This is a genomic window from Paraburkholderia ferrariae NBRC 106233 (assembly GCF_000685035.1).
Taxonomy (GTDB): Bacteria; Pseudomonadota; Gammaproteobacteria; order Burkholderiales; family Burkholderiaceae; genus Paraburkholderia; species Paraburkholderia ferrariae.
Map to the genome: position 1 here is coordinate 284,099 of NZ_BAYB01000007.1, position 110,494 is coordinate 394,592.

Below are 110,494 nucleotides of genomic sequence, written 5' to 3' on the forward strand. Positions count from 1 at the left end.
GCTCAACAACCCGCCCGTCAACGGCCTGGGGCATGCCACCCGCGCCGGGATCGTCGAAGGCATCGCCCGCGCCGCGCAGGATCCGGCCGTCACCGCCATCGTCATCACGGGCGCCGGCAAGGCTTTCTCGGGCGGCGCGGACATCACCGAATTCAACACGCCGAAAGCGACCCAGGAGCCCACGCTCCACACCGTCATCAACGAGGTCGAGAAGAGCGCCAAGCCCGTGGTCGCCGCGATTCACAGCGTTGCGATGGGCGGCGGCCTCGAACTCGCGCTCGGCGCTCACTACCGCATCGCCGCGCCCGGCGCGCAGATCGCGCTGCCCGAAGTGAAGCTCGGCATCCTGCCCGGCGCCGGCGGCACGCAGCGCCTGCCGCGCGCGCTCGGCCTCGAACCGGCGCTCAACATGATCGTGACCGGTGCGCCGGTGCTCTCCGAGAAGCTGGCCGGCACGGGTCTTTTCGATGCCATCGCACAAGGCGATCTGCTCGAAGAAGCCATCGCGTTCGCGCGCAAGGCCGCCGACAAGCCGGGCCCGCATCCGCTCGTGCGCAATCGCAAGGTCGAGCATCCGAATGCCGAAGGCTATCTGCAGTTCGCGCGCAACACGGTGGGCGCGATGTCGAAGAACTATCCGGCGCCGCTGAAGTGCGTCGATGCCGTGGCCGCGGGCGTGAAGGAAGGCTTCGACAAGGGCCTCGCCTTCGAGCGCGAATGCTTCCTCGAACTCGTGCAGACGCCGGAAAGCCACGCGCTGCGCCATGCGTTCTTCGGCGAGCGCGCCGCGAGCAAGATTCCCGACGTGCCTTCGAGCACGCCCGTGCGCGACATCCGGCAAGTGGCCGTGATCGGCGCGGGCACGATGGGCGGCGGCATCACGATGAACTTCCTCAACGCGGGCGTGCCGGTCACGCTGCTCGAAACGAAGCAGGACGCGCTCGACCGCGGCCTCGCGACGATCCGCAAGAACTACGAAGCGCAGGTCAAGAAGGGCAAGCTCACGGCCGAGAAGCTCGAAGCGCGCATGGCGCTGATCCGCCCGACGCTCACGTATGACGACCTCAAGCAGGCCGACCTCATCATCGAAGCCGTGTTCGAAGAACTGGGAGTGAAGGAGCAGGTGTTCAAGCGCCTCGACGAAGTGGCGAAGCCCGGCGCGATTCTCGCCTCGAACACCTCGACGCTCGACGTGGACAAAATCGCGGCCTTCACGAAGCGTCCGCAGGACGTGGTGGGCATGCACTTCTTTAGTCCTGCCAACGTCATGAAGCTGCTCGAAGTCGTGCGCGGCAAGGACACGGCCAGGGACGTGCTCGCCACCGTCATGCAGGTCGCGAAGAAGATCCGCAAGACGGCCGTGGTCTCGGGCGTGTGCGACGGCTTCATCGGCAACCGCATGATCGAACAGTACGTGCGCCAGGCGCTCTACATGCTCGAAGAAGGCGCGCTGCCCGCGCAGGTGGACCGCGCAATCGAGAAGTTCGGCTTCGCCATGGGCCCGTTCCGCATGAGCGACCTCGCGGGCAACGATATCGGCTGGGCGATCCGCAAGCGCCGCTATCAGGAAAAGCCTGACATGAAGTACTCGAAGATCGCCGACCGCCTGTGCGAGTCCGGCCGCTTCGGCCAGAAGACCGGCGCGGGCTGGTACGACTACAAGGCAGGCGAGCGCAGTGCGCTGCCTTCGGCGCTGGTGGACGAGATGATCGTCGCGTATTCGAAGGAAGCCGGCATTGCGCGGCGCAAGATCGGCGACCAGGAGATCGTCGAGCGCCTCGTCTACGCGCTCGTGAACGAAGGCGCGAAGATCCTCGAAGAGGGGATTGCCTCGAAGGCGTCGGACATCGACATGGTCTACCTGACGGGCTACGGCTTCCCGCTGTGGCGCGGCGGCCCGATGCTCTACGCGGACACGGTGGGGCTCTACAACGTGGCGCGCGCGATGCGCGGCTACGCGGCGCAGCCCAACGGCGACGCGTGGGCGATTGCGCCTTCGATCGCGGAGCGCGCCGAAAAGGGCGGCACCTTCAACTGAGCCGCCGGCGTTCATGGCGCAAGGAACGGACATCATGAGAAGCGCAGACGACGTGCTGTTGCTGATCGACCTGCAGTACGACTTCATGCCGGGCGGGGCGCTGGCCGTCGCGCACGGCGATGAGGTCGTGCCGGTGGCCAACCGGCTCGCGCAGGCGTTCAGCCACGTGGTGCTCACGCAGGACTGGCATCCGGCGCAGCACGTCTCGTTTGCGGCCAGTCATGCGGGCCGCCAGCCGTTCGAGACGATCGCGCTGCCCTACGGCGAGCAGGTGCTGTGGCCCACGCATTGCGTGCAGGGCACGGCCGGGGCCGACCTGCATCGCGATCTGCACGTGCCGCACGCGCGCGCCATCATTCGCAAGGGCCATCACGCGGACGTGGACAGCTATTCGGCATTTCTCGAAGCCGACCGCGCGACGCCCACCGGCCTCTCCGGCTATCTGCGCGAAACGGGGGCAAACGGGGGAGCACACGGCGGCGTGAAGCGCGTGTACTGCTGCGGCCTCGCGACCGACTACTGCGTGGCATGGTCGGCGCTCGACGCGCGGGCGGCCGGCTTCGAGGCGGTGCTGATCGAGGACGCTTCGCGCGCCATCGACCTGAACGGCTCGCTCGCCGCTGCCTGGGAACAACTGCGCGCCGCGGGCGTGAAGCGCGCGCAGTCGGCGGAGGTGCTGCGTGGCGCCGCATGAACGTCGTTCGTAGAGTCCGTCCATTTCAGATTATCCAGCAGGATCAACACATTCGTATGGGATCGGGCGAGGCGCACACGCGCTGAGCCAGGCCGACAGGAGATAAGCATGACCGACGCCGTAATCGTATCGACCGCCCGCACGGGCCTCGCCAAGTCCTGGAAGGGCGGCTTCAACATGACCCATGGCGCTACGCTGGGCGGCCATGTGACGAAGGCCGCCGTCGAGCGCGCCGGAATCGACGCGGCGCGCGTCGAAGACGTGATCATGGGCTGCGCGAACCCCGAGGGCGCGACGGGCGGCAACATCGCCCGCCAGATCGCGCTGCGCGCGGGCCTGCCGGTCTCGGTGCCGGGCATGACGGTGAACCGCTTCTGTTCGTCCGGACTCCAGACGATTGCGCTCGCGGCGCAACGCGTGATTGCGGGCGAGGGCGACGTGTTCGTGGCGGGCGGCGTGGAGTCGATCTCGTGCGTGCAGAACGAGATGAACCGCCATATGGTGTACGAAGGCTGGCTCAAACAGAACAAGCCCGAGATCTACTGGAGCATGCTGCAGACGGCCGAGAACGTGGCCCGGCGCTACGAGATCTCGAAGGAGCGCCAGGACGAGTACGGCGTGCAGTCGCAACTGCGCGCGGCTGCCGCGCAGGCGGCCGGGCTCTTCAACGCCGAAATCGTGCCGATGACGGTGCTCGCGGGCGTGGCCGACAAGGCGAGCGGCCAACTGGTGACGAAGGAAGTCACCATTGCCGCCGACGAGGGCATTCGCGCCGACACGACGCTCGAAGGCGTTGCGAAGATCCGCACGGCGCTGCCGGGCGGCGTGATTACGGCGGGCAACGCGAGCCAGTTCTCGGACGGCGCGAGCGCCTGCGTGGTGATGAACGCGAAGGTTGCCGAGCGCGAGGGCCTCACCCCGCTCGGTATTTTCCGCGGCTTTGCCGTGGCCGGCTGCGAACCCGACGAAATGGGCATCGGCCCCGTGTTTGCCGTGCCGAAGCTGCTCAAGCAGGCGGGCGTCAAGGTCGAGGACATCGACCTGTGGGAGTTGAACGAAGCGTTCGCGGTGCAGGTGCTGTACTGCCGCGACAAGCTCGGCATTCCGGCCGACCGCCTGAACGTGAACGGCGGCGCGATCGCCGTGGGCCACCCCTACGGCGTGTCGGGCGCGCGCCTCACGGGCCATGCGCTCATCGAAGGCAAGCGCCGCGGCGCGAAGCTCGTCGTTGTGACGATGTGCATCGGCGGCGGCCAGGGCGCCGCGGGCCTGTTCGAGATCGTCTGATCCCGGGCGGATCGTGGCGTTGCCGCGCGGCGCCGGCGCGAAAAACTGCGCGCGCAGCCGCGAGCGCATGGCGCAGGTCGTCGCCGCGGCATTTCCCCACGGCACGCGCTTCACGCCGCCGCAGGGCGGGCTCGCGTTCTGGATCGAACTGCCGTGGCACGTCGCTTCGCTGGCGCTCTTCGATGCCGCGCTCGCCGAAGGCATCCGCATCATGCCCGGCACGGTGTTTTCGAATGCGGGGCGCTTCGATCACTTCATTCGCCTGAGCTGTCCAGGCCCGCAGCCGCATACGGCCGCCGCAGCCGTGCTGCGCATCGGTGCGCTCGCGTGCGCGCTGGCGCTGGCGCGGGCAGGGCAGGCGGCTGCGCCTCTCGCCCAGCCAGCCGCGCGGGTATCATGACGATTGCCGGCGCGCGCGGCGGACAAGCCGCCGCGCCGCACTTCGTTCATGCAGACTGAAAAGGTGAATACGTTGATTCGTCATATCGTGATGTGGAAGCTCAAGGAATCGGCCGAGGGTGCGACCCGCGAAGAAAACCTCGTGAAATTCAAGGCCCTGCTCGAAGGCTGCCGCGATCTCGTGCCCGGCACGCTGCATCTCGAAGTGGGCCTCGCCGAGCCGGGGCTCGCTTCGACCTTCGACATCGCGCTCGTTTCCGACTTTGCCGACAAGGCCGCACTCGACGCCTATCAGGACCACCCCGATCACCTTGTCGTGAAGCAGTTCGCGAAGGCCGTGGCGGAAGGGCGCCAGTGCGTCGATTACGTGATCTGAGCGCGCGACATGGCTGACCAGAATACGGATGCGGGCACCGAGGGCGACGCGAATCGCGGCCAGGCCGGCAGCGCGCCCGGCGATTTGCCGCTCGATGTCGTCGAAAGCCCGTTTACCGACCATCTCGGCGTGCAACTCGTGCGCGCGCGCGACGGCGCGAGCGAAGTGGCCCTGCCGCTCGCCGCGCGCCACCTGAACACCTGGGGCATCGCGCACGGCGGCGTGACCATGACGCTTTCCGATATCGCCCTCGCCATGGCCGCGCGCAGCGTGGCCGGCGACGGCATGGGCGTCGTCACGGTCGAGATGAAAGTGAACTTCATGCAGCCGGGCCGCGGCGAACTGCGCGCATACGGACGCGTACTGACCCGCACGACCACGATGGCCTATTGCGAAGGCGAGGTTCGCGACAGCGAGGGCCACTTCGTCGCCAAGGCGCTCGGCACGTTCAAATACATGAAGCGGCTGGCCGTGGGGCGCGACGTGGCGCACCAGCGGCTGCGCAGCGATCCCACCGCGAAGCCGGGACCGAGCGACGGCTGAAGCCCGGCGCCCGTTCCTGCCTCGCCCGTTACCACCACGGCGGCCTTAGCGCCGCAGAGCGAACGCCATGACCCAGACCACGATGACCCAGAATAATCGCCAGATCCTGCTTGTGTCGCGCCCGGAAGGGGCCGCGAGCGTCGAGAATTTCCGTCTCGTCGAAACGCCGCTCGCGCCGCTCGGGCAAGGGCAGCTTCGCGTGCGCAACCATTTCCTCTCGCTCGATCCGTACATGCGCGGCCGCATGAACGACAGCAAGTCGTACGCGGCGCCGCAGCCGCTCGACGAAGTGATGATCGGCGGCACCGTGGGCGAGGTGGTCGAATCGCTCAACCCGAAGTTCAAGGCGGGCGACAAGGTGGTGGGGATGCTCGGGTGGCAGGACTTCGGCACCTCGGACGGCACGGGGCTGCATGTCGTCGATACGACGCACGTGCCGCTCTCCGCCTACCTCGGGCCCGTGGGCATGCCGGGTGTCACGGCCTGGTACGGCCTGAACCGCATCATCGCGCCGAAGGCCGGCGAAACGGTGGTCGTGAGCGCCGCGAGCGGTGCGGTGGGCAGCGTGGTCGGCCAGCTCGCGAAGCGCGCGGGCTGCCGCGCGGTGGGCATTGCGGGCGGCCCGGAGAAGTGCCGCTACGTGGTCGAGACGCTCGGCTTCGACGCGTGCGTCGATTACAAGGCCGGCCATCTCTATCAGGATCTTAAGGCCGCGACGCCCAACGGCGTGGACGGCTACTTCGAAAACGTCGGCGGCGAGGTGCTCGACGCCACGCTCGCGCGCATGAACGCGTTCGGCCGCATTGCCTTGTGCGGCATGATTGCGAACTACGACGGCAAGCCGCTGCCGCTCAAGTATCCGGGCCTCATGCTCACGCAGCGCCTGCTCGTGCAGGGCTTCATCGTCAGCGAGCATCTGGAGGTGTGGCCGCAGGCACTCGCCGAACTCGGCGCGCTCGTCGCGCAGAAGCAGCTTGTCTATCGCGAGACCGTGGCCGAGGGCCTCGAAAGCGCGCCGGCTGCCTTCCTCGGCATGCTCAAGGGGCAGAATTTCGGCAAGCAGCTCGTCAAGCTGATCTGAGCCTGTGCCGTGGGCCGGTGCGATCGCGCCGGCCTTGTTTCTTCAACTCTCCCTTCGCAGGATACGCAATGCCCGATCCGTTCCAGTTCGACGGCCGCGTGGCCGTCATCACGGGTGCGGCGAGCGGCTTTGGCCGCGCGTTCGCCCACAAGGCCGCTGCGCTCGGCATGAAGCTCGTGCTCGCCGATGTCGATAAAAGCCTCCTCGACGAAACCGTTGCCGCACTGCGCGCAGCAGGCGCCGAAGCGATCGGCGTGCCGACCGACGTGCGCGACGCCGCCCAGGTGGACGCACTCGCGAAGGCCGCGCTCGATGCCTGGGGCAAGGTGCATCTGCTCTTCAACAACGCGGGCGTGGGCACGGGCGGCTTGGTGTGGGAAAGCAGCGCGAAGGACTGGGAGTGGGTGTTCAGCGTGAACGTGATGGGGGTGGCCAACGGCGTGCGCGCCTTCACGCCCGTCATGCTGGCGCAGGGCGAGCCCGCGCATATCGTCAACACGGCATCCGTGGCGGGGCTGCTTTCGCCGCCGGCGATGGCCGTCTACAACGCCTCGAAGCACGCCGTGGTGTCGCTCACCGAAACGCTTTATCACGACCTCAAGAGCGTGGGCGCGAGCGTGGGGTGCTCGGTGCTGTGTCCGGCGTTCGTGCCCACGGGCATCGCGAACGCGGAGCGCAGCCGTCCCGACGATCTGCGCAACGACGCGCCGCCCACGCGCTCGCAGCAAGCCGCCGACCTGCAGTTGCAGCGCGCGGTGCGCTCGGGGCGCCTCACGCCGGAAGACGTGGCCGAAGAGACCTTCGGCGCGATCCGCGAAGGCCGTTTCTATATCCTCACGCACCCGCAGATTCTCGCCACGGTGAAACTGCGTCATGAGGACATCGAAACATTGCGCAATCCCACCGATCCGCTTTCGCTCAAGCCCGAAGTGAAGCAGGCCAGCTGATCCGCGCCGCCATGACGCTCAACGCAAAGATTGCGCTCGTGCTCGATATGGTGGCCCGTGCGGACCGGCCGCCGTATCACACGCTCACGCCACAGGAGGCGCGCGCCGCTTACGAGAAGAGTGCCTCGGTGCTGGAGATCGCGTCCGCGCCGATGTTTTCGGTGGAGGATCTGGCGGTGCCGGTGCGCGACGGCTCCTTCATCCGCGCGCGTCTTTATTGCCCGACGCAGCCGCATTGGGCCGAGCCGCTGCCTGCGCTCGTGTACTTCCACGGCGGCGGTTTCACGCTGGGCAGCGTCGATACGCACGACGCGCTTTGCCGCATGTTCGCACGCGACGCGCGCTGCGCCGTGCTCTCGGTGGACTACCGGCTCGCCCCCGAGCACCGCTTTCCGACCGCCGTGCACGATGCCTTCGATGCGTACGCCTGGTTGCACGCGCATGCGTCCGACTACGCAATCGATCCCGCGCGCCTCGCGGTTGGCGGCGACAGCGCGGGCGGCACGCTCGCGGCCGTGTGCGCCGTGCTGGCCCGCGACGCGGGCATGGCGCCGGTGCTGCAACTGCTGATCTACCCAGGCACCTGCGGCCACCAGGACACGCCTTCGCACGCGCGGCTCGCCGAGGGCTATCTGCTCACGGCGAAGACGATCCAGTGGTTCTTCAATCTCTATGTACGCAATGCCGAAGATCGCGACGACTGGCGTTTCGCGCCGCTCGACGGCAAGCGCGGCGCGCCGGACTTCGGCGGGCTCGCGCCCGCCTGGATCGGCGTGGCCGAATACGATCCGCTCGTGGACGAAGGCGAGGCCTACGCGCGCAAGCTGCGCGACGCGGGCAACGCGGTGACGCTCGTGCGCTATGCCGGCGTGATCCACGAGTTCTTCAAGATGGGCGGATTCGTCGAAGACGCGCGGCATGCGCAGGCCGACGCCGCGCAAGCGCTGCGCCGGGCCTTCGGTATCGACGACGATTGAGGGTGGGACGCGCCCGGCTTAGCGCGCAGCAGGCTGGGCGCGCACCACGAAGGTCTCGCGGCGCTCGAAGTCGCCGGGCCGCACGATGCGGTGCGATCCGTTGTCGTCGCTGCGCTCGATCACTTCTACCTCGATGGCCTCGCCGCGCACGCTCGCGCGCAGCGCGGTGGTGCCGCGCGTGCCGTAGTCGGGCGTTTCGATGAACGCGGCGGACAAGGCGCGTTCGCGCTCAAGCGAAATGCCGGTGGCGGGCAGTTCGTCGTCGCGGGCGATCTGCGGGTCGCGCATCATCGTCACGAGCCGGTCGAGGGGAGCCGCGTGGCTGGCCAGTTCGGCCAGCTCCGCGCGCTTGCGCGCGAGTTTCGGCCAGGGCGTGTCGAGCACGGCATTCGAGATGCCGTGCGTGCCTTCCGGCAGCAGCGCCGGCGCGAGATCGCCGCGATTGCAATACCAGGCCAGTTCGCGCCGGGTCCAGTCGCCTACCACCAGGTTGAAGCCGTTATAGAGGCTGCCGTTGCGCGCGACCTGGGCCAGGTAGCGCAGCGGCGTATCGGCCACGCCGTCGCCGCCCGTGAGCCATGCGGAGACGAGCGTGCCGCGCGTGGGCGCGTCGGGGCGCATTTCATGCGGCGCGCGGTAGTTCGTGAGCGCCGCGAAACGGCCGCCGCGCGTCATGCCGAGCCACGTGCCGCCGCCCACGAGATCGCGCCCGGCAAGCACGTCCGGCGCCGCCTGCCACCAATGCAGCGGCTCGGCGGTGCGGCGCAGGAATTCGTCGCGATTCGCGGCGAGCGTGAAGAGCGCACCGTTCGTGGCCTCGGGGCGCCAGTCGAAGACGATCAGGCACATGGCGCCACTCGCTCCGGTCGCCCGGGGCTTTGAACCCGCGCGAAAAGTGGAAAGGGCGCGAAGGGTGCAAGAGGTGCAAGCGGCGCAAGAGGTGCAAGCCGCGCTAGACGAGCGTACGGGGCCAACGCGTCAGACCTCGGCGGGCAGGGCGTACGGCAGCGGCAGGAAGCGCAGGGCGGGGCCGCCGGCGCCGCCCAGATGCACGCTGCCCGATTCGAGGGCGGCGAGCTTGATCTCGGCGAGCAGATCGGTACCGCCGTCGGGCGCGGCCGCCGCGTTGACGACCATGCCGCAGGGCTGGCCGGGATCGTCGGAGTGAAAGAGCTCGGCGCCCGCGTGCGCGGCATCGGCTTCGGCCGCGACGCTCGCCAGCGCCGTGCGGCGCTTGATCGTGCCGCGATACTGGCTGCGCGCGACGATCTCCTGCCCCGGATAGCAGCCTTTCTTGAAGTTCACGCCGCCCAGCACGTCGTAGTTCACCATCTGCGGCACGAACTGCTCCGAAACCGGCTGGGTGATGCGCGGCTCGCCCGCGCGGATGTCGAGCCAGTCCCACACCGCAGGCGAAACGCGCGTGAGCTTGCCATCCAGCGCGGCCAGGCGCGCCTCGACGGCTTCCTTCGGGCCTACCCACAAATAGCGCAGAAGCCCGGCCGCGTCGGGCAGCCGGATCAGCGTGCCGGCGGGATCGTCCACCTTCACGTGCACGCCGTCGGGCAGCGCATCGAATCCGGCGGCCAGTGCGCCGCGCACGTTGCCGGCGAGGCCGACTACGAGCAGCTTCTCGCTGTCGTCCACGAGCTTCGCCTTCGCGCGCAGCACGAACATCGAGAGCCGCTTCTGCACGCTCGCCTGCACGTCCTTGGCAATCAGGAGGCGGATCGTCTCGCCGGTCTTCCACGCGAGGAACGACGCCAGCAGGCGCCCCTTCGCCGAGCAGTAGCCCGCGAGGCGCGCGCCGGTCACGTCCAGATGCTGGATGTCGTTGGTGAGCTGACTGTGCAGGAAGCTTGCGGCGTCGTCGCCCGTGGCGTCGATCACGCCGAACTGCGGGAGGATCGCGTAGGCGCCGCCCTTGAGCACGGCTTCGAAATCGGCGGCGGAGGGACGCCCGGCAACGGAGGTGACGGGTGCGGCGGCGGAGTCGAGGGGGGAGTTCATGGATTCGGGGAACAGTCAATCCTGACTTTAGCGAGGGCAAGCAGTTATTATATGAGGTCAACCTCAGCCGTGTTTTCATGTCCCTCCTGAAGAAATGCCTTGTTGCCGGCGCCGCGCTCGCCGTGCTTGGCGCAGCCGCCGTGGGCGGCATCTGGCATTGGGCCGCTACGCCTGTCCAGCTCGCGTCCCTGCAACTCGACGTCACCATCAAGCCGCACAGCTCGGTGCGCAGCGCCACCACGCAGCTGCGCCGCGGCGGCGTGCCGGTGCAGACCGAACTCTTCGTGCTGATGACGCGCGTGCTGGGCCTGCAGAGCCAGCTCAAATCGGGCAACTACGAGTTCAAGCAGGGCATCACGCCTTACGAAGTGCTGCAGAAGATGGCGCTGGGCGACGTCAACGAATACGTCGCGACCATCATCGAAGGCTGGACCTTCAGGCACATGCGCGCCGAACTCGACGCCAATCCGGCGCTGCGCCACGACAGCGCGGGCATGACCGACGCCCAGCTGCTGGCCGCCATCGGCGCGCCGCCCGCGCCCATGGACAACGCCGAGGGCCTGTTCTTCCCCGACACCTATCTCTTCGACAAGGACACGAGCGATCTCGACGTATACCGCCGCGCCTACCGCCTGATGCAGGTGCGGCTCGCCGAGGCCTGGGCCGCGCGCGCGCCGGGCCTGCCGCTCAAGTCGCCCTACGAGGCGCTCACGCTCGCCTCGCTCGTCGAGAAGGAGACCGGCAAGGCGGGCGACCGGCCGCTCGTGGCGGCGGTGTTCGCCAACCGGCTGCGCGTGGGCATGCCGCTGCAGACCGACCCCGCCGTGATCTACGGTCTCGGCGACGGCTACGAGGGGCGCCTGCACAAGAGCGATCTGCAGACCGACACTCTTTACAATACCTACCTGCGCCTCGGGCTGCCGCCCACGCCCATCGCGCTGCCGGGCGCCGCTTCGCTGCAGGCGGCGCTGAATCCGGCATCGACCGGCGCGCTGTACTTCGTGGCGCGCGGCGACGGCAGCAGCGTTTTTTCGGACAATCTCGTCGACCACAACAAGGCCGTCGACAAATACATTCGGGGGCAGTAAATGGCGCGGGGCCGATTCGTTACGTTCGAGGGCATAGACGGTGCGGGCAAGACCACGCATCTCGCCTGGTTTCGCGACCGGCTCGCGGACAAGCTGGCCGCCACCGGACGCACGGTCGTCATGACACGGGAGCCGGGCGGCACGGCGCTCGGCGAGTCGCTGCGCGAGATTCTGCTGCACCAGCCCATGGACCTCGAAACCGAAGCGCTCCTGATGTTCGCGGCCCGCCGCGAGCATCTGGCCCAGGTGATCGAGCCGGCGCTCGCGCGCGGCGACTGGGTGCTCTCCGACCGCTTCACCGACGCGACCTTCGCCTACCAGGGCGGCGGCCGGGGCCTGCCGCGCGACAAGCTCGAAACGCTGGAGCGCTGGGTGCAGGGCGGCTTCCAGCCCGATCTGACGGTGCTGTTCGACATTGCGCCCGATACGGCGAGCGAGCGGCGCGGCGCGGCGCGCGAGCCGGACCGCTTCGAGAGCGAAACCGATGCGTTTTTCACGCGCACGCGCGGCGAATACCTGCGGCGTGCGGAAGAAGCGCCATATCGCTTTACGATTGTCGATTCGACGCAGAGCATCGAGGATATTCGCAAGCGACTTGAGAATGTGATCGCATCGCTTTGATTTTTAATATTTATTTGTCGTTCTTATGATGGACGGCGAAGCTCGTGTCATATCTAAACAATTTCGGCTAACTGGTTGATTTAAAAATGATCTATCCGTGGCAAGCCGGCGACTGGGAGCGCCTTCAGCAATTGCGCGGCCACTGGCCGCACGCACTGCTGCTGCACGGCCAGGCCGGAATCGGCAAGCTGCGCTTTGCCCAGCATCTGGCCCAGGGGCTGCTGTGCGAATCGCCCGCGGCCAACGGCGAGCCCTGCGGCACGTGTCCCGCCTGCCACTGGTTCGGCCAGGGCAACCATCCCGATTACCGCATCGTCGTGCCGGAGGCGCTGGCGGCCGAAGTCGGCCCGGTCGCGGCCGACGACGGCGAAAAGGCCGCCGACAAAGGCGAGGGCGACGAAGGCAAGAAGACCCGCACGCCCAGCAAGGAGATCCGCATCGAACAGGTGCGCGCGCTGCTGGACTTCGCGGGCGTGGGCTCGCACCGCGGCGGTTTGCGCGTGGTCGTGCTGTATCCGGCCGAAGCGCTCAATGTGGCGGCCGCCAATGCGCTGCTGAAAACGCTCGAAGAGCCGCCCGCCAGCGTCGTGTTCCTGCTGGTCTCGGCGCGCATCGACCGGCTGCTGCCCACCATCATCAGCCGCTGCCGTCAGTGGCCGATGGCGACGCCCGCGCCGGCGGCGGCGCAGGCGTGGCTCGCGTCGCAAGGCGTGGCCGATGCGCCGAGCCTGCTGGCCGAAGCCGGCGGCGCACCGCTCGCAGCGCTCGCGCTCGCCCACGACGAAAACCGCACCCTGCGCGACTGGACGCTCGCCCAGCTCGCGGCGGGCGCCGGCTGCGACGCCTTCGCCTGCGGCGAGACGCTGCAGAAGCTGCCGGTGCCGCTCGTGCTCGGCTGGCTGCAGCGCTGGGTGTACGACCTGCTCGCCGAGCGCACCGCCGGCCGGCCGCGCTACTTCCCGCAGGCGGCGGCCGGGCTCGCCCGCTGCGCGGCGAAGCTCGATGCGCCGGCGCTCGCGCGCTACATGAAGACCGTGACGCGCCAGCGCGCCGTGGAGAACCATCCGCTCAATGCCCGCCTCGTATTCGAGGAGCTGTTTCTGGGCTATCGTGAACTGTTCGCCTGAGCGCCAGGCCCACTGACTGACGACCGACTGATCGAGCGGCCCTGCGCGGCCCATCGATCGATGACCGACCCGGCTCGCCGCGCCACGCCCGATACACGGCACCGCGCCACGGCGAGCCCCAGCCGATATCCCGCGATATCCAGCCGACACCCCGCGATACCCAGCCGATACCCGCACCATGAGTCTTGCCTACCGCGACGCCACCCTCGACGACCTGCCCGCCATCGTCGCCATCTACAACTCGACCGTGGCCTCGCGCCAGGTCACGGCCGATCTCGAACCCATCAGCGTGGAAAGCCGCGTTGCGTGGTTTCAGGCGCACGGGCCCGTCAGGCGGCCGCTGTGGGTGGTCGAAGACGCCGGGCGCGTGATCGCATGGCTGAGCTTCTCCGACTTCTACGGGCGCCCGGCCTACCGCCACACCTCGGAAGTCAGCATCTATCTCGACGAAGCCGCGCGCGGCAAGGGCCTCGGCGCCCAGTTGCTCACCGCCGCCCTCGAAGCCGCGCCGGGGCTCGACATCCATACGGTGCTAGGCTTCGTGTTCGGCCATAACGCGCCCAGCATGCGGCTCTTCCAGCGCTTCGGCTTCACGGCCTGGGGGACGCTCCCGCGCGTGGCCGTGCTCGACGGTGTCGAGCGCGATCTCATCATCCTCGGCAAGCGGCTCGACAGCGCGCCTGCCGCCGCCTGAACCCGCAGAGCCGCCCATGTTCGTCGATTCGCATTGCCATATCAATTTCGAAGGTCTCGCCGACCGTCTGCCGCAGGTGCTGGAGAACATGCGCTCGAACGCCGTCACGCATGCGCTGTGCGTTTCGGTGGATCTGGAGACGCTGCCCTCGGTCCTCGACATCGCGAACCGCTTCGAGAACGTGTATGCCTCGGTCGGCGTGCACCCCGACCACGAAGACGTGAAAGAGCCGAGCGTGGCCGAACTGGTGGAACTGGCCGCGCATCCGAAGGTGGTGGCGATCGGCGAAACGGGGCTCGATTACTACCGGCTGGGCGAGCGCACCCTCGCCGACATGGAATGGCAGCGCGAGCGCTTTCGCACGCATATCCGCGCGGCGCACGCCACGATGAAGCCGCTGATCGTCCATACCCGGGCCGCCTCGGACGACACGCTGCGCCTCATGGAAGAGGAGCGCGCGGGCGTGCCCGGCGGCGTGATGCACTGCTTCACGGAACCCTGGCCGATCGCCGAGCGCGCGCTCGCGCAGAACTTCTACATCTCGCTCTCGGGCATCGTCACGTTCAAGAGCGCGACCGAGGTGCAGGAGGTCGCCCGCCGCGTGCCAATCGAGCGCTTGTTGATCGAAACGGACTCGCCGTACCTCGCGCCGGTGCCTTTTCGGGGCAAACCCAATGAACCTGCGTACGTGAGCCATGTCGGAAGATACATTGCGCAGCAGCGCGGGCTTGCCGACGCCGAACTCGGCGAGGCCACCACGCAGAACTTCTTCCGGCTCTTCAAGATTCCCGCCGCAGTCTGAACAGGTGGCGCGGTGCTGCCAATGCCGTTTATTATCAACAAGATACTGAGAAACTCCAAGGCTTGACATGAACTTCAAAACGCTAACGCCCACCGTCTCCACCGTCCGTGCCGCCTCCATGCGGCGCATGACCGCCGCCCTCGCATTCGGCATGAGCGCGGCCTTGCTGACCATGGCGCCGGTGCACGCTGCGTCGATCGATTCGCTCGTGAAGTCCGTCAAGTTCGACGACGACAAGGCCGTCGCCAAGGACATCGCCGACGGCATGGACCCGAACGCCACCGACGACCAGGGCATGCCGCTCCTCGTGCTGGCTGCGCGCGAGAAGTCCGACAAGGTGGCAGCGGTGCTGCTCGACAACCCGAAGACGAAGATCGGCGCCGAAGACCGTGCCGGCGAAAACGCGCTGATGCTCGCCTCGCTCAACGGCGACATGGATCTCGTGAAGCTGCTCATCACGAAGGGCGCGGAAGTGAACAAGAAGGGCTGGACGCCGCTGCACTACGCGGCCGCCAACGGCAACGACGACGTCGCGAAGCTGCTGCTCGGCTACTCGGCCTACGTGGACGCGCAGTCGCCCAACGGCACGACGCCGCTCATGATGGCCGCGCGCGGCGACCATATCTCGACGCTCAAGCTGCTGCTCGACAACGGCGCGGATCTCAACGCGAAGAACCAGATCGGCATGAACGCACTCGATTTCGCCAAGCAGTACAAGGCGCCCGATGCGATCAAGGGCCTCTCGGCGCGCATGGCGCAGTCGGGCAGCCCGTCCGGCGCTACGGCCGCCCCGCAAAACGGTGCAAAATAACGGGATTGCCGCCAGCGGACCGACTGGCGGCGCGGTGCCCCACCCGTAACGAATAAAGGAGAACCATGCTGCGGGCTCTGATTTGCGCCGGTGCGCTCGTCCTGCCGCTATCGGCATTTGCCTTCACGGCGAGCGACCTGAACCGGCTGTGCACGAAGACCGACGTGGCGTCGCGCAGTGCCTGCGCGGCCTATATCGAAGGCGCCGCCGACGGGGTGTTCAATACGATCGATGCGATCGGCGGCACGACCGGGCCGCGCGTGGGCCAGTACTTCTGCCTGCCGCCGGACGCGCGCTCGGCACAACTGACCGACGCGGTGCGCAAGTACATCGCCGACAACCCGAACGTCGCGGGCTACAACGCCAGCACGGCCATTTCGCTCGGCCTCGGCAAGGCATTCCCCTGCAAGTCGGGTAGCTGATCCCCCCGGGCGGCCCTGCCGGCGGGCCGGCAAGGCTGCTTTCGATGCCCGCGGCGGCCATCGCCGGCGCATCGCTGACCGGCAGGACGTCTCGCGGCACGCTCCGTGCTAGGGTCTGTTGAGATGGCATCGCAGGCTTGTGCCGGAATGGCCCCCGAAAGAGCGGGGCATCACGTGCGGAGGGAGCCCGAATGGGCAGATTGATCGTCGTGTCGAACCGCGTGGCCACGCCCACGGAAACGAAAGGCTCCGCGGGAGGGCTCGCCGTTGGCGTGTTCGGCGCGCTCAAGGATGCGGGCGGCATCTGGTTCGGCTGGAGCGGCGACGTCGTGAGCGAAACCGTGGCCAATGCGGGGCCCTCGCTCGTCGAAGACGGCCCGGTCTCGTTCGCGACCGTCGGCCTCACGCGCAAGGACTACGACCAGTACTACCGCGGCTTTTCGAACGCCACGCTCTGGCCGGTCTTCCACTATCGCAACGACCTCGCGCGCTACGAGCGCGACGAATACGCGGGCTACCGCCGCGTGAACGCGTGGCTCGCGCACAAGCTCGTCAAGCTGATCGAGCCCGACGACAACATCTGGGTCCACGACTACCACCTGATTCCGTTCGCCGAAGCCTTGCGCTCCGAAGGCGTGACGAATCGCATCGGCTTCTTTCTGCACATTCCGTTTCCCTCGCCGCAGGTGCTGCAGACCGTTCCGCCGCACGAGGAACTCGTGAAGTCGCTGTGCTGCTACGACCTGCTGGGCTTCCAGACGCGCAACGACGAGCAGGCCTTTCACGACTACGTGGTGCGCGTGGCGCGCGGCAAGATCACGGGGCCGGTGGGCAATCGCGGGAATAACGGAGACAGCGCGAACACCGGCATCGAAGCCTATGGCCGCCCACTGCGCACGGGTGTTTACCGGATCGGCGTGTTTCCCGACGAAATCGCCGAGCAGGCCGCGCGCTACGAGAGCCGCCAGCACGTGCTGGACCTCAAGCAGAGCCTGGAAGGGCGCAAGCTCATCATGAGCGTGGACCGGCTCGACTATTCGAAGGGGCTGGTCGAGCGCTTCCACGCGTTCGAGCAGCTGCTCGAACATTCGCCCGAGTGGCGCGGCAAGGTCACGCTCGTGCAGATCGCGCCGCCCACGCGCTCGGACGTGGCGAGCTACAAGCAGATCCGCGAGGAACTGGAGCGCGAGGCCGGGCGCATCAACGGGCGCTACTCGGGCCTCGACTACACGCCCATCCGCTATCTGAGCCAGCAGTACGACCGCTGGAAGCTGATGTCGCTCTTTCGCGAATCGCAGGTGGGCTACGTCACGCCGCTGCACGACGGCATGAACCTCGTTGCGAAGGAGTACGTGGCGGCACAGAATCCCGCCGACCCGGGCGTGCTCGTGCTCTCGATCTTCGCGGGCGCCGCCGCCGAACTCACGGGCGCCGTGCTCGTGAATCCGCACGACGCGGCGGGCATGGCGGAAGCGCTGCAGCAGGCGCTCTCGATGCCGCTCGCCGAGCGCCAGGCGCGCTACGAGACCAATATGGCGGCACTGCGGCGCAACGACCTCGGCGTCTGGCGCGATACCTTCCTGCGCGATTTGAGCCACGTGCCCCGAGTGCGCTAGCGCGAAGCCATCGCGGGCCGCAAAACGAGGACACCGAAGCGCGCATGAAGGCACCCGGTTATTATGATCCGGCGATCACGCCGCCAGAGACTTTCCGCTCCCTCGCTTCATGCTCACCACGCTCGCCATTGCCAACTACCGCTCGCTGCGCGAACTGATCGTGCCGCTCGGGCCGCTCAACGTCATCACCGGGCCCAACGGCAGCGGCAAATCGAACCTCTATCGTGCGCTGCGCCTGCTCGCGCTCACCGCGCGCGGCGGCGTGATCACCTCGCTCGCTCGCGAGGGCGGCCTGCAATCGACGCTCTGGGCCGGCCCGGAGCGTTTCGCGCGCGCGGTGCTCGCGGGCGCGATGCCGGTGCAGGGAACGGTGCGCAAGGATGCCGTGAGCCTGCGCCTCGGCTTCGCGGGCGACGCATTCGGCTACGCGATCGACCTCGGGATGCCGATGCCGTCGAACTCGCAGTTTTCGCTCGACCCGGTCATCAAGCACGAATGCATCTGGAGCGGGCCGCTGCTGCGGCCTTCGGCGCTGCTCGTCAGTCGCCAGGGGCCGATGATCCGCATCCGCGGCGACGACGGCGAGTGGACGACGCTCGCGCAGCCGGTGGCGAGCTTCGACAGCATGATGACCGAGTTCGCCGACCCGCGCAGCGCGCCGGAGATGATCGCCGTGCGCGAGCAGATCCGTTCGTGGCGCTTCTACGACCATTTCCGCACCGACGCGCTCGCCCCCGCGCGCCAGGTGCAGATCGGCACGCATACGCCGGTGCTCGCCGACGACGGCGCGAATCTCGCCGCGGCGCTCCAGACGATCCGCGAGATCGGCGATGGCGCCGCGCTCGATACGGCCGTTGCCGATGCCTTTCCGGGCGCGCGCGTGGAGATCGTCAATCACGAAGGGCGCTTCGAGGTGGCGCTGCGCCAGGAGGGGCTGCTGCGGCCGCTGCGCGGCGCGGAGCTTTCGGACGGCACGCTGCGCTATCTGCTGCTCGCGGCGGCGCTGCTGAGCCCGCGGCCGCCCGCGCTGCTCGTGCTCGACGAGCCGGAAACGAGCCTGCATCCCGATCTGCTGCCGTCACTCGCCCGGCTCATCGCGCGGGCGTCGCAGCATTCGCAGGTGCTCGTGGTGTCGCATGCGCCGCGTCTCGTCGCGGCGCTGGAGCGCGAGGCGGGCAGCCAGTCGATCGTGCTCGCACGCAAGCTGGGGGCCACCGCGCTCGCCGATGCCGATGCGCTGGACGTGCCGCCGTGGAAGTGGCCCGCGCGCTGAGGGCGAGCCATCCCGAAGCGTCCCGCATGGCCCCGCGCGCCAGCACGGGCACGCGAATTGCGAAACGAAGCAAACGGGCTGCCGATGTTGCCCCGATATCGCCTCGATGTTGCCCACGAGGCCCGGCTTAACATTGCCTTACAATAAAACCTGGCATAGATCGGACCTCAACGCGGGAACGCGGCCTGAAAAGCGCACCCGCCCAGCTTCCCGGAGACTCCCATGAGAATTGCGCAGATCGCCCCGCTGACCGAGTCGGTACCGCCCAAGCTCTACGGCGGCACGGAACGCGCGGTGTCGTACATCACGGAAGCGCTGGTGGACCTCGGCCACGAGGTCACGCTGTTCGCAAGCGGCGACTCGGTCACGAGCGCGAAGCTCGAACCGGTGTGGCCGAGGGCGCTGCGCCTCGACCCCGCCATCCGCGACCGCATCGCGCCGCACATGCTGCTCATGGAGCTGGTGCGCCGCCAGGCCGACCAGTTCGACGTGCTGCACTTTCATATGGACTACTACTCGTTCTCGGTGTTCAAGCGCCAGGACACGCCGTTCGTGACGACGCTGCACGGCCGGCTCGATCTGCCCGAGCAGCAGCCGGTTTTCGATACCTTCGACACCGCGCCCGTCATTTCCATTTCGAACGCGCAGCGCCAGCCCATGCCGCAGGCCAGGTGGCTCAGCACGGTCTATCACGGCCTGCCCGAAACGCTCTATACGCCGCAGCCCGTCGAGCCGCGCTATCTCGCGTTCCTCGGCCGCATCTCGCCGGAAAAACGGGTGGATACCGCCATCCGCATTGCCCAGCGTTGCGGCCTGCCCATTCGCATTGCCGCCAAGGTGGACGAGGCCGACCGCGAGTATTTCGAGCGCGAGATCAAGCCGCTTTTCGCGCTGCCGGGCGTCGAGTTCGTCGGCGAGATTTCGGATGCCCAGAAGGCCGAATTTCTCTCGGGCGCGCACGCGCTGCTGTTTCCGATCGACTGGCCGGAGCCCTTCGGCCTCGTCATGATCGAGGCCATGGCGTGCGGCACGCCGGTGATCGCGTTCAACCGCGGTGCGGTGCCGGAGGTGGTGGAGGAAGGGGTGACCGGTTTTATCGTCGAGGACGAAATCGGCGCCGTGGCCGCCGTGAACCGCCTCGCGCGCGTGCCGCGCAGCGGCGTGCGTGGCCGTTTCGAAGCGCGCTTCACGTCGCGCCGCATGGCGCAGCAATACGTGGAGGCTTATCAGAGCGTGATACGCGCGAGCAAGCGCTCGCGCTTCAAGGTGATCGATACGTCCACGAGCTGAGCGCTCGCGGACGTGCCGCAGGGCAGGGCCCGTTTACAGGTCGAGGCGCGAGATCTTCGTGCCGCCGAGCGAGAGGTCGCCGATCAGGCCGCTGTTGGTCAGCACGAACACTTCCACGGGCTTGGTGGCCGTGGTCGTGTCGATGCTGCCGTTCGCGCCGACCTTCACGAGCGCGACCGAAGCGTCGCCGCCGGCCGACCAGCCATTCGAATTGCGGAATTTGTCGAGCGCGTCCTGGGTCATGAAGAGGTACACGACCGACTTGGACTGCACGCCGAGCGTGGCGCCCACCGAAGCCGAGGTGGTGCTGTAGTAGCCGACCGTGCTGCCGCCTACGCGCAGCGCGCCGTCGCCGTGCTCGCCGCCCACCACGATGCCCGCCTGCACGACCGACGGGAACACGAGAATGCCGCGCGCCTTGCCGACCAGCTCGCGAGAGCCCGGTACGGTCTGGAAGAGGCGCGAGAGCGTGCCGTCCGCGCCCGCGTCGATGGACTGGCGGCGTGCGGCGTTGGAGGTGGCGGTGGGCGGCTGATTGCCGGTGGTGGTACAGCCCGCGAGTGCGGTGCCGGCGAGGGCGAGAGCAACAGTGGCCTTCAGGATGAAGCCGTATTTTTGCATCTTCTTCTCCGTGTGGTGACCGGAAATGCGCCGCGAATGCCGGGGATTCCGGCGATGCGGGCTGAGGCGGTTATAGCATAGTTAAATCAGACGGTTGGTCGAGCGCGCACAGCGCGGGCGCCGGCACAAGCGGCGCCCGGGCCGGTCGCTCGACGCGGCTGCGGTCTTCAGGAGACCGGAATGTTGCGTTGCGGCATCAACGTTCCGGTATGGGTTTCTGCACGGGTTTGGGCGCGGATTGCGCGGGCGGCCGCCGCAGCGCGCGCTTCACGCCGCCGAGCACGATGCCGATGGCAAGGAGCGTCGCCGCCGGCACCACCCAGTAACCCACGAATGCATGCCAGAGATAGTCGAAGAGGGTGCTGCGGCGCGCGGCATATTCGTCGCGCGCGGCTTGCCAGCGCGCGTCGTTCTGTCCCAGCACCTCGGCCGGGCAGCCCGCCGCGCGGGCCGCGTCGGGCGTGCCCCGGCAGCGCAGCGGCGCGCCGGCGTCGCGTTCGGCGTCGGTGAAGGTCCACGTGGTCAATGCCCGCTGGAGGTCGGCGCGGTTATAGGCCATCTCCTCCTGGATCTCGCGCACGGCCACGATCATCACCGGCACCAGCCAGAACACGATCACCAGCAGCCAGCGGCGAAACCAGCGGTTCTTGTGTCTCCATGCCATCTGCGCCTCCGTTCGATGCCGTTGGCATCAACGTCAACCGGCAACCCGATGGCGTATGCGTTATGTCGTCTTGGGCGGGGCCGCCGTTGCAGCCATCATAGGAGAAAAACGCCGGGCCCGACGGGCGCGGACGGCGCGAGCAGGGCAAACATGCAGCCCGGCCAGGCGGCCGAGACATGAAAAAGCGCGCGGCAGCCCGAGCCGCCGCGCGCTTTGCCGGGGAGAACCGGTGCTTAGCTCTTCGTCGAAAGACACTGCTTCATGAAGGCCTTGCGGTCGTCGCCCTTCTTGTCGGCGGCCTGCGCGTTGCATGCCTTCATCCGTTCCTGCTGCGTCATGGCAGGTGCGGGAGCACCCGACGCCGAAAGACACTGCTTCATGAAGGCCTTGCGGTCATCGCCTTTCTTGTCGGCGGCCTGGGCATTGCAGGTCTTCATCTTCTGCTGCTGGCTGTTGGGCGCGGCCGCCGGCGCGGCGGTCTGGGCGAACGCCGGTGCGGCCAGCACGCCGCCCAGCACGATTGCAGCAATAACGGATTGCATCTTCATCGGTGACTCCCATGGGATATCGACGTTGTTGGTGGTCGTGCGAGCGGGCCGCCCCTGTGCGGGCATTTCGCCCCGGCTGCCGGTTGTGGCCGCAGCCGCGACCATTATGGCAAAGCCTCCCTGAAAACGGGGCAGCAGTGGCCGCGGTTGACCGCGCGTGCGGCACAATGCGTTAAATCGCCGCCCGGCCCGCCCGAGGCCGGGCGGCCCTGTTCAGGAGAACGCGATGCATTGGCTCTTGACGTACGAACTCGCCGAGGACTACCTCGAACGCCGCCCGGAACACCGCGGCGTGCATCTCGCGCTCGCGTGGGCGGCGGCGGAGCGCGGCGAACTGCTGCTCGCGGGCGCCGTGGCCGACCCCGTCGATAGCGCGCTGCTGCTGTTCCAGGGCGAAACGCCCGCCGCCGCCGAAGCGTTCGCGCGCGCGGACCCCTACGTCACGGCGGGGCTTGTGCGCCACTGGCGCGTGCGGCCCTGGCAAACCGTAGTGGGCGAGGGCGCGGCAAACCCGGTGCGGTGACGGGCGGCGGTGCTTTGGGGTGATCCTTTGGGGTGATCCTTTGGGCTGATTCTTCGCTGCGCTTTTGTTGCGCCGGTATGACGGCAAAGCGGGCCTCAGCCGTTTCAGGCAGCGCCGGAAGTGCCGGAATTGCCGGTCGCTTCATCGAGCAACTCGCGCACCGTGTCGTCGCTCACCTGGTCGAAATCGAAGTAGAACTGGCCGACGCTGTAGAAATGCTGAGGCGCGAGCACGCAGACGACCTCGTCCACGACGCTGCCCAGCCGGACGCGGGCGTCGACGGGCGCCACCGGCAGTGCTGCAACGATGCGCGCGGGGCCGAGCGTGGCGAGCGCGCGCGCCGCGGCCTTCAGCGACGCGCCTGTGGCCATGCCGTCGTCGATGACGAGCGTGACGCGGCCCGCCACCGGAACCGGAACCGGAGCCCGCTCGCCGCGATAGCGCATTTCGCGGCGCCCCAGTTCGATGCGCGCCGTGGCAATCGCGCTTTGCAGTTGCCCTGTACTCACGCCCGCTTCGCGGATCAGCGCTTCGTCCACGAACTGCGCGCCGTTCGACGACAGCGCGCCCATGGCGAGTTCCGGCTGCCACGGCGTGCCGAGCTTGCACACCGGTAGCACGTCGAGCGGCACGCCAAGCGCCATCGCCACCTCGAAGGCAACCGGCACGCCCCCGCGCGGCAGCGCGAGCGCGACCACGTCGCGCCGCCCGGCATAGGCGGCGAGGCGCTCGGCCAGCATGCGGCCGGCTTGGCGGCGATCGGTGAAGGGGCGTTCCACGGCCGGCTCCCAGACGGAACGATCCAGTCAGTGTGCCACGCGGCGCGCGGCCTCGCGTGTGGAAAAAAAACGGCTGCGAAGGATTCCCGCGGCGGCGTGCTCGCGTGCGCCGTCATTTGCTAACGCGTATTCGTCGTTTGGTGCCGCGGCCCGGCATGGTTACGATGACAGGGCTGTTTATCGACAGCCGCCGACAACTTGCCACTGCCTGCCGACGAGGTCCAGACCATGTCCGAATCCGCCTGTTTCAAGCCGCGTGTCGTCGAACCGGTTGCCGTCGACCGGCCCGATGGATTGGGCCTCGCGATCGAGTTATGGCTTTCGCGGCCGGTGGACGGCATCGCCGGCCAGGCGGTGCGCATTCATCTGCGCCGCGGCGCCCGCATGGAGGAGGCGGAAGCGCTGCGCGATCTGCTGCACGCCGTGGGCACGGATATCGTCGTGACCTGAGGTGGTGCGGCGGTGTGGCGATAAGTCGCATGCGCGGGAGGACTGAACCCGCGCTCAATCCAGCTCGGTGGCGAAGAGGGCGTCGAGCAGGTTCGACGACGAGGGGTCCGCGAGCCGCGTGAGCGATTCCACCATGCGCACCTGGCAATCCGCGAGCGGGATCATGCGAATGCGCCGCGACTCGCCGAATTCGGCATACGCGATCACGCCTACGCCCACGCCTTGCGCGATGGCCGTCTGCAGCGCCTCGCGGCCGTCCACGTAGAGCACGGGCTGCACCTGCAGGCCCTTGCGCACCAGTTCGGCCTCCAGCAACTGCTGCGTGACCGACTGCGCCTCGCGGAACACCATCGGCTCGCGCACGAGCTCCTCGTACGTCATCCGGCGCTTTTTCGCGGCGGGGCTGTCGGCGGGCACCACCGCCACCAGCGGCTCCTCGCGCAGCACGCGCGTCTGCAGGCGGCTATGCACCTGGCGCGCCGCCGTGATCGCCGCATCCACCTCGCTGGAGAGCACGCGGCGCATGCACTCGGTCGCGTTCGCGATCGAGAGCTTCACCACCACCCCGGGATAGCGGCGCCGGAACGCGCCGATCAGCTTGATGGCGAGATCCGGCGCGTCGGCGATCAACGAGAGTTCGCCCGATTCCAGCGCGCCCGCCGCCTCCAGCAGCCGCCGGGCATCGCGCTCGCAGCTCACCATCTGCCGCGTGACGGCAAAGAGCCGCCGCCCGAGTTCGGTCAGCTCCACCCCGCGCGGCGCACGCTCGAAGAGCTTGACCCCGAAATCCTGTTCGAGACGCTTCACATGGTCCGAAACGGCGGGCTGCGAGAGCGACAGCGCCTGGGCGGCGCGCGAGAAACCGCCGTGCTCGGCGACCGCGTGAAAAGCGCGTAACTGGGCGTACTGCATGGCCATGCGGTTCCAATAAGTTTAACTTATAGCAGCATCTATTATATCGATTTTACCGATGCACCGCCGTGGGATACCGTGTCGGCATTCGATGCTGAACGCCGACTGGAGTCGCTGCATGACCACCCCCGCCGAACCGTACCTGCTGACCCCCGGGCCGCTCACCACGGCCGCCTCCACCAGGGAGGCGATGCTGCGCGACTGGGGTTCGTGGGACGGCGATTTTCGCGCCATGACGGCGCAACTGCGCCGCGGCCTGCTGGCGATTGCCGGAGACACGCAGGGCGACTACGACTGCGTGCCGCTGCAAGGCAGCGGCAGCTACTGCGTGGAGGCGATGCTCGGCAGCTTCGTGCCGCGCGGCGGCCACGTTCTGGTGCTGGCCAACGGCGCCTACGGCAAACGCATCGCCACGACGCTGCGCTACCTGGGCCGCCGCCACACGGTTCACGACACCGGCGACTATCTGCCGCCGCGTGCCGCCGACATCGAGCGCATCCTCGCCGCGAATGCCGACATCACGCACGTCGTGGTGGTTCATTGCGAGACCAGCTCCGGCATCCTGAACCCGATCGAGGAGATCGCCGCCGTCACGGCGCGCCTCGGCCGGCGCCTGCTGATCGATTCGATGAGCGCGTTCGGCGCTGTGCCGCTCGACGTGCGCAAGCTGCCGTGCGACGCGTTCGTTTCGTCGGCGAACAAGTGCATCGAAGGCGTGCCGGGCTTCGGCTTCGTGATCGCGAAGAAGGCCGTGCTGCGCGCGGCGCAAGGCAACAGCCATTCGCTCTCGCTCGACGTTTATGACCAGTGGGACGTGATGAACCGCACGGGCCAGTGGCGCTTCACGCCGCCCACGCACACGGTGGCCGCCTTCATCGAGGCGCTGCGCCTGCATACGCTCGAAGGCGGCCAGCCGGGGCGTCTGGCGCGCTATGCCCGCAATCGCGACGTGCTAGTGGCCGGCATGCGCCCGCTCGGCTTCGAGCCGCTGCTTACCGAGGCCTGGCGCTCGCCCATCATCGTGACGTTCTTCTCGCCGGCCGATCCGGCCTTTAGTTTCGAGCGCTTTTACGAACTCATGAAATCTCAGGGTTTCCTCATCTACCCGGGCAAGCTCACCACGGTCGAAAGTTTTCGCATCGGCTGCATCGGCGCGCTCGACGAAACGGTGATGCGGCGCGTGGTGCAAGCGTGCGGCACGGCGCTGCGCGCGCTGGGCGTGGCAAGCGGCACGCCCGCGGCAACCTCGCTCGACGCGCGCGAAGCGCTCGCGGCTTGATCATCAGTAGTGCGAATCTCAGGCAAGAACTCCTCTACGCAGCACTTTCGCAGGACATACGGCAATGAAACACGTTAAGGCAGTGATCTTCGACTGGGCCGGCACCGTGGTGGATTACGGTTCGCGCGCGCCGATGGGCGCCTTCGTCGAGACCTTCGACGAGTTCGGCGTACCGATCTCGATCGACGAGGCGCGCGGCCCGATGGGCATGGCCAAGCGCCCGCACATCGCGGCGCTGATGGCGCTGCCGCGCGTCGCGAAAGCCTGGGAGGCGCGCTATGGCCACGTACCCGACGATGCCGACATCGACGCCGTGTACGACGTGTTCGTGCCGAAGAACGTGGCGGTGGCCGCGCAGTACAGCAACGTGATTCCGGGCGTGGCCGCCGTGACCGCCGCGCTGCGCGCGGATGGCGTGCGCATTGGCTCGACCACGGGCTACACGCGCGAGATCATCGACCAGATCGTGCCGGGCGCGGCGGCCCAGGGCTTCCAGGCGGACAGCATCGTCTGCACTGGCGACACGCCCGAAGGCCGGCCCTCGCCATACATGATCTATCGCACGCTGCCGCAACTCGGCGTGTGGCTTGCGCGCGATGCGATCAAGGTGGACGACACCGAAGTCGGCATCGAAGAGGGCCTCAACGGCGGCACGTGGGCCGTGGGCGTGGCAGTGAGCGGCAACGCATTCGGCATGACGGAAGAACAAGTGCACGCGCTGCCGCTCGACGAATATACGCGCCGCCGCGAAGCGGCCGTCGAGCGCCTGCGCGCAGCGGGCGCCCATTACGTGATCGACAGCGTGGCCGACCTGCTGCCGGTGGTGAGCGAGATCGAAAGCCGGCTCGCGCGCGGCGAGCGTCCGTAAGCGTAGCGGCGTTATACGCGCGTAATAGCGCTGTGGTTTGACGGCGCGCCTTCGCGGCTTACGCGAGGCGCGCTTTTTCTTTGTGAGGCGAGCATGCCTGCGCAGCCGCATCGGCTCATTGCGCGCGGCGCACCGAGATACCATGAGCGGCCCCGTCGCCGCCTCGCGACCTCACCGCATCACCGCACAATGAAGACGTTTCTGCTGTTCGTGGCCACCGCCCTGGCCGAAATCATCGGCTGCTATTTGCCGTACCGCTGGCTGCGCGAAGGCGCGAGCGTCTGGTGGCTCGTTCCCGCCGCGTGTTCGCTCGCGTTGTTCGCGTGGCTGCTCACGCTGCATCCGAGCGCGGCGGGGCGCACCTATGCGGCCTACGGCGGCGTTTATGTGTGCGTGGCGCTCCTGTGGCTCTGGGCTGTGGAAGCGGTGCGGCCCAGCGCATGGGACTGGGCGGGGATGGCCTTCACGCTGGCCGGCATGGCGCTGATCGCCTTCCAGCCGCGCTAGCGCGGCAGCAAGCGGGCGTTGGCTGCCGGTCAGGCCGCCGGGTTCGCCGGGTTCGCCATGTTGACGTTCGGGAATTTCGCGCGGAACGCTTCGGGCATCGGCACGACTTGTTTGGACTCGTAGTCGAAGAACACGAAGCCGGATTTGGCCATGGCGATCAGCACGCCATCGGCAGGGCGCGTAATGCGGAAAATGATGTCGCCGCCGTATTTGTTGAAGTCCATGATGCCGACTTCGAAGGCGAGCTGGTCGCGCGCATAGGCCTCGGCGCGGTAGGTCGTGGCGAGGTCCGTGACGATGATGCTCGTATGGGCCTCCTTCATGTCTTCGATGCCCGCGTCGAACAGGAAGCGCGCACGCGCCTCCGAAATCATCGAGATCATCGAATCGTTGGCGAGGTGATTGGCGCCGTTGATGTCGGTGACGCGCACCGTGAGATGCGTGGAGTAGTAATACTGGTCTTCGGGAAAGTGCAGCTGGATGCGGGCCATGACGAAATGCTCGGAGTCGGGGATAGCGGAAATAGCGGGGCGCCGGCGGTCGGGCTCAACCCGCTTGAAGCCGGCCAGAGCCAGGCCGGAACCGGGCCGGGCGCACGACCGTTATTTTAGCGTTTCGCCATGCGCCTTCCTGGCGCGCGGCGGCGCCGACGCTAAAATCGCGAATGCGCGCCAGCGCGGCAGCGGCTAAAAGAACGCAGGAACGCCACCACACCACGCCGATCATGAGCGACACGCCCGACACTTCCTCCACCCCCACCTTGACCGGCCGCATCGTCGAACTGCGCCCGCTGCGCGCCAACGACGCGCAGAATCTTCTCGATGCCGCCGCCGACGGCGAACTCTGGAACCTCAAAGTGACCGTCGTTCCGCAGGCGTCCACGGTCGATGCGTATCTCGCCCGCGCCCACGAAGGCGAACGGGCGGGCACCGTGATGCCGTTCGCGATCGTTCGCCGCGACACGGGGCGCGTGGTGGGCAGCACGCGCTTCTGGAAAATCGATCGCGTGAATCGCAAGCTCGAGATCGGGCATACATGGCTTGCGGCATCGGCACAGCGTTCGGCGGTGAACACCGAAGCGAAATACCTGCTGCTGACCTACGCGTTCGAAACGCTGCACTGCGTGCGCGTGCAATTCACGACCGACGAGTTCAACGAGAAATCGCGCGCGGCGATCCTGCGCCTGGGCGCAAAGGAAGAGGGCACTGTACGGCACGAACGCATCATGCCGGACGGGCGCAAGCGCAATTCCGTGCGCTTTAGCATCATCGACGACGAGTGGCCGCAGGTGAAAGCCGGGCTGCAGGCCAAGCTGCGCGCCGGGCGCGCGGATTGATACGGGGAGACGGCGATGATGCTGCCGGACTGCATGACGGACCAGCGTGGCGATGGCGCGCCCTGAGCCTCCAGCGACGCCGGGCCGGCGCAGGAATCGGCTGCTGAAAGCCGCGTTCGTGTGCGTGCTTGCCTTTCCGACGCTGTTCTTTCTGTGGGACGAATGGGCCGGGGGCGCGTTCGATCGTCTGGTTCTCTTTTCTGAGGTGCACGGCACCGTGCTGAAGGACGGCAAGCCAGTGGCCGGGGCCGAACTCGTTCAGCGGGCCGTGTGGTCGTCGAATGACGACGAAAATCCGCAGCAGCGGACCACGACCGACGCCACGGGTGCGTTCCGGTTTGCGCCAATCGAACGTGCGGCCTGGTTGCAGCGGCTCATGCTGGGTCAGCCGTGGGTGAACCAGTCGATTACGATCCGTTATCGGGGCGTGGAGTATCCGGCGTGGACGTTCGGCAAAGGCGACTACGATCCGGACACGGAACTCGATGGCCGGCCGTTGAAGCTGGTGTGCGATCTGGCGGACAAGCCGGAAATCGAGGGCAAGCGTTATGGGGTTTGCAGGGTTTGGTGAAGTGGTTCTGGGGGGTGGTCGGGTTGGTTGGGTTTTGGTGGGTTCTATATGTTTGAGAACGTTTTAAAAAACTTCGCTAATTTGTATTATGTAAAATCATATCTTCTTCACCAACCATGCCATTTCGTCGATCTCCGGTTTGAAGCCCGAAACCATCACGCCGAGGTGCGAGCCGCTTTCACCCCCGAGAACCCGCGCGGCCCGCTCGACGCCCCATTGCAGCCATCCGTGACCGAGGCTCCCGTCTAGAAGCGCGAGCGAATTCCGACACCCGCCGTCTCGCCCGACGACATGCCCGTTATGCGGTCGTACATGTACGCGGCGTAAACATCGGTGCGCTTCGAGAGCGGATAGTCGTACGCCAGCGTGGCCGTCTGGCGGGTCTGGTCGAGCCCGCCGGCATCGCGGGAATACGCGTACGAAGCCAGAATACGGCTCGTCCCCACCGCGATGCTCAATCCGCCGTCGAACATGTTCACGTGGAAGCCGTGGTTGATCACGCTATCGCTGGTGTACAGGTATTCGCCATAGAGCTTGGCAAACGAAAATTCGTAGGAAGCCGCCAATTGCGCCGCCGACTGGCTTTGAAAGCCCTTCAGCAACCCGTTCAGATCGCCTGCGGTGGAATTGAAGTTGGCGTACTGATACACGCCCCCCGCAGCAAAACCGCCGTTGCGATACGAAGCCTGAACCGAATACTGTTTGCTGCCATTGCCCGTGCTGCCGTTTCCGAACGCGTACATCGCGTGACCGCTCAAACCGTAGAGTTCCGGGCTCGCGTACTGAACCGCGTTGCTCCAGGCGGTGCCGCCGATAATCCCTTGATCCGTCTTGTACGACGGATACGTACCTAACCCCGCATACATCTGAACGATGGTCGGCGAAAACGTGAACGACGCATAGAACGGATTGAACTGACAAGCCTGCAGATACAGCAGACTGCTTTGACGGCCGAGCGTGAGCGTGCCCGCCAGCGTCGTCAGACCGACATAGGCATTGCGCGAGAACATCGGGTCGCCGTTGAAGGAACCGTACGCGCCGTTCTGCGGCCGGAAGAAGCCTTCGATCGCGAAGATCGTCTTATAGCCGTTACCCAGATCTTCCTTGCCGCCGAAACCCCAGAACGAGGTCGACAACCCACCTCCGCCTTCCTGCCAGCTCAGCGATTTACCGGGGGCTCGTTGAGCGCCCGCCCAGGTATCGATAATTCCGTACAACTGAACGCTCGATTGCGCGTGGACTTGCGTGGCAACCGTCATTAAACCAGTGGTCGCGGCAATACAGCTCATTCGTTTCAGTGTGACAAGACAAGTGCGTTCCATCAGCATGATGTGGTCTCTTCTCTTTTCAAAAGGCGAGTGAATGCCGACGTCGGGTTCGGTGCCTCAGCGTCGCAGTCGTAGCGGAAATGGCAAACGGATAGTCGGGACCGGCGGCGCCCGTCGTGCGCCGCGAATCACCTGCGCTTCGATGCAGCAGGCGATCCGCGAACGATCACACGGTTCTCGATTCGAACCACCCTTTGCCGAAGGTCAGTAAGTGCGCTGCTCCAGCGATCTTCGCTGATAGAACGAGATAGCGGTCTTGATCTTCCGGAACAGATAGAAGTACAGCTTGATGTACTGGCCCACCAGAATCGCATTCATGAACGTGCCTTCGCGAATGAATTTCGGGCCGCCGAGCAGCGCGAAGCCGATCACTGCGCTGATAATCAGCAATGTGCAATCGAAACTGGTTTTAATATCGCCCCACCGGAATCCCGTCCGTCTGAAAAGCGTGTTGACGAACATATCGATCGGCATGAGTACGAGATTCGCGCGGATCATCAGGAACAGGCCGAACGCGAGCAGCGCATCCGCGAAGGCGAGCAAAAAGAACTTCATGAAATAGTCCTGAAATTCGATCGAGCGCGTCAGCATCAGATTCAGATCGAGACACGTTGCCAGCACGAGAGCCGGGATCAACGACGCAAAGTTCTTCAGTGTGAAGTCCTTGCGCGCGACCAGATACGTCAGGAACAACATGAACAGCTCGAGCATGAAGTTGTACGTGCCCTGACTCAGACGCGGATAAACCAGCGTCATCGTGCGGGTGAGACTGCTTTGCGGCGAAATGCCGATACCGGCTCTGACCGCCAGACTGATCCCCATGGTCAAAATATAAATACCGACGATATACGTGGCCCAGCGCCGCGTCAGACCGCCGGTATCGATGACTTCAGTTTCCCTTGCATGGTGCGCCATGACTGTCCCTTCGTTGTCTGCCTGCCTGGTGCGGTGCCGCATGTCTGTTCCGACGATGGCGCGCCGCGCTCTTGTGGGGTATTTCGCGGCGTGCCCGGCTAGCTGCGCCGGGCACGCCTCGGCTCCTCAGGCCGCCGGAAGCCGAAGCCCCGGCGGGTCTCCTCCTGGCGGAGCCCGCTACGTCAAACCATGAAGCCGAAACGATCCAGCGAGATGAACAGCGTCAACAGCTTGTTCACCACGGGCTCGCCTTCATTATGGTTGCCCATGGCTTCCAGCGCGGCGTCGATCTCGCGGGTCGCCGTCACCAGTTCGGTCAGGTTCATGTTCGCCTGGACGCCGTAGATTTCCAGCGGCAGCATGGCCTTCACCTGTTTATTCTCGGTGACGACGCAACCGCCTGCATAGCCGTCCACCTGCTGCAGACAGTGGCACATTTCCGCGCTGTCCTGCCCGACCGCCACGAAATAGGCTTTCGGCGCCGGCCAGAAAGTCGCCACCGCGCCGCGATCGATAAACACGCCTTTGAACAGGCCATTGACCACGTGGCGCTTGCCGTTCGCGTAACGCTGCACGACCGAAATCCGGTTGAGCTTTGCACCGTTGTATTCCGTCACGACCTTGCCGTCGCGGAACGGCACCCACACTTCCTGGAAGAATTTTTCGTGGCCACGGCCGTACACGTCGAACAGATAGACCTTCGCCTGCGTGCCATCCGCCGAGATTTCCATCGGCGTCAGATCCAGTTGTTCCGGCTTCAGATCGCCGAGGCCCGGCACCGCCTTTTTCACCATGCCGGAATAGTCGATGTCGGCGTGCTTCAGCAGCTTGCGATCTTTCGCCACCAGTTCGCCGTCCTTGAACACGAAGCGCGGATTGATCTTCGACAGGCTGTCGGTCAGCACGATATCGGCGAAACGTCCCGGCGTTAGCGAGCCGAACTTGTTGTCCATGCGGAACGCGCGCGCCGTGTAGAGCGTGGCCATCTTGATCGCCTTGATCGGCTCGATGCCCATTTCCGCGCACAGCGAGACGATCCAGTCCATGTGACCTTTGGTCAGCAGGCGGTCCACGGAAATGTTGTCCGCGCACAGCTGGAAGTTCTCGGCCGGCCATTTGCGCTTGACGATGGAGCGCAACATGATCTTGATCACCTCGGGACTGCCGACGCCGAACTTGATCTGCGTTTGCAGGCCGTAGCGCACGCTCTTTTCGATGTCATCTTCCTTCCAGACGTCGTGATTGGCGAATGCACCGATCGCGGGCATGTAGTTCAGCATCATGTCCGATAGCGTGGTTACGCCCCAGTGCGTATTCATGAAGCCGCCCTTCGCGCGGCCTAGCGCCGACTTGCGGAAGTCGTCGTCGTTACCCACGCTGTAGGTCAGGTGCGCGAGTTCGCCCAAGCCGATCACGGGGTCCATCTTCAGCAGCGCATCGGTGACTTCGACCGAGGTCTTCTTGCCCGGTGCGAACGCGAATACGCGGTACGGCAGGCGTTCGTGATGCTTGAACAGTTGCCCGGTGGCTTCGATCGCTTCCGCGCCGGCCGCGCTCACGAAGTCGAGGCATTCGGAGAAGATGGTGGTCGTGCCGCACGGCACGATCGCTTCGGCGAATGCGGCCGGGTGCGCGAGTTGCGCTTCGAAGTGAACGTGCGCGTCGATCAGCCCGGGAATCGCGTACAACCCTTCGCCGTCGAACACTTCGCGCACCTCGATGGCGGACTCGTCGGGATTCAGCGCGACGATGCGCTTGTTGTAAACGAGGATGGACCCCTGATAGACCGATTCGCTATGAACGTCCAGGATGTTCAGATTCTTCAGAAGAAGATCGGCCTTCCTGCGGCCGTTCAGCACCTCGAAAATCCCTTTCACCTGCTCGTAGTGGGCGTTGACGTCACCCTGCGGTGCCGCTGCCGCGACGCTTCTTTCGCTGACTTCCTGATACATGATCTCTCTTCCTCAATGGGTTTGAAGCTGCTTATGCCGCCGACGACTGCGGCTGGTGTCATTAGGAAGGAAGCGAGCGTTTCTAAAAACAACTGTTTTTTGCACGGAGCGTGCACTTTTCGAGTACGATCCCCTTCGACTACGGAGGCAGGGGAACATGCTTCATTCACGGTTGCTGCGGTATATCGACGAAGTCGCGCGGTCCGGCTCCATTCGCGCCGCCGGGGAAAAGCTGCACATCGCGCCGTCGGCGATCAACAAGCATCTGCTGCTGCTCGAGGAAGAGATCGGCGAGCCGTTGTTCGAGCGCTTGCCGCGCGGTCTGCGGCCCACGCCGGCGGGCGAGATTCTGCTGGCTCATGTGCGTCGAACCATCCTCGAATATCGTCAGGTCGAAGCCGAGATACGCGACCTGAAGACCCTGCAGAAAGGCGAGGTCATCATCGCGACGGTCACCGGCCTGGCGAGCGGCATTGCCTCCACGGCCGCCGCGAGGTTCTGCGCGAGCCACCCGCATATCCAGATTTCCATCCGCGTCATGTTCACGCGCGAGATCGCGGACGCGGTGAGCAGCGGCGACGCGGACCTGGGTCTGGGCTTCAACCTGCCGTCCAACCCCCAACTCGAAACGCTGTGGGAACTGGACACGAGCCTCGGCGCAGTGCTTTCACCGACGCATGCGCTGGCGCGCATGGAATCCATTCCCCTCGCCTATTGCACTTCGTATCCGCTGATCTTTGCCGATCGCTCGATGCTGATGCATGGCATCGTTGCCGATACGTTCGAGGAAGCGGGGCTGAACGTCGAACCGGCATTCCGCACGAATTCGATCGAAACGATGAAACGCCTCGCTGCGGCGAGCGAGAGCATTGCATTCCTCAGCAAGTTCGATATCGCCGAGGAGCACCGCCAGGAGCTTCTCGTGTACCGGCAGATTCGCGACCGGGTGTTCAGCAAGAATGCACTCGCACTCGTGCGCCGGGAGAAGCACGGGCACGGACTCGCGAGCATGTTGCTCGCCGAGGAAATCATGGGCGGGTTGGGCGAGATGAGCGGTTGATCGTCCGCGTGTTTTTTTAAAGCACGGGGTTGTCCAGCTACGCCGCCACCGTTTCCGGCTGGCAGCCGAAATGCGCGAACGTATCGATCACCACCTGGCGCGGCAGCCCCTGCACGATGAACACGATGCGGCTGCGCCGCTCGTCGTCGGGCCAGCTATCGAGCCGCAACGGTTCGTGCAGCAGTTGCTGGACGCCGTGCAGCACGACCGGCGCCGTCTCGCCGGCGAACGCGCAAATGCCCTTCACCCGCAGGACCCGTTCGCCGTGGTAAGCAAGGAGGACGGTCAGCGCCTGCTCTACCGCATCGGCTGGCAAAGGCATATCAAAGCCAAGCGTGAACGTGGCGATGTCCGGATGCACCAGGCGTTGCGCCGGCAGACCGGTCCGTGCTGCCGGTGCCGCAGGTGCTTCGCGCGACGCGGCCGCACCTGCCGGCACACGGCGCACCGCACGCAGCGCGAGCGGCTGCCGCGCCACGCCAAGCCAACGAGGCAAGGTGCGCGGCGTGAGCATACCGAGCAGACTCGCGACATCCACCTCGCCCTTCAGCACCGGATGACGCGACGCAAACGGATTGAGCGCCGCAAGCGCGGCATCGAGCGCAGCGAGTTCGCCCGCATCCGCAAGGTCCGCTTTCGTGATCAGCAGGCGGTCCGCGCAGGCAACCTGCTGACGTGCCTCCTCGTGCCGTTCGAGTTGCCGCGCACCCTGCACTCCGTCCACCACGGCAATCACGCCGTCGAGCGCGAGGCGGCCGTCCAGCCGCTCGTCGCCCAGCAATTCGGATAGCACGGGTCCGGGCCGCGCAAGCCCGGTTGTCTCGACCCAGACGCGTTCGAACGCCGGAATCTCCCCGCGTGCGCGCCGCGCGAGCAGCGCATCGAGCGTGTCCGACAACTCGCCGCGCACCCCGCAGCACAGGCAACCGTTTTCGAGCAGCGCGATCGTGGCGTCGCGGGTCGTGCCCAGCAGCAGATGGTCGAGCCCGATGGCACCCACCTCGTTGACGACGACTGCGCAGCGCCCCATCGCCGGCTGCGCGAGCACCCGGTTCAACAGGGTTGTCTTGCCCGCGCCGAGAAAGCCCGTGAGCAGCGTGAGCGCGATGGGATCGTCCTTCACCGGGGCTTCGTTCATAGCACCATCAGATCCTTGCCCACCACGATCTGCCCGGCGAAGTCCTTGCGTACGTCCGCCACCCACATATCGTCGGTGATCGACGGGTCGCCGCCCGGCACGAAGTGGCTCAGCACCAGCGTTTTCACGCCGGCCGCAGTCGCGATCTTGCCGACCTGCTCCGTGGTCGTGTGGCTGCGCAGCAGGTGATCGCGCAAGGTGGGCGCATTGTCTGCAGTGCTGATCAACTTCTCCAGCGCCGGCAGGTACATCACCTCGTGCACCAGCACGTCGGCACCTTTGGCAAAAGTCGCGAGCGGTTCGTAGTAGCGCGTGTCGCCGGAAAACACGATGGTCCGGTCGCGCGTTTCGAAGCGGTACGCGAATGCCGGCTTGATCGTGTAGTGATCCACGAGTGCGGCGCTCACGCGGACCTGGTCGTTCTCGAGCACCACCCTCGGGCCGTCGAACTCGTGCACGTTGATGAGCGGCCGGAACGCCGGCCTGCCCTCCTCGCGCCTGCGCACGTCGAGATCGATCTCGTTCATGTCCACGAAGTCGTCCACCATCCTGCCGATGCGCGGCGGCCCGTACAGATGCACGGGCGTTTGCAGCCCGCTCGCCCATGCGAGAAATACGAGGTTCAACAGGTCGGCGTTGTGGTCCGAATGATGGTGTGTGAGGAAAATGTCCCGCACCATCGGCAACTTGACGCCGGCCTTCGTGAGTTGCAGCGCGACGCCGTTGCCGCAGTCGATCACATAGGGCTGGCCATCGACCAGCAGCACGTTCGCGGGCGCCGCGCGCAGTGCCGAAGGCGTGGGGCCGCCCTTGGTGCCGAGCAGGATCAACCGGGTGCCGCGCGCCGGCGCGATGCCGCTAGTGGATGAAGCCGCGGTGGAAGTTACGCCGCCGCTGGCCGGCGCGCCTGGCGAGCCCTGCGCATGCGCTTCGCCCGCGCCGAGCCACGGCAGCGAAGCGGTGCTCGCGGCGGTGACCGCAACCCGCATGAAATCCCGTCGGGAACGTCCAAAACGCTGTTCGGCCATGCGGGCTTCTCCTTGCGAAGCTAAACGATGAGGAACGACGATCGCCATGATGGGGGGCTGCCGGCGAACCGCGAGGCCCCGCGCAGCGGACGATTCGTGCGACGAAAGCGCCTCGTCGGCCCACTATTGACGCCCCTGGCGAAGGGCCAGTATGCCCGCCCAGGCCCTTGTCGTTGCGACCAGGGCAAACCCCTCCTTTCGCTGGCCAGGAATAAGGATATAAACATCGATTATTTGCAAATCACATTATTGGCCGTTCAGAATGCAATTTCCGCATTCTCCGACCACCCGACCCAAGCCGCAAGATGGAACTCCGCCAACTCGAAGCCTTCGCCGCAGTGATCACGACCGGCAGCGTCACGGCCGCCGGCCGCCTGCTGGAGCGCTCGCAGCCCGCCATCACGCGGCTGATCCAGGAGCTCGAAACCGAGGTGGGGTATCCGCTCTTCGCGCGCAACGGCCCGCGCGTCACGCCCACCGAACAAGGCATCCTGCTCTACGAGGGCGTGGAGCCCGTGCTGGCCGGCCTGCATCAGATCCGCAAGCGTGCCGGAGAAATCGGGCGCGGTGAAAGTCGGCCGCTGCGCATTGCCGCGAACTCCGCCCTCGCCGCCGGCCTCGTGCCCGCGGCGCTGGCCCACGCGCATCTGGCCGCTGCTGCGCAGACCATCCAGTTGCGCAGCGTGCCGCCCGAGCAAGTCGTGCATGCCGTGCTCAGCGGCGCGGCCGACATCGGGGTGGCGAGCCTGCCGCTCGAGCACCGCGGCGTGGTCGTGCACTGGATCGGCCAGTCGGCGTGCGTGGCGGCGCTGCGTGCGGACGATCCGCTCGCGCGCCACGACCGCTTGCCGCTTTCGGCCTGCGACGGCCGGCGCATCATCACGATGCAGAACCCTTACCGTCTGCGCCGCCGGCTCGACCACGCGCTCGCGCAGGCGAGCGTCGCGCCCGCCGGGCTGATCGAAACGAATTCGTCCATGAACGCGCTCACCATGGTCCGTGCCGGTCTCGGCATTTCGGTACTCGAACCGGTCACGGCGTATGGCATGCCGCTCAACGACGTGGCGATTCGCCCGATCGACGTCGACATTCCCTATTTCTTCGGTGTGATCTCGCGCGATGCCGTCGCGCTGCCCCCCGTGGCCGCGGCGCTGATTGACGCGCTCGCCGACGCAGCCCGCACCGTGCTGCCCGATTTCGCGCTGCGCGCAAGCGCCGAGCACGCCCAAGTCCTGCAATCGCTGTACGGCGATCTGCCTGCCGCCAAGGAATCTTTGCCCTGATGAACTCGACAACCTCACCCTCCACGGGCCTTGCCGCACTCGAAGGCCGCCTGCGCGAGGATCTCGCGTGGCTCGAACTGCCGGCGAAGCGCTGGATACCCGAACGCACGCTCGAAGGCCGCCCCGTTGTGAGCGTGGCGATTGTGGGCGGCGGCATGGCCGGACTGGCGGTGGCCGCCGCACTCGATCACCTCGGCATCGACGCCGTGATCTACGATCAGTCGCCGCGCGGCTTCGAGGGCCCCTGGGCCACCACGGCGCGCATGGAAACGCTTCGCTCTCCCAAGCAGTTGACCGGCCCCGCGCTCGGCCTGCCCGCGCTCACGTTCCGCGCCTGGTTCGAGGCGCAGTTCGGCACGCAGGCCTGGGAAGCGCTCGACAAGATTCCGCGCCTGCAATGGATGGACTATCTGCGCTGGTATCGCGACGTACTCGATATCGACGTGCGCAACGAGCACCGGGTCACCGCCATCACGCCACGCGCGGACGGTACCGTTGCGCTGTCTGTCACGAGCGCCAACGGCGAAGAAACGGTCCTTGCGCGCCACGTCGTTCTCGCGACCGGGCGCGACGGCCTGGGCGGCCCCTCCCTGCCCGCGTTCGTGCGCGATCTGCCCCGCCGCTTCTACGCTCACTCGTCCGATGCGATGGACTACGGCATGCTGCGCGGCAAACGCGTCGGCGTGATCGGCGCGGGCGCATCGGCGATGGACAGCGCGGCGACCGCGCTCGAAGCCGGCGCCGCCTCGGTCGATCTGCTGATCCGCCGCACGGACATCCCGCGCGTCAACAAGGGCAAGGGGGCCGGCAACCCGGGGCTCACGCACGGCCACGTCGCGCTATCCGACGAATGGAAGTGGCAGATCCGCCACTACATCAACGTGCAGCAAGTGCCGCCGCCGCGCGGCAGCACGCTGCGCGTGTCGCGCCACCCCAACGCCCGCTTCAACCTCGGCGCGCCCATCACCGGCATCGAGCCCGTGGACGACGAACTGCTCGTCAGTACACCGAAAGGTGTTTTCGTGCTGGACTTCCTCGTGTTCGCCACGGGCTTCCGGATCGATCTGGCGAGCCGCCCCGAATTCGCGGCGTTCGCGCCGCACGTCCGCGTGTGGAAAGACCGTTACGCACCGCCGGCGGGCGACGACGACATCGAGCTGGCCGATTCGCCCGACCTCGGCCCCGTCTTCGAGTTCCAGGAGAAGACGCCCGGCGCGTGTCCCGGTCTCGAACGTATCCACTGCTTTAGTGCGCCGGCCACGCTCTCGCACGGCGCACTGTCCGGCGACATTCCGGCCGTCAGCGACGGCGCAAAACGGCTCGCGCAGGGGCTCGCGGCGACGTTTTATCGTGAGGATGTCGAATCGCATTACGCCAACATGGCGGCCTTCTCCGAACCTGAAGTCGAAGGAAACGAATGGACGCCCGCGCCGCCGCCTCCGGCACTCGCCGAACGCCAGGCGCAATGACGGCGTAACGCGTGCGGCACCCACACACGCCGGGGCAGCAGCATGCCGCCCCGGCCATCTGGAGCGATTCCGGACTTGACCATGACCTACGATACCCACCACGACATCATTGACCGCGTTGCCGGCCTCGCGCCGGACTCGGCCACGCATGCCCTGCGCCATCAGCGCGCCAAGGTCGCGGAAGCGACCCAGGGCAGCTATGAGACGCTGTTCGACCCCGCGCGCGACGACATCACACTGGTCGAGAGGCTGCTCGTTGCGCTCTACGCGAGCCGTCTCACGCCCTCCCCGGCGCTCGCGGCCCACTACCGCGCGGAACTCGCCGCGCACGGTGTCGATGCGGCGGTGCTCGCCGCCGTCGAAACCGGGGCGCCCGAGGATCTTGCTGCACCGCGCCTGCGCGCGATCCTCGCGTTCACGCGCACGCTGATCGAAAATCCGGTGGCCGGCGACAAGGCCGCACTGCAGACGCTGCCCGCCGCCGGACTGACGACGCCCGCCGTCGTTGCGCTCGCCCAGTTGATTGCCTTTCTGTCGTACCAGACGCGCCTCGTTGCGGGTCTGCAAGCCCTCAAGCAACTGGAGCGCGCATCATGACCGACATCATCCGTTCGCACGGCTTCACGAACGAATCGCTGGAATGGGATGCGTGGCTCGACGTCGTCGATCTCGACGAGGCCACCGCCGCACAGATCGCCGTTCTCGAAGAGAGCCATCCCAAAGCGAAAGCATCGGACTACTATCTGTTTCTGGTTCACCAGCCAGAGATCCTGCGGCAGCGCTCCGCCGCGTTCAACGCGATCATGTACGCGCCCGGCGGACTGCCGCGCGCGGAACGGGAGCTTTCGACCACCGTCGTTTCGCGCATCAACGGCTGCGTGTATTGCGCGTCGGTGCATGCGCAGCGCTTCGAGCAACTCGCCAGGCGCAACGACGTCATCCGGCAGGTGTTCGCCGATCCGCGAAGTGCCGGCACGACGAAGCGCGAACAGGCGATTGCGCAGTTCTCGGCCGCGCTGACCGAATCGCCGAACGACATCCGGGCCGACCATCTGCTCGCCCTGCGCGAAGCCGGCCTGAGCGATGCCGAGATACTCGACCTGATCCACTCGATCGCGATCTTTGCGTGGGCGAACCGGCTGATGCTCAATCTCGGCGAACCCGTGTTTCCCGAGCCGCCGGCCGCCTCCTGACCGAACCATGACGGACAGCCTTTCAACCCATACCCGGGGATAGCCCATGGGCACTCAACCAGGCATCAAGCCCGTCATCGCGGCCGCCGTGCTGGCCAATGCGATGGAGTGGTTCGACTTCACCATCTTCGCAGCGATGACGCCGATCATCAGCAAGCTGTTCTTTCCGGCGACGCACGGCACAGCGGGCGCGGATCTGAACGCGATCCTGCTGACCACGGCGCTGTTCGGCGCGGGGTTCTTCATGCGCCCCGTGGGCGGCGTGCTGCTCGGCCTCTACGGCGACACCTACGGCCGCAAAGCGGCCATGACGCTCGGCATGGGCATCATGGCGCTGGCCGCCGCGATCATGACCTTCGCGCCCACCTACGCCACGGCGGGGCTCGCCGCGCCGCTCCTGATGCTCGTGGCCCGGCTGCTGCAGGGTTTTTCGATCGGCGGAGAATTCGGCACTTCGACGGCGTTCCTGATCGAACTGGCTCCGCCCAATCGTTCGGGCTTCTACGGTTCGTGGCAGATGAGCGGCCAGCTCATGTCGACGATGCTCGGCGCCGCGCTCGGCATGGTCGTCACGCAAGCGTTCACGCCCGAGCAGCAACTTGCGGGCGCCTGGCGCATTCCGTTCGCGGTGGGCTTGCTCATCGCACCGCTGACCGTTTATCTGCGCCGCCACGCGCGCGAAACCTATGCGCGCATCCATGCGGCGCCACGAACGCCGGGAGCGGAAGCGGCCGCCGTCAAGCGCGGCCTGTCCGACTACCTGATCGGCATGGGCATGGTCGTGGCGAGCACCGTGTCGTTCTACGTGACGTTCGGCTATACCGTCACTTACGCGAAGCAGGTGCTCAAGCTGCCCGTTTCGGAAAGCTTCATGGTGCAGATGATCGCCGCCGGCGTCATGCTGATCGTCACGCCGATCGCTGGCGCCCTCTCGGATCGCTACGACCGCAAGACCTTGCTGGTCGCCTCGCTGGGCGCCTACCTCGTGGCGATCTATCCGCTCTATGCGTGGGTGGTCGCCGCGCCGTCCGTTTCCCGCCTTCTGGTGACGCAGATCGTCATTGGCGTGCTGAGCGCGACGTTCCTCGGCGTCTATTGCACGACGCTTGCCGAGATGTTCCCCAAGCGTTCGCGCGCGACGTCGCTCGCCGTGGTCAACAATGTCGTTGTCCTGATCTTCGGCGGCTTTGCGCAAACCTTCGTGACCTGGCTCATCGCGCTCACGGGCTCGCCGCTCGCGCCGGTGCTCTATGTGATGATCGGGGTCGCGCTCAGCCTCGTGGCCGTCGTGGCGCTGAAGCCGGGGCACTTCCGGCAGCGCAGTGCGAACCCCGTGCAAAGCGCGGGGTAAGGCAGCGGTGCGTGAAATCGGCGGCGCATCATGCCGCAACCGCGCCCGCCTGATGCGCGACAAGCCGCGCATACGCCCCCTGCCGCCCCAGCAATTCGGCATGCGGGCCGGCCTCGACGATCCTGCCGTGCTCGACGACGAGGATCGTGTCCGCATTGCGGATGGTCGAGAGCCGGTGCGCGATGATGATCGACGTGCGCTGCGCCATGAGCGCTTCCAGCGCGTCGCGAATCTGCTGCTCGCTGATCGTGTCGAGATGGGACGTCGCTTCGTCGAGAATCAGAACGGGCGCATCTTTCAGGAACGCGCGGGCAATCGCCACCCGCTGGCGCTGGCCGCCCGATAGCTGCACGCCACGCTCGCCCACTCGCGTCGCAAGCCCATCCGGCAAGCGCGCCACGAACTCGCCGAGCGCCGCGCGTTCCAGGGCGCGCCGCACGTCTTCTTCGGAGGCGTCGCTCGCGGCCAGACGGATGTTGGCTTCGAGCGTGTCGTTGAATAGATAGGTATCCTGCGCAACCAGCGCGATGTGCTGACGCAGGTCGTCGAGCCGCAGCCGGCGCAGATCCACCCCGCCGAGCGTGATGCGCCCTTGCTGCGGGTCCCAGAAACGCAGCAGCAGGCTCGCCACCGTCGATTTGCCCGCGCCCGAGGCGCCGACCAGCGCGATCGTGCTGCCCGGCGGCACGTCGAAGCTCACGCGGTCGAGCGCAGGCACGCTGCGCCCGGGATAGGTGAAGCTCGCCTGCTCGAAACGCACCGCCGGATTCGCAGGCACCGGGAGCTCGCCATCGACGGCCGGCACCGGCTCCTTCTCGATTGCACGCAGGCGGCGCGTCGAGGCGATCGTGTCGGCGAGCTGCCGCGCCACCTGGGCGATTTCGCCGACCGGCATGAACGCCGCCACGGCCACCAGCACCAGCAACGGCAGCGTCTCGTGCGGGAACCAGCCGCGCGCACACAGCAGCGCGCCCACGCCCGCAACGGCGAGGCCGCCCAGCCCGCTCGCCGCTTCGAGCGCGGCGCCCTGCCAGGCCAGATCGTCGAGCAGCAGCGCGCGGCGCTGCCTGCAGGCCTCGATATCGGCGACGAAAGCCGCACGCCGCCGCGCGATGGCCTGAAACGCGGTCAATTCCGCAAGCCCCTGAATGGTCTCGGTCAGGTGCGCGCCGAGTTGCGCGAGCGCTTCGCGCGCCTCGCTGCCGAGCCGGTCGATGTCGCGTCGCGCCAGCACCGGCGCAAGTCCGGCCCACAGCAGGAACGGCAACAGCACCAGCGCAAGCGGCCATGCCACCGAGGCGAGCAGCACCAGCACGCCGGCCGGCACGAGCACTGCGACGAAAGCGGGCGCCAGCGTATGCGCGTAGAAGTACTCGACGGTCTCCACATCCTGCGTTGCGAGCGCAACCAGATCGCCCGATCGCCTGCGCAGGAGGCCCGCGGGTGCGAGACGCTCGAGCGTCGCGTACAGCGCAATGCGCATCTGCGCGAGCAACCGGTACGCCATGTCATGCGCGAGCCACGATTCGAGCCAGTGCAGCACGGCCGCCAACGGTGCAAGGCCGAGCAGCGCGACGAGCAGCGCAGCAAACGGACGCCCGGTCGAAACCGCGCCCACCACGAGCGCGCCGACTACGCCTACGCCGATGAAGCCGAGCACCCGGCCGATTCCGCACAGCACGGTGAGCACGACCTTGCCGCGCCACGGCAGCACGAAGTGCAGCAAGGTGTGCAGCGTCTCCACCCAGCCGATGGCCGCCGCATCGTCGTTCAGCGGCCTCACGGGAGGCCCGGACGAGGCACGGGCAGGGGTGCTCGCAGCGGCCGACGCGACTGCAGATTCGGCTGCGCTCTCGATCTGCGGCGCCATCAATTGCCGATACGGGCCGTCGCGCGCAATCAGTTGAGTGTGCGTGCCCTCGTCCACAATCCGGCCCTGGTCCAGCACCAGGATGCGATCGGCGCCAATCACGCTCGACAGGCGGTGCGCGAGGATCAGCGTCGTGCGGCCGCGCGTCAGCCGGTCGAGTGCCTGCTGGATGAGCGCTTCGTTTTCCGCATCCACCGACGAGAGCGCCTCGTCGAGCAGCAGGATCGGCGCATCGCGCAGCAGCGCGCGGGCAATCGCGATGCGCTGGCGCTGGCCGCCCGAAAGTGTGGCGCCGCGCTCGCCGATGCGGGTCGCGTATCCATCGGGCAGCGCCGAGATGAAGTCGTGCGCATTGGCGGCGCGCGCGGCCGCGATCATCTCCGCGTCGCTCGCGTCCGGGCGGCCGAGCCGCAGGTTGTCCGCGATGCTGCCGTCGAACAGCGTCGCCTCCTGCGAGACCACCGCGATCATCCCGCGCAACTGGTCCGAATCCAGCGTGCGCACGTCATGGCCGCCGACGCGGATCGCCCCGGCCTCCACGTCGTGCTGCCGCAGCAGCAGCCGCACGATCGTCGATTTCCCCGAGCCGCTCGGACCGACCACCGCGACCGTTTCGCCTTCGCGGATCGTGAAGCTCACCCCGGCGTGCGCACCGGTGCGCCGCCCCGGATAGGCAAAGCGCACGCCTTCGAACGCCACCTCCGGCCGCAGCGCCGCCACGCGCGGCGCACCAGGCGCGGGTGCGTCGCTGCGGGCATCGAGCAGCGCATGGATCGCCGCCGCCGCGGACTGGCCGATCATGCCCGCGTGCAGCACGGCGCGCAGGTCGCGCAGCGGCCGGAAGATCTCGCTACCCGCCATCAGCACGATCAGCAACGCCTCGAGACTCATCTCGCCGTGCTGCACGCGCCATGCCCCGACCGCAATGGCGGCGGCCGCGCCGAGCCCGGTGCCGAGGTCGGTGAAAAGGCGGGTCATGAGGCCGAGCGCAAGCACCCAGAAGGTGCTGCCGGAAAGCGCGCGCGCCCTGGCGGCCAGCTTCTCGCCGAACGCGGTGCTCTGCCCGAATGCCTTCAGCGTGGGCAGCCCCTGAACCGCGTCGAGAAACTCCTCGCCGAACGCCTTGAAAGCCGCCGAGCGCGCCAGCGCCGCGCGCCGGTCCGCCCGATGGACGAACTGCGGCAGCGCGAGCGTGACGAGCGCCGCCGCGAGCAGCACGGCCGCCGTCGGCACGTCCCACCAGGCCAGCACCGCGAAGATCATCACGGGTGCGCACGCCGCGATCGCGACTTGCGGCAGGTAGGCTCCGAAGAAAGTCTGCAACTGCTCGACACCGTCCACGACAGCCAGCATCACGCCGCCCGTGCGCTCGCCGCTGAACCATGCGGGACCGAGCGCGGCGATGCGGTCGAACAGCCGCGCGCGCAGCGCTGACTGGACCTGCCCCGCCGTGCGCTGCGCGAGCACCGTGCGGCAATGCTCGAGCCATGCGCGCAGCAGCACGCAAACGGCGGTGGCCGCGACGGCCAGGGCAATGCTGCGTGCCGGCGCGCCCTCGAACACCAGGGCCAGCACGCGGCCGAGAAAGACGAACCGCAAGATACCCACGCCCATCGCAACGAGTCCGAGCGCGACGGCCGCGCCGACGCGCCAGCGCAGTCCCGCCATCATTGCCCATAGCCGTGCGTCGAAATACATGAATGCCCTCCGGTCCGTTCGTCGTTTGTCGTTTGCGTTGCGGCTTGCGCGGTAGAGACTACCTGCGCGGGCACCGGCCGACAAAAGATGTTTCTTCAACGGGTGTTGAGCAATCTACAATACCTCCATGAACCACCTCCCTCCCCTGAACGCACTGCGCGCTTTCGAAGCCGCCGTCCGCCTTGGCGGGTTTGCGCGCGCGGCGGCGGAGCTCAACGTCTCGACGAGCGCGGTGAGCCATCAGATTCGCGCGCTCGAGACCCTGCTGGGGGCACGCCTGCTCGAACGCAGCACCGGCGTGGGCGGCATCCAGCTCACGCCCGCGGGGGCGCGTCTGCTGCCGGCGGTCAGCGACGCACTGTCGCGTCTTGGCGAAGCCTGTGCCGACATCCGGGGCACGGCGACGCGCTTGACAGTCTCTGCCAATGCGCCGTTTTCGTCGATGTGGCTCGCCCGCCGGCTCGCGGAGTTTTCGTCGCTGCATCCGGAAACGCCGTTGAATGCCATCGTGCTGGAAAACGAGCCCGATTTCGCGCGCAGCAGCGTGGATCTCGCCATCGTCCATGTGCCGCAGCGGCACCTGAAACCCCACGACGACGTGCTGCTCCAGGAAACGGTGTTTCCAGTTTGCAGTCCCGAGCTTTATCCAACTGCGTCGCGTGCCGTATGCCGCTCGCGGCTGCTGCAGGAAATGCACGAGAACAGCCCCGAAATCGACTGGCGCAACTGGGCGGAGGAATTCGGCCTGCCCGACGACTTCGAGACGAAAATCGTGCGCTACAGCAGCTTCAGCCAGGTGATCGGCGCGGCAGTCGGCGGCGCGGGCATCGCGCTGGGCCGTACGCCGCTCATCGATCCCGAACTGCGGAGCGGGCGCCTCGTGCCGCTCTTTTCCAACCGGTCGCGCCCGGCGTCGTGGCGCTTCGTCATTCGCCGCAATCCCTCCGTGCAGCATCATCTGCTCGAACCGCTGGTCGCTTATCTGCGCGAGGAGGCCAGCGTGCCTGCGTACATCATATCGGGCGCGGAGGCGCACCCGCGGGAGAAACGCGCCACGGAGGGGGCGGCACCCGGCTAGTCGCCGAATGACGGAAAGGAGCCGATCCGGTTGGCGGATTTTGTCCCCTTCCGGTCCCGAAACGCACTCGACCACGGGAAACCCGCTACCTATGATGAGTGCTCCATCCACTCAGGGGTTCCAGAATGTCCTCTTCCCATTCGGCGCTTATCGTCATCGATGTCCAGGAGTCTTTCAGGCACACGCCCGAGTGGTCTGAAGCCGACCTGCCGCCCTTCAGGGATGCCGTTCTGCGTCTCGAACACGCGGCCCGCGAGCAAGGCATTCCCGTCGTTCATCTCTTCCACGCCGGACAGAGCGAAGCCTTTCGCAAGGAATCCGGTTTCGTCCGTCCGCTGGACTGGCTGCCGGATTCGCCGGACGCGGTGTTCGAAAAGCATGCCCACAACGCGTTCACCGATACGGGACTCGATCTCTGGCTGCGGCGCCGGGGTATCGGCCACCTCGTCATCGCGGGCATTCGCACCGAGCAGTGCTGCGAGACCACGACGCGGGTGGCATCGGACATCGGCTATGCCGTGGACTACGTGACCGATGCAACGCTGACCTTCGCGATGACCCATGAAAAGAGCGGGCGCACCTATGCGCCCGAGGAGATCAAGGCGCATACCGAACTGGTGCTAGCGGGGCGGTTTGCACGCATCGCGTCCGTCGAGGACGTATTGGCGACATGGCAATCGCGGCGCGCCGCATGACCCGGAAAACGTCCGTGTGGTTCGTTTTGACACCACCGGTGTTGATGCTCGACTACGCCGGGCCTGCCGAGGTCCTGCGCCTTGCGGCAAGCTGCGGCGGCCCCTTCGAACTGCACCATTGCGCGCCGTCGCCGCGCGTCGCAACGTCGATCGGCACGAGCATCGACGGACTCGAACCGCTCCCGCCCGCGCTGCCTCCGGAGAGCCTCGTGATCGTGACGGGCCCCACGGAAATTGCCGCGCCGGGCGCGAGCCCGACTTTCGATGCGGTCACGCATTGGCTCAAAACCGTGCCGAAGGCCGGTACGCGGATCGCCAGCATTTGCGCCGGCGCGGTATTGCTGGCGCGCTCGGGGCGCCTCGCGGGCCGGCATTGCACCACGCATCACGGCCTGCTCGAACTGCTCAAGGTCACGGAACCCACCGCGCGCGTGCGCGACGACTGCCTGTTCGTGGACGATGGCGACATTCTGACCAGCGCGGGCATCACAGCGGGAATCGACCTCTCGCTGTATCTGGTCGAGCACTATGCGAACGCCAGGCTCGCGGCCGAGATCGCGCGCCGGCTGGTTGTCTATCACCGGCGTTCGGGGAGCGACACCCAGCTTTCCCCGTGGCTCGCCTATCGCAATCACATGCACCCCGCCGTGCACAGGGTCCAGGATGCCATTGCACAAGACCCCGCGCACGCCTGGACCATTGCGGAGCTGGCGCAGGTCGCGCACGTCAGCCAGCGGCACCTCAGCCGGCTTTTCGCCGAACACGCGGGCATTTCCATCCTGGGCTACCAGCAGCGCCTGCGCGTGGCGCGCGCTCAGCAGTTCCTGCAGCGTACCGATTTCACCGTCGAACGCGTGGCCGAGGAAGCCGGGTTCGCATCGGTCCGGGACTTCCGCCGGGTGTGGCGGCGCTACCATGAGACGCCGCCGCGGCAGATCTGATCGCAACCTGCGCCTGGTCGCGGCGCGGCGTCAGGCCGGACGCATACCCGCGACATGGTGGAGCCAGCCCGAAAGTTGCGAGCGAAACGAGCCGTCGCGGGCACCCGACACCTCTCGCTCGCCGCAGGCCAGCACGACAGCAATCACGATCACCGCGACGAGGGTGCCGCGCGACGGCCGGGCGCCCTCGCCGTCGCGTATCCCCCATGCGGTGTCCCGCACGCGGCTGCGTCGAATCAATGAATCGCCTTTCATGCATGCCCCCGATCGCTCGAACGACGAACCCCGTTAGCCCGATTCCGTTCCGGCGCATTGTCGTGCCGCAACGGACGCGCCGGAAACGAATTTGTTGTCATATGCAAAGCGCTGCCGCGAAAGAGCGCAACGTCGTGCCCCGTTCGCCGCGCGAGAGGGACGGGGAGACTGCTGCAACGCCAAAGAGAACCGGAGACATCTCACCGCAAGCCGGCGGCTGTGGCCCACAAAGCAAGCGGATATGAGGGTCGGCGGAAAAACGACAGGAAGGAGTGCGACCCGATCGCAGGTCGCACTAGTGGCACAGGTCGCACAGAGGATTCGGGCACCGCGCTATCGCGCGGGTGCCGCTCAACTATCCGGCGGCCGCGCGGGCACCTTCTGCCAGCCGCCAGGGCAGCTTCGCACGTACGGATAGTAGCCTTGCGGCGTGTTGCAGTAGTACCAGTAGGCCAGTTGCGGCGGCGCGTTGCCCGGGGCGTACATATCGACGTTGCCGGCATCGGTCTGGCCCTGCTCGATGTACTGGGCAGGCTGCGACAAGTCGGCGGACACGTACGGGTAATAGACGCTGGCGTAGTAAGGCGGCAGATAGTACGGATAGTACGGGTAGCCGTAGACGAATCCTGGACCGAAGTAGAAACCGATGCCCACGGAGCCGTACCCGCCATACCAGCCGTGGTAGTAGCCGCCGCGATACCACCCGTAATACCCGCCGTGGTAATAGCCGCCGTGATAGTACCCGCCGTGGTACCAGCCGCCGCCGTGGTAACCGCCGTTCCAGTTGCCGTTGCTCCAGCCGCTGCTGTGGTTCACGCTGGCATAGCCACCGCCGTATCCACCGCCATACCCGCCACCGCCATGAAACCAGCCTCCCCGGCCCGCGACGGCCGTCGTGCTGGCGCACAACGCCATCGCTACGAGCGCCAGGCGCCACGGTTTATGCGTTCTCATGATGCTCACCTCGATCGCTCCTCTGCCGCCATGCTCAAGATCGTTGCCGGCGCCATTGCGAGCCTGTGCAGCGAAAGCCGGGGACGCGCTTTCGGCCCCTTCAAGGAAATTCTAGTTCATGGAACGGATTTCACCGGATGCCGCACTGCGGAAAATGGCGAAGCGCGAAACCGGCATGGCGGGCGGCAAGGGGACAGTCAACAGCCACCGAGCAGTTGAGGCAGCCAGGCCGCTGGCGCGGCCACAGGAGGTGGCAAAGGGCCGCGGCAAACCCCGCTGCCCCATGGAGAAAGCCGATTGAAAGAGCGTTTCAGCGCATCAGAGCCCCAGATCCGCCCCGCCCGGGCCGCCGGCCGGCACCGCGGACGCGGCGGCCTAGGGCGACTCGTGCACGCCCGATTCGACCAGATCGCCGTATTCGCCGGTGGCCGCGTTGTAGCCGAAATTACCCCAGCCCTCGGGCAGCTTCGCCACGCGCTCCCCGCTGTCCCGTTCGCGGAAGATCGTTAGCAGAATTGCTTCGTTGGCCGCCCAAACGAGTCTGTCTAGACTGGGCCCCATCTTGTCATAACAAGCCGATCATGCCGGTCTCCAATCTCATCGCACTCTCTCCGCAGCCGCTCTACGTGCAGATCAAGGAAGCACTGCGCTCGCGCATTCTCGACGGCAGCTACGCGCCGCACAGCCAGATGCCTTCCGAACACGATCTGTGCACGATGTTCGGCGTAAGCCGCATCACCGTGCGCCAGGCGCTGGGCGATCTGCAGAAGGAAGGACTCCTTTTCAAGCTGCACGGCAAGGGCACTTTCGTTTCCAAACCGAAAGCTTTCCAGAACGTGACCTCGCTGCAGGGTTTCGCGGAAGCCATGTCGTCGATGGGCTACGAAATCGCCAACCAGTTGCGTCAGTTCCGCATGGTCAAGGCCAACCGCCATATCGCCAACAAGCTCAACGTACCCGAAGGCGCGAGCGTGGCCGAGATCCATCGCGTGCGCCTGCTCAACCGCGAGCCGGTCTCGCTCGAAATCACCTGGGTATCCGAAGCGCTGGGCAAGCGCCTCGCCAACGCGGATCTGGCCACGCGCGACATCTTCCTGATCCTCGAAAACGACTGCGGCGTGCCGCTCGGCCACGCCGATGTTTCGATCGACGCGATCCTGGCCGACGACGACATCGTCGATGCGCTGCGCGTGGAAGAAGGCAGTCCGGTGCTGCGCATCGAACGCACGACGCACGATGCGCGCGGCACGCCGGTCGATTACGAATATCTTTACTTCCGCGGCGACGCATTCCAGTACCGCCTGCGCGTGGACCGCGCGAAGGCGCGCTCGCGTGGCCGCACACAACCGGGGAGCGCCCGATGAATCTCGAAGTACTCGACTACGACATCGTGGTGGTGGGCGGCGGCACGGCCGGCCCGATGGCCGCGATCAAGGCCAAAGAACGCAATCCCGCGCTGAACGTCCTGCTGCTGGAGAAAGCCAACGTCAAGCGCAGCGGCGCGATCTCGATGGGCATGGACGGGTTGAACAACGCCGTGATTCCGGGCCACGCCACGCCCGAGCAGTACACGCGCGAGATTACGGTGGCCAACGACGGCATCGTCGATCAGGAGGCGATCCACGCGTATGCGAGTCATAGCTACACGACCATCGAGCAACTCGACCGCTGGGGCGTGAAGTTCGAGAAGGACGGCAATGGCGACTACGCCGTGAAGAAGGTCCATCACATGGGCGCCTACGTGCTGCCCATGCCCGAAGGCCACGACATCAAGAAGATTCTCTACCGGCAGCTCAAACGCGCGCGCATCAGCATCACCCATCGCGTGGTCACCACGCGCCTGCTCACCGACGCGCAGGGCGCCGTGTGCGGCGTGCTCGGCTTCGATTGCCGCACGGCGCAGTTCGTGGTGGTGCGAGCCAAGGCCGTAATTCTGTGCTGCGGCGCGGCCGGCCGGCTGGGCTTGCCCGCCTCGGGCTACCTGATGGGCACCTACGAGAACCCCACGAACGCCGGCGACGGCTACGCGATGGCGTATCATGCGGGCGCGGCGCTCGCCAATCTGGAGTGCTTCCAGATCAATCCACTCATTAAGGACTACAACGGACCCGCGTGTGCCTACGTAACAGGACCGCTCGGCGGCTATACGGCGAACGGCAAGGGCGAGCGCTTCATCGAATGCGATTACTGGAGCGGCCAGATGATGTGGGAGTTCTACCGCGAGCTGCAAAGCGGCAACGGCCCCGTCTTCCTCAAGCTCGATCACCTCGCCGAGGAAACGATCCAGACCATCGAAGAGATTCTGCACACGAACGAGCGCCCCAGCCGCGGACGCTTTCATGCAGGACGCGGCACCGATTACCGGACGCGCATGGTCGAGATGCATATTTCCGAAATCGGCTTCTGCAGCGGCCATAGCGCCTCGGGCGTCTATGTGGATGCGCGCGCGCAGACCACGGTTCCGGGGCTCTACGCGGCGGGCGACATGGCGGCCGTACCGCACAACTACATGCTGGGCGCGTTCACCTACGGCTGGTTCGCGGGTCAGAACGCGGCCGACTACGTGGCGAACCGCGAGCATGCGCCGCTCGATCAGGCGCAGATCCAGGCCGAGCGCGCGCGCATTTACGCACCGCTCGAACGCGAGCATGGCCTCGCGCCCGCCCAGGTCGAATACAAGCTGCGCCGCATGGTGAACGACTATCTTCAGCCGCCCAAGGTCACGCGCAAGATGGAGATTGGTCTGGAGCGGTTCGAAGCCATTGCGGAAGATATCGGCAACATCAAGGCGAGCAATCCGCACGAACTCATGCGCGCGGCGGAGGTGCGCCACATCCGCGATTGCGCGGAAATGGCGGCGCGCGCCTCGCTCTTTCGCACGGAAAGCCGCTGGGGCCTCTATCACCATCGCGTGGACTACCCCGAGCGCGACGACGCCGGGTGGTTCTGCCACACGCATCTGCGCAAGGACGCGCAGGGCCGCATGACAAGCGAAAAGCGCCCGGTCGAACCCTATGTCGTGCCGGTTTCCGGCAACGAAATGGGCGCCTATGCCCGCATGCGCATCCGCCGCGAGAGCGCTGACGAGAGCGCACCGGCGCACGAAGCGACGTACTGAGGCCACACGAAGGAAACCATCATGTCCTTTACCCCCCACGAAATATTCCAGCGCAGCAGCGCGCCGGTCACCATCGACGAAGAGCGCTGCATCGCCGACAAGGGCTGCACCGTCTGCGTGGACGTCTGCCCGCTCGACCTGCTGGCCATCGACACGTCGAAGGGCAAAGCCTATATGCAGTTCGACGAATGCTGGTACTGCATGCCCTGCGAACGCGACTGCCCCACGGGCGCGGTCAAGGTCGAAATCCCTTACCTGCTTCGATAGCGCGGGGGCTGCCTGCCATGACCGATATTTCCGCTTCGTCGCCTCGGGCCATTGCCGATTCGGCCGGCGACCGGCTCACTGATTTGCCCGCCGACTTGGCCGCCGATTTTCCCATCGAAGCGCAAAGCGCACTCGCTCGCCTCGCTTCCGACGACGCCACCGTACGCCGCATTGCCGTTATCGACCTGGGCGACCTGGAAGAGTCCGCGCTGCTGCCCGTGCTGATCGCCGCGCTAGGCCACGATCCGGCCGGCGAAGTGCGCCGCGAAGCCGCTGCGGTGCTGGCTGCATGGGAGCAGAACAGCGTCGTGGAGGCACACTGTTTCGCACTGCTTGACGCTGACAAGTCCGTACGCGAAGCCGCAGCCGAAGCGCTTTCGCAACTCAAGGACACGGCTTGTGCACCGGTGTTGCGGCAGTGGGCGGCGCGCCCCGAGCCGTTCGTGCGCCGTGCGGTTCTGCGCGGGCTGCGCGAATTGCGCGACACGGCCGCGCTCGAGCCCGCCCTGCTGGCGCTGGCCGACGCCGATGCCGAGGTGCGCCTGGAAGCCGTTGCCGTGCTCGGCTGGCTCAAGGAAGACCGCGCGCTCGCCCCGCTTGCCGCGCTGGCCGCAGACGACCCGCATACGGGCGTACGCCGCGCGGCGACTGGCGCGCTTGGTTTCGCCTCGCCCGACGATGCGCAGGTAGCCGCGGCGCTGCTCCGCGCGCTGAGCGATGCCGACTGGCAGGTGCGCGAAGAAGCCGCCACGACGCTCGGCAAGCTGCGCGTGACACAAGCGAGCGAGGCGCTGGCCGTCGCGCTCGCCGACGACTATTGGCAGGTGCGGCTGCGCGCCGCGCGTGCGCTTGGACGGATCGGCAACGCGGAGGCCGCCGGTGCGCTGATCGCACTGCTCGCGCATGCAATCAGCAATCTGCGCAAAGAGGCCGCCCTGGCGCTGGGCGAACTCGGATCGTCCGATGCGATCGCTCCGCTGCAGTCTGCTCTCGAAGACCGCGACCCGGAAGTGCGCAAAGCCGTGCGCATCGCGCTGCAGCAGCTGGGACAGGACACAGCGTGAACATTCCCGTCGAGATTCGGAACGCGCCGGGTCAACTGACGCTCGTCTGGCCCGACGGCAAGACCCAGCGTCTCGCTCATGCCGATCTGCGGCGTGCCTGCCCATGCGCGGGCTGCCGGCGCTTGCGCCTCTCCGGCGTCACCCTGGACACGCCCGCAGACGTCGAAATCAGGTCGGTGGCCTCCATGGGCTACGGAGTACAACTGCTCTTCAGCGACGGCCACGATCGCGGCATCTTTCCCTGGGCGTGGTTCGAAGCCTTCTCCGCGCCACACGCGTAAAAAAACGACCGGCCAGGCCTTGCGGCCACCGGTCGCCTTCATACTGCCACGACTGCTCAGCTACGCCCTGCCGCGAGCCGCCGGACGATTGCCACCAGCGCATCCACTTCGTCGCAGGTGTTGTAGAACGCCAGCGACGGACGCACCGTTGCCTCCAGCCCGAAACGGCGCAGGACAGGCTGGGCGCAGTGGTGACCGGAACGCACGGCAATGCCCTCTTCGCTCAGCGCGCGTCCCACTTCCTCGGTCTGATAGCCGCGCAATACGAACGACAGCACGCTTGCCTTATCGTCTGCAGTCCCGATGATGCGCACGCCCGGCACCGGCGCGAGCACGCTCGTCGCGTAGGCGAGCAGATCGTGCTCGTAGCGCGCGATGTTCTCGATACCGATGCGCTTCACGTAGTCGAGCGCGGCGCCGAGTCCCACCGCGTCGGCAATGTTGCCCGTCCCCGCCTCGAAACGCGCGGGCGGCGGCTGGAACAGCGTGCGCTCGAAGGTGACGTCGGCAATCATGTTGCCGCCGCCCTGCCAGGGCGGCATCGTCTCCAGCACGGCGCGCTTGCCATACACCACGCCGATGCCCGTCGGCCCGTAGATCTTGTGGCCCGAGAAGACGAAGAAGTCGGCGTCGAGCGCCTGCACGTCCACACGCATGTGCGAGATCGACTGCGCGCCGTCCACGAGTGCCTTCGCGCCCACGGCATGCGCCATCTGCACGATCTGTGCGACCGGCACGACCGTGCCGAGCGCATTCGAGACCTGCGTGACCGCCGCGATTTTCGTGCGCGCGTTGAAGAGCTTGCGGCATTCGTCGAGGCGAACCTGCCCGGATTCATCGACGGGAATCACGCGCAGTATCGCGCCCTTGCGTGCCGCGAGCTGCTGCCACGGCACGATGTTGGCATGGTGCTCCAGATGCGAGACGACGATCTCGTCGCCCTCGCCCACGTTCGCCTCGCCCCACGACTTCGCGATCAGGTTGATCGCTTCCGTCGTGCCGCGTACGAACACGATTTCCTCGGGCGAGGCCGCACCGATGAAGCGCTGCACGGTCTCGCGCGCATGCTCGTAGGCATCCGTCGCCCGGCCCGCGAGCGTGTGCGCCGCGCGATGGATGTTCGAGTTCTCGTGTTCGTAGAAGTACGCGAGACGCTCGATCACCGCGCGCGGCTTGTGCGTCGTTGCCGCATTGTCGAGCCATATGAGCGGCTTGCCATTGACGCGTTCCGAGAGGATCGGAAAGTCGCTGCGCACGGCGTTCACGTCGAACGGCGCGCGCACCGGGGAGAACGGCGCTTCACGCGTGTGCTCGCGCGGGTGCGCTGCGGCACGTGCCTCTTCCAGCACGTAATGCGTAGCGGCCGGGGTGCGCTTGCCCTGCGGCTCGTCCGCGCCCGGGCGCTGCAACGGCAGCAGATCGCGCAGGTCCTCTTCGGCAGGCAGGCCAAACGCGCGCGGGTCCACAACCGTTGCGGGCGCAACGTACGGCGAACCCGCATGCGCCAGAGCCGGCGAGGTCGTGCGCTGTGCTTCGTCCAGATAATAGAACTGGCCCGCGGGGCCTGCCGGTATGGTTGTGGCACTCCCCAGATCGTTGGCTTGCGGCACGCCCAGCGCGGCACCGCCTACGCGCGGTTCGAGCGCAGGCAGGACCGATACGGCCTGATCCGGCAAGCCATTCTGTGCGGCCGCGTGCGGCGCCAGCGCGGGCGCGCGGTTGCCGAGCGAAAGCACGTGCGTGGGCGCGCCCGGCAGCAGGTTAATGCCCGGCGGATTCGCTCCGGGCACGTAGCCCTGCGGCAGCGAAAGGCCCGGCACGCCGGTGCCCGTGCCGCCGGGACCGGCGAGCGGCGAACCCGGCGGCGCCGGATTGCCCGCAGAGGCGAGAACCGGCGCGGCGGTGGGCAGCGCCGAAGGCACGCCGCCCACTGCTCCGCTGCCGGCGGAAATGGCAGGCGCGCCCGCGCCGCCGGGCGGCGCGCTGAAGAACTCGTTGGCAAGCCGCGCGAGCTGCGCGGCATCGGGCAGACCGGCCGGCAACGGCGGCGCGGCGGCCGCGCCAGGAAGATTACCGGTAGGTGTCTGCATAGTCATGGTACTTGCCGATTTCCACGTCATCGAGGACCGCGAGCGCGTCCGGCGAATGGACGGCAAGCGAGCAATACAGCGAGATCAGATACGACGCGATCGCCTGATTGTTGATACCCATGAAGCGCACCGACAGCCCCGGGCCCTGCTCGCCCGCCACACCCGGCTGGTAGAGTCCCACCACGCCCTGGCGCTTGTCGCCCACGCGCAGCAGCAGGATCTTGGTCTTGCCGTCCGCAACCGGCACCTTGTCCGAGGGAATCAGCGGAATGCCGCGCCACGTGATGAACTGCGAACCGTAGAGGCTCACCGTGGGCGGGGGCACGCCACGGCGCGTGCATTCGCGCCCGAACGCGGCAATGGCGAGCGGGTGCGTGAGGAAGAACGCCGGCTCTTTCCAGACCTTGGTGAGCAGTTCGTCGAGATCGTCGGGCGTGGGCGCGCCCGTGAGCGGGAAAATGCGCTGATCTTCCTCGACGTTGGCGAGCAGGCCGTAATCGGGATTGTTGATGAGCTGGCTTTCCTGCAGTTCCTTGATCGTCTCGATCGTGAGGCGCAGTTGTTCCTTGATCTGATCGTGCGGGCTGCTGTACAGGTCCGAAATACGCGTGTGCACGTCGAGCACGGTGCTGACCGCGTTCAGGAAATACTCGCGCGGCTGCTCTTCGTAGGGCACGAAAGTGGTGGGCAAGGTCGCCTCGTCCTCGCGCGCCGTGCAGGTCGCGCGTACTGCTTCGGGGTCCTTAACGCGATTGAGACGATAGATGCCCGCTTCGACGGGCACCCACTGCAGCAGATGCGTGAGCCAGCGCGGCGTGATCGTGGAAAGCTGCGGGACGGTCTTGGTGGCGTTCGCCAACTGACGCGCGGCGTTGTCGCCGAGGGCCGTCTGGCTGCTCAAATTCGTGGACATGGATGGAGGGCTCCGGTTGCTTAGAACAAATACAGCATTGCTTATGACGAGAAGTGATTATCGGAATCCGTCCTGGTTGCCTCAACCGGCTATAGGCATCAAAGAACGTGCCGCCGGCGGCCCTGGCGGACGCACGCGGGACAAGCAGCGCAAAAGATCAGGAATGAGCCGGCGCCGGGCGGTACGCGAGCGCGCCGGCCGGCACCGCGATGGCGGCGCCCAGCAGGTCGTCCAGGCTCACGCCGAATGCACGCGCGAGTTTTTCGACCGTGACGATGGAGGCAATGACGGTGGCACGCTCGATCTCGCCCACGTAGGTGCGGTTGAGGCCCGCATGCTCCGCGAGCCGCTCCTGCGACCAGCCGTGCGACTCCCGCAACCGGCGCACGTTGGCGCCGAAGTCCCGCACGATCGCACTCATGGCGGCACGCTCGCTGCGGTGTCGGCGAACGCCCGGGCCGTGTGCGGCGTGCGCGTGTCGTGGCGCGAGATCGCCTGGGTGACATGCGCGCCAGCCGGCACGCTTTCGGTCAGCCACACGTTGCCGCCGATCACGGCACCGCGCCCGAGCGTCACGCGCCCGAGTATGGTGGCGCCCGCGTAGATGACCACGTCGTCTTCGACGATCGGATGGCGCGGGAGCCCCTTTTCGAGCTTGCCGGCCGCGTCGCGCGGAAAGCGCTTCGCGCCGAGCGTCACCGCCTGATAGACGCGCACGCGATTGCCGATCACGGCGGTTTCGCCGATTACGACCCCCGTGCCGTGGTCGATGAAGAATGCGGCGCCAATCTGCGCGCCGGGATGAATGTCGATGCCGGTGGCCGCGTGCGCAAGCTCCGAAATGATCCGCGCGAGCAGCGGCAGCCCGAGGCGATAGAGTTCGTGGCCCAGCCGATGATGGATCATCGCCAGCACGCCGGGGTAGCAAAGCAGCACTTCGTCCACGCTGCCGGCCGCCGGGTCGCCGTCGAAGGCGGCCAGCACATCGCTATCGAGCAGCGAGCGGATGGCCGGCAGGCGCCGCGCGAAGTCGTGCACCGCCGCGGCGGCGCGCTCGTCGATCTCGCGCGGCTCCGGCTCCGCGCGGCGCGCCTTGTAGCGCAGCTCCAGCCGGGCCTGCGCGAGCAAGGCATGCAAAGCGGCATCGAGCGCGTGACCTACGTAAAAATTTTCGCTCTCCTGACGAAGATCCGGTGGCCCGAGCCGCATGGGAAAGAGCACCCCTTTGAGCGTTTCGACGATCGAAGCCAGCGCTTCCCGCGCCGGCAGATCGCGACCGCCCGGCTCGAGCGAGCGGCGCTGCACCTCGCGCCACTGCTGGCGCACCGTCTGCAGCGCATCGACGATTTCCGTTACCTGAAATACCGTCACGCCAAGGCACTCCTTGTGTTGTTCTGGCGCGGTCAGGCCGCGCCGTCCGGTCCCGCAGTTAGTCCCGCAGTTAGTCCCGCAGTCAGTCTTGAAGTCAGTCCTGGCTCCACGGCAAGCCGCGAAAGCGCCAGCCGTTCTGCGCCCCGCGCTGCCCGGCTTCGTTGAGCTCGCCTTCGAAGCCCTCGCTCACGTTGAAGACATGCGTGAAGCCCGCCTTCGTCGCGGCTTCCGCGGCCTGTGCCGAGCGGTTGCCGCTGCGGCACAGCAGCACCAGCACGGCGTCCTTGCCGGTCTTCGCTTCCAGTTCGCGCACGAAGCGCGGGTTGCGCGTGAAGCTCGTCCCGGTCGCCCAGGCCACGTGCAGCGTGTCGGGCACGTGGCCCACGAAGCGGCGTTCCTCCGCGGTGCGCACGTCCACCAGCACAGCCTCGCCGGCCTGGTGGAGCGCCCACGCCTGCTGCGGGCTCACGCTGCCCGCGTAGGGCACACCTGCTGTCTGCGCGGCTTCGTGCGCCGCTTCGAGATCCGCATGAAGCGGCTTTTCCAGTATTTCGACTGCCATAAGCGCCTCCTTGTGTGCAGGACGGGCGCCTCCTTGTTGTGCGCTGCCGTCCGTTGCCGTCCGCCGACGTTCAGGGATGTCTGTTGATGTCTATAGACGGCACGATTGCACTATGCGATTGGCGCAGCGGCAGACCAACCAATTAAAACTGCTATGCAAATGAGCGAGGCACTGCGAAGAAAAGGAACGAATGCGGTGAAATAATATGAGGATTGAGCGGCGGGACGTTCTTTCTGCTCTGGCCCGAACCGGGCGGCGCGTGGGAGCGCCGCCCCTGGCCTCACGCGGTTTGCCAGCGTGCGTCGGTCACGACCAGCTTCTTCGGAATCAGCTTGATGTCGTAAAGCGTGTCGGCAATCTGCTGCTGATAGGCAAAGCGGTCGGCATCCACGGGCAGCACGCCGTAGCCCATGCGGCCCAGCGCGAGTTCGAGCGTGCCCGTATCGAGCCCGGTCAGCGGCGCGAGCTGTGCGGCCACGGCCGGCACGTTGTGCTCGGCCCAGCCATCGAGCTGCTGCAGTTCGCCGAGGACGGCATGCACCACGTCGGCATGGTCGGTCGCGAACGCGCGGCGCGCGACGTAATATTCGACGTTGCGCACGATCCCTTCGCCGTTCGTGAGCACGCGTGCACCGAGCTGGCGCTCGGCCGCGGCCAGGTACGGGTCCCAGATCGACCAGGCATCGACGCTGCCGTTGGCGAACGCGGCGCGCGCATCGGCAGGCACCAGATACGCGGGCTGGATCTCGTTGTAGGCCACCTTGCCGTGCTCCAGCGCCTTGACGAGCAGGTAGTTCGCATTCGAGCCCCGCGTGACGGCCACCTTCTTGCCGCGCAGATCGGCAATCGAGCGCACCGGCGAATCCTTGGGCACGATCAGCGCCTCGCCGCGCGGCGCGTCCGGTTCCGCGGCGATATACACGAAGTCCACTCCACCGGCCTGCGCGAACACCGGCGGCGTTTCGCCCACCACGCCGATATCCACGGCGCCCGCATTCACGCCTTCGAGCAATTGCGGACCTGCCGGGAATTCGAGCCATTGCACCGAAAAGCCCAGCGGGGCGAGACGCTTTTCGAGCGTGCCACGCGCCTTGAGAACGATGAAATTGCCATACTTCTGGTATCCGATGCGCAGCACCTTGCCGTTTTGCGCCTGCGCAGCGCGGCTTGCGCCCAGCACCGCGCCAACGGCGCCGAGTCCGCGCAACGCAGTGCCGGCGCCCAGACCCGCGGCGATCTTGAGGAGTGAGCGGCGGCCGTCGCGCACGCCGTTGGGCTTCGATTCGGAGTGAGACATAGAGCTGATGTCCTGACAAGTTGCGAAAGCACTGCGCCTGCGGGACTGTGACTGCGATAACGCCCGCTTCGGCGCCTGAGTGAGTGCGCATCATGCGCAATGGCTCAGGCCCCGTCAAAGAATCGTTTCTGCTATCTATCGCGGCACGGGGCATATGGGGCATGCCGCGTGCGCAAAGGGGCAACCGCGCATCGCGCATCCCACGCGCATCGCACTCGCACATGCGCGCCAATGCGGCTATAACAATAGGCAAAACACTGGGTTCGCGGCCGCGCGAGCCGTCCCTGGAATGGTCAGCACCGTCGCCCCCTCATCGGGAGCCGGTCGATTTCAACGGAGGAATGTCTGCATGTCCCTGTCCATCGATCACGTCGTCATCCGCGTGCGGCAACTCGACGAAGCCATTGCGAACTTCAGCGAACTCGGCTTCACCGTCCAACGCGGCGGCACGCACGCGGACGGCGCGACCCATAACGCGCTGATCGGCTTCGCAGACGGCAGCTACTTCGAGCTCATTGCCTTCCTGCGCGAAGCTCGCGAACACAAATGGTGGGACAAGGACGCGCGCGTGGGAGACGGCTTCGTCGATTTCGCGCTGCTGCCTTCGTCGGTGGGCAAGGTCGTGGAAACCGCCGTGGCGCGCGGCTTGAGCTACGAAGGGCCGATTCCCGGCGGGCGCACGCGTCCGGACGGCACGCGCATCGAATGGCAGCTTGGCCTGCCGCCCTCGAAGGATCTGCCGTTTCTCTGCGGGGATCTCACGCCGCGCTTTCTGCGGGTGGCCGAGGGCGACGTGCGGCATCATGCGAACGGCGCCAAAGGCGTGGCCACCGTGACGGTTGCCGTGAACGATCTGGACACGAGCGTGCGCCGTTATCGCGCCCTCCTCGGCACCGCGTTCGACGTGCACGTCGCCTCACTGGCCGGCCAGGATGTGAGCCTGGCTACTTTTACGCTCGGCAGCACCACGATCACGCTGCTCGCACCTCGCCCGCTTGCAGGCGCGCAGGCCGAGGCACCGGAGCATGCTGCTGTCCCAGGCTCGCTGGTGGCCGATCTGCGTGCCGCACTGCGTACCCGCGGCGAAGGCGTGGTCGGCGTTTCGCTGGCGACCGCGCATGCGGCCAACGCCCGCTCTCTTCCGCTCGGCCTCACGCATCGGGCCCCGCTCGAACTCGTGCGGCAGTAGGCACGCGTCGCCGGCACGCGCCGCATCGAGGGCGTGAAGAGCATCAACCTCGTCGTGCGCAACGGCCAGTGGGCGCTCTTCGACAGCACGCAGACCGTGGCGTCGAAGCAATAGACCGCTTCGTTTAGCCGACGGTTCGCAACCGTGCGATCACGCGCTCCAGCGCTTCAACGGGGGGTACGGCCTGCTCGAGCTGATCGACCGTGCACCACGGATACGGCAGACTGTGCGCCCACGTCAGCATGGGTGCCGCAATCGCACGGTCGAGCACGCGCATTTCCTCGATCGTGATAGTGAGGGCGGTAATCCGCCCTTCGGCGCTGCGCCACTCATATCGGCCGTAGCCGAGCCGCGCGGCGCCGCTCTCTTTTTCCGTCATGCATACGAGCCAGTTGCAGTCGTGAACAGGCGAGCCCGGCTGGGGCTCGCTCAAGCAGAACGTGTACACGTTCTCATAGCGTTGGGCGAACTGGCTCACCATGATGGCCGTAATAGCCTCACACCCGGCGATATGCGGAGGAAACACGATATCCGGCGTTGCGACCTGCGTGGTGAGTTGCGCATCCGGTGCGAACGCCGCTTCCATCAAATGCGGGCGGTTGCCGTCCTTGGCAAAAATATACGTTTCAATACACCGCTTCAGATTGGACATGGCAATCGGCGGGCGAAGAGAAACGTCAAGTATGGCACGGTGCGCACGCGATTTGCATGCCAATCATGCATGAATCGATCAGGATTGCGAAATGGATTGAGGCAGCAATACCAGCGTCTGTTCGAACTGCACGACAGGCCAATGCGGGAAGGAAGCGCGATCTGGCGCAAGGGGCGCCAGACTACGCCGGGTGCCGCGTCTTCTGAGTTCCGCCGGCCTCAGGGGCTTGCCCCAAGGCCGGCTTCGCGTCACCCGCTATTGAGGCGGCGCCACCACCACATACTGCACCTGCGTGCCGACGTATTGCGGCTGATACCACGTCGCGCCGCATTGCTCGTAGGCCACACCGCCAACGACAACAGTACCGCACGATGGCGGCAGCGTCGCGACAATGGAGCCGACCACGGCTGCGGTCACGCCGACCATCACGGCGGCGGCAACCGGATCCACATACCACCCGCCACCCCACCAGCCGGGCGGTGGCGGAGGCGGCCCGGGAGGATGCGGCCCAGGGCCTGGTCCCGGCCCGGTCCCTGAGGGCGGCCCGGGCGGGTGCGGTCCAGGCCCGGGTCCGGGGCCAGGCCCTGGTCCCGGCGGATGAGGTGCCGGTCCGGGTCCCGGCCTTGGACTCGGCCCCGGCCCAGGCGGACGAGGCCCCGGCGGCGGCCCGCCATGAAACCCGCCGCCGCCAAAATTCCCGCCCATCGGGTGAACGCTGGTGCGCGCCATGCCCCTGAACGCCAGCGCCGCCGGCGAAGCGAATGCCAGCGACACGACCAGCCCGGCCGCAATGGCCCGTTGCGTGCGTTTCGGGTTCATCAATCGGCCTCCTCGTAGGGAGGCTTCTCGGCCGGCTTCATCTCGATGGCTTTCGCGCCCGCCTGCGGATGGAACGCAAAGGTCGAAGCGGGGAACGCCACGCCCAGCTTCCAGTGATAGGTCACGTCATGACGCGGACGCGTAGGCTGGGTCGTATCGGTAATGATCATGCGGCACGGCAGCGGCCTGCGGCCCTGCTCGATCCAGAGTTCCCAGTCGAGGCCCGGCTGCCGATACGCGTAATGCGTGCACCAGCGCGCCCCTATCTTCTCCACCCCGAGCGTCTGCGCGGACGTGAGCGCAAGAGTGTCGTTCTTGCCGTAGCCCCAGTAGAACAGGTCGGCGAGCGGTAGTTCGATGTGCCAGGTATTCGCCAGTTCACGGGTGAGGTCATCCAGCGCAGGCGGCGCATCGTTGCGCGAGTAATAGCCCTTTTTCCGGTTGAAGATCGTGAAGTGACGGCCGTCGTACACGATGCCGCGCACGTTGCCATTGCCTGTGATTTCCCCGCGCAGGCGGTCCGGGCGCCTTACCTTGAGCTCCGTATGACGCACCAGCGCGGCATTCTGGCCGTTGTCGAGCACGACATCGGTGGACGTGTCCGCGTCCACCTCAAAGGTGCGCAATGTCCGCAGATAGGACGCCATGCTGTCGAGCGCGGCGCTCGCCTGGGGATCGACGGCGGATGCCGGGGCCTGCGATGCCGCAGCCGCGTCGCTGGCTGCGCCTTCGAGATCGGCGAGCGGCGACGGCACGTTCGACTGCGCCTGCTCGTTTCCGGCGCCTTCGGGGTGCGCGCAGCCGGCAAGCACGATAGCCGCGGATAAAGCGGCGGCGAGCGTAACAGGGAAGATTCTTCTTTTCACATCTTCTCCTTGGAAGATACCCTCGGACCGTGCGAAGTGTGCGACCGGCACGAGGCCGCGGCGAGACACCCTCGCGAGCCCGGGAGCAACCGGGGTCAGCGTGGCGCGCGGTGAAGCCACGGCACGCCGTGCACCGATGAGATTACCAGCCCGTTTCGCACGCTGTCCCGGAGATGCGCGCCCTATCGATCGTGCGCCGCAAAGCGCCACACCCGGGCGCGGATAGCAAGGCGCCACAGGCCGGACAGCCTCGCTCGGTACAAACCCCTGGCGTGTGCCGTGTCGCTCTACGTTATCATCAACTCATATTTTTAGAACATCGTTCTGCCAAATAGAACGATCGAAAACCCACCACACCATCGCTACACCATCACTACGCAGTTCAGGAGGAGCCATGTCCAGCCTGCCGGCCGACGCGACACAGGAGTCGCCCCGTGACGATGCCGCCGCGGCGACAGCCGCCGCATTGATCAACGCCCGCATCGACCGGTTGCCCGCTACGCGCACGGTCTGGGTGCTCGTCCTGCTTCTCGCCACAGGCGGCTGGTTCGAGTTCTACGATCTGTTCTTCACGGCCTACGTGGGCCCGGGCCTCGTGAAAAGCGGCCTCTACTCCACCACTACGGCTTCGTTCTTCGGCTTCTCGGGGCTCGGCGCCTTCGTCGCGGCCTCGTTCGCGGGTCTCTTCATCGGCACGTTCTTTCTCACGCGCCTTGCCGACCGCTACGGGCGCCGGACGATGTTCACGGCGTCGCTTCTCTGGTATTCGGCCGCCACCTTCATCATGGCGCTCCAGACCAGTGCGGGCGCAATCAATCTCTGGCGCCTGATTGCCGGCATCGGCGTGGGTATCGAGCTGGTGACCATCGACACCTATGTAAGCGAGATCGTGCCCAAGCACATGCGCGGGCGTGCCTTCGCGTTCGTGCATCTCGTGCAGTACTCGGCCGTGCCCGTGGTCGCGCTGCTGGCCTGGTGGTTCGTGCCGCGCGCGCCGCTCGGTTTCGACGGCTGGCGCTGGGTCGTGATGTTCGGTGCGGCAGGCGCGCTGATCGCATGGGCGATTCGCCGCCAGGTGCCGGAAAGCGTGCGCTGGCTCGCGCAGCGCGGCCAGCTCGAACGCGCCACGCGCGTGCTCGCGAAACTCGAAGCCAAGGTCGAAAAGCAGTCGGGCCGGCCGCTGCCGCCCGCCGTCGTGACCAACGCGCCGCAATGGTCGGAAAAGGCGCGCTTTGCCGAGATCTGGGAGCCGCCCTATCGCAAGCGCACCATCACGCTGCTCGTGTTCAACCTGTTCCAGTCGATCGGCTTCTACGGCTTTGCTTCGTGGGTGCCCACGCTGCTCGTCTCCAAGGGCGTGACGGTCACGCACAGCCTGCTCTATTCGTTCGTGATTGCCGCGTCGAATCCGTTCGGCCCGCTGATCGGCATGGCCATTGCCGACCGGATCGAGCGCAAGACGCTCATCGTGCTCTCGGCGCTCGCCATTGGCGTGTTCGGCTCGCTGTTCGCCATGCAAACGTCGGCTTCCATGCTGATGATATTAGGGGTGCTGATTACGCTCGGCGGCACGCTGCTTTCGGTCGGCTACCACGCCTACCAGGTCGAACTGTTCCCCACGCGCATGCGCGCTACCGCGGTTGGCTTCGTCTATTCGATGTCGCGCCTTTCCGCGATGTTCTCGGGTTTCATGATCGCGTTCGCGCTGCGCCACTTCGGCGTGCCCGGCGTGTTCGCGCTGATCAGCGGCGCGATGGTCATGGTGATCGGCGCCATCGGTTTGTTCGGCCCGCGCACCAATAACCGCCCGCTCGACGAAATTTCTCACTGATCGACTGTTACCGTATGGCTGGAGTCACGATGCTGCCCCTCGAAGGCGTCCGCGTGCTGGACCTTTCCAATGTGCTCGCGGGCCCGTTCTGCGCCTATCAACTCGCGCTCTTCGGCGCCGATGTCACCAAGGTCGAGCACCCCGAAGGCGGCGATCTCGCGCGGCGCCTGGGTGCCGACAAGGACGCCGCCGCCCGCAACATGGGCGCCTCCTTCGTTGCCGTGAATGCGGGCAAGCGCTCGATCACGCTGAACCTCAAGGACCCGCGCGGCAAGGCGATCCTGCTCGATCTCGCGAAAAACGCCGACGTGCTGGTCGAGAACTTCCGCCCCGGCGTGATGGACCGGCTGGGGCTCGGTTACGAGTCGCTCTGCGCGGTCAATCCGCGGATCATCTACTGCGCCATCTCGGGATTTGGTGAGGATGGCGAACTGTCCCGCCGGCCCGCCTATGACCAGATCATCCAGGGCATGGCCGGCGTGATGAGCGTGACGGGCGACACGCAAAGCGCGCCGTTGCGCGTGGGCTATCCCGTCTCCGATACGGTGGGCGGCCTGACCGCGGCGCTCGGCATCTGCGCCGCGCTCGTGGACGCGCGCACGAACGGGCGCGGCCGCAAGCTCGACGTGTCGATGCTCGAAGCGACGCTCGCCACCATGGGCTGGGTCGTGTCGAACTATCTGAATGCCGGCGTAGCGCCCACGCCCATGGGCAACGAAAATTTCACGGCCGCGCCTTCGGGCACGTTCCGCACGGGCGACGGCCTGCTCAATATCGCGGCCAACGAAACGCGGCAGTTCGAAAGCTTGTGCGAAGTGATCGGCCGCCCCGATCTGCCGAAGGACGAGCGCTATGCGGCACGCCATAGCCGCAAGCAGCACCGGGCCGCACTGAAGGCCGAAATCGAGGCCGCCCTCGCCGCCGATAGCGCCGAACACTGGGAAGCGCGCCTGCTGGAATGCGGTGTGCCGGTGGGGCGCGTGCTCTCGGTCCCGCAGGTGCTTGCGCATCCGCATCTGGCCTCGCGCCGCTTCTTGCGCACGTTCGAGGGCAGCGCCGGCGAGGCACCGCAGCGCGTGACGCGCGCGGGACTGCGCCTCTCGGATGCCGACGCGGCACCCGCTACCCCCGCCCCCACGCTCGGCGCCCATACGCGCGAAACCCTGGGCCAGCTCGGCTACAACGAAGCGCAGATCGATGCGCTTCATGAAGAGGGAGTCATCTGACCATGCCGGCCAACACCCCGAACTCCGCGGACCTCGCCGCGCTCTGCGCCGACTACTGGAGCACCTCGATCATCGACATTCATCCGGGCTCGATCAAGGTCCGCGGTTATCCGATCCAGGAGTTGATCGGCCGCGTGAGCTTCCCGCAGATGATCTGGCTGATGCTGCGCGGCGAGTTGCCGAACGAAGGACAGGCGTCGCTGCTCGAAGCCGCGCTCGTGGCCTCGGTCGATCATGGGCCGCACGCGCCTTCGATTGCGATCTCGCGCATCGCCACGAGTTGCGGATTGCCGCTCAACGGCGCGATGGCTTCGGCGCTCAACACGCTGGACGACGTGCATGGCGGCGCCGGGCAGCAGGCTGTCGAACTCTATGCGGACATTGCGGCGCGCATCGACGCGGGCGAGACGCTCGAAGCGGCTGTCGAAGCCGGCGTCGATACGTTCATCGCTCACCACGGCAAATATCTGCCCGGGTTCGGCCATCGCTTTCACCCGGTGGATCCGCGTGCGGGACGGCTCCTCGCGCTCGTTGACGAACAGGTGGCCGCCAGTGTGATCGCAGGGCGCTACGCGCGCATCGCACGCGGCGTGGAGGTGCTCCTCAAGCAGCGCAAGGACAAGCCGGTGCCGATGAACATCGACGGCGTGACGGCCGTGATCTACGCGGAACTGGGCTTCGCGCCGGAGCTTGCGCGCGGCGTCTTCTGCCTCTCGCGCGCCGTGGGCATCCTGGCGCATGCGTGGGAGCAGCGTGGCCGCCACGAGCGCAACAAGGGGCCGATGCCGCGGCAGATTCCCTACGCCTATACCGGCGCGCCCGAGCGGCATCTGCAGCGCGACTGACGCGCCCTCTTCACTCCCCGCCTGGGCCCTCCTCAGCCTCGCGCCGCGTGCTGCCGCTTCGCTTCGCGCAGCGCGCGCGAGTCGCCCCCTAGTGCATCGGTGGCGCGCGCGGCGCAGTCGAACAAGGTGTTCAGATGCTGTTCGACGAATGCCTGGTCGATGCGCGAACTCGGGCCCGCGAGCGTCAGCACGCCGCACAGCGTGTCGCGCACGCCGAACACCGGCATCGAAACGCCCGCGGTCTCGCGGTCGCGCTCGCCTATCGACATGCAGTAGTAGTCGCGCCGGGTCCGCTCGAAAGCCTCGCCGGGCTCCCCGCCGAAGGCCAGCAGCGCACGGCCGCCCGACCCGGTTTCCAGCGGCAGCACGTCGCCCTCGCGCACGTGATGGCGCACCACGTGGCTCGAATCGACGCGATGCAGGCACACGCGCACCGCATTGTCGCGCACGTAGAAGGACACGCTTTCGCCGCTGGCCTGCACGAGCTCGCGCATGATGGGCAGGAGAATGTCGCCCAGATTGAGGCTGCGCTGGTAGAGCGCGCCGAGCATGAAGGTCGCGGGGCCGAGTTGATAGCGGCCGTCGTCGAGGCGCAGCAGCAGCCGGTGCTGGATCAAGGCGCCTGCGAGCCGCAGGAGCGTGCTCTTGTAGAGGCCCGTGCGCGCCGCAAGCTCGGCGAGCGTGAGTGCGCCGTCTTCGGGGCGAAAGGCGAACAGGATCGCGCACGCGCGGTCGATGACAGCGACGCCTTCTTCTTTACGGACCGGATTTTCCGCGGACATGTCGAACATTCAGGTGCAGGAGATCAAGCCTGAATTTTACGCGATGTCCTGCGCGGGCCACAGCTCAAATCGTGCCGCGTGCCGCACTGGAGGCGTTTAGTCCGCCCCCACCCGTGCCACCGACGCGCGCATCGTGACGCTCACCGGAAAGACCCGTTCGATCGGCCAATCGGTGCCGTAGCATTGGTTGATGAGCCAGCGCACCGCGTTGCGCGTGAGCTCGGCCGTGGGAATATGGACCGAGGTGAGCGCGGGCGCCATGTAGGCAGCCGAATAGTCGTCGTCGTAGCCGATCACCGAAACGTCGCGCGGCACCGCCATACCGGCCCGCTGCAGCCGCGCGAGCGCGCTCATGGCCATCGTGTCGTTCGCACAGAAGAGGCCCGTAAAGCGCCGTTTCGTGTCGAGCAGCGTTTGCGCGGCCACATAGCCGCCCTCGGGCGAGAAGTCCGATTCGATGTGCGTTACCGTGTTTCGCGCGATGCCGTGGCGCGCGAGCTCGGCAAAGAAACCTTCCAGACGTGCCACGTTGTCCGAAGACGAAGCCGGGCCGCCTATCACGGCGATCTCGCGATGCCCGTGTTCGACGAGCGTGCGCGCGGCCAGTGCGCCGCCCTTCACGTGATCGGCGCAAAACGAGGCTTCGGGCAACTGGCCGAACGCACGATTCAGGAACGCCATGCGCGGATGCAGGCCATGCAGCATCGCGAGGTCTTCGTCGCGCAGATCGTGGCTGATTACGACCACGCCGTCGCAATCGCGGCCTATCAGGAAGCGCACGGCCTCGATCGCCTGCTCGCGCGGCGAAGCCTCGCCGCAGCCCGTCGCCACCACCACGTGACGGCGCACGGCTCGCAGTTCCGTGTCGGTTTCCTTGAGTATCGTGCCGTAGTACGAACCAAAAAAAGTCGGCACGAAAATGCCGATGATGCCGAGCGACTGCGTGGCCATCGCGCGGCCGATCGACGATGGCCTGAAGCCCAGTTGCTCGATTGCGGCCTGCACGCGCGCCGCCGCCTCGGCCGATACCGGGCCCTTGCCCGAGATGGCTCGCGAGGCGGTGGAAAGACCCACGCCGGCCAGTGCTGCCACGTCTTTCAGGGTCGCCAAGTTGTGTCCCTCTCCGTTTGCACCAGTCGCCCTGGTTCGCGCTTTATGCCTGCGCGTGGTCAATGGCTTCGGCACGCCTAAAGCCGCGTGCCGGTCTCCTCGTCGAAGAGCGAGACGTGCGCGTTCGCGAAGCTGAACGGCACGGGAGCGCCGCTCACGAGCGGCGTCTTGTCCTGATCGATCGATGCGATCTGCGTGCCATGATAATCGAGCCATAAAACACGGTGATTGCCCATCGGTTCGATCAGCGTGAGACGCGCCTGCCCGGCCGCGTCGCCATCGCGCGCGGCGCCGCTGTGCGCCGCGCGCACGTCCTCGGGCCGCACGCCCAGCACGCAGGGCCGCGCCAGATCGGGTGCGCCGCGCAACGCATACTGCGTCACGTCCACGGCGAGATGCGGCGTGCGGAACCACAGCTTGCCCTCGTCGGCTTCAAGCGCGCCGCGCAACAGGTTCATCGGCGGCGTGCCGAGGAAGGTGGCAACGAACAGATTGTCGGGCCGCGCATAGACTTCGGCAGGCGTGCCGAACTGCTGGATCGCACCGCCCTTCATGACCGCCATGCGCGTGGCGAGGGTCATGGCCTCCACCTGGTCGTGCGTCACGTAGATCATCGTCGCGCCCAGGCGTTGATGCAGTTGCTTGAGCTCGCGGCGCAGCTCCGTGCGCAGCTTGGCGTCGAGATTCGAGAGCGGTTCGTCGAAGAGGAACACATCTGCCTCGCGCACCAGCGCCCGCCCGATCGCCACGCGCTGGCGCTGGCCGCCGGAAAGCTGGGCCGGCTTGCGCGAAAGCAGCGGACCGAGTTGCAGCATGTCGGCCGCGCGCTTCACGCGGCGCTCGATCTCCGCTTTCGGCGTGCCGTTGATACGCAGTGCGAAGGACAGATTGCGCTCGACGTTCATGGTCGGATAGAGCGCATAGGACTGGAACACGAGCGCCACGCCGCGGTCCTTGGGGTCGGCCCATGTCATGTCTTCGCCGCCGATCTCGATGCTGCCGTCGGCCACGTCGATCAGTCCCGCAATGCTGTGCAGGAGGGTCGATTTCCCGCAGCCCGAAGGGCCGAGCAGCACCACGAATTCCCCGGCGCGCACGTCGAGATCGAGGTCGTCGATCACGGTATTGGCGCCCAGGTCGATGCGCAGGTTGCGCACCGCCACATTCGCAAGATTCGACATAGCTCTATCCCTTGACCGCGCCGGACGCGATGCCGCGCACGAACCAGCGTCCCGAAACGAAGTAGATCGCGAGCGGCACGAGCGACGTGAGGAGGGTAGCCGCCATGTTCACGTTGTAGAGGCGCTCACCCGTGGTCGTGTTGATGATGTTGTTCAGTTGCACCGTCATCGGCAGGTTCTTCGCACCGGCGAATACGAGGCCGAGTATGAAGTCGTTCCAGATACCCGTGACCTGCATGATGATCGCGACGACGACAATGGGCACCGACATCGGCAGCATCAACTGAAGGAAGATGCGCCAGAAACCGCCTCCGTCGATGCGGGCCGCCTTGAAGAGTTCCTGCGGCAGCGAGGCGTAGTAGTTGCGAAACAGCAGCGTCATGACAGGCATGCCGAAAATCGTGTGGATCACGACGATGCCGGGCAGCGAGCTGAACAGATGCACGAAGGCCAGCACGCGCACGAGCGGATAGACCATCACCTGCACCGGAATGAACGCGCCCGCAAGCAGGATGGCGAACAGCGGCCCTGCCCCGCGCGGCCGCCAGAACGACAGGGCGTAGCCGTTCACGGCGCCCACGGCAATCGAGAAGAACGTGCTGGGCACGACAATGCGCACGGAATTCCAGAAGCCCACGCGGATGCCGTTGCAGTCCAGCCCCGTGCAAGCCGAAGCCCAGGCGTCGCGCCACGGCGCCAGCGTGAAATGCACGGGGAGCGCGAGCAGGTTGCCAAGGCGAATCTCGGCCATCGGCTTCACCGAAGTCACGAGCATCACGTAGAGCGGCAAGAGGAAGAACAGCGCCGCCGTGAACAGAAACGCGTACACGCCGAGCCGCGCAGGCGTGAAGCGCGAGCGCCGCTTCGGGCGTGGCCCGGGGCGGCGCCGCGCGGGCGGCGCTGCGTCCAGCGTATCGGTGGGCGTGCTCATCGGCGGGCCTCCTTCATGGCGGCACGGCTGCGCGCATAGAAGAACGGCGCGAGGATCGCGAGCACCGTGGCCAGCAGCACGATCGATGCCGCGGAAGCAAGCCCGATATTGGCGCGGTTGAAGAGGTAGTCCATGATGAACTTCGCGGGCACTTCGCTCGCCGTGCCGGGACCGCCCTGCGTCATCGCGACCACGGCGTCGTAGAGCTTCACCACCATCACGAAAAGCAGCACGACCGCGGTGGATAGCGACGTTTTCAGCATCGGCACCACGATGCTCGAGTAGACGCGCCAGCGCGGAATGCCGTCGAGGCGCGCCGCCTTCCAGATTTCGTCGTCGATGCCGCGCAGCCCCGCGAGCATCAGCGCCATCACGAGGCCCGACGCCTGCCATACCGTTGCGATCACAAGCGTATAGATCGCGAAGCGTTGGGTGACGATCCAGTCGAAGCGCGCGTTCGCAAAGCCCAGATGCCGCAGCACGGCCTGCACGCCCAGTTCGGGGTTGAGGATCCATTGCCACACGAGCCCGGTGGCCACGAACGACATCGCATACGGATACAGGAACACCGTGCGCAGCGCCCCTTCGGCCGCAACGCGCTGGTCGATGAAGATCGCGAGCAGAAGCCCGATCACGAGGCAGGCGACGATAAAGCACACGCCATAGATCACGAGATTTTGCAGCGAGACGATCCAGCGGTCGTTCTCGAAGAGACGCACGTATTGCGTCACGCCCGCGTAGGTATTGGTGGGCAGCGAGCGCGAAAAGCTCATCGAAACGCGCGCCGTCCAGAGTATCGTGCCGAGGTACGCGAACACGACCGTTGCGGCCATCGGCAGGAGCGCAATCCACGCGGCGAGCGAAAGGCGGCGGCGCCCGGGCGAAAGCGGCTTCGCCTGACGCCGCGCGGAGTGCAGCTTGAGGGCGTACATGGGCCCGCCTAGCTCTTGATTGCCGTGGCAAAGGCCTTCTGCGCGTCTTCGGCCGACTGGTTCTTGTTCCAGAAGTTCGTGATGACGTCCTGCAGCGCGCCCTGCACGTCAGGCGAAATCAGCATTTCCGGGTTGGGCAGCTGCCGCGACTTGTCTTTCATGATCGTCATGCCCTCCTTCGCGCAGATATCGAAGCCCGCGGGATCGACGTCCGGGCGAATCGGAATGGCACCCTTGCGCTGGTTGAAGGCCGCCTGCGCGGGCGGCGAGGTCATCACCGTCGCCAGCAACTGCTGTGCCTTGATCTGCTCCGGATTGTCGGTCTTCGGGAACACGAACACATCGCCCGCCACCATATAGGGCGACTTCGGACCGAAGCCCGGGAAGCAGCCGAAGTCCTTGCCCGCCACCTGCTTCGCCGCCGAGAACTCGCCCTTCGCCCAGTCGCCCATGATCTGCATGCCGGCCTTGCCCGTAATCACGAGTGCCGTCGCGTCGTTCCAGTTGCGCCCGGGCGAGCCGGGATCGACGTAGTTGTGCAGGCGCTTGAACGTGACCAGCACGTTGCGGAAGGCCGGCGAATTGACCGCGTTGACGTCGCGGTCGCGATAGACCTTCATGTACAGGTCGCGGTCCATGTCGGCGAAGACCGCGTCGAAGGTGATCTTCTCCTGCCACGGCTGGCCGCCCAGCGCGAGCGGAATCAGGCCGGCCGCCTTGAGTTTGTCGAGGTCGGCGAAGAGTTCGTCGAAGGTCTGCGGCTCACCCTTGATCCCGGCCTTCGCGAAAGCCGGCTTCGAGTAGAAGAACCAGTCCTGCATGTGAATATCGACGGGGGCCGCGTAGAAGTGCCCGTTGACCTTGATGGCCGTGAGAATCGACTCGGGGAAAATGCCGTTCCAGTTTTCCTTCGCCGCAACCGTATCGACATTATTCAGGAGGCCCTGGTCGATGAGGTCGTGAAACTGCTTCGAGGTATTGAACTGCGCGGCGGTGGGCGGATCGCCGCCCACGATGCGGTTGATCGCCGTGGAGCGCGCCTGGTCGGCACCCGCAATGGCATTGTCGACCCACTGGCCGCCCGCCTGGTCGTAGGCGAGCGCGAACTGCTTGATGGCGGCCGATTCGCCGCCCGAGGTCCACCAGTGAATCACGTTGGCCTTCAAGGGGGCATCGGCGTGGGCCGCCATTGCGCCGGCCAGCGTCAGCGCGGCGACGACACCGCGCAGGACAGGTACGTTCTGCTTCATTGCGTCTCCTCCGGTCATTCCGGGTTGTTCTGCATGAACCAACACTACGTTGCCGCTGCGAGGCGCGTTGCACGCCTCGGCACAGGCGGGTGCGGCGCGCGGGTGTCAGGCCGCGCCGCGCTCGCGCCGGCTCGCGATGAAACGCGCGAGCCGTTCGGCGCTGCGCTTGGGCGTGCGCCGCTGCGTGTCGTAATCGACATGCACGACGCCGAAGCGCCGCTCATAGCCAAACGCCCATTCGAAATTGTCGAGCAGCGACCAGACGAAATAGCCGCGCACGTCCACGCCCGCCTTGATCGCCGCGTCCACGGCGGCGAGATGGCGCTTCAGAAACGCGATGCGCTGGCGGTCGTCCACCTCGCCGTCGATCACGCGGTCATTCGACGCCATGCCGTTTTCGGTGATGTAGAGGGGCGGCAGGTCCGGGTACTCGCGATGAAAGCCAATGAGCAGATCGCGCAGGCCGTCGGGATACACCTCCCAGCCCATCTGCGTACGCTCCACGCCCTCCAGCGGCACCTCGACGAAACCGTGCCCGCCGTCGCTCTTCACATTGGTACGAAAATAGTAGTTGATGCCGAGGAAATCGAGCGGCGCGGCAATCGTGCGCAGATCGCCCTCCAGCACGAGCGGCTCGGTGCCCGGCCAAAGCTCGAACAGGTCCTGCGGATACTCGCCCTTGAGAAGCGGATCGAGAATCCAGGCGTTGTGCTGCACCTCGAACAGATGCGCGGCGCGCACGTCGGCAGCCGACGACGAATCCGGCGTGCCGCGGCCCACGTTCGCGACGATGCCCTTGGCCGAGCCCGGATCGTTCGCGCGCAGCACGGGAATCGCCAGACCGTGTGCGAGCAGCAGATGGTGCATCGCCTGGGTGGCGTAGCGTCCGTTGGCGAGCCCCGGCGCGTGATGGCCGTTGCCATAGCCGAGATAGGCGGAACACCACGGTTCGTTGAGCGTCATCCAGCCATCGACGAGACCGTGAAGCTCGCGGCTCATGAGGTCGGCGTAGTCGGCGAAGCGATAGGCCGTGTCGCGGTTGAGCCAGCCGCCGCGGTCTTCCAGGTGCTGCGGCAGGTCCCAGTGATAGAGCGTGGCGAAGGTGCGGATGCCCTTCTCTTTGAGGCGCTCCAGCAGATTGCGGTAGAACGCGATGCCCTTGGCGTTCGGGCGCCCCGCGGCGTCCATCACGCGCGGCCATGCAATCGAAAAGCGATAGGCCTCGAAATTCAGGCTCGCCAGCAAGTCGAGATCGCTCGCCCAGCGGTGGTAGTGGTCGCAGGCTACGGCGCCCGTGTCGCCCGCGAGCACTTTGCCCGGCGTTGCGCTGAAGGTGTCCCAGATCGATGCGAGCCGTCCGTCTTCGTGAACGGCGCCTTCGATCTGGTAAGAGGCGGTGGCCGCGCCGAGCAGAAAGTCGCGGCGCCAGAGCGATGAGTCCTGGGGCGGCGTGAACGGGTCGTCGTCGAGCGTGGCTTGGGCGGCGGAGTGCGGCGAGGCTGCGGTGTCGTAAGTCACGGGAGCTCCTGCGCGAATGAGGTATCCGGGGCACATGCGGGGTGCCGGACCCGGATGAGTGGAAGCGCTTCCACTGGCTTCTGGCGCACGATAGCAGTCGCGAAATCGGCTGGACAATCAGGGTTTGTCTGGGGGTATCGAGTGAAAGGCGATTGAATGGAGCGGGTGAACGGAGCGCGCCTGCTATAGTCCTTGCTCCCTCGCGTTTATCCCCCTGCCTGCGACCTGCAACCTGCAACCTGCGACCGAATGAACCACACGCTGGAGTTGGAGCACGATCTCGTGCGGATCGTACAAAGGAATCGATGGAATACGCGGATTCTGGAGCGCGCGCCGGCGCTTGGCTGCGAAGACTGGTGGCTGACCGCAGGTTGCGTCGCGCAGTCGGTATGGAACCAGGCTTGCGGGCGGGATGTTCACGCAGGCATTCAGGACTACGATTTGTTTTACTACGACCCGGATACCTCCTGGGAAGCGGAAGATGCCGTGATCGTCAAAGCGAAAAGCCTGTTTGCCGATCTTCCTGTCGAGGTTCAGGTTCGCAACCAGGCCCGCGTTCCTCTCTGGTACGAGGAGAAGTTTGGCATTCCATTCGGCGCCGTGACCTGCGCTACGGATGGAATCGAGCGGTTTCCGTGTGCAACGGTTGCCGTCGGCGTGCGGCGTCGAGGTGACGGTTTTGAGGTCTATGCGCCGTTCGGCTTGCAGGATCTCTTTGACGGGCATCTGAGACCCAACAGGCGACTACCCATACCGCACGTGTACCTGGAGAAAACCGCCCGCTGGCAACGCGAGTGGCCGCACCTCGTGCGGGAACCCTGGTAGGGGCAAGGCAGGATGCCCGCCGGCATTGCCCCTTACTTGTTCAGTTCTCCGCATGAATATTGAGGTCCGGCCGCGCGGCGGCCAGCGCCTCGTGCAGGGTCTGGTAGATATTCCCTGCCCCCACCACGGGCGTAATCCCGTGCCGGTCCATATCGGCACGCAGATAGCGGTTCACGCGCCCGAACACCACCTTGATCCCCCGGTGCTCCAGTTCCTCGCACAGGTCGTTCACCGAACGCCCTGCCGAATAGTCGAGGTCGGTAATCGCCGTCGCATCCACGACGAGGCAACGCACCGTCGCAGGCGCACTATCCACCAGCAGTTTCACCTCATCCACGAACAGGTGATCGTTCGCATAGAAAAGATCGGCGCCGAAGCGATAGACGATCAAACCCGGCGCCGTCTGCATGCCCGGCTGCGAAGTCTCCGGCAGCCAGCGGCCCTGCTCGTTGGGCACGAGCACCATGGTATGCGGCCGGTAGCTGTGGCGCACGTGACGCAGCAGCGATAGCCCGATCGCGATCAGGATGCCGTTCTCCACGCCGATCACCACGACCGCAATGGCCGTCGTCACGGCCAGCCGGAATTCGCCGCGGCTTTCCTTGCGGATGTCGATCAACTGCCCGATGTGCACGAGCCCCACCGCAATCGTGAAGACGATGGCGGCCAGCACGCAGTGCGGCAGATACTGCAGCCAGCGGCTCGCGAACAGCAGCACGAGCAGCACGACGCCCGCGAACACGAGTTGCGCGAACTGGCTGCGCGCGCCTGCCGAATCGCCCATTGCCGTCTGCGTGGGGCTGCCGTTCACGACGAACGCGCCGCTCAGGCCCGCGGCCACATTGGCCGCGGCGAGGCCCAGCAGGTTCGCGTCGTCGTCGGTGCGCTCGTGGTATTGCTGCGCGAACGCGCGGCTCGTGGCGGCGCTCTGGGCCACGATGATGACGAAGCACGACGCCGCCACCTGAAGCAGGTCCATCACCTGGAACCAGCCGACGGCGGGGAAACTGAACGGCGGCAAACCGCCTGCCACCGGCCCCATGATCGATATGCCGTGCGCGGCGAAATTCAGCGAGGCGCTGAACGCGATGCCCGCGACCACGGTAACGAGCGGCACGGGCCAGCGCGGCCGGTAGTGCTTGAAGACGAGAATGAGCGCAACCACCGCCGCGGCGATGGCAAACGTGGGCCAGTGAAGGTGCGGCAACTGCTTCACGATCTGGCCCAACTGCACGACGGTCCTGCGCGAGGACACCGTCAAGCCCAGCATGTCGCCGAGCATCGCGATGCCCACCTGCACGCCCACGCCCGTGAGAAAACCCACCAGCACCGTGCGCGAGAGGAAGTCCGCGAGAAAGCCCAGACGGAAGACCCGGGCGATCAGCAGCATCAATGCGGTCAGGAGCGCGGTCATGCCCGCGAGTGCCACGTATTCCGCGCTGCCCGGCGCGGCCATCGTCGAAAGACGGCTGGCGAAGATCGTGGCCGTAGCCGAATCGGCGGCCACGACGAGATGCCGCGAAGCACCGAAGCATGCGAACGCAACCAGTGGCAGAAAGCCGGCATAGAGACCGGTGACGGCAGGCATGCCCGCAATGCGCGCATAGCCCAGCAGTTGCGGAACGTTCATCGAGGCGAGCATCACGCCCGCCAGTGAATCGCGCAGCGCCGACGCCCGCGTGAGCGGACGCACCCCCTTGAACGGTTCAAATGCCATTGCGCCTTCCTTTCAATGCCTGCATCCGCCGGTGCTCCCATGCTCGTTTCGATAAGCGCGTATGGTAGCGCGCCCGCGCACGCCGCCGCCCAAATATCTGCGTCCTGTCGTTGCGTCCAGTCACGGCGCCTGGTCACCGCACCTGGTCACTGCGCGCGCAATGAAAAAGGCCAGCCCGCAGGCTGGCCCCGAAACCGCTGGAATGCGGCTGAAATGCGTGCCCGGCTACACTCTCACCGGCGGCGGCATATAACGGCACTCGTAGCGCTTGCGCACGGTGCCGTTCTCGTCGACGCTTTCCAGATACACGTCGAACTGCCACAGCCGCGCCATGTGGCGCAGCACTTCGTCCGTGTCGCCCGAGAGATGCCGGTTGTCGCTCATGAAGTGCCGCAGCGTGAGGCTGCGGTCGCCGCGCGTGTTGACCGACCACACCTGGATGTTCGGCTCGCGATGGTGCATGTCGTACTGCCGCGAAAGCGCCTGACGCACATACTGATAACCGCTCTCGTCGTGGATCGCCGAGACTTCCAGCGCGTCGCGCATGTCGTCGTCGAGCACCGAAAAGAGCCGCATTTCGCGGATCAGATGGGGCGAGAGATACTGCGCCACGAAACTCTCGTCCTTGAAGTTGCGCATGGCATAGTGCAGCGCCTTCAGCCACGGGCTGCCCGCGAGTTCCGGGAACCACTTGCGGTCTTCGTCGGTGGGGTTCTCGCAGATGCGGCGAATGTCGCTCATCATCGAAAAGCCCAGCGCATACGGGTTGATGCCGCTGTAGTAATGCTTCGTCACCGGCGGCTGATACACCACGTTGCTGTGCGAGTGCAGGAACTCCATCATGAAGCCGTCTTCCAGCTTGCCCTGCGCATAGAGCGTATTGAGCAGCGTGTAATGCCAGAAGGTGGCCCAGCCCTCGTTCATCACCTGGGTCTGCCGCTGCGGATAGAAGTACTGACCGATCTTGCGCACGATGCGGATGACTTCGCGCTCCCACGGCTGCAGCAGCGGCGCGTTCTTCTCGGCGAAGTACAGCAGGTTTTCCTGCGGCTCGGGCGGGAAGCGCTCTTCCACTTCCTCGGCGAGCGGCTGCTGCCGCGCGGGCAGCGTGCGCCACAGTTCGTTCACCTGCGACTGCAGATAGGCCTCGCGTTCGCGGCGCAGCGCAGCCTCGCGCTCCAGCGAAAGCTTCTGCGGCCGCTTGTAGCGGTCCACGCCGTAGTTCATCAGCGCGTGGCACGAGTCGAGCAGTTCCTCCACGCGGTCGAGCCCGTAACGCTCCTCGCACTCGGCGATGTAGTTCTTCGCATAGACGAGGTAGTCGATGATCGCGTGGGCGTCCGTCCAGAGGCGGAACAGGTAGTTGCCCTTGAAGAACGAATTGTGCCCGTAGGCCGCGTGCGCGATGACGAGCGCCTGCATCGTCATCGTGTTCTCTTCCATGAGGTACGCGATGCAGGGGTTCGAGTTGATGACGATCTCGTACGCGAGCCCCATCTGGCCCCGGCGATAGCTCTTCTCCGTCGAGAGGAAGTGCTTGCCGAACGACCAGTGGCGATAGTTCACCGGCATGCCCACGGAAGCGTAGGCGTCCATCATCTGCTCGGCGCTGATCAGCTCGAGCTGGATCGGATAGACGTCCAGTTCATATTGCTCTGCAACATGGGAAATGTGTGTGTCGTACTCCTCGATCAGCTCGAAGGTCCAGTCGGATGGGCACGGCAGCGGTCGTCTGTCGGCTACGTTCATATGAGCTTCCCAAGGCTTGCGAAGCCCGGGCTCTGTCTCCCGGCCGGGCTCGGCAATAGGACCCCGTTCTCCGGCGGCGGGCTGGACGGCGTCCTCCTTCACGCCGTGGTGCCCTTTTTCGCGACCGCCGGTCTTGCGGCGCTCCGGCTGGTAGCCGCGCGCCTCGTTGTGCAGGTGGCGTGTCGTCATGATCGTTCCACCTGCTTTTCGAAAAGCTCCCGGAAAACCGGGTAGATGTCCGCCGCAGTGTCGACCTTCTTCATCGCCAGATGCGGTTCGGTGAGCGCCAGTTGCGCATATTCGAGCCAGAGGTTTTGCTCCTCCGGCGTCACCTGGATATACGCAAAATAGCGCACCTTCGTCAGTATGTCATCCGCGAGAATCTTGCGGCACTTCGGCGAGTCGTCGGTCCAGTTGTCGCCGTCCGAGGCCTGGGCGCCGTAAATATTCCAGTCGGTGGGCGAATAACGGTCCTCGATCACCTGTTTCATCAGTTCCAGCGCGCTGGAAACCACCGTGCCGCCGCTCTCCGTGGAATGGAAGAAGGTGTCTTCGTCGACTTCCTCGGCGCGCGTGTGATGGCGGATGAACACCACCTCGATACGCTCGTAATTGCGCTTCAGGAACAGGTAAAGCAGGATGAAGAAGCGCTTGGAAAGGTCTTTGCGCTGCTCGTCCATCGAACCGGAAACGTCCATCAGGCAGAACATCACGGCCTGGCTCGACGGCTGCGGCTGCTTCACGCGGTTCACGTAGCGCAGGTCGAACGGGTCGATGAAGGGAATGCGCCAGATGCGGCCTTTCAGATGATGGATCTGCTCCTCGAGCAGCGCGATCTCGTCGCGCCGGTCGGCGGTGTCGGCCTTGAGCACCTCCAGTTGCTCTTCGAGATCGCGCAGCTCGTTGACGAGCGGCGCGCCCAGCGCAATGCGGCGCCCGAGCGCGCTGCGCAGCGAGCGCACGACGTCGATATTGTTGGGCGTGCCCTCCGCGGCCCAGCCCGCGCGGATGCTCTTCCACGTCGGCACGGCCATCAGATGGGTCTTCACGAGACGGGGCAGTTCGAGGTCGTCGAAGAAGTACTGCATGAACTCTTCGCGGGAGAGCTCGAACACGAAGTCGTCCTGACCTTCGCCCTCGTTGCTCGCCTGGCTGCCGCCCCCGCCTCCGCCGCCTTGCGGGCGCGGAATGCGGTCGCCGCGGATGTAGTCCTCGTTGCCGGGGTGGACCATCTCGCGCCGGCCGCCGGCGCCGTGGCGAAACGACGGCTCGGCAATGTCCTTGCGCGGAATGGTGATGCTCTGGTTGTTCTGTATGTCCTTGATGCTGCGGTCACGCACCGCCTCCGAGACGGCGTGACGAATATAGTTCTTTACGCGGCGCAGGAACCGCTCGCGATTTGCAATGCTCTTGTTCTTGCCGGCCAGCCTGCGGTCGATGATTTGATGAAGCACATCCAGTCTCCCGCTCCAGTTTCGAATGGGCGAGGCGCCGCGCGACTACACTGTGGCGCCGGCCGTCTTCTTCGCGCTTACGGCCATGCGGTTCGCGCCCCGCCGGAAGTCCTCCCGCGCCGCCGTGCTGCTGGGGCGGCGGTGCGGGCGGACGGTAAAGCCTCGTCGTTCATGACGTCACACGGCCACTTACGACGACTTGCGCACACGCAGATACCAGTCGCACAGCAACCGGACCTGCTTGGGCGTGTAGCCCTTCGCCACCATGCGGTTGACGAAGTCTTCATGCTTGCGTTGCTCTTCCGCCGATCCTTTCGCATTGAACGAGATGACCGGCAAAAGTTCTTCCGTATTCGAGAACATCTTCTTCTCGATCACCACGCGCAGTTTCTCGTAGCTGATCCACGCGGGATTCTTGCCCGCGTTGGCCGCGCGCGCGCGCAGCACGAAGTTGACGATCTCGTTGCGGAAGTCCTTGGGGTTGCTGATGCCCGCGGGCTTCTCGATCTTCTCCAGTTCGGCGTTGAGCGCCGCACGGTCGAAGCTTTCGCCCGTGTCGTGGTCGCGGAACTCCTGGTCCTGAATCCAGAAGTCGGCGTAGGTCACGTAGCGATCGAAAATGTTCTGCCCGTATTCCGAATACGACTCGAGGTAGGCGGTCTGAATCTCCTTGCCGATGAACTCGGCATAGCGCGACGCCAGCACGTCCTTCACGAACGAGAGGTACTTCTGCTCGGTTTCCGGCGGGAACTGCTCGCGCTCGATCTGCTGTTCGAGCACGTACATGAGGTGCACCGGATTCGCAGCCACTTCGGTGGAGTCGAAGTTGAACACGCGCGAGAGAATCTTGAACGCGAAACGCGTGGAAACCCCGTTCATGCCTTCGTCGACGCCGGCGAAGTCGCGGTACTCCTGGTACGACTTCGCTTTCGGATCGGTGTCCTTGAGGTTTTCGCCGTCGTACACCTGCATCTTCGAAAAGAGGCTGGAGTTCTCCGGCTCCTGCAGGCGCGTGAGCACTGCCATCTGCGCCATCATCTTGAGCGTGCCCGGCGCGCACACGGCGTCGGCCAGCGACGAGTTGCGCAAGAGCTTGTCGTAGATCTTCATCTCTTCCGAGTAGCGCAGGCAATACGGCACCTTGACCACAAAAATACGGTCGAGCAGTGCCTCATTGTTGCGGTTATTGCGGAATGCCTTCCACTCCGACTCGTTCGAGTGCGCGAGGATGATGCCGTTGAACGGAATCGCGCCGAATCCTTCGGTGCCCTTGAAGTTGCCTTCCTGGGTGGCCGTGAGGAGCGGGTGCAGCACCTTGATCGGCGCCTTGAACATTTCGACGAATTCGAGCAGACCCTGATTCGCCAGGCACAGGCCGCCGGAGTAGCTGTACGCGTCGGCGTCGTCCTGCGCGTACTGTTCGAGCTTGCGGATGTCGACCTTGCCGACGAGCGACGAGATGTCCTGATTGTTCTCGTCGCCAGGCTCGGTCTTCGCAATGCCGATCTGACGCAGGATCGACGGATAGCGGCGCACCACGCGGAACTTGCGGATGTCGCCGTTGTATTCGTGCAGGCGCTTGACTGCCCACGGGCTCAGGATGCTTCGCAGATAGCGCCGCGGGATGCCGTACTGCTCTTCGAGAATGGGGCCGTCTTCGTCGTAGTCGAAGAGGCCGAGCGGCGACTCGTTCACGGGCGATCCCTTGATCGCATAGAACGGCACGCGCTCCATGAGCTGTTTCAGACGCTCGGCGATGGAGGACTTGCCGCCGCCCACCGGACCGAGGAGATAGAGGATCTGCTTCTTTTCTTCGAGGCCCTGCGCTGCGTGACGGAAATACGCGACCACCTGCTCGATCACGTCCTCCATCCCGTAGAACTCGCGGAACGCCGGGTACACCTTGATGACCTTGTTGGCAAAGATGCGCGACTGGCGGGGATCGTTACGGGTATCGATCTGTTCGGGTTCGCCGATTGCCGTCAGCATGCGTTCGCCAGCCGTGGCGTACGCACTGGGATCTTCTTTGCAGAGCGCGAGATACTCCTCAAGCGAGAATTCTTCCTCTCGCGTTTTTTCGAAGCGGTTCGCGAAGCTGCTATAGATATCCATGCTACCTCCTCGCTAGATCTGCGACCGATATCGTGCGCGGCGCGCTCATCGTAAACGACATCGCTCGAATTCATCCTAAACCCTTTTGAATTTTTTTTCACAGAGAAATCGCGCCGGATGCGTGAGGAAAATTCGGGCTTGGAGGGGCACCGTTTTACGTCTTACAATGATCTTCCGGACAGGCGCAAGATTCAGACCGGCGATGTGTTCAAAGGCGCACGGTTCGGCCAGGTCGGCACCGGTTGCCGACGCTTTGGCAGGCAGGCCGCCTCTTCATCGAACGTGCGCCGCATACCGGGGCCCCGCGCGCACATCTGCCTCACTCCCCATCGTCAATCCGCTTTGTCGCTGCGTTGTTGTCACATTGTTGTCTTCGCGCGTCACTGTTCGTTTTTTCCACTGTTACGCGTCGAATGTGCCGGTGCCGGTGCCGGTGAGTTGGTACGGATTGGCGCGTGCGCGGTGCATCGCGCGCAGCCCTTCTAGCGTAGTGGTTATCCCTCTGGGAGAAACCGGTGCGCGCGACACCTCGCGCATGCCGCCGCCGCGCGTCGGCGAGACGCAAGCGAGCGGGCGTAAAAAAAGCCGTCGCGCATTGCGCCGACGGCTTTCGCCCCACCTTCCGGCAGCGGCGCGCTCCACGCGCCGCGTGCCTCAGACGAACTCGATCTCCACCTCGCCCAGCCCGTCGATATGGCCGCGCAGGATGCCCGGCTTGTCGATCCGGTGCGCGCCCACGTAGGTGCCCGTCGTCACGGTCCATTCCGGCTCGATGGTAATACCCATGGCCGCGCAGTGGTTGACGAACCAGACCAGCAGCTCGCGCGGGTCGCCGGCCGGATTGCCGGGCGCTTCGGGCACGAGCGACACGCCGTCGAAGGTCAGTTCGAGCTCGGGCGCCACGAAGTCCAGCGAACGCGCGAGCGTGCTGTAGGGCTGCGCGTGGCCCGTCACCAGTGCGCCGTTGTTCTGCGCATCGGCAAGCTGCGCGAGCGGCGCGACGTTCGGCCATTCGGCAAAGCGGCTATCGACGATCTCGATGGTCGGCAGGATCTGCCCCACCCGCGCGAGCACTTCGTCGCGGGCGTAGGCGTCGGCGCGCGGCGGGATCGGCTCGGCGAAGCGAAACGCGATCTCCAGTTCGACCAGCACGCGAAAGAAAGCATGGCGCTCGAGCCGGGCGGGCGACGCATGGATCACCGGCGCGGGAATGGGCGCGCCCGAAGTCGGGCCGCCCGGCGACTTTGCGCCGACCTTCCAGCCGCCCGTGGTGGTGCCGAGGCCCGCGATCACGGCCTGCTGGATCGCGTAGGCCGTGGCCGCGTCGGGCGGCAGACGCTCGGGCGCCACCGTCTCGATCGGCTGATGCCGGCGGCGCGCATTCACGAGGCGTTGCGCGAGATCGTCATGCGTCATGTCTGGGTCCTCTTGTGCCGTCCCGCGCGGCTCATGCCGGGTTCGAGGCGCGGCGGGCGGTCGCTGTATCGGTGGTTATCGGCCGTATTCCGGGTCTGGACGTCTTGCCGCCGGCAGGCCCCGTGCCGGTGCACGGCAGGCAAAGGGGCTTGCGGCGGACGCTGAAGCGCGCAGTGTACCTTGGCACAACGGCCGCGCTCATGACACCACCCGCCAATGTACCGTAACCGCGATGCCCTGGCGTGCGCGCTACCGTCCGGCCAATGAAAAACGCCGCTGCGGCGCAGCGGCGTTGCGAGGAAGCGGGCTGCCCGGCGGCCTGAAGGCAAACGTTAGCTGTCGGCCGGCCAACCGGCTTGGGCCGGCACTTAGAACGTTTCCCAGTCGTCGTCGTTGCCGCCCGCTGCGGCGGATGCTGCCGCGGGCGCTGCAGCCGCGGTGGTGGCTGCCGTGGCACGCGTAGCGGGCCGGGTGGCCGGGCGCGCAGCTGCCTTCGCAGCAGGAACGGGAGCGGGAGCCGCAGCCGGTGCGACCGGAGCCGCCGGCTTCGCAGCCGCCGATGCCGCCGCAAAGGTGACGGCGGCCGACGTCACCGCGCGAGCCGCAGACGCACCGCGCGCTGCCACCCCTGCCGGTTTAACCGCGGCGCCGAAGCCCGCTGCGAAAGCGCCCGAACCGGTGTCGTCGAGGCTGAACACCGCGACAGCGGTACGCAGGCGGCTCGCCTGGTCTTCGAGCGACTGCGCCGCGGCGGCGGCCTCTTCCACCAGCGCCGCGTTCTGCTGCGTCACCTCGTCCATCTGCGTGACGGCGCGCGCCACCTGGTCGATGCCGCCCGACTGTTCCTGCGAGGCAGCCGCGATCTCGCCCATGATGTCGGTCACGCGCTGCACCGCCGCGATAATGTCGCCCATCGTGCGTCCGGCTTCGTCCACGAGCGCCGAGCCCGTCTGCACGCGCTCGACCGAGGTGTCGATGAGCGCCTTGATCTCCTTGGCCGCCGCCGAGGAGCGCTGGGCGAGGCTGCGCACCTCGCCCGCCACCACGGCGAAGCCGCGCCCCTCCTCGCCCGCGCGCGCCGCTTCCACGGCCGCGTTGAGCGCGAGGATGTTGGTCTGGAACGCAATGCCTTCGATGATCGTGATGATTTCGGCAATCTTCGCCGAGCTCTGGTTGATGTCGCCCATCGTGCCCACCACCTGGCTCACGACGGCGTTGCCCTTGTTGGCGATCTCCGAGGCGTTGGCGGCGAGCGCGCTCGCCTGGCGGGCATTGTCGGCGTTCTGCTTCACGGTGCCGGTGAGCTGCTCCATGCTCGATGCCGTTTCCTGCAGCGCCGTGGCCTGCTCTTCCGTGCGCGAGGACAGGTCGATGTTGCCCGCCGCGATCTGGCGCGTGGCCGTGGCGATCGATTCGGTGCCTTCGCGCACGGTACGCACCGTGTCGATCAGGCTGCGCTGCATCTTCGCGACGCCATTGAGCAGGTCGCCCATTTCGTCGCGGCGGCGCACGCTCACCGAGCGGCGCAGGTCGCCGGCGGCAATCGCGTCGAAATGCCCGAGCGCTTCGCCCAGCGGCTCGGCAATGGCCCGGCGCAGCGTGAAGAACGAAAACACCGCCGCGCCGATGCCGAACAGGAGCGCCACGATGCTCGCCAGGCGCAGTTCGTCATGGGCCGCCTGCGCGGCTTCATAGCCCTGTTGCGCCTGCTGGCTTTGCAGGTTGTCGAGTGCTTCGTCCGCTTTGGCGAGCGTGTCGTAGGTGGCCTGCATGGCCTTGGCGCCTTCGATGAGCTTCGTCGAGTCACCGGCCGCCACCGTCGCGGCGAACGCGTCGGCGGCCTGATGCAGCGCGTCGCGCCGCGCGGCCACCTCGTCGGCAAGGCGGCCTTCGTCCGCATCGCGCGGCAGGTCGAGATACTTCTTCCACCAGCTATCCGAAATGACGCGCATCCCCCGCGCGCGCTCGAGCGTCGGTGCGGCATCGGGCGTGCCGATCTCGTAGCCCGCGCGATCCAGCACAAGGCGCTCGCGCGCGGCAAAGAGTTCGGCCATGTTGATGGCCCGCGCGCTGGGCATCTGGTTGGCGTAGGTGTCGAGGTACGCGTCGTTGGCTCGTTGGAGGCCGAGCAGCCCCAGCGCACTGATGACGGCGACGAGCGTCGCCAGAAACGCCATCGTGATCCCGATGCGCGCCTTGATGCTGATGCCTTTGTTCATGTCCCTCCCGTCCGTATCGTTATGGCGCCGGTCTGACCGCCGCTATGCGAGCCGAAGCTCTAAATATCGTTTACGGCAAACGTTTTGGGAGACTTGAAAAAAGTAAATTGTCAGAAGATATGAACGGAGGGCGGCGGCAATAATTACAAAAAGCCGACGTGCTCGATGTCGGCCCGGGAGCGTCGGCTGCGGCGCCCCCCGTGGCCGGCGAAGTGGGCAAAAACGGGTCGCAAGACCGGCCCGGCTCAGGCCGCGAGCGAGCGCAGGCCGGCCGCGTCGGCCAGCACCGCCGTCGATTCGCGCGCGATGAGGCGCGGCGCCATCACGCGGCGGCGTCCCGGGCCCGGGGTGGCTGGCACGGCGCCCGAAATCCGCTCGATCAGCGTGAGCGCCGCCATCTCGCCCAGCGCGCGCACCGACTGCCCGACGGTCGAAAGCGTCGGCCACGTGAAATGGCCGAATTCGATGTCGTCGAAGCCGATCACCGAGAAGTCGCCCGGCACCGAGAGGCCCCGTTCGGCGGCCGCGCGCAACGCGCCGATCCCCATCATGTCGTTGCACGCGAAGATGGCCGTCGGCCGCACGCCGTCGAGCAGCTGCGCGGCCGCGCGATAGCCGCCCGTGCCCGAGAAGTCGCTCTCCACGATCGCGCCCGGCCCGATCTCGATGCCGCGCTCGGCCATCGCGCGCAGGAAGCCATGCACGCGCATCGCGCTCACCGCGGTCGAGACCGGCCCCGTGATGCAGCCGATGCGCGAATGCCCGAGCTCGATCAAATGCCGCGTGGCAAGCCAGGCGCCGCGCTCGTGGTCGATCTGCACGAGATCGGCCGCGAGCCCCTCGATGTTGCGGTCCACCACCACGAGCGGCTCGCGCGCGTCGGCCAGCGTCTCGGCCAGCACCGCGTCCTCGCCCGCCGACGCCACGATCAGCCCGTCGATGCGCTTTTCCTGCAGCACCCGCAGGTAGTTGCGCTGCTTGACGGGATCGTCGTCCGAGTTGCAGAAGAACACGCAGTAGCCCTTCTTCGCGCAGCCGTCCTCCACCCCGCGCGCCAGCTCCGCGAAGTACGGATTCGTGCCGTTGGGCACGAGCAGCCCGACGGTCGCCGTCGCGCGCGCCTTGAGCGAGCGCGCCACGGCCGAAGGCACGTAGTGCAGCTCGCGGATCGCGCGCTCGACCTTCGCCCGCACGTCGGCCGAAACCGGCCGCGAGTTGTTGACCACATGCGACACCGTCGTGAACGACACCCCCGCCACGGCGGCCACATCCTTGATCGTCGCCATTTTTCTGTTGCTCCTGCCTGGTTCACTACTTGTTCCAGCCGCACCGCCTGGCCGTTCCCGCCTGGCACCTGCCGGGCACCCGCCTGCTGCCCGCAAGGCGCCCCAGAGGCACCCCAGAGGCACCCATCCCGCCCCCCGCCTCGCCACGGCGGGCGCCGCGACGCGGCCAAAGCCCTCAACGGTCCGCCCCCGTGGCGGCCCGCGCCCTCATCCGATTGTTTTATGTCCTGCGCCGGCCGCCCTTGCGGCTGCGGTACGTGTCGAGCACGACCGCCACCACAATCACGGCGCCGGTGATGATGCGCTTCGTCGGCTCGTTCGCGCCGATCTGCGCGAGCCCCGCCGCGAGCACCGAAATGATCAGCACGCCGAAGAACGTGCTGATCACCGAACCCCTGCCGCCCATCAGGCTCGTGCCGCCGATCACCACGGCTGCGATCACCTGAAGTTCGAGCCCGTCGCCCGCGTTCGGATCCGCCGCTTCGAGCCGCGAAATCTGGAACAGCGCGGCGAGCCCCGAGAGCGCGCCCATGAGCGCGAACACGATCACCTTGTAGGGCCGCGGATCGACGCCCGCAAGCCGCACCGCCTCCTCGTTCGTGCCGATGCCGATCAGATACCGCCCGAACACCGTGCGCGTGAGCACGAGCTGCGCGATCACCATCACGGCCACCGCGATCAGGAACGCGGGCGAAATGCCGAAGGCGATCGGGTTCGAGAGAAAGTCGAACGCGTCGCCGATATAGGCCGTGCGCGAGTTCGTCATCTGGTAGGCGAGCCCGCGCGCGGCTTCGAGCACGCCCAGCGAGACGATGAACGACGGAATGCGCCAGCCCACCGTCACGGCCCCCGTGAGCGTGCCGGTGGCGGCCGCGGCCACGAGCCCGACGAGCGCGGCCGGCAGCGCGCCCCAGCCCCACTTGAGCGAGGCCACGCTCACCACCGAAGCGCCCAGCGCCAGCACCGAGCCGACCGAAAGATCGATGCCCGCGATGATCAGCACGAAGGTCATGCCCACCGCCATCACGACGAGATCGGGAATCTGGTTCGCGATCGTGCTGAACGTGTCGTAGGTCAGGAAGTGCGAGCTCAGGACCGAGAACAGCACGATCATCGCCACGAGCGCGAGTGCGAGGCCCAGGTAGTTCGAGAAGGCAAAACGCGTACCCGCCGGCCGGCCGCTCGCCGCAGCGACGGCAGGATCGCCGCTCCTTGCCTCCGACGAGCCCGGCCCAGCCGGTTGCCCGCGCAACGGTTGATTCGTCATGGCCTCACGCTCTCCTGTGGCTCGTCCGGCGGCCGCTTGTGCCCGGCGTATGCGCCCGCGCCATCCGGCACGTCGTCGCCGTCGGGCAGATCCGCCGCGTCGGCAAGCAGCGCGTCCTCGGCGCGGTAGCCCGCGAAGGCGGCGCCCAGCAACGCATCCTGCGTCCACGCGCCGCGCTCGAAGATCGCCGTCATGCGCCCCGCCGACATCACGCCGATCCGGTCGCAGATCAGCATCAGTTCGCGCAGATCGCTCGACACCACGACGAGCGCGCGCCCCTCGCGCGCGAGCGCCCCCATGAGCGCATAAATCTCGAAGCGCGCACCGATGTCGATGCCGCGCGTGGGTTCGTCGAAGAGCAGCACGCGCGCCTCGCTGCTGATGCCGCGCGCCAGCCAGCGGCCGATCACGACCTTCTGCTGGTTGCCGCCCGAGAGCTCGCCCACGGCCTGGCCCGGGCCGGCCGTGCGGATGCGCAGCGCCTCGATCTGCTCGCGCGCGAGCGCGTTCTCGCGGCCCGCGTCGATCACGCCGTAGCGCGATACGGCGCCGACGTTGCCGAGCGTCACATTCGCGGCGACCGGCTGCGGCAGCAGCAGCCCCTCGCCCTTGCGGTCCTCGGTGATGAGCGCGATGCCGAGCCGCACGGCGTCGCCCGGCGCGTCGATCTTCACGACCACAGGGGCGGCCCCCGGCTGCGGCGCGAGCGCGACACTGCCGCGATCCTTCGGGTCGGCGCCGTAAATGAGCCGCATCAGCTCGGTGCGCCCCGCGCCGATCAACCCCGAGATGCCGAAGATCTCGCCCGCGCGCACCTCGAACGAGACGTCGCGCACGGCGCTCGCACGGCCGAGGCCCTCCACCTTCAGGAGCGGCGCCCCGATGCGGCGCTCGCCCAGATCGATCTGCTCGCCCAGTTCCCGGCCCACCATCAGCGCGACGATGCGCTCGGGCGTGAGGTTCGCCATCGAGTCCACGCGCACGAGGCGCCCGTCGCGCAGCACGGCCACGCGCTGCGCGATGCGCTCCAGTTCTTCGAGCCGGTGCGAGATGTACACGAGCGCCACGCCGCGCGCCCGCAAGCGCGCGATCTGCTCGAACAGCAGCTCGACCTCGCGGCCCGTCAGCATGGCCGTGGGCTCGTCGAGAATCAGCACGCGCGTTTCGCCGATCAGGTTGCGCGCGATCTCCACAAGCTGCTGGTGGCCGATGCCGAGCTCGCCCACCGGCGTATCGGGGTCGATCGCCTCCAGCCCCACCTGCGCCATGGCCGCGCGCGCGTCCTCGCGCAGGCGCCGCCGGTCGATCCAGCCCGGGCGCCATCCGCCTGCGCGCGGCAAATGATTGAGAAAGAGGTTCTCCGCCACCGAAAGCGTGGGCAGCAGGTTCAGCTCCTGCATCACCATGCGCACGCCGAGCGCTTCGGCCTCGCGCCGGCTGCCCGGCGCATAGGGACGGCCCAGCAGCGTCATGCTGCCGGCGCCGGGATCGGTGAGGCCGCCGATGATCTTCGAGAGCGTGCTTTTGCCCGCGCCGTTTTCGCCCGTGAGCGCCAGCACCTCGCCAGCATGAAGGGCGAGGCTGACGTCGGCGAGCACCGGCTGCTCGTAGGTTTTGCCGACGCCCGTGACCGCAAGCACCTTATGGGAGGCGGACGTTACGTCGGGGGCAATTGCATCCATCACGATCCTGTTGGGCCTGGGGCCGTGCGCGGCGGGTGCCAGCCGGCTCACGCAGCGCACGTACCGGCCGGCTCCCCGTGCTGGCCTGTGCGGCTTGGCGGCGAGCATTGCGGCACTGCGGCGATCCCGCTTCGCCGGCCGCACCGCTCTTCTCACCTTCACCGTACGAATAACGGCCACACAGCGCATTTCTTGAGCGGCTACTTCATTGGGAGCACCAAATTTTCCTGGTGAGCGGCCCGGCGCCGCGCCCGGGCACGCCGTTGCGGGCGGCGCGCCTAGCGGCGCACAGGCAAACGTTTGCGACGGACCATTCTGGTGGGCGCGCCGCCGCACTGTCAACGAAACCTGCTGCTGCAATGCACAGCGCATCGCGCGCCGGGCACCGCCCCGCTCAGAGCCAGCCTGCGCGCCGGAACAGGAAGAACAGGATCACGTCGATGGCCGCCATCACGCCGAGGCAGACCGGATAGCCGTAGCGGTAATGCAGTTCGGGGATCTCCTGGAAGTTCATCCCGTAGATGCCCGCGATCATGGTGGGCACCGCGAAGAGCGCAGCAAACGAGCCGAGCCGCTTGGTCACCTCGCTCTCGGCGAGCGAGATCATGCCGAGGTTCACCTGGATCGCCGTGACGATCATTTCGCGGCGCGCGTCGATCACGTTGGACACGCGCACGAGGTGGTCGTAGACATCGCGGAAATACGCCTGCATGCCGACGCAGATCTGCGGAATGCGGCCGCCGACGAGCTTGCCCACCGCCTCCACGAGCGGCGAGATGTGATGCTGGAGAATCACGAGCCGGCGCTTGAGCGAATAGAGATCCTCGATGATCGCGCGCGAGGCCGCGGCGCCGTGCTTCTCGAAGATGCGGTCTTCGAGCTCCTCGATCTCGCCCGAGAGCACGTCGAGCACGGGCATGTAGCGGTCCACCACGCTGTCGATGAGGGCGTAGAGCACGAAGCCCGCTCCCTCCGTGAGCAGATCCGGCTCGCGTTCGCAGCGCGCGCGCACGTCCTGGAAGCCCTGCTGCGTCCGGTGGCGCACCGAGAGCACGAAGTTGCGCCCCGCGAACACGTTGACCTGGCCCATGACGAGTTCGCCGTCGTCGCCGATCTCGATGGTGTGGAACACGGCAAAGAGGGTGTCGCCGTACTCCTCGATCTTCGGGCGCTGGTTGCCGTTCATGACGTCTTCGATGGCGAGCGCGTGCAGGTCGAACTCCTCCTGCATCGTGGCCATCTCGGCCGCGTCGGGGTCCTTGAGCGCGACCCATACGAAGCACTCGGGTTTGGCGAGATAGTCGCTGATGTCTTCGACGGCGACGTCGCCCAGTTTCTTGCCGCTCTGATAGGCGGCGCAATTGATCAGCATGGTGTTTTTATCCTGGCGGCGGGCGTGGGCCGCCTGACCTGCAGGGGTTCGGGCCCGCCACGGTGCGGTCTGGGCGGATGCGCAGGACTGACCGCCTCGCGCGGCGCCGGTTCCCTCTGCTGCAGGGCCGCAGCCACAGCATCCCCAGGATGCGCCGGCTTCACTGCGCCACCCGGCGGATCTGGATGCGGTGCTCCTTGTCGAACCAGACGCTCGCGCGGTTCGTATAGCGCGCATCGACGAGGAAGCGCAGCTCCACCACGGGGTCGAACTGCGTCGTCACGCCGATGCGGTGCACGCCCGGGCTCAGGTAGAACACCACGTGCTCGCCGTTCATCAGGTCGGTCACGTGCTGGCCGTCGAGATAGACCGGCGCGTCGCGAAACCGAACGATCACGTCCGAGCCGCGCTCGCGCCGCACGTCGACGGCCACGAGGCCCGGAGCGGGCTGCGTGTACAACGGTATCAGGATGCGCCCGGCCGGAACCGGCTTGAACGGCACAGGCGTGGGCGGCTCCTGCGCACAGCCGCCCAGCGCGAAGGCAAGCACGGCGCATGCCGCGAAGGCGAGCGTCTTGAGCGAGGCATGGAACACGCGCGATGGCATGGGCGCTTCCCCTGTGTGTGTCGGTTTGTGTGAGCCTGGGCAGGTCTTTGTGAGCCGGTCCGTTGCCCCGGCGCAGGCCGCCGGTTCGCCGCGGCCACTGCCGATGGTATATGCTTCGTGCAGGATACGGCAGCGGTTTGGCCTGTTGGGCCGCCAAAGCGCCGCTATCGTCAGTTCCAGGCGGGCAGTTCCGAACGGAAACGAACCGGGAGACGAATGCAATGTGGTACTTCTCGTGGATTCTAGGCATCGGCGTGGCGCTCGGCTTCGGCATCATCAACGCCATGTGGCTCGATGCGAACGGCAAGATCACGAACGGCCAGGGCGAACCGGCCGGCACGGAGCCCGGACGCCGCGCGTGACGCGGCTCGTTTTTCTGTGCGGCCATGCCGGCACCGGCAAGACCACGGTCGCGAAGCGCCTGCTCGTCCCCCTGAGCCGCGCCACCGGCGAGCCCTTCTGCCTGCTCGACAAGGACACGCTGTACGGCCGCACCGGCGCCGCCACCCTGGCCGCGCTCGGGCAGGACCCCAACGACCGGGACAGCCCCCTCTTCCTCGAGCATTTGCGCGACCCCGAATACCTCGGGCTCATCGACACCGCGCGCGAAAACCTCGCACTGGGCGTGAGCGTGCTCGCGGTCGCGCCGCTTTCGCGCGAGATCCGCGAGCGGCGGCTTTTCGACCGCGCGTGGCTCGCCATCGCGCCCGATGCGATAGTGAAGGTGGTCTGGGTGGAGACTTCCGAGGAAGCGGCGAAAAGCCGTATCGTCGCGCGCGCCCATCCGGGCGACGCGTACAAGCTCGCGCACTGGGACGACTACCGGCAGCGCCGCTTCACGCCCGCTACCGAGGCGCTGGAGGGTGTCATCGTGTTCGACAACACGGCGCCCGCCGAGGCCGACTTCGACGCGCTGCTTGCGCGCCTCGCGGAGGAAAGGCCGCCGGCCTGAGCGGCGCGGCCCCTTTCCCCGGCGCTTTTACTGCCCTTCTACTGTCCGGCGACGCTCAGACCGCGGCGGCCTGGGCGAAAGCGCGCGCGTCGAGCGTCGCGCCTTCATAGACCTGCCCGAACCGGTTCGCGAGGAACTGGTCGAGCGACACCTGCTCCTGGCGCACGAAGCCCTTCTGCGGCAGCTTCTTCTCGCGGAACATGTCGAGCACCGCGCACATCGCGCCTGCCGTGGTGATCTGGATCGCGCTCATCGGCACGCCGCACACGGTCTTCGCGAAAATCTTGCGCGTGAACACTTCCTGCACGAGCTGGCCGTCGCGCATGCCGGTCACGGTCATGAAGATCAGCACGACGTCCTGCTCGGTGGCCGGCACCGAACGGCGCATGATCGACTTGAGCGTGTCGCGGTCGGTGGCAAGGCGCAGGTCTTCGAGCAGGAACTGCATCAGGTTGCGGTGGCCCGGATAGCGCACCGACTTGTAGTCGAGCGACTCCACCCGCCCGGCCAGCGTCTCGCACAGCGTGCCAAGGCCGCCCGAGGTGTTGAACGCTTCGTACTCCACGCCGTCGAGCGAGAAGTGCTCGAGGCCTTCCAGCGGCTGCACCCACTGCGTGCGGCTGTCGCGAATCGCCTCGCACGGCTGGCAATACTCGTTGATGAGGCCGTCCACGCTCCACGTGAGGTTGTACTTGAGCGCGTTGGTGGGGAACTGCGGCAGTGCGCCCACGCGCATCTTGACGTCGCGGATCTCGGTGAAGCGGCTCGCCAGCGCGTGCGCCGCGATGCCGATGAAACCGGGCGCGAGGCCGCATTGCGGCATGAAAACGTGGTCGGCGCCCTCGGCGAGGGTGCGGATCGCGTGCGTCGCGCGCACGTCCTCGGTGAGGTCGAAGTAATGGACGCCCGCGCCCTTCGCTGCGGACGCAACGTTGACGGCGAGGTAATACGGCAGCGCATTGACGAGGGCGTCGTAGCCCGAGAGCGCGCCGCGCAGGGCCGCGGCATCGGCCGAATCGACGCGCTCGACGCGAATGCCGTCCGCGGCGATCTTTTCGAGCGCCTTCGGGTCGCGGTCGAAGGCGGCCACTTCGTAATCCCCGGTCTCGCGCAGCATGTGTGCAATGGTGTGGCCGATGAGGCCGGCGCCGGCAATCGCGACTTTCATTTTGCATCTCCTTTGTTCTGGGGTCCTGGGCGCGCGGCGCCCGCTGACCCCAAGTCTAGGGAGGTGCCAGTACGGTTCATAGACACAAAATGCTGCGTTCCGACCATGGAATTCGACGATTTGACGAACACTTTCGTCGAAATGTCGCATCGAGTCCGCCAGGCGAGGCGCAGCGCATGAAGCGAGGCCCTAGCCCATGACCGAGCCGCGGTCGATCTTGCGGGCGAGCACAATGGAGGTCGTGGTGCGCTCGACGCCCGGCATGCCGCCAATCTGGTCCAGCAGATCGTTCAGACGGTCGGGCGTTTCCGCGCGCACCCAGGCGACGTAGTCGTACTCGCCGCTCACGGCGCAGAGCAGTTGCACCTCGGGCAGCTTGCCGAGGCGCTTTTGCACGTCGGGACCGTGCCGCGGCGCGATGATGAGCCCCACCCACGCCTGCAGGCTCGCATCGAGCACGTCCTGCCCCAGACGCACGCCGTACCCCGCAATCACCTGCGAGCGTTCAAGCCGCGCAATGCGCGCGAGCACCGTGGTCCGCGCCACGCCCAGGCGCCGGGCAAGGTTCGCAACGCTTTCGCGCGCATTCTCCTGCAGCAGCGCAACGAGGCTGCGGTCGAGGTCGTCGAGCTGATCGAGGCGCGGAGGTCTCATCGATGAAAGGGTTTCCGGTGCGTGAAAATGGCGCCATTATCGCCCCGCGGCGCGGCCCCGGGCGTGCCGCCCGCCTTCGTTGCGGCACATTTCGGACGGTTTCCGGGCGTTTCACTTGTAAGCAGTTGTCGCACAACGGCCGCAATGGCCCGGTATCGTGGTACTAATATCGGGTGCAATCAATACGGTATTGCGCCTTACCGCTACGAAACGAGCTACGAAACGATCCAAGGAGCAACAATGAAGAAAGCTTTCGTCGTCCTTGCCGCCGCACTGTCGATGAGCGGCGCCTTCGCACAAACTGCCGCTTCCTCGGCCCAGCCGTCGTCGGCAGCCGTCGAAGCACACGCTGCCCAGCACGAGCAGCGTGTCGAGGAGCGCATCAACTACCTGCACTCGGCGCTGAAGATCACGCCCGACCAGGAGTCGCTGTGGAAGACCTTCGCCGACCAGATGCGCAGCAACGGCCAGACCATGGCCGACCTGTACAAGCAGCGCGCAGAAGGCGAGAACACGCGTAACGCGCTCGACGACATGAAGCAGTACGCTCAGCTCTCGCAGGCCCACGCGGAAGACATGCAGAAGCTCGTAACGGCATTCGAGCCGCTCTACAACAGCTTCTCGGCCGACCAGAAGACGCTTGCCGACAAGACCTTCCGCCACGGCCAGCCGCCGGCCGGCAAGGGTGCCGCGCATCCGAAGCACAAGAGCAAGCCGAAGGCCGCGCCGGCCAGCGACGCCGCAGCGGCTAGCGCCCCGGCTGCGCAGTAAAGGCCCGGCAGGGCAATCCAGGCAAGGCGCGCGGGCAACCGCGCACCTTGCTGCCGCGAAGCGCACCGCAAGACGTGCAACGCGGCCGGAATCAAGGTACCCTTGCGGACCGCGCGACGGCCGGGCACGATTGCCCGGCCGTCGTCCTTTCCGGAACCGTCCTGGAATACCCGGAACACGATTTTTGCAGCCGGTCCGCTGCCGCCATCATGATCGAACTGACCCAACTCGACCTGCGCACCGATCCCGCCGCTCAACGCTTCGTCAAGGACGAAACCGTGGGCGTGGTCTTTGCCGCCGCGCCCGGCGAGCTGCTGAGCCTCGAAGGCCCGAACCGCTACGCGCAGGGCGACGCCATCATTACGGGCGCCACCGGCGAACGCTGGGTGGTCTCGCGCGAGCGTTTCGACGCGAAGTACTTCCCCGCCGACGCCGCGCTCGCGCACGGCGAGCCCGGCGCCTACCGCAACCGTCCCACCGTGGTGCTCGCAAGGCACATGGACGCGCCGTTCACGATCGTCCGCTCCGCGGGCGGCGACCGCCTCACGGGCGCGGCGGGAGACTGGGTCATGCAGTACGCGCCCGGCGACTACGGCATCACGAAGGCCGAGCGCTTCGCCAAGGTCTACCGGCTCGCCGACTGAGCCGCGCAGCGGACTCAGGCAAACTCCTCGTCCAGCGCCAGCGTCACTTCCCGCTCCACCGTTTCGCCTTTGGCGTGCTGTTCTTCGAGCGAGCCGATGGTCGCTTCCACGTAAGCCCGCAGCACGGCAAAACTGCGAGCCCGGTGCCGCGCGGGCAACGCGCGATAACGGGCGAGCGCGGCCGGCGCAATCGCAATCGTCAAGGTCATGCGGCGTGCCACCGAGGCGAAGCGCATGGCCACCCAGTGCACGACGAGGCGCGGCGCGCCGTCCTCGGCGGCCTGCTCGGCAAAGCGCGTCTGGTCGGGGAACAGATCGGCGATCACGCGGGCGAGTTCCTCGAAATCGGGGCTCGCGCATTCAAACAGATAGGCTTCCATCGGTGCCAGTGAGAGAGTGAGAAAAGGCGCCGGGCGGCAGCGGAAAATGCCGGCTTGTGTAGCCTGGGTGGCTTGAGCGGCTTATGTAGCTTATGTAACTTACGCAGCCTGCGCCGCGGCGCGCGTCGGCCGGCACACGCGCCACAGCACGACGGCAAGCACGATCGCCCCCACCGCATAGGTGCCGTCCACGGCGAGCAAGGGCAGCAGGCCCGCCTGAAACAGGGCGGCGGGCACGTCGCTCAGCGCATGCAGCACCACCGCAAGCGGCAGGATACCCTTCCATCCGGCACGCACGCCGCGCCACATCAGCACGGAAAAACCGATCTGGAACACGAACGCCGCCGTGCGCTCGACCGCGAACACCCCGGCCAGCAGCGGCGTGATGTTGGCGAGTATCAGATGAACGCGCAACACCCCTTCCATCGAAAGGTTGGAAAGATGCTCGTCCAGTTCGCCGCGGTTGGCGAGCACGGCGAACACGATCCATTGCAGTTGCACGAGCACGCCCACGAGCCAGGCTTCCGCCCCGCCGTGGCCGATGCCGTAACCCAGCCCCGTGCTGTCCGCCGGGGCCGTGGTGGCGCGGTTCGTGCGCCGGGCGATCATCCGCATGGCGATGTAGCGCCCCACCTCCTCGCACACGCCGGCCGCGAGCGTCCCGTAGGCCACGAACGCGACCGGATTGGCCAGCAGCGCGCCGGCGGTATCGGGATTGTCGTGCAGGACATAGCCGTTGAGCGCGCGCTCGATCACTGTCGCGAAGAGCGCGAACACCGCGATGCCCGAGACCGCGTCGCGCCAGTCGAGCGCATAGGGCCGGCGCAGCCGCCGGTACACCAGCACGGGCAAGGCGGCGACGAAGAGCGTCGCGAGCGAGAGGCACAGCAGCGTGATCGGGGCTACGGTCATGGGGATCCTTATGACATCCGGCAACATCCGGCGCGCACCGCCGCGCGCCGCAGCCCGAATCATCGCAGATATCGGGACCGGTGCGCAGCCCTGGGCACCGCCCCCAATGAATGCGGCCCGTGGTCCTCAGCGGCAGGCGCGGGTTAGGCGACGGGTTAGGCGCCCGCCGCGCCGCACGTGGATTCGCGCGCCACGAGCTCGCCCTCGAACGCCGCCGAGCGCGCCGCCACGGCCGCGCCTTCGATGCGCTCGTGCAGGAACTCCACGGCGCGATAGCCGATTTCGCGCGTGGGCTGGCGGATCGTCGTAATCCCTGCCAGCTCGGCCCACTCGGGGTCGTCGATGGCGATGAGCGCCACGCGCCGCTGCCATTGCGCACCGAGGCGCCCCTTCAGATGCAGCGAAAGGCGCAACGCCACCGGCGCGTTCGCCGCAAAGAGCGCGCTGCGTGCCCCGCGTCGCGCGGCGGCGTCCAGATCGGCGTCGAGCGCGGCGAGCGCCGCCTCGGCGGCTTCGTCGTCGTGCAGGTCGAGCACGCGCGTCGTACTGCGCACCTGCGGCGCCGCGCCCAGCGCCTCGCGAAACGCCGCCTCGCGCTCGCGCCGCGAGCTCACGTGCTCGAACGGCTGTACGACGAACGCGATGTCGTCGTAACCCTGCGCGAGCAGATGTTCGACCGCCAGACGCGCAGCCGCGCCGTTGTCGAGTCCGACGACGTCGGCATCGAGCCCATCGACGGTCCGGTCGATCAGCACGGCCGGAATGCCGCCGCTGCCCACGGGCTTGAGCATCGCCTCGCGCACGCCGAGCGCGTTGACGATCACGCCCTCCACCCGATAAGTCGTGAGCAGTTGCAGATAGCGCCGCTCCATATCGACTTCGTTCGCGGCGTGGCAGATGAGCGGCATGTAGCCGAGCGCGTGGCACGCCGCCTCCACGCCCTGCAAGACCTCGACCGAATACGGATTCGCGAGGTCGGCGATCAGCAGGCCGATCAGGCGGTTGCGGCCGCGCTTCAGGCCGCGCGCCATCTGGTTGGGCCGGTAGTCGAGCCGCTTGATGGCGGCTTCGATGCGCGCGCGCAAATCCGGCGAGAGCACCGACAGTTCGCCGTTCAGATAGCGCGAAATGCTAGTCTTGCCCGTGCCCGCTTCGCGCGCGACGTCGCTGATGGTCGCGCGGCGCGCGCTCAGGTCGGTGCCGGCGCTCATTGCGCGAGCACCTCGCGGTTGACGATGTTGCGCTCGAGCGTCCCGCCCAGGGCGGCCACGAGGTTTTCGGCGGCGCAGCGCGCCATGGCGTGACGCGTTTCTTCGGTCGCCGAACCGATATGCGGCAGCGCCACGACGTTGGGCATGCGCAAGAGCGGCGAGTCCGCATCGACGGGCTCGCGCTCGAACACGTCGAGCCCCGCGCCGCGGATCGTGCCCGCTTCGAGCGCCGCGATCAGTGCCGGCTCGTCGACGGTCGCGCCGCGCGAAGCGTTGATGAGGATCGCGCTGCGCTTCATCTTCGCGAGTTGCTCCGCGCCGATCAGGTGGCGCGTTTGCGGCGTGAGCGGCACCTGCAGGCACACGAAGTCCGAGGCGGCGAGCAGCGCGTCCAGTTCCACGCGGCGCGCGCCGTAATCGCGCTCGGCGTCCGGGTTCGGGCTGCGGTTCGTGTAGAGCACCGTCATGCCGAAGCCGAGCGCCGCGCGCCGCGCCACCGCTGCGCCAATGCGCCCGAGCCCGACGATGCCGAGCGTTTTGCCCTGCACGTCCACGCCGTATTGCGCGGGCCCGATGCTGGCCTGCCACTGGCCCGCCTTGACCCAGTCGGCCAGTTCGACCACCCGGCGGGCACTCGCGAGAATGAGCGCGAACACCGTATCGGCCGTCGATTCGGTGAGCACGTCGGGCGTATGCGCGAGCACGATGCCGCGCCGCGTGAGGTCGGCCACGTCGAACTGGTCGTAACCCACCGAGATCGTCGAAAGCGCCTTCACGCGCGAGCCTTCGAGCATCGCGGGCGTGATCTTCACGCTCGCGCCGATGGCGCCGTCGGCATCGGCGAGCGCCGCCGCGAGCGCGCCCGGCGCATCGGGATCGACGAAGACGAGCTCGGCGTGTTCGCGCAGATAGTCGGCCACGTCGGTGGGCAAAGTCTTGTAAGCAACGATTCTGTTTGTCATGTCCGTGATTTTCCGTGCAGCGGCGCAGCCGTGAAGCCGTTCGAGCCCTGGGCGTTCCCGCGCTGCGGCTTCACCGCAAACGTGAGTCCGACCGCCACCAGCAGCGCCGCGCTCATGAACGCATAGGATGCCGCAGGCGAGCCCGTCGCGCCATTGAGATAGCCGACCACGTACGAGCCCACGAACGAGCCGAGCGCCCCCATCGCGTTGATGAGCGCCATCGCGCCGCCCGACACGTTCTTCGGCAGCAGCTCCGGCACGATCGCGAAGAACGGGCCATACGGCGCGTACATCGCGGCGCCCGCCACCACGAGGAGCGCATACGAGATCCAGAAGTGCGTGGAACCCAGCGCATACGAGCACGCGAACGCCAGGGCGCCGATCAGGAGCGAGGGCCACACGAACACGCGGCGCGCGTCGAGCTTGTCCGCGGCCCACGAGACCGCGAGCATCGCGAGGGTCGCCGCGAGATACGGCAGCGCCGAGAGCCAGCCCGTTTCTACCATGCCGAGCGACGAACCGTTCTTCACGATCGAGGGCAACCACAGCACGAAGCCGTACACGCCGATGCTCCAGCAGAAGTACAGTGCGGCGAGCAGCATCACGGCCGGCGTGCGAAACGCTTCGGCGTAGTTGCGCATGGGCTTGATGCCGGCCTGCTCGGCCCGCATGGCAGCGTCGAGATCGCGCTTCTCCTGCTCCGAAAGCCAGCTTGCCTCGGCGGGCCGGTCGCGCACGAGGCACCACCAGCACACGGCCCAGACAACCGCCGGCACGCCTTCGGCGATGAACATATGGCGCCAGCCATAGGCGTGCACGAGATAGCCCGAGACCACCGACATCCACAGCACCGTAACGGGATTGCCGAGAATCAGGAACGTGTTCGCGCGCGAGCGCTCGCGCTTCGTGAACCAGTGGCTGATGAAGATGAGCATGGCCGGCATGACGGCGGCCTCCACCACGCCCAGCACGAAGCGGATCGCCATGAGCGAAGGCACGTTGGCGACGACACCCGTGAGCGCCGCGCAGCCGCCCCAGAGGATCAGGCTCATGAACACGAGCTTGCGCACGCTGCGGCGCTCGGCATACACGGCGCCCGGAATCTGGAAGAAGAAGTAGCCGAGGAAGAACAGCGCGCCGATCAGCGACGAGAGCCCCGGGCTGATGCCCAGATCGCGGTTGATGCCGGCAGCCGACGCGAAGCCGTAGTTCGCGCGGTCCAGATACGCGAGGCTGTACGTGATGAAGACGATCGGCATGATCGCCCACCAGCGGCGGGGAGCGAGTGAGGTTGAGGTCATCGTTGTCTCCTTTCGAGAGGCGGCGCGGTCGCGCCGCCGTCCTTTTTGGGGTGAATTACCCGCGCGGCTCAGGCCGCGTCTGCGTTCGCGTCCTGCGCTTCGAGGGCGTCGAGTTGCGCGCGCTGCGGCAGCCCTTCCGAGTCGCCGATCACCTGCACGGCCAGCGCGCCGATGCGATTGCCCCGCTCGACCGCCTGCGCCAGCGTGCGGCCCTCCAGCAATGCGGAGATCACGCCCACGGCGAAGCCGTCGCCCGCGCCCACCGTATCCACCACGCGTGCCACCGGCTGCGCTTTCACCACGCCCTGCTCGCCTTCGCTCGTGGCGTAGTACGCGCCCTGCGCGCCGAGCTTCACGACCACGCCGCGCGCCCCGCGCGCGAGGTAGAAGCGGGCGATGCTCGCCGGGTCGTCGGAGCCCGTCAGCACGAGGCCCTCGCTCACGCCCGGCAACACCCAGTCCGCGTAAGTGGCGAGTTCGTTGAGCGTCGCCACCATCTCTTCGCGCGAACTCCAGAGCGTGGGCCGCAGGTTCGGATCGAACGTGATGCTGCGTCCCGCCGCGCGCATTTCCCGTGCGAGCCTGAAGGCAAGCTCGCGCGAGGTGGACGAGATCGCCGGGGCCACGCCGCTCAGGTGCAAATGCCGTGCGCCGGTCACGTAGTCGCGCTCGAAATCGTAGGGCGAGAGGCGGCTCGCCGCCGAGCCGCGCCGAAAGTATTCGATGGCCGGATCGCTGCCGTCGTCGTTCTTCGACTTGAGCTGAAAGCCCGTGGGAAACCGCTCGTCGGTGCTCACGCAGCGCGCGTCGATGCCTTCCTGCGCCAGCACGTCGCGCACGAACTGGCCGAACGAGTCGGCGCCCACGCGGCTCATCCAGCCCACCTTGAAGCCGAGGCGCGCGAGGCCCGTCGCGACGTTCAGTTCCGCACCCGCCGCGCGCTTCGTGAAGTGCGCGACCTGCGCGAGCGGGCCGGTTTCGGTGGCAACGAACATCGCCATCGCTTCGCCGTAAGTGACGACGTCGAGGGATTCGGTCATGGAAGGCATTCCTGATTCGGGTCTGGAAAAAACGGGCGGTCGCGCGCTCAGGCGCCGGCGAGCCACGCGACGTAGCGCGCGGCATCGGCGCCGGGGCGCGCCGGATCGAAGGGAAACTCGATGCCGCGCGGCACATGGGGCGGCAGCAGCGCGAGGACGGCGCGGCACAGCGGATCGTCGGCGGCGGGGGCGGCGGCGTAGCGGCGCGCGCCCTCGCCCGCCACGGCCTTGCAGTGAATGTACTCGACGTGCGGCGCCAGGGCCGCCGCGGCCAGCAGCGGCGGCTCGCCCGGCCACTGCCAGTTGCCGATGTCGAAGGTCATGCCGATCGGGGTGCGGGGTTCATGCGGCTCGCCGTGCCCGCGCGATTGGCTCAATGCGCGAAAGAGCGCGACGAATTGCGCGAGCGAGCCGCCCGCTTCGAGCTGGCCGTTCTCGACCACCACGCGCAACATGCTGGCCGCCTGGCCCGCTTCGGCCAGCACCGCATTCAGGCGTTCGATCTGCGGATCGCGCGCAAAGCCGCCCAGTTGCAGTTTCACGAAGCGCGCACCGAGCAGGCAGCCGCAGTCGATGGCATCGCGCAGGGCCGCTTCGTCGAGCGCGCCGTGCGCGTCGTAGAGCGTGTCCGGCGTGGACCACACGGGCCACAGCCCCGCCGCCGCAATGGCCGCGCCGAGCGCGCGCAATGCGGCGGGCGATGCCTCGTCCATCAACTCGCGCCGCACTTCGAACGCCGCCGCGCCGGACTGTGCCGCCGCATCGATCCACGCGGCGTGACCGTCGCGCCGGATGGCTTCTACGCCGAATGCACTCGCTACGATTGCTACTTCTGTCATTGCCTTCGTCCTGTTGCTGCCGGGTGCTGCCTTCTTTGGAACCGGTTCCATTTCCGGCCCGAAAAAAAGCGCCTGCGCGCCCGATCGATGCGCGGATAGTGCGCTGTTCGGTCTCGCCTCGCTATCGTGGTAAGCCCTGGGTCGCTCCGCTGGCGGCTCAACTCGATTCGCCGCCGATTCGGTTCAATTGCCGCCGCCCGTGCCCGGCTCGGCCAGGCACAGTTCCAGAAAGCGCTGCGCGACACGCGAGGCCGCGCCCGCATGCGGCACGAGAATCGAGAAGCGCCGGGCAAGCGGCTCCGGCCCGACGCCGATCTGGCACAACGCACCGTCTTCATGCCGCATCGACATGGCCGAAACGAAACCGATGCCCATGCCCGCCCGCACCGCCTCCTTCACGCCCTCCACGCCCGCTATTTCGAGCGCCACGCGCATGGGCGCGGCCGCGCGCGCGAATGCACGCTCGACCATCTGACGCAAGCCCGACCCGTCCTCGCGCAGCACGAGCGGATAGTCGCCGAGCGCTCCAAGCGTGATGCGCTCCGCGCTCTTCCCGCCCTGGGCAGCGGCCTGAGCCGCAAGCGGATGCGCACGCGGCATGATCGCCACGATCTCGTCCTCGTGCCAGGGCTTCGCCACGGTGTCGGGCGGCAACTGCTCGCCCACCGGGCCTTCGATGAGCGCGATATCGAGCACCCCCAGCATGCCGACCACGTCCGACGTGTTGCCGCTCGTGGTTTCGAGCTTCACGTCCGGATAACGCCGATGAAACGCGGCCACGAGATACGGCAGCAGATAGCTCGCCGGCGTCGTGCTCGCGCCGATGCGCAGCGTGCCGCGCTCGAGACCGCGCAGCGCGTCGCGAAACGCGTAGGCGTCGCGCCAGCTGTCGCGCAGCCGCGCGGCGTAGGCGGCCAGTTGCTCCCCGGTGGGCGTGAGGCGCACGCCGCGGCCGTCGCGCTGATAGAGCGCCTCGCCGAATTCCTCCTGCAACAGGCGCAACTGGCCCGACACCGCGGGCTGCGAGAGGTGCAGAGCCTCCGCCGCCCGACTGATGTTGCGATGATCGGCGACGGCGGCGAACGTTATCAGTTGTTCCGGGGTCATGGCACTTAACTATCGATTCAGCTTATATTTTACGTCACAAATCACGATTTTTCATATCGATATACGTAAATTAGGATTAGCGCATTCGTTCGTTACCCGATTACCGCAGATTCACGCCATTCCAGGAATTCAAGAGGCGATCATGTCCACCCCGTCGTCAACGACCCTTGCGCATCAACCCTCCTCCACCCGCGGGCAGATCAACGGCGTCCTGTTCGTCGCGCTGTTCGCCGCGGCCGTCACGCGGCTCGCGGCCGTGCCCGCCATTGCCGGCCTGGGCCTGAGCCCGCTTATCGTCGGCATCGTCGCCGGCGCGATCTACGGCAACGCGCTGCGCGACGGCATGCCCGAAAGCTGGGCCGCGGGCGTCAACTTCTCCGCGCGCAAGCTCCTGCGCATCGCCGTGGCCTTCTTCGGGCTGCGCGTGAGTCTCCAGGAAATCGCCCAGGTGGGCGTGCCGGGACTCGTGGAATCGGCGGTGATCGTGGTGAGCACGCTCGCCATCGGCACCTGGGCCGGCATGAAGATCATGAAGCTCGACCGCGACACCGCCCTGCTCACGGCCGCCGGCAGCGCGATCTGCGGCGCGGCCGCCGTGCTCGCCTTCGAATCGACGCTGCAGTCGAAGCCGCACAAGAGCGCCATGGCCGTGGGCAGCGTCGTGCTGTTCGGCACGCTCTCGATGTTCCTCTACCCGGTGCTCTATCGCGCGGGCTGGCTTCATCTCGATACCCTCGGCGCCGGCCTCTTCTTCGGCGGCACGATCCACGAGGTCGCGCAGGTGGTCGGCGCGGCGAGCAACGTGAGCCCGGAAGCCACGCATATCGCCACCATCGTCAAGATGACGCGCGTGATGCTGCTCGTGCCGGTGCTGCTCGTGCTCGGCGTGTGGCTCAACCGCCCGGCGCGCGGCGCGAGCGCCCGGCATGGCCATGGCGCTCATGGCGGTGCGCGCAAGCTCGCGGTGCCCTGGTTCGCGCTCGGCTTCCTCGCGCTCGTGGTGGTGAACTCGCTGCATGTGCTGCCGGCGCCGGCCACGCAGACGCTCAACCTGCTCGATACCTTCGCGCTCACGATGGCCATGACGGCGCTGGGCATCGAAACCCGCATCTCGCAGATCCGCCAGGCCGGGCCGCGCGCACTCACTACGGGCTTCATCCTTTACGTGTGGCTGATCGGCGGCGGGCTGGCGATCACCTGGGCGGTGGAGCGGCTCTTCGCCTGAAGCGGCTTCGCTCGATATTCATCGGACCCGTGGCGCGCATGGCCGCCCCACCCCGATCCCGCTCCTGTGCGCCGGTCACGCCGGCGCCTCGCCCCGCCGCGTGCGGGGCTTTCTGCGTTTCGGGCCGGCCGCGCGGCGTGGCACGCCTTCAACAGGCGCGCGGGATGCGCGCGATACTGTCGCGTGCGGCCCGGTCCGCGGGCGGCGCACGTCATGGCAAAGGGGCGACCAATGGCATACGAACTGTATTACTGGGACGGCCTGCAGGGCCGGGGCGAATTCGTGCGGCTCGCGCTGGAGGAGGCGCAGGCGCCCTATGTCGATGTGGCGCGCGGGGCGAAGGCCGACGGCGAGGGCATCGGCGCGATGATGGCGGTGCTCGAGGGCCGCACCACGCCGCATCCGCAGTCGGTGCCGCCCTTTGCGCCGCCCTTTCTCAAGGACGGCGACCTGATCGTGCCGCAAACGGCGAACATCCTCTTCTACCTCGCGCCGAAGCTCGGGCTCGCGCCGCGCGACGAGGGCCTGCGCTACGTCGCGAACGGCCTGCAACTGACGATTGCCGATCTCGTGACCGAAGTTCACGACACGCATCACCCGATCGCGAGCCGGCTTTACTACGAGGACCAGAAGACCGAGGCAAAAGCGCGCGCCGCCGACTTCCTCGCGCACCGCATGCCCAAATTCCTCGGCTATTTCGAGCGCGTGCTCGCGCAGAATCCGGCCGGTCCGAAACACATGGTCGGCAACACGCTCACTTACGTCGATCTGTCGGTTTTCCAGATCGTCGAGGGGCTGCGCTATGCGTTCCCCAAGGCAACGAAGCCGCTCGCGGACCGCTACCCCCATGTGGTCGCGCTGCACGACGCCGTGGCCGTGCGCCCGCATATCGCGGCCTATCTCGCCTCCCCGCGCCGCCTGCCGTTCAACGAAACCGGCATCTTCCGGCACTACCCGGAACTCGACAAAGCCGCGCGCTGATCCGCGCACCCGGCCCGGCGTCGGCCGCAGCGCCGGACCCGGCCACGGTGCGCCCGGCCGGCCCGGCTGGCTTTCCCACCCGGCGCACCGGCTGCCCCCTCCTCATCGAGCCTTTTCCTCGCCGCGCGCAATGCTATGCTTGCGCACGGCGCCGCTCATTCCCACTCACATACTGCCCGCCGTGCTGTCATTCCTGCTGAAACTGCGCACTCGCGCCCGCGATCTCTTTCGTCTCTCGGACGCGCACACGATGCTCGTGTGGTCCGTCATCGTCGGCGTGGCGGGCGCGTTTGCGACCGTGCTGTTCCGCAAAGGCATCGCGCTGCTGCAGATTCTCTTTGTTGGCTACGAGGGCAGCTTCGTGGAGATGGCGCGCAGCCTGCCGTGGCACACGCGCATCTGGCTGCCGGCCGCAGGCGGCTTCGTCGCGGGCTGTCTGCTGCTCCTCGCCAGACGCAAGACGCCGGGCGACGGCAACCGCCCGATCCACACCGACTACGTCGAGGCGGTCGCGATCGGCGACGGCGTGATGCCGGTCGGCAAGAGCCTCTGGCGCAGCATCTCGTCGCTCTTCACGATCGCAAGCGGCGGTTCGATCGGCCGCGAAGGCCCGATGGTGCAGCTCGCCGCGCTCGCGGCTTCGCTGATCGGCCGCCTCGGCCACTTCGATCCGCAGCGCCTGCGCCTGCTCGTCGCGTGCGGCGCGGCCGCCGGCATCACCTCGGCCTACAACGCGCCGATTGCGGGCGCCTTCTTCGTTACCGAAATCGTGCTCGGCTCGATCGTGATGGAGAGCTTCGGGCCGATCGTCGTTTCGTCGGTCGTCGCCAACATCACCATGCGCGAGTTCGCGGGCTACCGGCCGCCCTACGAAATGCCGGTGTTTCCGCCCGTGGCGGGCCCGGAAGTCCTGCTCTTCGTCGCGCTCGGCCTGCTGTGCGGGTTGCTCGCGCCGCAGTTCCTGAGCCTGCTCGACGTCACGAAGGCGGGCTTCGCGCGCATGAAAGTGCCGCTGCCGGTCAAGCTCGCGGCGGGCGGCCTCGTGTGCGGCGTGCTCTCGGTCTGGACGCCCGAGGTCTGGGGCAACGGCTATAGCGTCGTCAACTCGATCCTCCATTCGCCGTGGACCTGGACCGCGCTCGCCACCGTGCTCGTCTTCAAGCTCATCGCGACCGCGGCCACGGTGGGCTCCGGCGCCGTGGGCGGCGTGTTCACGCCGACGCTCTTCATGGGCGCCGTGCTCGGCTGCCTGTTCGGCCAGGGCATGCACGCGCTGTGGCCGCACGGCACCTCGGCGCCGTTTGCCTACGCGATGGTGGGCATGGGCGCCTTCCTTGCGGGCGCGACCCAGGCGCCGCTGATGGCGATTCTCATGATTTTCGAGATGACGCTCAGCTATCCGGTCGTGCTGCCGCTCATGCTCTCGTGCGTAGTCGCGTACTTCGTCGCGCGCGCGACGGGCAAGGCCTCGATGTACGAGATCACCCTGCATCGCAATCGCGAAGAAGAGGAGCGCGTGCGGCTGCGCGCGACGCAGATGCGCGCGCTGATCCGCCCCGCCGACACCGTCGTGCGCGCCGACGCCACGGTGCCCGAGATGACGCGCGTGTTCCTCGAATACCCGGTGAAATACCTTTACGTGACCGACGACGCGGGCCGCTTCCTCGGCGCCGTCGCGCTCGCGGACATCACCTCGGACCTGCTGCAAAAGCGCGACACCGCGAACAAGCGCGCCGCCGACTACGTACAGATGCCGTTCCATACGCTCACGCCCGACATGTCGCTCGCGGCGGGCCTGCAACACTTCATGGCGTTTCGCGGCGAGCGCCTGCCCGTGATCGAAAGCGCGCAACAGCCCACGCTTGCGGGCGTGGTCTACAAGACCTCGCTGCTCGACGCCTATCAGCGCATGACGCCCGACCGCTAGCGCGCAAGTCGTGCAGCGCAGCCCTGTGCGCGCTCGCCCGCACACCGCGCGAGCGCCCCGCGTGTCAAAGCCCGGCGGAGCGACCCGCAACGAGCCGGCCCGGAACACGGGCCGAAACAAGCCGAAACAAAAAAATTCGCGTGTTCTGGACGCGTTCCGGCATTTGCTGCCATTATGGAATCCTCGCATCCGTTTTCGCGCGCGCCGGCGCCTCCCGCCGACTGCGCCCGAACCACGCGATGCGGCGCGCGGTCCGGACGCGGACGGCGCGGCTGCCGCGCAGCGCCCTCCCGGGCCCGGCACGGCGCTTGCTGCGGCCCTTGGGCCGCATGAGAGAGGAGGTCGAGCGATGAAAACCTCGACAGTGATGACCACCGTGCTGCTCTCGGCGTCGTGCTTCGCCGCGCCCGTGCGCACGGCGCAGGAAACCCCGGTCCTTGCCGGGAATATTGCGCTGCAACAACACCTCGACGACGCCCCCGTCGCTCCGCCTGCCCCCAACGTGCCCGTGTCCGCCGCAAGCGGCGCGCAGCACTGGGAATACCTCACGCTGCCCAAGTCCCGGCAACTCGACAAGACGATGACGCCGGAGCTGCACCTGCAGACCTGAGGCACGGCAGCGGACACGCAGCCGCGGCGGATTTCGGGGATTGGCTATGCTGGTGTCGCGGCGCCATGGAGGCGCCGTTCGTAGCGCAAAGGACACTCTGCATGCCCGCTCCCCGCATTCCCGACGAACCGATCGACCTGCAATTCGCCGATGTCCTGCGCGAAGTGCGCTGGCCCGCCAACAAGGACGACCTCGTGGACGCCGCGCGCAGCGCCGGCGCGAGCAACGAGGTGCTGGCGATACTCGACGGCCTGCCGGAGCAGGACTACCAGGATGTCGCTTCGGTCACGAAGCTGATCGGCAGCAACTACGGTCCCGGGCTTGGCGTCTGACGCACGCCGCGCGAGCGGCTCAGGCGTCGCGCCCGAACACCACGCGCGCAAAGAAACGGCCCAGCACTGCCTCCACGACGGCAGGGGTGATGTGCTGCGGATCGGCCGTGGCGAGAAACTGCACACCGTCGCACAGCCCGATCAGGCCGATCACGAGCCGGTCCGGTTCGAGCGGCATGGGCGTGCCGGTGCGCGCCGAATATTCCTCGATGCAGGCGGCCAGTTGGTCGCGCTTTTCCTTCATGAAGGCGTTGAACCGCGTGCGAAAACGCGCGTCGCGGGCAGCCAGCAGCTTCGCCTCCACCCACAGCAAAA

110 protein-coding genes (2 of these 110 cut by a window edge) are annotated in these 110,494 nt (G+C 66.8%); 55 read left to right on the forward strand and 55 right to left on the reverse strand.

Annotation, left to right across the window (positions count from 1 at the left end):
- The 9 genes from BFE01S_RS08165 to BFE01S_RS08205 all read left to right on the forward strand — a co-directional run.
- Positions 1–2,038: the 3' portion of a 3-hydroxyacyl-CoA dehydrogenase NAD-binding domain-containing protein gene (locus tag BFE01S_RS08165; protein ID WP_028225050.1), read on the forward strand. 44 nt of this gene lie to the left of the window's left edge; 2,038 of the gene's 2,082 nt are visible here — the last part of the coding sequence; its start codon lies off the left edge, out of view; it ends in the stop codon at positions 2,036–2,038.
- 34 nt (positions 2,039–2,072) lie between these two features.
- Entirely contained in the window at positions 2,073–2,732 is a 660-nt protein-coding gene (pncA, locus tag BFE01S_RS08170) for a bifunctional nicotinamidase/pyrazinamidase (RefSeq protein WP_028225051.1), read from the forward strand.
- A 108-nt stretch (positions 2,733–2,840) separates the two neighbouring features.
- The gene (locus BFE01S_RS08175) at positions 2,841–4,019 is read left to right on the forward strand and encodes an acetyl-CoA C-acyltransferase (RefSeq protein WP_028225052.1); all 1,179 of its coding nucleotides are present in this window, start codon (positions 2,841–2,843) and stop codon (positions 4,017–4,019) included.
- Between the two features lie 67 nt (positions 4,020–4,086).
- A complete protein-coding gene (locus tag BFE01S_RS45740) occupies positions 4,087–4,419 on the forward strand; it encodes a hypothetical protein (protein WP_407668192.1) in 333 nt (110 codons plus the stop codon).
- Positions 4,420–4,491: 72 nt separating this feature from the next.
- Positions 4,492–4,794 carry a Dabb family protein gene (locus BFE01S_RS08185; protein ID WP_028225054.1) on the forward strand — a complete coding sequence of 101 codons (303 nt, stop codon included), beginning with the start codon at positions 4,492–4,494 and terminating at the stop codon, positions 4,792–4,794.
- A gap of 9 nt (positions 4,795–4,803) precedes the next feature.
- The gene (locus BFE01S_RS08190; protein ID WP_084169646.1) at positions 4,804–5,337 is read left to right on the forward strand and encodes a PaaI family thioesterase; all 534 of its coding nucleotides are present in this window, start codon (positions 4,804–4,806) and stop codon (positions 5,335–5,337) included.
- An 82-nt stretch (positions 5,338–5,419) separates the two neighbouring features.
- Complete coding sequence (locus BFE01S_RS08195; protein WP_028225056.1) at positions 5,420–6,418, forward strand: NADP-dependent oxidoreductase; 999 nt, start codon at positions 5,420–5,422, stop codon at positions 6,416–6,418.
- Positions 6,419–6,486: 68 nt separating this feature from the next.
- Positions 6,487–7,365: an SDR family oxidoreductase gene (locus BFE01S_RS08200; protein WP_028225057.1), complete on the forward strand. Its 879-nt coding sequence runs from the start codon at positions 6,487–6,489 to the stop codon at positions 7,363–7,365.
- 11 nt (positions 7,366–7,376) lie between these two features.
- Positions 7,377–8,342, forward strand: a complete 966-nt coding sequence (locus BFE01S_RS08205) for an alpha/beta hydrolase (RefSeq protein WP_028225058.1) — start codon at positions 7,377–7,379, stop codon at positions 8,340–8,342.
- Between the two features lie 18 nt (positions 8,343–8,360).
- Here the strand turns inward: BFE01S_RS08205 and BFE01S_RS08210 are convergent, their stop codons facing one another.
- Together BFE01S_RS08210 and ygfZ are read right to left on the reverse strand one after the other, a co-directional pair.
- The gene (locus BFE01S_RS08210; RefSeq protein ID WP_028225059.1) at positions 8,361–9,191 is read right to left on the reverse strand and encodes an NRDE family protein; all 831 of its coding nucleotides are present in this window, start codon (positions 9,189–9,191) and stop codon (positions 8,361–8,363) included.
- 129 nt (positions 9,192–9,320) lie between these two features.
- A complete protein-coding gene (gene ygfZ, locus BFE01S_RS08215) occupies positions 9,321–10,352 on the reverse strand; it encodes a CAF17-like 4Fe-4S cluster assembly/insertion protein YgfZ (RefSeq protein WP_028225060.1) in 1,032 nt (343 codons plus the stop codon).
- A gap of 77 nt (positions 10,353–10,429) precedes the next feature.
- Between ygfZ and mltG the strand changes: the two genes are divergently transcribed.
- From mltG to BFE01S_RS08265, 10 genes are all read left to right on the forward strand, one after another.
- Complete coding sequence (mltG, locus tag BFE01S_RS08220; RefSeq protein ID WP_028225061.1) at positions 10,430–11,440, forward strand: endolytic transglycosylase MltG; 1,011 nt, start codon at positions 10,430–10,432, stop codon at positions 11,438–11,440.
- Positions 11,441–12,061, forward strand: coding sequence for a dTMP kinase (tmk, locus tag BFE01S_RS08225; protein ID WP_028225062.1), 621 nt, complete (start codon positions 11,441–11,443; stop codon positions 12,059–12,061).
- A gap of 86 nt (positions 12,062–12,147) precedes the next feature.
- Positions 12,148–13,188 (forward strand): DNA polymerase III subunit delta', encoded by a 1,041-nt coding sequence (locus tag BFE01S_RS08230; protein WP_028225063.1) that lies wholly within the window; start codon positions 12,148–12,150, stop codon positions 13,186–13,188.
- Between the two features lie 178 nt (positions 13,189–13,366).
- Entirely contained in the window at positions 13,367–13,882 is a 516-nt protein-coding gene (locus tag BFE01S_RS08235) for a GNAT family N-acetyltransferase (protein ID WP_028225064.1), read from the forward strand.
- A 16-nt stretch (positions 13,883–13,898) separates the two neighbouring features.
- Positions 13,899–14,684, forward strand: a complete 786-nt coding sequence (locus BFE01S_RS08240; protein ID WP_028225065.1) for a TatD family hydrolase — start codon at positions 13,899–13,901, stop codon at positions 14,682–14,684.
- A 67-nt stretch (positions 14,685–14,751) separates the two neighbouring features.
- The gene (locus BFE01S_RS37930) at positions 14,752–15,495 is read left to right on the forward strand and encodes an ankyrin repeat domain-containing protein (RefSeq protein ID WP_042337338.1); all 744 of its coding nucleotides are present in this window, start codon (positions 14,752–14,754) and stop codon (positions 15,493–15,495) included.
- A 65-nt stretch (positions 15,496–15,560) separates the two neighbouring features.
- Positions 15,561–15,917 carry a Rap1a/Tai family immunity protein gene (locus BFE01S_RS08250; RefSeq protein ID WP_028225066.1) on the forward strand — a complete coding sequence of 119 codons (357 nt, stop codon included), beginning with the start codon at positions 15,561–15,563 and terminating at the stop codon, positions 15,915–15,917.
- A gap of 191 nt (positions 15,918–16,108) precedes the next feature.
- Complete coding sequence (gene otsA / locus BFE01S_RS08255; RefSeq protein WP_028225067.1) at positions 16,109–17,533, forward strand: alpha,alpha-trehalose-phosphate synthase (UDP-forming); 1,425 nt, start codon at positions 16,109–16,111, stop codon at positions 17,531–17,533.
- A 109-nt stretch (positions 17,534–17,642) separates the two neighbouring features.
- The gene (locus BFE01S_RS08260) at positions 17,643–18,806 is read left to right on the forward strand and encodes an AAA family ATPase (protein WP_028225068.1); all 1,164 of its coding nucleotides are present in this window, start codon (positions 17,643–17,645) and stop codon (positions 18,804–18,806) included.
- A gap of 222 nt (positions 18,807–19,028) precedes the next feature.
- On the forward strand, positions 19,029–20,096 hold the full coding sequence (locus tag BFE01S_RS08265; RefSeq protein ID WP_028225069.1) for a glycosyltransferase family 4 protein: 1,068 nt from the start codon (positions 19,029–19,031) through the stop codon (positions 20,094–20,096).
- A gap of 33 nt (positions 20,097–20,129) precedes the next feature.
- On the opposite strand, the gene BFE01S_RS08270 is transcribed toward BFE01S_RS08265, so the two are convergent.
- The 3 genes from BFE01S_RS08270 to BFE01S_RS08280 form a co-directional block, all read right to left on the reverse strand.
- Positions 20,130–20,717, reverse strand: a complete 588-nt coding sequence (locus tag BFE01S_RS08270) for a BPSL1445 family SYLF domain-containing lipoprotein (protein ID WP_028225070.1) — start codon at positions 20,715–20,717, stop codon at positions 20,130–20,132.
- A 196-nt stretch (positions 20,718–20,913) separates the two neighbouring features.
- Positions 20,914–21,381, reverse strand: a complete 468-nt coding sequence (locus tag BFE01S_RS08275; RefSeq protein ID WP_028225071.1) for a hypothetical protein — start codon at positions 21,379–21,381, stop codon at positions 20,914–20,916.
- Positions 21,382–21,614: 233 nt separating this feature from the next.
- Positions 21,615–21,929, reverse strand: a complete 315-nt coding sequence (locus tag BFE01S_RS08280; protein ID WP_028225072.1) for a PsiF family protein — start codon at positions 21,927–21,929, stop codon at positions 21,615–21,617.
- A gap of 226 nt (positions 21,930–22,155) precedes the next feature.
- Here BFE01S_RS08280 and BFE01S_RS08285 point away from each other — a divergent pair, with 226 nt between their 5' ends.
- Positions 22,156–22,452 carry a YciI-like protein gene (locus BFE01S_RS08285; RefSeq protein ID WP_028225073.1) on the forward strand — a complete coding sequence of 99 codons (297 nt, stop codon included), beginning with the start codon at positions 22,156–22,158 and terminating at the stop codon, positions 22,450–22,452.
- A gap of 104 nt (positions 22,453–22,556) precedes the next feature.
- Here BFE01S_RS08285 and BFE01S_RS08290 read toward each other — a convergent pair whose 3' ends face one another.
- Positions 22,557–23,231 carry a phosphoribosyltransferase gene (locus tag BFE01S_RS08290; protein ID WP_028225074.1) on the reverse strand — a complete coding sequence of 225 codons (675 nt, stop codon included), beginning with the start codon at positions 23,229–23,231 and terminating at the stop codon, positions 22,557–22,559.
- A 228-nt stretch (positions 23,232–23,459) separates the two neighbouring features.
- Here BFE01S_RS08290 and BFE01S_RS08295 point away from each other — a divergent pair, with 228 nt between their 5' ends.
- Entirely contained in the window at positions 23,460–23,681 is a 222-nt protein-coding gene (locus tag BFE01S_RS08295) for a hypothetical protein (protein WP_028225075.1), read from the forward strand.
- 54 nt (positions 23,682–23,735) lie between these two features.
- On the opposite strand, the gene BFE01S_RS08300 is transcribed toward BFE01S_RS08295, so the two are convergent.
- On the reverse strand, positions 23,736–24,593 hold the full coding sequence (locus BFE01S_RS08300) for a LysR substrate-binding domain-containing protein (RefSeq protein WP_028225076.1): 858 nt from the start codon (positions 24,591–24,593) through the stop codon (positions 23,736–23,738).
- 118 nt (positions 24,594–24,711) lie between these two features.
- Here BFE01S_RS08300 and BFE01S_RS08305 point away from each other — a divergent pair, with 118 nt between their 5' ends.
- The 3 genes from BFE01S_RS08305 to BFE01S_RS08315 all read left to right on the forward strand — a co-directional run bounded on the left by BFE01S_RS08305 (position 24,712) and on the right by BFE01S_RS08315 (position 27,247).
- Positions 24,712–25,872, forward strand: a complete 1,161-nt coding sequence (locus tag BFE01S_RS08305) for a 2-aminoethylphosphonate--pyruvate transaminase (protein WP_218002901.1) — start codon at positions 24,712–24,714, stop codon at positions 25,870–25,872.
- 64 nt (positions 25,873–25,936) lie between these two features.
- Complete coding sequence (phnX, locus tag BFE01S_RS08310) at positions 25,937–26,740, forward strand: phosphonoacetaldehyde hydrolase (protein ID WP_028225078.1); 804 nt, start codon at positions 25,937–25,939, stop codon at positions 26,738–26,740.
- 189 nt (positions 26,741–26,929) lie between these two features.
- On the forward strand, positions 26,930–27,247 hold the full coding sequence (locus BFE01S_RS08315) for a YnfA family protein (protein WP_028225079.1): 318 nt from the start codon (positions 26,930–26,932) through the stop codon (positions 27,245–27,247).
- Between the two features lie 29 nt (positions 27,248–27,276).
- On the opposite strand, the gene BFE01S_RS08320 is transcribed toward BFE01S_RS08315, so the two are convergent.
- Positions 27,277–27,738, reverse strand: a complete 462-nt coding sequence (locus BFE01S_RS08320) for a thioesterase family protein (RefSeq protein ID WP_028225080.1) — start codon at positions 27,736–27,738, stop codon at positions 27,277–27,279.
- 233 nt (positions 27,739–27,971) lie between these two features.
- Between BFE01S_RS08320 and BFE01S_RS08325 the strand changes: the two genes are divergently transcribed.
- Entirely contained in the window at positions 27,972–28,583 is a 612-nt protein-coding gene (locus tag BFE01S_RS08325) for a GNAT family N-acetyltransferase (RefSeq protein ID WP_028225081.1), read from the forward strand.
- A 52-nt stretch (positions 28,584–28,635) separates the two neighbouring features.
- Positions 28,636–29,154, forward strand: coding sequence for a carboxypeptidase-like regulatory domain-containing protein (locus BFE01S_RS08330; protein WP_322787817.1), 519 nt, complete (start codon positions 28,636–28,638; stop codon positions 29,152–29,154).
- 245 nt (positions 29,155–29,399) lie between these two features.
- On the opposite strand, the gene BFE01S_RS08335 is transcribed toward BFE01S_RS08330, so the two are convergent.
- From BFE01S_RS08335 to BFE01S_RS08345, 3 genes are all read right to left on the reverse strand, one after another.
- Positions 29,400–30,482: a porin gene (locus BFE01S_RS08335; protein WP_028225083.1), complete on the reverse strand. Its 1,083-nt coding sequence runs from the start codon at positions 30,480–30,482 to the stop codon at positions 29,400–29,402.
- Positions 30,483–30,686: 204 nt separating this feature from the next.
- Entirely contained in the window at positions 30,687–31,397 is a 711-nt protein-coding gene (locus BFE01S_RS08340) for a YczE/YyaS/YitT family protein (protein WP_028225084.1), read from the reverse strand.
- Between the two features lie 182 nt (positions 31,398–31,579).
- On the reverse strand, positions 31,580–33,349 hold the full coding sequence (locus BFE01S_RS08345) for an adenine deaminase C-terminal domain-containing protein (RefSeq protein ID WP_042337341.1): 1,770 nt from the start codon (positions 33,347–33,349) through the stop codon (positions 31,580–31,582).
- Between the two features lie 157 nt (positions 33,350–33,506).
- Between BFE01S_RS08345 and BFE01S_RS08350 the strand changes: the two genes are divergently transcribed.
- Entirely contained in the window at positions 33,507–34,409 is a 903-nt protein-coding gene (locus BFE01S_RS08350) for a LysR family transcriptional regulator (protein ID WP_028225086.1), read from the forward strand.
- A 37-nt stretch (positions 34,410–34,446) separates the two neighbouring features.
- Here BFE01S_RS08350 and BFE01S_RS08355 read toward each other — a convergent pair whose 3' ends face one another.
- Both BFE01S_RS08355 and BFE01S_RS08360 read right to left on the reverse strand, forming a co-directional pair.
- Positions 34,447–35,547 (reverse strand): CobW family GTP-binding protein, encoded by a 1,101-nt coding sequence (locus tag BFE01S_RS08355; protein ID WP_028225087.1) that lies wholly within the window; start codon positions 35,545–35,547, stop codon positions 34,447–34,449.
- Positions 35,544–36,575 carry an MBL fold metallo-hydrolase gene (locus tag BFE01S_RS08360; protein WP_028225088.1) on the reverse strand — a complete coding sequence of 344 codons (1,032 nt, stop codon included), beginning with the start codon at positions 36,573–36,575 and terminating at the stop codon, positions 35,544–35,546. Before BFE01S_RS08360 ends, BFE01S_RS08355 begins: the two co-directional genes overlap by 4 nt.
- Positions 36,576–36,880: 305 nt before the next feature.
- Here BFE01S_RS08360 and BFE01S_RS08365 point away from each other — a divergent pair, with 305 nt between their 5' ends.
- From BFE01S_RS08365 to BFE01S_RS08385, 5 genes are all read left to right on the forward strand, one after another.
- The gene (locus BFE01S_RS08365) at positions 36,881–37,858 is read left to right on the forward strand and encodes a LysR family transcriptional regulator (protein ID WP_028225089.1); all 978 of its coding nucleotides are present in this window, start codon (positions 36,881–36,883) and stop codon (positions 37,856–37,858) included.
- Entirely contained in the window at positions 37,858–39,327 is a 1,470-nt protein-coding gene (locus BFE01S_RS08370; protein WP_028225090.1) for an NAD(P)-binding domain-containing protein, read from the forward strand. Before BFE01S_RS08365 ends, BFE01S_RS08370 begins: the two co-directional genes overlap by 1 nt.
- Before the next feature lie 81 nt (positions 39,328–39,408).
- Positions 39,409–39,924, forward strand: coding sequence for a CMD domain protein (locus tag BFE01S_RS08375; RefSeq protein WP_028225091.1), 516 nt, complete (start codon positions 39,409–39,411; stop codon positions 39,922–39,924).
- Positions 39,921–40,520 carry a peroxidase-related enzyme gene (locus BFE01S_RS08380; protein WP_028225092.1) on the forward strand — a complete coding sequence of 200 codons (600 nt, stop codon included), beginning with the start codon at positions 39,921–39,923 and terminating at the stop codon, positions 40,518–40,520. The genes BFE01S_RS08375 and BFE01S_RS08380 overlap by 4 nt, the downstream gene beginning before the upstream one ends.
- Positions 40,521–40,566: 46 nt before the next feature.
- Entirely contained in the window at positions 40,567–41,871 is a 1,305-nt protein-coding gene (locus BFE01S_RS08385) for an MFS transporter (RefSeq protein WP_028225093.1), read from the forward strand.
- Between the two features lie 28 nt (positions 41,872–41,899).
- Here the strand turns inward: BFE01S_RS08385 and cydC are convergent, their stop codons facing one another.
- Positions 41,900–45,439, reverse strand: a complete 3,540-nt coding sequence (cydC, locus tag BFE01S_RS08390; RefSeq protein WP_028225094.1) for a thiol reductant ABC exporter subunit CydC — start codon at positions 45,437–45,439, stop codon at positions 41,900–41,902.
- Between the two features lie 127 nt (positions 45,440–45,566).
- On the opposite strand from cydC, the gene BFE01S_RS37935 reads away from it, so the two are divergent.
- The 3 genes from BFE01S_RS37935 to BFE01S_RS08405 all read left to right on the forward strand — a co-directional run bounded on the left by BFE01S_RS37935 (position 45,567) and on the right by BFE01S_RS08405 (position 48,153).
- Positions 45,567–46,517 (forward strand): LysR family transcriptional regulator, encoded by a 951-nt coding sequence (locus BFE01S_RS37935; protein WP_042337342.1) that lies wholly within the window; start codon positions 45,567–45,569, stop codon positions 46,515–46,517.
- A 125-nt stretch (positions 46,518–46,642) separates the two neighbouring features.
- The gene (locus BFE01S_RS08400; protein ID WP_028225095.1) at positions 46,643–47,212 is read left to right on the forward strand and encodes an isochorismatase family protein; all 570 of its coding nucleotides are present in this window, start codon (positions 46,643–46,645) and stop codon (positions 47,210–47,212) included.
- Positions 47,209–48,153 carry a GlxA family transcriptional regulator gene (locus BFE01S_RS08405; RefSeq protein WP_028225096.1) on the forward strand — a complete coding sequence of 315 codons (945 nt, stop codon included), beginning with the start codon at positions 47,209–47,211 and terminating at the stop codon, positions 48,151–48,153. Before BFE01S_RS08400 ends, BFE01S_RS08405 begins: the two co-directional genes overlap by 4 nt.
- A 30-nt stretch (positions 48,154–48,183) precedes the next feature.
- Here BFE01S_RS08405 and BFE01S_RS08410 read toward each other — a convergent pair whose 3' ends face one another.
- Positions 48,184–48,408 (reverse strand): hypothetical protein, encoded by a 225-nt coding sequence (locus BFE01S_RS08410; RefSeq protein ID WP_156966947.1) that lies wholly within the window; start codon positions 48,406–48,408, stop codon positions 48,184–48,186.
- Positions 48,409–48,759: 351 nt separating this feature from the next.
- A complete protein-coding gene (locus BFE01S_RS37940) occupies positions 48,760–49,362 on the reverse strand; it encodes a hypothetical protein (RefSeq protein WP_245621065.1) in 603 nt (200 codons plus the stop codon).
- A 118-nt stretch (positions 49,363–49,480) separates the two neighbouring features.
- Here BFE01S_RS37940 and BFE01S_RS44105 point away from each other — a divergent pair, with 118 nt between their 5' ends.
- Positions 49,481–49,663, forward strand: a complete 183-nt coding sequence (locus BFE01S_RS44105) for a hypothetical protein (protein WP_156966948.1) — start codon at positions 49,481–49,483, stop codon at positions 49,661–49,663.
- A 74-nt stretch (positions 49,664–49,737) separates the two neighbouring features.
- On the opposite strand, the gene BFE01S_RS42885 is transcribed toward BFE01S_RS44105, so the two are convergent.
- Entirely contained in the window at positions 49,738–49,923 is a 186-nt protein-coding gene (locus BFE01S_RS42885; RefSeq protein ID WP_084169648.1) for a hypothetical protein, read from the reverse strand.
- Between the two features lie 20 nt (positions 49,924–49,943).
- Between BFE01S_RS42885 and BFE01S_RS08425 the strand changes: the two genes are divergently transcribed.
- From BFE01S_RS08425 to BFE01S_RS08445, 5 genes are read left to right on the forward strand one after another with little or no spacing between them, the layout of a single operon-like run.
- Positions 49,944–50,726 carry a GntR family transcriptional regulator gene (locus tag BFE01S_RS08425; protein ID WP_028225099.1) on the forward strand — a complete coding sequence of 261 codons (783 nt, stop codon included), beginning with the start codon at positions 49,944–49,946 and terminating at the stop codon, positions 50,724–50,726.
- Positions 50,723–52,480 carry a fumarate reductase/succinate dehydrogenase flavoprotein subunit gene (locus BFE01S_RS08430; RefSeq protein WP_028225100.1) on the forward strand — a complete coding sequence of 586 codons (1,758 nt, stop codon included), beginning with the start codon at positions 50,723–50,725 and terminating at the stop codon, positions 52,478–52,480. The genes BFE01S_RS08425 and BFE01S_RS08430 overlap by 4 nt, the downstream gene beginning before the upstream one ends.
- A 21-nt stretch (positions 52,481–52,501) precedes the next feature.
- Positions 52,502–52,747 carry a 4Fe-4S dicluster domain-containing protein gene (locus BFE01S_RS08435; protein WP_028225101.1) on the forward strand — a complete coding sequence of 82 codons (246 nt, stop codon included), beginning with the start codon at positions 52,502–52,504 and terminating at the stop codon, positions 52,745–52,747.
- A gap of 17 nt (positions 52,748–52,764) precedes the next feature.
- The gene (locus BFE01S_RS08440) at positions 52,765–53,811 is read left to right on the forward strand and encodes a HEAT repeat domain-containing protein (protein ID WP_028225102.1); all 1,047 of its coding nucleotides are present in this window, start codon (positions 52,765–52,767) and stop codon (positions 53,809–53,811) included.
- On the forward strand, positions 53,808–54,092 hold the full coding sequence (locus BFE01S_RS08445; protein WP_028225103.1) for a DUF971 domain-containing protein: 285 nt from the start codon (positions 53,808–53,810) through the stop codon (positions 54,090–54,092). The genes BFE01S_RS08440 and BFE01S_RS08445 overlap by 4 nt, the downstream gene beginning before the upstream one ends.
- 56 nt (positions 54,093–54,148) lie before the next feature.
- Here the strand turns inward: BFE01S_RS08445 and BFE01S_RS08450 are convergent, their stop codons facing one another.
- The 6 genes from BFE01S_RS08450 to BFE01S_RS08475 form a co-directional block, all read right to left on the reverse strand.
- Positions 54,149–56,188 (reverse strand): family 2A encapsulin nanocompartment cargo protein cysteine desulfurase, encoded by a 2,040-nt coding sequence (locus BFE01S_RS08450; protein ID WP_028225104.1) that lies wholly within the window; start codon positions 56,186–56,188, stop codon positions 54,149–54,151.
- The gene (locus BFE01S_RS08455) at positions 56,163–57,095 is read right to left on the reverse strand and encodes a family 2A encapsulin nanocompartment shell protein (RefSeq protein ID WP_028225105.1); all 933 of its coding nucleotides are present in this window, start codon (positions 57,093–57,095) and stop codon (positions 56,163–56,165) included. Before BFE01S_RS08455 ends, BFE01S_RS08450 begins: the two co-directional genes overlap by 26 nt.
- Positions 57,096–57,252: 157 nt before the next feature.
- Positions 57,253–57,516, reverse strand: a complete 264-nt coding sequence (locus BFE01S_RS08460; protein WP_028225106.1) for a helix-turn-helix domain-containing protein — start codon at positions 57,514–57,516, stop codon at positions 57,253–57,255.
- The gene (gene epsC / locus BFE01S_RS37945) at positions 57,513–58,466 is read right to left on the reverse strand and encodes a serine O-acetyltransferase EpsC (RefSeq protein WP_042337343.1); all 954 of its coding nucleotides are present in this window, start codon (positions 58,464–58,466) and stop codon (positions 57,513–57,515) included. Before epsC ends, BFE01S_RS08460 begins: the two co-directional genes overlap by 4 nt.
- Before the next feature lie 94 nt (positions 58,467–58,560).
- Positions 58,561–59,028 (reverse strand): rhodanese-like domain-containing protein, encoded by a 468-nt coding sequence (locus BFE01S_RS08470; RefSeq protein ID WP_028225107.1) that lies wholly within the window; start codon positions 59,026–59,028, stop codon positions 58,561–58,563.
- Between the two features lie 280 nt (positions 59,029–59,308).
- Complete coding sequence (locus BFE01S_RS08475; RefSeq protein ID WP_028225108.1) at positions 59,309–60,325, reverse strand: sulfonate ABC transporter substrate-binding protein; 1,017 nt, start codon at positions 60,323–60,325, stop codon at positions 59,309–59,311.
- Positions 60,326–60,674: 349 nt separating this feature from the next.
- On the opposite strand from BFE01S_RS08475, the gene BFE01S_RS08480 reads away from it, so the two are divergent.
- Positions 60,675–61,514, forward strand: a complete 840-nt coding sequence (locus tag BFE01S_RS08480) for a VOC family protein (RefSeq protein ID WP_028225109.1) — start codon at positions 60,675–60,677, stop codon at positions 61,512–61,514.
- 124 nt (positions 61,515–61,638) lie between these two features.
- Here BFE01S_RS08480 and BFE01S_RS08490 read toward each other — a convergent pair whose 3' ends face one another.
- The 3 genes from BFE01S_RS08490 to BFE01S_RS37950 form a co-directional block, all read right to left on the reverse strand.
- Positions 61,639–62,166: a hypothetical protein gene (locus BFE01S_RS08490; protein WP_028225110.1), complete on the reverse strand. Its 528-nt coding sequence runs from the start codon at positions 62,164–62,166 to the stop codon at positions 61,639–61,641.
- A gap of 255 nt (positions 62,167–62,421) precedes the next feature.
- Entirely contained in the window at positions 62,422–62,616 is a 195-nt protein-coding gene (locus BFE01S_RS08495; RefSeq protein WP_028225111.1) for a DUF6515 family protein, read from the reverse strand.
- Positions 62,617–62,984: 368 nt separating this feature from the next.
- Positions 62,985–63,851 carry a DUF2092 domain-containing protein gene (locus BFE01S_RS37950; protein ID WP_156966949.1) on the reverse strand — a complete coding sequence of 289 codons (867 nt, stop codon included), beginning with the start codon at positions 63,849–63,851 and terminating at the stop codon, positions 62,985–62,987.
- 394 nt (positions 63,852–64,245) lie between these two features.
- Between BFE01S_RS37950 and BFE01S_RS08510 the strand changes: the two genes are divergently transcribed.
- Genes BFE01S_RS08510 through BFE01S_RS08520 form a run of 3 tightly spaced genes read left to right on the forward strand, consistent with a single transcriptional unit; the run spans position 64,246 to position 67,753 of the window.
- Positions 64,246–65,682, forward strand: coding sequence for an MFS transporter (locus BFE01S_RS08510; RefSeq protein ID WP_042337344.1), 1,437 nt, complete (start codon positions 64,246–64,248; stop codon positions 65,680–65,682).
- 29 nt (positions 65,683–65,711) lie between these two features.
- Positions 65,712–66,908: a CaiB/BaiF CoA transferase family protein gene (locus BFE01S_RS08515; RefSeq protein WP_042337345.1), complete on the forward strand. Its 1,197-nt coding sequence runs from the start codon at positions 65,712–65,714 to the stop codon at positions 66,906–66,908.
- Between the two features lie 2 nt (positions 66,909–66,910).
- A complete protein-coding gene (locus tag BFE01S_RS08520) occupies positions 66,911–67,753 on the forward strand; it encodes a citryl-CoA lyase (RefSeq protein WP_042337346.1) in 843 nt (280 codons plus the stop codon).
- Between the two features lie 32 nt (positions 67,754–67,785).
- On the opposite strand, the gene BFE01S_RS08525 is transcribed toward BFE01S_RS08520, so the two are convergent.
- The 7 genes from BFE01S_RS08525 to BFE01S_RS08555 form a co-directional block, all read right to left on the reverse strand.
- The gene (locus BFE01S_RS08525) at positions 67,786–68,535 is read right to left on the reverse strand and encodes an IclR family transcriptional regulator (RefSeq protein WP_028225116.1); all 750 of its coding nucleotides are present in this window, start codon (positions 68,533–68,535) and stop codon (positions 67,786–67,788) included.
- A gap of 96 nt (positions 68,536–68,631) precedes the next feature.
- On the reverse strand, positions 68,632–69,645 hold the full coding sequence (locus BFE01S_RS08530) for a LacI family DNA-binding transcriptional regulator (RefSeq protein WP_028225117.1): 1,014 nt from the start codon (positions 69,643–69,645) through the stop codon (positions 68,632–68,634).
- A gap of 77 nt (positions 69,646–69,722) precedes the next feature.
- Positions 69,723–70,826, reverse strand: a complete 1,104-nt coding sequence (locus BFE01S_RS08535) for an ABC transporter ATP-binding protein (RefSeq protein WP_028225118.1) — start codon at positions 70,824–70,826, stop codon at positions 69,723–69,725.
- A gap of 4 nt (positions 70,827–70,830) precedes the next feature.
- Positions 70,831–71,757 carry a carbohydrate ABC transporter permease gene (locus BFE01S_RS08540; protein WP_028225119.1) on the reverse strand — a complete coding sequence of 309 codons (927 nt, stop codon included), beginning with the start codon at positions 71,755–71,757 and terminating at the stop codon, positions 70,831–70,833.
- A complete protein-coding gene (locus BFE01S_RS08545) occupies positions 71,754–72,689 on the reverse strand; it encodes a carbohydrate ABC transporter permease (protein WP_028225120.1) in 936 nt (311 codons plus the stop codon). Before BFE01S_RS08545 ends, BFE01S_RS08540 begins: the two co-directional genes overlap by 4 nt.
- An 8-nt stretch (positions 72,690–72,697) precedes the next feature.
- A complete protein-coding gene (locus BFE01S_RS08550) occupies positions 72,698–73,939 on the reverse strand; it encodes an ABC transporter substrate-binding protein (RefSeq protein ID WP_028225121.1) in 1,242 nt (413 codons plus the stop codon).
- A gap of 105 nt (positions 73,940–74,044) precedes the next feature.
- The gene (locus BFE01S_RS08555) at positions 74,045–75,457 is read right to left on the reverse strand and encodes a GH1 family beta-glucosidase (RefSeq protein WP_028225122.1); all 1,413 of its coding nucleotides are present in this window, start codon (positions 75,455–75,457) and stop codon (positions 74,045–74,047) included.
- A 249-nt stretch (positions 75,458–75,706) separates the two neighbouring features.
- Here BFE01S_RS08555 and BFE01S_RS08560 point away from each other — a divergent pair, with 249 nt between their 5' ends.
- Entirely contained in the window at positions 75,707–76,282 is a 576-nt protein-coding gene (locus tag BFE01S_RS08560) for a nucleotidyltransferase family protein (RefSeq protein ID WP_084169652.1), read from the forward strand.
- A gap of 40 nt (positions 76,283–76,322) precedes the next feature.
- Here BFE01S_RS08560 and BFE01S_RS08565 read toward each other — a convergent pair whose 3' ends face one another.
- The 11 genes from BFE01S_RS08565 to BFE01S_RS08615 all read right to left on the reverse strand — a co-directional run bounded on the left by BFE01S_RS08565 (position 76,323) and on the right by BFE01S_RS08615 (position 93,163).
- Positions 76,323–77,999: a SulP family inorganic anion transporter gene (locus tag BFE01S_RS08565; protein ID WP_028225124.1), complete on the reverse strand. Its 1,677-nt coding sequence runs from the start codon at positions 77,997–77,999 to the stop codon at positions 76,323–76,325.
- Positions 78,000–78,224: 225 nt separating this feature from the next.
- Complete coding sequence (locus BFE01S_RS08570) at positions 78,225–79,937, reverse strand: SpoVR family protein (protein ID WP_028225125.1); 1,713 nt, start codon at positions 79,935–79,937, stop codon at positions 78,225–78,227.
- Complete coding sequence (locus tag BFE01S_RS08575; RefSeq protein ID WP_028225126.1) at positions 79,934–81,202, reverse strand: YeaH/YhbH family protein; 1,269 nt, start codon at positions 81,200–81,202, stop codon at positions 79,934–79,936. Before BFE01S_RS08575 ends, BFE01S_RS08570 begins: the two co-directional genes overlap by 4 nt.
- Before the next feature lie 189 nt (positions 81,203–81,391).
- On the reverse strand, positions 81,392–83,314 hold the full coding sequence (locus BFE01S_RS08580) for a PrkA family serine protein kinase (RefSeq protein ID WP_028225127.1): 1,923 nt from the start codon (positions 83,312–83,314) through the stop codon (positions 81,392–81,394).
- A 654-nt stretch (positions 83,315–83,968) separates the two neighbouring features.
- Entirely contained in the window at positions 83,969–84,730 is a 762-nt protein-coding gene (locus tag BFE01S_RS08585; RefSeq protein ID WP_028225128.1) for a 2-keto-4-pentenoate hydratase, read from the reverse strand.
- Positions 84,731–85,098: 368 nt separating this feature from the next.
- Positions 85,099–86,949: a methyl-accepting chemotaxis protein gene (locus BFE01S_RS08590; protein ID WP_028225129.1), complete on the reverse strand. Its 1,851-nt coding sequence runs from the start codon at positions 86,947–86,949 to the stop codon at positions 85,099–85,101.
- A 245-nt stretch (positions 86,950–87,194) separates the two neighbouring features.
- Entirely contained in the window at positions 87,195–88,235 is a 1,041-nt protein-coding gene (locus BFE01S_RS08595) for a LacI family DNA-binding transcriptional regulator (RefSeq protein ID WP_028225130.1), read from the reverse strand.
- Positions 88,236–88,455: 220 nt separating this feature from the next.
- Positions 88,456–89,502 (reverse strand): ABC transporter permease, encoded by a 1,047-nt coding sequence (locus BFE01S_RS08600; protein ID WP_028225131.1) that lies wholly within the window; start codon positions 89,500–89,502, stop codon positions 88,456–88,458.
- Positions 89,499–91,184, reverse strand: a complete 1,686-nt coding sequence (locus tag BFE01S_RS37955; protein WP_084169654.1) for a sugar ABC transporter ATP-binding protein — start codon at positions 91,182–91,184, stop codon at positions 89,499–89,501. The genes BFE01S_RS08600 and BFE01S_RS37955 overlap by 4 nt, the downstream gene beginning before the upstream one ends.
- 394 nt (positions 91,185–91,578) lie before the next feature.
- On the reverse strand, positions 91,579–92,556 hold the full coding sequence (gene corA / locus BFE01S_RS08610; RefSeq protein WP_028225132.1) for a magnesium/cobalt transporter CorA: 978 nt from the start codon (positions 92,554–92,556) through the stop codon (positions 91,579–91,581).
- Positions 92,557–92,716: 160 nt separating this feature from the next.
- Positions 92,717–93,163: a hypothetical protein gene (locus tag BFE01S_RS08615; protein ID WP_028225133.1), complete on the reverse strand. Its 447-nt coding sequence runs from the start codon at positions 93,161–93,163 to the stop codon at positions 92,717–92,719.
- A gap of 221 nt (positions 93,164–93,384) precedes the next feature.
- On the opposite strand from BFE01S_RS08615, the gene cydX reads away from it, so the two are divergent.
- Together cydX and BFE01S_RS08625 are read left to right on the forward strand one after the other, a co-directional pair.
- Positions 93,385–93,525: a cytochrome bd-I oxidase subunit CydX gene (gene cydX, locus BFE01S_RS41830; protein ID WP_052420822.1), complete on the forward strand. Its 141-nt coding sequence runs from the start codon at positions 93,385–93,387 to the stop codon at positions 93,523–93,525.
- Positions 93,522–94,115, forward strand: coding sequence for an AAA family ATPase (locus BFE01S_RS08625; RefSeq protein ID WP_028225134.1), 594 nt, complete (start codon positions 93,522–93,524; stop codon positions 94,113–94,115). Before cydX ends, BFE01S_RS08625 begins: the two co-directional genes overlap by 4 nt.
- A 55-nt stretch (positions 94,116–94,170) precedes the next feature.
- Here the strand turns inward: BFE01S_RS08625 and BFE01S_RS08630 are convergent, their stop codons facing one another.
- The gene (locus tag BFE01S_RS08630) at positions 94,171–95,283 is read right to left on the reverse strand and encodes a saccharopine dehydrogenase family protein (protein WP_028225135.1); all 1,113 of its coding nucleotides are present in this window, start codon (positions 95,281–95,283) and stop codon (positions 94,171–94,173) included.
- 189 nt (positions 95,284–95,472) lie between these two features.
- On the reverse strand, positions 95,473–95,937 hold the full coding sequence (locus BFE01S_RS08635; protein WP_028225136.1) for an Lrp/AsnC family transcriptional regulator: 465 nt from the start codon (positions 95,935–95,937) through the stop codon (positions 95,473–95,475).
- 240 nt (positions 95,938–96,177) lie between these two features.
- Between BFE01S_RS08635 and BFE01S_RS08640 the strand changes: the two genes are divergently transcribed.
- Both BFE01S_RS08640 and BFE01S_RS08645 read left to right on the forward strand, forming a co-directional pair.
- The gene (locus BFE01S_RS08640; protein WP_028225137.1) at positions 96,178–96,708 is read left to right on the forward strand and encodes a Spy/CpxP family protein refolding chaperone; all 531 of its coding nucleotides are present in this window, start codon (positions 96,178–96,180) and stop codon (positions 96,706–96,708) included.
- 209 nt (positions 96,709–96,917) lie between these two features.
- Positions 96,918–97,352, forward strand: a complete 435-nt coding sequence (locus BFE01S_RS08645) for a PGDYG domain-containing protein (protein WP_028225138.1) — start codon at positions 96,918–96,920, stop codon at positions 97,350–97,352.
- 14 nt (positions 97,353–97,366) lie between these two features.
- Here BFE01S_RS08645 and BFE01S_RS08650 read toward each other — a convergent pair whose 3' ends face one another.
- The 8 genes from BFE01S_RS08650 to BFE01S_RS08685 form a co-directional block, all read right to left on the reverse strand.
- Complete coding sequence (locus BFE01S_RS08650) at positions 97,367–97,732, reverse strand: DUF3022 domain-containing protein (RefSeq protein WP_028225139.1); 366 nt, start codon at positions 97,730–97,732, stop codon at positions 97,367–97,369.
- A gap of 99 nt (positions 97,733–97,831) precedes the next feature.
- Entirely contained in the window at positions 97,832–98,644 is an 813-nt protein-coding gene (locus BFE01S_RS08655) for a YhfC family intramembrane metalloprotease (protein ID WP_028225140.1), read from the reverse strand.
- 155 nt (positions 98,645–98,799) lie between these two features.
- A complete protein-coding gene (locus BFE01S_RS08660) occupies positions 98,800–99,855 on the reverse strand; it encodes a LacI family DNA-binding transcriptional regulator (protein ID WP_028225141.1) in 1,056 nt (351 codons plus the stop codon).
- Positions 99,852–100,817, reverse strand: a complete 966-nt coding sequence (locus BFE01S_RS08665; RefSeq protein WP_028225142.1) for a 2-hydroxyacid dehydrogenase — start codon at positions 100,815–100,817, stop codon at positions 99,852–99,854. Before BFE01S_RS08665 ends, BFE01S_RS08660 begins: the two co-directional genes overlap by 4 nt.
- On the reverse strand, positions 100,814–102,118 hold the full coding sequence (locus BFE01S_RS08670) for an MFS transporter (RefSeq protein WP_028225143.1): 1,305 nt from the start codon (positions 102,116–102,118) through the stop codon (positions 100,814–100,816). The genes BFE01S_RS08665 and BFE01S_RS08670 overlap by 4 nt, the downstream gene beginning before the upstream one ends.
- 68 nt (positions 102,119–102,186) lie before the next feature.
- Complete coding sequence (locus tag BFE01S_RS08675) at positions 102,187–103,167, reverse strand: sugar kinase (protein WP_028225144.1); 981 nt, start codon at positions 103,165–103,167, stop codon at positions 102,187–102,189.
- A gap of 38 nt (positions 103,168–103,205) precedes the next feature.
- A complete protein-coding gene (locus tag BFE01S_RS08680) occupies positions 103,206–103,997 on the reverse strand; it encodes a TIM barrel protein (protein ID WP_028225145.1) in 792 nt (263 codons plus the stop codon).
- Positions 103,998–104,180: 183 nt separating this feature from the next.
- Positions 104,181–105,104 carry a LysR family transcriptional regulator gene (locus BFE01S_RS08685; protein WP_028225146.1) on the reverse strand — a complete coding sequence of 308 codons (924 nt, stop codon included), beginning with the start codon at positions 105,102–105,104 and terminating at the stop codon, positions 104,181–104,183.
- A 142-nt stretch (positions 105,105–105,246) separates the two neighbouring features.
- Between BFE01S_RS08685 and BFE01S_RS08690 the strand changes: the two genes are divergently transcribed.
- The 5 genes from BFE01S_RS08690 to BFE01S_RS08710 all read left to right on the forward strand — a co-directional run bounded on the left by BFE01S_RS08690 (position 105,247) and on the right by BFE01S_RS08710 (position 110,179).
- Complete coding sequence (locus BFE01S_RS08690; protein WP_028225147.1) at positions 105,247–106,329, forward strand: YeiH family protein; 1,083 nt, start codon at positions 105,247–105,249, stop codon at positions 106,327–106,329.
- 231 nt (positions 106,330–106,560) lie between these two features.
- Complete coding sequence (locus tag BFE01S_RS08695) at positions 106,561–107,310, forward strand: glutathione S-transferase (RefSeq protein ID WP_028225148.1); 750 nt, start codon at positions 106,561–106,563, stop codon at positions 107,308–107,310.
- 181 nt (positions 107,311–107,491) lie between these two features.
- On the forward strand, positions 107,492–109,237 hold the full coding sequence (locus tag BFE01S_RS08700) for a ClcB-like voltage-gated chloride channel protein (RefSeq protein ID WP_042337377.1): 1,746 nt from the start codon (positions 107,492–107,494) through the stop codon (positions 109,235–109,237).
- Positions 109,238–109,586: 349 nt separating this feature from the next.
- On the forward strand, positions 109,587–109,847 hold the full coding sequence (locus BFE01S_RS08705) for a hypothetical protein (protein WP_028225150.1): 261 nt from the start codon (positions 109,587–109,589) through the stop codon (positions 109,845–109,847).
- A gap of 101 nt (positions 109,848–109,948) precedes the next feature.
- Positions 109,949–110,179 (forward strand): DUF2795 domain-containing protein, encoded by a 231-nt coding sequence (locus BFE01S_RS08710; RefSeq protein WP_028225151.1) that lies wholly within the window; start codon positions 109,949–109,951, stop codon positions 110,177–110,179.
- Positions 110,180–110,198: 19 nt separating this feature from the next.
- Here the strand turns inward: BFE01S_RS08710 and BFE01S_RS08715 are convergent, their stop codons facing one another.
- Positions 110,199–110,494, reverse strand: the 3' portion of a protein-coding gene (locus BFE01S_RS08715) for a TetR/AcrR family transcriptional regulator (RefSeq protein ID WP_028225152.1). It continues 322 nt past the right edge of the window; only the last 296 of its 618 coding nucleotides appear in the window; its start codon lies beyond the right edge, outside the window; its stop codon occupies positions 110,199–110,201.

What these genes read in the sequence shown, in the direction of transcription:
- pncA (WP_028225051.1), top strand. Translation starts at nt 2,073, where the DNA reads ATGAGAAGCGCAGACGACGTGCTGTTGCTGATCGACCTGCAGTACGAC.
- BFE01S_RS08175 (WP_028225052.1), top strand. Translation starts at nt 2,841, where the DNA reads ATGACCGACGCCGTAATCGTATCGACCGCCCGCACGGGCCTCGCCAAG.
- BFE01S_RS45740 (WP_407668192.1), top strand. Translation starts at nt 4,087, where the DNA reads ATGGCGCAGGTCGTCGCCGCGGCATTTCCCCACGGCACGCGCTTCACG.
- BFE01S_RS08190 (WP_084169646.1), top strand. Translation starts at nt 4,804, where the DNA reads ATGGCTGACCAGAATACGGATGCGGGCACCGAGGGCGACGCGAATCGC.
- BFE01S_RS08195 (WP_028225056.1), top strand. Translation starts at nt 5,420, where the DNA reads ATGACCCAGAATAATCGCCAGATCCTGCTTGTGTCGCGCCCGGAAGGG.
- BFE01S_RS08200 (WP_028225057.1), top strand. Translation starts at nt 6,487, where the DNA reads ATGCCCGATCCGTTCCAGTTCGACGGCCGCGTGGCCGTCATCACGGGT.
- BFE01S_RS08205 (WP_028225058.1), top strand. Translation starts at nt 7,377, where the DNA reads ATGACGCTCAACGCAAAGATTGCGCTCGTGCTCGATATGGTGGCCCGT.
- BFE01S_RS08210 (WP_028225059.1), bottom strand. Translation starts at nt 9,191, where the DNA reads ATGTGCCTGATCGTCTTCGACTGGCGCCCCGAGGCCACGAACGGTGCG.
- ygfZ (WP_028225060.1), bottom strand. Translation starts at nt 10,352, where the DNA reads ATGAACTCCCCCCTCGACTCCGCCGCCGCACCCGTCACCTCCGTTGCC.
- mltG (WP_028225061.1), top strand. Translation starts at nt 10,430, where the DNA reads ATGTCCCTCCTGAAGAAATGCCTTGTTGCCGGCGCCGCGCTCGCCGTG.
- tmk (WP_028225062.1), top strand. Translation starts at nt 11,441, where the DNA reads ATGGCGCGGGGCCGATTCGTTACGTTCGAGGGCATAGACGGTGCGGGC.
- BFE01S_RS08230 (WP_028225063.1), top strand. Translation starts at nt 12,148, where the DNA reads ATGATCTATCCGTGGCAAGCCGGCGACTGGGAGCGCCTTCAGCAATTG.
- BFE01S_RS08235 (WP_028225064.1), top strand. Translation starts at nt 13,367, where the DNA reads ATGAGTCTTGCCTACCGCGACGCCACCCTCGACGACCTGCCCGCCATC.
- BFE01S_RS08240 (WP_028225065.1), top strand. Translation starts at nt 13,899, where the DNA reads ATGTTCGTCGATTCGCATTGCCATATCAATTTCGAAGGTCTCGCCGAC.
- BFE01S_RS37930 (WP_042337338.1), top strand. Translation starts at nt 14,752, where the DNA reads ATGAACTTCAAAACGCTAACGCCCACCGTCTCCACCGTCCGTGCCGCC.
- BFE01S_RS08250 (WP_028225066.1), top strand. Translation starts at nt 15,561, where the DNA reads ATGCTGCGGGCTCTGATTTGCGCCGGTGCGCTCGTCCTGCCGCTATCG.
- otsA (WP_028225067.1), top strand. Translation starts at nt 16,109, where the DNA reads ATGGGCAGATTGATCGTCGTGTCGAACCGCGTGGCCACGCCCACGGAA.
- BFE01S_RS08260 (WP_028225068.1), top strand. Translation starts at nt 17,643, where the DNA reads ATGCTCACCACGCTCGCCATTGCCAACTACCGCTCGCTGCGCGAACTG.
- BFE01S_RS08265 (WP_028225069.1), top strand. Translation starts at nt 19,029, where the DNA reads ATGAGAATTGCGCAGATCGCCCCGCTGACCGAGTCGGTACCGCCCAAG.
- BFE01S_RS08270 (WP_028225070.1), bottom strand. Translation starts at nt 20,717, where the DNA reads ATGCAAAAATACGGCTTCATCCTGAAGGCCACTGTTGCTCTCGCCCTC.
- BFE01S_RS08275 (WP_028225071.1), bottom strand. Translation starts at nt 21,381, where the DNA reads ATGGCATGGAGACACAAGAACCGCTGGTTTCGCCGCTGGCTGCTGGTG.
- BFE01S_RS08280 (WP_028225072.1), bottom strand. Translation starts at nt 21,929, where the DNA reads ATGAAGATGCAATCCGTTATTGCTGCAATCGTGCTGGGCGGCGTGCTG.
- BFE01S_RS08285 (WP_028225073.1), top strand. Translation starts at nt 22,156, where the DNA reads ATGCATTGGCTCTTGACGTACGAACTCGCCGAGGACTACCTCGAACGC.
- BFE01S_RS08295 (WP_028225075.1), top strand. Translation starts at nt 23,460, where the DNA reads ATGTCCGAATCCGCCTGTTTCAAGCCGCGTGTCGTCGAACCGGTTGCC.
- BFE01S_RS08300 (WP_028225076.1), bottom strand. Translation starts at nt 24,593, where the DNA reads ATGCAGTACGCCCAGTTACGCGCTTTTCACGCGGTCGCCGAGCACGGC.
- BFE01S_RS08305 (WP_218002901.1), top strand. Translation starts at nt 24,712, where the DNA reads ATGACCACCCCCGCCGAACCGTACCTGCTGACCCCCGGGCCGCTCACC.
- phnX (WP_028225078.1), top strand. Translation starts at nt 25,937, where the DNA reads ATGAAACACGTTAAGGCAGTGATCTTCGACTGGGCCGGCACCGTGGTG.
- BFE01S_RS08315 (WP_028225079.1), top strand. Translation starts at nt 26,930, where the DNA reads ATGAAGACGTTTCTGCTGTTCGTGGCCACCGCCCTGGCCGAAATCATC.
- BFE01S_RS08320 (WP_028225080.1), bottom strand. Translation starts at nt 27,738, where the DNA reads ATGGCCCGCATCCAGCTGCACTTTCCCGAAGACCAGTATTACTACTCC.
- BFE01S_RS08325 (WP_028225081.1), top strand. Translation starts at nt 27,972, where the DNA reads ATGAGCGACACGCCCGACACTTCCTCCACCCCCACCTTGACCGGCCGC.
- BFE01S_RS08330 (WP_322787817.1), top strand. Translation starts at nt 28,636, where the DNA reads ATGGCGCGCCCTGAGCCTCCAGCGACGCCGGGCCGGCGCAGGAATCGG.
- BFE01S_RS08335 (WP_028225083.1), bottom strand. Translation starts at nt 30,482, where the DNA reads ATGCTGATGGAACGCACTTGTCTTGTCACACTGAAACGAATGAGCTGT.
- BFE01S_RS08340 (WP_028225084.1), bottom strand. Translation starts at nt 31,397, where the DNA reads ATGGCGCACCATGCAAGGGAAACTGAAGTCATCGATACCGGCGGTCTG.
- BFE01S_RS08345 (WP_042337341.1), bottom strand. Translation starts at nt 33,349, where the DNA reads ATGTATCAGGAAGTCAGCGAAAGAAGCGTCGCGGCAGCGGCACCGCAG.
- BFE01S_RS08350 (WP_028225086.1), top strand. Translation starts at nt 33,507, where the DNA reads ATGCTTCATTCACGGTTGCTGCGGTATATCGACGAAGTCGCGCGGTCC.
- BFE01S_RS08355 (WP_028225087.1), bottom strand. Translation starts at nt 35,547, where the DNA reads ATGAACGAAGCCCCGGTGAAGGACGATCCCATCGCGCTCACGCTGCTC.
- BFE01S_RS08360 (WP_028225088.1), bottom strand. Translation starts at nt 36,575, where the DNA reads ATGGCCGAACAGCGTTTTGGACGTTCCCGACGGGATTTCATGCGGGTT.
- BFE01S_RS08365 (WP_028225089.1), top strand. Translation starts at nt 36,881, where the DNA reads ATGGAACTCCGCCAACTCGAAGCCTTCGCCGCAGTGATCACGACCGGC.
- BFE01S_RS08370 (WP_028225090.1), top strand. Translation starts at nt 37,858, where the DNA reads ATGAACTCGACAACCTCACCCTCCACGGGCCTTGCCGCACTCGAAGGC.
- BFE01S_RS08375 (WP_028225091.1), top strand. Translation starts at nt 39,409, where the DNA reads ATGACCTACGATACCCACCACGACATCATTGACCGCGTTGCCGGCCTC.
- BFE01S_RS08380 (WP_028225092.1), top strand. Translation starts at nt 39,921, where the DNA reads ATGACCGACATCATCCGTTCGCACGGCTTCACGAACGAATCGCTGGAA.
- BFE01S_RS08385 (WP_028225093.1), top strand. Translation starts at nt 40,567, where the DNA reads ATGGGCACTCAACCAGGCATCAAGCCCGTCATCGCGGCCGCCGTGCTG.
- cydC (WP_028225094.1), bottom strand. Translation starts at nt 45,439, where the DNA reads ATGTATTTCGACGCACGGCTATGGGCAATGATGGCGGGACTGCGCTGG.
- BFE01S_RS37935 (WP_042337342.1), top strand. Translation starts at nt 45,567, where the DNA reads ATGAACCACCTCCCTCCCCTGAACGCACTGCGCGCTTTCGAAGCCGCC.
- BFE01S_RS08400 (WP_028225095.1), top strand. Translation starts at nt 46,643, where the DNA reads ATGTCCTCTTCCCATTCGGCGCTTATCGTCATCGATGTCCAGGAGTCT.
- BFE01S_RS08405 (WP_028225096.1), top strand. Translation starts at nt 47,209, where the DNA reads ATGACCCGGAAAACGTCCGTGTGGTTCGTTTTGACACCACCGGTGTTG.
- BFE01S_RS08410 (WP_156966947.1), bottom strand. Translation starts at nt 48,408, where the DNA reads ATGAAAGGCGATTCATTGATTCGACGCAGCCGCGTGCGGGACACCGCA.
- BFE01S_RS37940 (WP_245621065.1), bottom strand. Translation starts at nt 49,362, where the DNA reads ATGAGAACGCATAAACCGTGGCGCCTGGCGCTCGTAGCGATGGCGTTG.
- BFE01S_RS44105 (WP_156966948.1), top strand. Translation starts at nt 49,481, where the DNA reads ATGGAACGGATTTCACCGGATGCCGCACTGCGGAAAATGGCGAAGCGC.
- BFE01S_RS42885 (WP_084169648.1), bottom strand. Translation starts at nt 49,923, where the DNA reads ATGGGGCCCAGTCTAGACAGACTCGTTTGGGCGGCCAACGAAGCAATT.
- BFE01S_RS08425 (WP_028225099.1), top strand. Translation starts at nt 49,944, where the DNA reads ATGCCGGTCTCCAATCTCATCGCACTCTCTCCGCAGCCGCTCTACGTG.
- BFE01S_RS08430 (WP_028225100.1), top strand. Translation starts at nt 50,723, where the DNA reads ATGAATCTCGAAGTACTCGACTACGACATCGTGGTGGTGGGCGGCGGC.
- BFE01S_RS08435 (WP_028225101.1), top strand. Translation starts at nt 52,502, where the DNA reads ATGTCCTTTACCCCCCACGAAATATTCCAGCGCAGCAGCGCGCCGGTC.
- BFE01S_RS08440 (WP_028225102.1), top strand. Translation starts at nt 52,765, where the DNA reads ATGACCGATATTTCCGCTTCGTCGCCTCGGGCCATTGCCGATTCGGCC.
- BFE01S_RS08450 (WP_028225104.1), bottom strand. Translation starts at nt 56,188, where the DNA reads ATGACTATGCAGACACCTACCGGTAATCTTCCTGGCGCGGCCGCCGCG.
- BFE01S_RS08455 (WP_028225105.1), bottom strand. Translation starts at nt 57,095, where the DNA reads ATGTCCACGAATTTGAGCAGCCAGACGGCCCTCGGCGACAACGCCGCG.
- BFE01S_RS08460 (WP_028225106.1), bottom strand. Translation starts at nt 57,516, where the DNA reads ATGAGTGCGATCGTGCGGGACTTCGGCGCCAACGTGCGCCGGTTGCGG.
- BFE01S_RS08470 (WP_028225107.1), bottom strand. Translation starts at nt 59,028, where the DNA reads ATGGCAGTCGAAATACTGGAAAAGCCGCTTCATGCGGATCTCGAAGCG.
- BFE01S_RS08475 (WP_028225108.1), bottom strand. Translation starts at nt 60,325, where the DNA reads ATGTCTCACTCCGAATCGAAGCCCAACGGCGTGCGCGACGGCCGCCGC.
- BFE01S_RS08480 (WP_028225109.1), top strand. Translation starts at nt 60,675, where the DNA reads ATGTCCCTGTCCATCGATCACGTCGTCATCCGCGTGCGGCAACTCGAC.
- BFE01S_RS08490 (WP_028225110.1), bottom strand. Translation starts at nt 62,166, where the DNA reads ATGTCCAATCTGAAGCGGTGTATTGAAACGTATATTTTTGCCAAGGAC.
- BFE01S_RS08510 (WP_042337344.1), top strand. Translation starts at nt 64,246, where the DNA reads ATGTCCAGCCTGCCGGCCGACGCGACACAGGAGTCGCCCCGTGACGAT.
- BFE01S_RS08515 (WP_042337345.1), top strand. Translation starts at nt 65,712, where the DNA reads ATGCTGCCCCTCGAAGGCGTCCGCGTGCTGGACCTTTCCAATGTGCTC.
- BFE01S_RS08520 (WP_042337346.1), top strand. Translation starts at nt 66,911, where the DNA reads ATGCCGGCCAACACCCCGAACTCCGCGGACCTCGCCGCGCTCTGCGCC.
- BFE01S_RS08525 (WP_028225116.1), bottom strand. Translation starts at nt 68,535, where the DNA reads ATGTCCGCGGAAAATCCGGTCCGTAAAGAAGAAGGCGTCGCTGTCATC.
- BFE01S_RS08535 (WP_028225118.1), bottom strand. Translation starts at nt 70,826, where the DNA reads ATGTCGAATCTTGCGAATGTGGCGGTGCGCAACCTGCGCATCGACCTG.
- BFE01S_RS08540 (WP_028225119.1), bottom strand. Translation starts at nt 71,757, where the DNA reads ATGAGCACGCCCACCGATACGCTGGACGCAGCGCCGCCCGCGCGGCGC.
- BFE01S_RS08545 (WP_028225120.1), bottom strand. Translation starts at nt 72,689, where the DNA reads ATGTACGCCCTCAAGCTGCACTCCGCGCGGCGTCAGGCGAAGCCGCTT.
- BFE01S_RS08550 (WP_028225121.1), bottom strand. Translation starts at nt 73,939, where the DNA reads ATGAAGCAGAACGTACCTGTCCTGCGCGGTGTCGTCGCCGCGCTGACG.
- BFE01S_RS08560 (WP_084169652.1), top strand. Translation starts at nt 75,707, where the DNA reads ATGAACCACACGCTGGAGTTGGAGCACGATCTCGTGCGGATCGTACAA.
- BFE01S_RS08565 (WP_028225124.1), bottom strand. Translation starts at nt 77,999, where the DNA reads ATGGCATTTGAACCGTTCAAGGGGGTGCGTCCGCTCACGCGGGCGTCG.
- BFE01S_RS08570 (WP_028225125.1), bottom strand. Translation starts at nt 79,937, where the DNA reads ATGACGACACGCCACCTGCACAACGAGGCGCGCGGCTACCAGCCGGAG.
- BFE01S_RS08580 (WP_028225127.1), bottom strand. Translation starts at nt 83,314, where the DNA reads ATGGATATCTATAGCAGCTTCGCGAACCGCTTCGAAAAAACGCGAGAG.
- BFE01S_RS08585 (WP_028225128.1), bottom strand. Translation starts at nt 84,730, where the DNA reads ATGACGCATGACGATCTCGCGCAACGCCTCGTGAATGCGCGCCGCCGG.
- BFE01S_RS08590 (WP_028225129.1), bottom strand. Translation starts at nt 86,949, where the DNA reads ATGAACAAAGGCATCAGCATCAAGGCGCGCATCGGGATCACGATGGCG.
- BFE01S_RS08595 (WP_028225130.1), bottom strand. Translation starts at nt 88,235, where the DNA reads ATGGCGACGATCAAGGATGTGGCCGCCGTGGCGGGGGTGTCGTTCACG.
- BFE01S_RS08600 (WP_028225131.1), bottom strand. Translation starts at nt 89,502, where the DNA reads ATGACGAATCAACCGTTGCGCGGGCAACCGGCTGGGCCGGGCTCGTCG.
- BFE01S_RS37955 (WP_084169654.1), bottom strand. Translation starts at nt 91,184, where the DNA reads ATGGATGCAATTGCCCCCGACGTAACGTCCGCCTCCCATAAGGTGCTT.
- corA (WP_028225132.1), bottom strand. Translation starts at nt 92,556, where the DNA reads ATGCTGATCAATTGCGCCGCCTATCAGAGCGGCAAGAAACTGGGCGAC.
- BFE01S_RS08615 (WP_028225133.1), bottom strand. Translation starts at nt 93,163, where the DNA reads ATGCCATCGCGCGTGTTCCATGCCTCGCTCAAGACGCTCGCCTTCGCG.
- cydX (WP_052420822.1), top strand. Translation starts at nt 93,385, where the DNA reads ATGTGGTACTTCTCGTGGATTCTAGGCATCGGCGTGGCGCTCGGCTTC.
- BFE01S_RS08630 (WP_028225135.1), bottom strand. Translation starts at nt 95,283, where the DNA reads ATGAAAGTCGCGATTGCCGGCGCCGGCCTCATCGGCCACACCATTGCA.
- BFE01S_RS08635 (WP_028225136.1), bottom strand. Translation starts at nt 95,937, where the DNA reads ATGAGACCTCCGCGCCTCGATCAGCTCGACGACCTCGACCGCAGCCTC.
- BFE01S_RS08640 (WP_028225137.1), top strand. Translation starts at nt 96,178, where the DNA reads ATGAAGAAAGCTTTCGTCGTCCTTGCCGCCGCACTGTCGATGAGCGGC.
- BFE01S_RS08645 (WP_028225138.1), top strand. Translation starts at nt 96,918, where the DNA reads ATGATCGAACTGACCCAACTCGACCTGCGCACCGATCCCGCCGCTCAA.
- BFE01S_RS08650 (WP_028225139.1), bottom strand. Translation starts at nt 97,732, where the DNA reads ATGGAAGCCTATCTGTTTGAATGCGCGAGCCCCGATTTCGAGGAACTC.
- BFE01S_RS08655 (WP_028225140.1), bottom strand. Translation starts at nt 98,644, where the DNA reads ATGACCGTAGCCCCGATCACGCTGCTGTGCCTCTCGCTCGCGACGCTC.
- BFE01S_RS08660 (WP_028225141.1), bottom strand. Translation starts at nt 99,855, where the DNA reads ATGAGCGCCGGCACCGACCTGAGCGCGCGCCGCGCGACCATCAGCGAC.
- BFE01S_RS08665 (WP_028225142.1), bottom strand. Translation starts at nt 100,817, where the DNA reads ATGACAAACAGAATCGTTGCTTACAAGACTTTGCCCACCGACGTGGCC.
- BFE01S_RS08670 (WP_028225143.1), bottom strand. Translation starts at nt 102,118, where the DNA reads ATGACCTCAACCTCACTCGCTCCCCGCCGCTGGTGGGCGATCATGCCG.
- BFE01S_RS08675 (WP_028225144.1), bottom strand. Translation starts at nt 103,167, where the DNA reads ATGCCTTCCATGACCGAATCCCTCGACGTCGTCACTTACGGCGAAGCG.
- BFE01S_RS08680 (WP_028225145.1), bottom strand. Translation starts at nt 103,997, where the DNA reads ATGACAGAAGTAGCAATCGTAGCGAGTGCATTCGGCGTAGAAGCCATC.
- BFE01S_RS08685 (WP_028225146.1), bottom strand. Translation starts at nt 105,104, where the DNA reads ATGACCCCGGAACAACTGATAACGTTCGCCGCCGTCGCCGATCATCGC.
- BFE01S_RS08690 (WP_028225147.1), top strand. Translation starts at nt 105,247, where the DNA reads ATGTCCACCCCGTCGTCAACGACCCTTGCGCATCAACCCTCCTCCACC.
- BFE01S_RS08695 (WP_028225148.1), top strand. Translation starts at nt 106,561, where the DNA reads ATGGCATACGAACTGTATTACTGGGACGGCCTGCAGGGCCGGGGCGAA.
- BFE01S_RS08705 (WP_028225150.1), top strand. Translation starts at nt 109,587, where the DNA reads ATGAAAACCTCGACAGTGATGACCACCGTGCTGCTCTCGGCGTCGTGC.
- BFE01S_RS08710 (WP_028225151.1), top strand. Translation starts at nt 109,949, where the DNA reads ATGCCCGCTCCCCGCATTCCCGACGAACCGATCGACCTGCAATTCGCC.